101 protein-coding genes, 6 tRNA genes, 1 other RNA gene, 5 pseudogenes and 1 riboswitch (2 of these 114 cut by a window edge) are annotated in these 113,503 nt (G+C 61.9%); of the genes and pseudogenes, 39 read left to right on the top strand and 74 right to left on the bottom strand.

The window, feature by feature from the left end:
* Positions 1–1,318, top strand: the 3' portion of a protein-coding gene (locus HMPREF1219_RS11400; RefSeq protein WP_016459088.1) for a DEAD/DEAH box helicase. It extends 905 nt beyond the left edge of the window; only the last 1,318 of its 2,223 coding nucleotides appear in the window; the start codon falls outside the window, past its left edge; its stop codon occupies positions 1,316–1,318.
* A gap of 10 nt (positions 1,319–1,328) precedes the next feature.
* Here the strand turns inward: HMPREF1219_RS11400 and HMPREF1219_RS11405 are convergent, their stop codons facing one another.
* The 15 genes from HMPREF1219_RS11405 to HMPREF1219_RS11475 form a co-directional block, all read right to left on the bottom strand.
* Positions 1,329–2,261: a permease gene (locus tag HMPREF1219_RS11405; protein WP_040427798.1), complete on the bottom strand. Its 933-nt coding sequence runs from the start codon at positions 2,259–2,261 to the stop codon at positions 1,329–1,331.
* 125 nt (positions 2,262–2,386) lie between these two features.
* A complete protein-coding gene (locus tag HMPREF1219_RS11410; protein ID WP_016459090.1) occupies positions 2,387–3,148 on the bottom strand; it encodes a TIGR03943 family putative permease subunit in 762 nt (253 codons plus the stop codon).
* A gap of 30 nt (positions 3,149–3,178) precedes the next feature.
* Positions 3,179–6,373: an alkaline phosphatase gene (gene phoA / locus HMPREF1219_RS13455; RefSeq protein ID WP_016459091.1), complete on the bottom strand. Its 3,195-nt coding sequence runs from the start codon at positions 6,371–6,373 to the stop codon at positions 3,179–3,181.
* A gap of 317 nt (positions 6,374–6,690) precedes the next feature.
* Positions 6,691–7,182, bottom strand: coding sequence for an Hsp20/alpha crystallin family protein (locus HMPREF1219_RS11420; RefSeq protein WP_016459092.1), 492 nt, complete (start codon positions 7,180–7,182; stop codon positions 6,691–6,693).
* 196 nt (positions 7,183–7,378) lie between these two features.
* On the bottom strand, positions 7,379–7,786 hold the full coding sequence (locus HMPREF1219_RS11425; RefSeq protein WP_245554467.1) for an Rv3654c family TadE-like protein: 408 nt from the start codon (positions 7,784–7,786) through the stop codon (positions 7,379–7,381).
* Positions 7,683–7,985: a hypothetical protein gene (locus HMPREF1219_RS11430; RefSeq protein WP_016459094.1), complete on the bottom strand. Its 303-nt coding sequence runs from the start codon at positions 7,983–7,985 to the stop codon at positions 7,683–7,685. The genes HMPREF1219_RS11425 and HMPREF1219_RS11430 overlap by 104 nt, the downstream gene beginning before the upstream one ends.
* A gap of 2 nt (positions 7,986–7,987) precedes the next feature.
* Positions 7,988–8,170, bottom strand: coding sequence for a DUF4244 domain-containing protein (locus HMPREF1219_RS11435; RefSeq protein ID WP_016459095.1), 183 nt, complete (start codon positions 8,168–8,170; stop codon positions 7,988–7,990).
* A gap of 36 nt (positions 8,171–8,206) precedes the next feature.
* Positions 8,207–8,812: a type II secretion system F family protein gene (locus tag HMPREF1219_RS11440; RefSeq protein WP_016459096.1), complete on the bottom strand. Its 606-nt coding sequence runs from the start codon at positions 8,810–8,812 to the stop codon at positions 8,207–8,209.
* Complete coding sequence (locus HMPREF1219_RS11445; RefSeq protein WP_016459097.1) at positions 8,812–9,453, bottom strand: hypothetical protein; 642 nt, start codon at positions 9,451–9,453, stop codon at positions 8,812–8,814. Before HMPREF1219_RS11445 ends, HMPREF1219_RS11440 begins: the two co-directional genes overlap by 1 nt.
* Positions 9,435–10,550 (bottom strand): TadA family conjugal transfer-associated ATPase, encoded by a 1,116-nt coding sequence (locus tag HMPREF1219_RS11450; protein ID WP_016459098.1) that lies wholly within the window; start codon positions 10,548–10,550, stop codon positions 9,435–9,437. The genes HMPREF1219_RS11445 and HMPREF1219_RS11450 overlap by 19 nt, the downstream gene beginning before the upstream one ends.
* The gene (ssd, locus tag HMPREF1219_RS11455; protein ID WP_016459099.1) at positions 10,543–11,562 is read right to left on the bottom strand and encodes a septum site-determining protein Ssd; all 1,020 of its coding nucleotides are present in this window, start codon (positions 11,560–11,562) and stop codon (positions 10,543–10,545) included. Before ssd ends, HMPREF1219_RS11450 begins: the two co-directional genes overlap by 8 nt.
* On the bottom strand, positions 11,559–11,897 hold the full coding sequence (locus tag HMPREF1219_RS13310) for an HAD family hydrolase (protein WP_245554468.1): 339 nt from the start codon (positions 11,895–11,897) through the stop codon (positions 11,559–11,561). The genes ssd and HMPREF1219_RS13310 overlap by 4 nt, the downstream gene beginning before the upstream one ends.
* The gene (locus HMPREF1219_RS11465; RefSeq protein ID WP_034989679.1) at positions 11,890–12,288 is read right to left on the bottom strand and encodes a hypothetical protein; all 399 of its coding nucleotides are present in this window, start codon (positions 12,286–12,288) and stop codon (positions 11,890–11,892) included. The genes HMPREF1219_RS13310 and HMPREF1219_RS11465 overlap by 8 nt, the downstream gene beginning before the upstream one ends.
* Before the next feature lie 24 nt (positions 12,289–12,312).
* Positions 12,313–13,527 (bottom strand): cysteine--1-D-myo-inosityl 2-amino-2-deoxy-alpha-D-glucopyranoside ligase, encoded by a 1,215-nt coding sequence (mshC, locus tag HMPREF1219_RS11470; RefSeq protein WP_005390932.1) that lies wholly within the window; start codon positions 13,525–13,527, stop codon positions 12,313–12,315.
* Between the two features lie 16 nt (positions 13,528–13,543).
* Positions 13,544–14,389, bottom strand: coding sequence for an undecaprenyl-diphosphate phosphatase (locus HMPREF1219_RS11475; protein ID WP_005396288.1), 846 nt, complete (start codon positions 14,387–14,389; stop codon positions 13,544–13,546).
* A gap of 70 nt (positions 14,390–14,459) precedes the next feature.
* On the opposite strand from HMPREF1219_RS11475, the gene HMPREF1219_RS11480 reads away from it, so the two are divergent.
* Together HMPREF1219_RS11480 and HMPREF1219_RS11485 are read left to right on the top strand one after the other, a co-directional pair.
* Entirely contained in the window at positions 14,460–15,512 is a 1,053-nt protein-coding gene (locus tag HMPREF1219_RS11480; RefSeq protein WP_011116971.1) for a YncE family protein, read from the top strand.
* A gap of 11 nt (positions 15,513–15,523) precedes the next feature.
* Positions 15,524–16,603, top strand: a complete 1,080-nt coding sequence (locus tag HMPREF1219_RS11485) for a quinone-dependent dihydroorotate dehydrogenase (RefSeq protein WP_005390938.1) — start codon at positions 15,524–15,526, stop codon at positions 16,601–16,603.
* Here HMPREF1219_RS11485 and HMPREF1219_RS11490 read toward each other — a convergent pair.
* The 5 genes and pseudogenes from HMPREF1219_RS11490 to tetA all read right to left on the bottom strand — a co-directional run bounded on the left by HMPREF1219_RS11490 (position 16,600) and on the right by tetA (position 20,890).
* The gene (locus HMPREF1219_RS11490; protein ID WP_005390939.1) at positions 16,600–16,956 is read right to left on the bottom strand and encodes a hypothetical protein; all 357 of its coding nucleotides are present in this window, start codon (positions 16,954–16,956) and stop codon (positions 16,600–16,602) included. The genes HMPREF1219_RS11485 and HMPREF1219_RS11490 overlap by 4 nt on opposite strands.
* Positions 16,957–16,966: 10 nt before the next feature.
* A complete protein-coding gene (locus tag HMPREF1219_RS11495) occupies positions 16,967–17,500 on the bottom strand; it encodes a YbhB/YbcL family Raf kinase inhibitor-like protein (protein WP_005390941.1) in 534 nt (177 codons plus the stop codon).
* Positions 17,501–17,521: 21 nt separating this feature from the next.
* Positions 17,522–18,221, bottom strand: a pseudogene (locus HMPREF1219_RS13460) (ATP-binding cassette domain-containing protein); the annotation flags it as partial.
* A 219-nt stretch (positions 18,222–18,440) separates the two neighbouring features.
* A pseudogene (locus HMPREF1219_RS13465) lies at positions 18,441–19,327 on the bottom strand (ABC transporter transmembrane domain-containing protein); the annotation flags it as partial.
* Complete coding sequence (tetA, locus tag HMPREF1219_RS11505; protein WP_346426105.1) at positions 19,328–20,890, bottom strand: tetracycline efflux ABC transporter TetAB subunit A; 1,563 nt, start codon at positions 20,888–20,890, stop codon at positions 19,328–19,330.
* A gap of 36 nt (positions 20,891–20,926) precedes the next feature.
* On the opposite strand from tetA, the gene HMPREF1219_RS13470 reads away from it, so the two are divergent.
* From HMPREF1219_RS13470 to HMPREF1219_RS13315, 3 genes and pseudogenes are all read left to right on the top strand, one after another.
* Positions 20,927–20,974 (top strand): erythromycin resistance leader peptide, encoded by a 48-nt coding sequence (locus tag HMPREF1219_RS13470; protein ID WP_011116968.1) that lies wholly within the window; start codon positions 20,927–20,929, stop codon positions 20,972–20,974.
* Positions 20,975–21,073: 99 nt separating this feature from the next.
* The gene (gene erm / locus HMPREF1219_RS12665) at positions 21,074–21,928 is read left to right on the top strand and encodes a 23S ribosomal RNA methyltransferase Erm (RefSeq protein ID WP_016459102.1); all 855 of its coding nucleotides are present in this window, start codon (positions 21,074–21,076) and stop codon (positions 21,926–21,928) included.
* Positions 21,929–22,092: 164 nt separating this feature from the next.
* A pseudogene (locus HMPREF1219_RS13315) lies at positions 22,093–22,510 on the top strand (transposase family protein); the annotation flags it as partial.
* A gap of 455 nt (positions 22,511–22,965) precedes the next feature.
* Here HMPREF1219_RS13315 and HMPREF1219_RS11515 read toward each other — a convergent pair.
* On the bottom strand, positions 22,966–23,535 hold the full coding sequence (locus HMPREF1219_RS11515; RefSeq protein ID WP_016459104.1) for a hypothetical protein: 570 nt from the start codon (positions 23,533–23,535) through the stop codon (positions 22,966–22,968).
* 150 nt (positions 23,536–23,685) lie between these two features.
* On the opposite strand from HMPREF1219_RS11515, the gene HMPREF1219_RS11520 reads away from it, so the two are divergent.
* Positions 23,686–24,189: a phage holin family protein gene (locus tag HMPREF1219_RS11520; protein ID WP_016459105.1), complete on the top strand. Its 504-nt coding sequence runs from the start codon at positions 23,686–23,688 to the stop codon at positions 24,187–24,189.
* A 1-nt stretch (position 24,190) separates the two neighbouring features.
* A complete protein-coding gene (locus HMPREF1219_RS11525; protein WP_016459106.1) occupies positions 24,191–24,571 on the top strand; it encodes an alpha/beta fold hydrolase in 381 nt (126 codons plus the stop codon).
* A gap of 23 nt (positions 24,572–24,594) precedes the next feature.
* Here the strand turns inward: HMPREF1219_RS11525 and HMPREF1219_RS11530 are convergent, their stop codons facing one another.
* The 5 genes from HMPREF1219_RS11530 to nth form a co-directional block, all read right to left on the bottom strand.
* On the bottom strand, positions 24,595–25,395 hold the full coding sequence (locus HMPREF1219_RS11530) for a hypothetical protein (protein ID WP_016459107.1): 801 nt from the start codon (positions 25,393–25,395) through the stop codon (positions 24,595–24,597).
* A gap of 86 nt (positions 25,396–25,481) precedes the next feature.
* Positions 25,482–26,660 carry a MarP family serine protease gene (locus HMPREF1219_RS11535; protein WP_016459108.1) on the bottom strand — a complete coding sequence of 393 codons (1,179 nt, stop codon included), beginning with the start codon at positions 26,658–26,660 and terminating at the stop codon, positions 25,482–25,484.
* 13 nt (positions 26,661–26,673) lie between these two features.
* Complete coding sequence (locus HMPREF1219_RS11540; RefSeq protein WP_016459109.1) at positions 26,674–27,336, bottom strand: NUDIX hydrolase; 663 nt, start codon at positions 27,334–27,336, stop codon at positions 26,674–26,676.
* Complete coding sequence (locus tag HMPREF1219_RS11545; RefSeq protein WP_016459110.1) at positions 27,333–27,851, bottom strand: TlpA family protein disulfide reductase; 519 nt, start codon at positions 27,849–27,851, stop codon at positions 27,333–27,335. The genes HMPREF1219_RS11540 and HMPREF1219_RS11545 overlap by 4 nt, the downstream gene beginning before the upstream one ends.
* Complete coding sequence (nth, locus tag HMPREF1219_RS11550) at positions 27,848–28,465, bottom strand: endonuclease III (RefSeq protein WP_016459111.1); 618 nt, start codon at positions 28,463–28,465, stop codon at positions 27,848–27,850. The genes HMPREF1219_RS11545 and nth overlap by 4 nt, the downstream gene beginning before the upstream one ends.
* 216 nt (positions 28,466–28,681) lie before the next feature.
* Here nth and glxR point away from each other — a divergent pair, with 216 nt between their 5' ends.
* The gene (gene glxR / locus HMPREF1219_RS11555) at positions 28,682–29,365 is read left to right on the top strand and encodes a CRP-like cAMP-activated global transcriptional regulator GlxR (RefSeq protein ID WP_016459112.1); all 684 of its coding nucleotides are present in this window, start codon (positions 28,682–28,684) and stop codon (positions 29,363–29,365) included.
* A 362-nt stretch (positions 29,366–29,727) separates the two neighbouring features.
* Here glxR and HMPREF1219_RS11560 read toward each other — a convergent pair whose 3' ends face one another.
* The 4 genes from HMPREF1219_RS11560 to HMPREF1219_RS11570 all read right to left on the bottom strand — a co-directional run bounded on the left by HMPREF1219_RS11560 (position 29,728) and on the right by HMPREF1219_RS11570 (position 31,704).
* Positions 29,728–30,531, bottom strand: a complete 804-nt coding sequence (locus HMPREF1219_RS11560) for an MBL fold metallo-hydrolase (protein ID WP_016459114.1) — start codon at positions 30,529–30,531, stop codon at positions 29,728–29,730.
* A gap of 9 nt (positions 30,532–30,540) precedes the next feature.
* Positions 30,541–30,966: a RidA family protein gene (locus HMPREF1219_RS11565; RefSeq protein WP_016459115.1), complete on the bottom strand. Its 426-nt coding sequence runs from the start codon at positions 30,964–30,966 to the stop codon at positions 30,541–30,543.
* A gap of 2 nt (positions 30,967–30,968) precedes the next feature.
* Positions 30,969–31,127, bottom strand: a complete 159-nt coding sequence (gene sp36 / locus HMPREF1219_RS12915; protein ID WP_143485512.1) for a Sp36 family protein — start codon at positions 31,125–31,127, stop codon at positions 30,969–30,971.
* Positions 31,128–31,359: 232 nt separating this feature from the next.
* Positions 31,360–31,704 carry a WhiB family transcriptional regulator gene (locus tag HMPREF1219_RS11570; RefSeq protein ID WP_016459117.1) on the bottom strand — a complete coding sequence of 115 codons (345 nt, stop codon included), beginning with the start codon at positions 31,702–31,704 and terminating at the stop codon, positions 31,360–31,362.
* Between the two features lie 193 nt (positions 31,705–31,897).
* Between HMPREF1219_RS11570 and HMPREF1219_RS11575 the strand changes: the two genes are divergently transcribed.
* Complete coding sequence (locus tag HMPREF1219_RS11575; RefSeq protein WP_156823313.1) at positions 31,898–34,207, top strand: penicillin-binding protein; 2,310 nt, start codon at positions 31,898–31,900, stop codon at positions 34,205–34,207.
* Here HMPREF1219_RS11575 and HMPREF1219_RS11580 read toward each other — a convergent pair.
* Positions 34,190–34,633: a GatB/YqeY domain-containing protein gene (locus HMPREF1219_RS11580; RefSeq protein ID WP_016459119.1), complete on the bottom strand. Its 444-nt coding sequence runs from the start codon at positions 34,631–34,633 to the stop codon at positions 34,190–34,192. The two genes, HMPREF1219_RS11575 and HMPREF1219_RS11580, sit on opposite strands and share 18 nt — an antisense overlap.
* A gap of 24 nt (positions 34,634–34,657) precedes the next feature.
* Between HMPREF1219_RS11580 and HMPREF1219_RS11585 the strand changes: the two genes are divergently transcribed.
* Positions 34,658–35,497, top strand: a complete 840-nt coding sequence (locus tag HMPREF1219_RS11585) for a metallophosphoesterase (RefSeq protein WP_016459120.1) — start codon at positions 34,658–34,660, stop codon at positions 35,495–35,497.
* 52 nt (positions 35,498–35,549) lie between these two features.
* A tRNA-Pro gene (locus HMPREF1219_RS11590) sits at positions 35,550–35,626 on the top strand.
* A gap of 39 nt (positions 35,627–35,665) precedes the next feature.
* On the opposite strand, the gene HMPREF1219_RS11595 is transcribed toward HMPREF1219_RS11590, so the two are convergent.
* Both HMPREF1219_RS11595 and HMPREF1219_RS11600 read right to left on the bottom strand, forming a co-directional pair.
* Positions 35,666–36,598 (bottom strand): PDDEXK family nuclease, encoded by a 933-nt coding sequence (locus tag HMPREF1219_RS11595; protein ID WP_040427800.1) that lies wholly within the window; start codon positions 36,596–36,598, stop codon positions 35,666–35,668.
* 211 nt (positions 36,599–36,809) lie between these two features.
* Positions 36,810–38,165, bottom strand: coding sequence for an X-X-X-Leu-X-X-Gly heptad repeats protein (locus HMPREF1219_RS11600; RefSeq protein WP_016459122.1), 1,356 nt, complete (start codon positions 38,163–38,165; stop codon positions 36,810–36,812).
* 96 nt (positions 38,166–38,261) lie between these two features.
* Between HMPREF1219_RS11600 and HMPREF1219_RS11605 the strand changes: the two genes are divergently transcribed.
* A complete protein-coding gene (locus HMPREF1219_RS11605; RefSeq protein WP_016459123.1) occupies positions 38,262–38,771 on the top strand; it encodes a sigma-70 family RNA polymerase sigma factor in 510 nt (169 codons plus the stop codon).
* Here HMPREF1219_RS11605 and HMPREF1219_RS11610 read toward each other — a convergent pair.
* The 6 genes from HMPREF1219_RS11610 to HMPREF1219_RS11635 form a co-directional block, all read right to left on the bottom strand.
* Positions 38,768–39,799, bottom strand: a complete 1,032-nt coding sequence (locus HMPREF1219_RS11610) for an aspartate-semialdehyde dehydrogenase (protein ID WP_016459124.1) — start codon at positions 39,797–39,799, stop codon at positions 38,768–38,770. The two genes, HMPREF1219_RS11605 and HMPREF1219_RS11610, sit on opposite strands and share 4 nt — an antisense overlap.
* Positions 39,800–39,874: 75 nt before the next feature.
* Positions 39,875–46,054 carry a DUF5979 domain-containing protein gene (locus tag HMPREF1219_RS11615; protein WP_016459125.1) on the bottom strand — a complete coding sequence of 2,060 codons (6,180 nt, stop codon included), beginning with the start codon at positions 46,052–46,054 and terminating at the stop codon, positions 39,875–39,877.
* Complete coding sequence (locus HMPREF1219_RS11620; protein ID WP_016459126.1) at positions 46,051–46,746, bottom strand: LPXTG cell wall anchor domain-containing protein; 696 nt, start codon at positions 46,744–46,746, stop codon at positions 46,051–46,053. Before HMPREF1219_RS11620 ends, HMPREF1219_RS11615 begins: the two co-directional genes overlap by 4 nt.
* Positions 46,703–47,605, bottom strand: a complete 903-nt coding sequence (locus HMPREF1219_RS11625; RefSeq protein WP_016459127.1) for a class C sortase — start codon at positions 47,603–47,605, stop codon at positions 46,703–46,705. Before HMPREF1219_RS11625 ends, HMPREF1219_RS11620 begins: the two co-directional genes overlap by 44 nt.
* Before the next feature lie 80 nt (positions 47,606–47,685).
* Complete coding sequence (locus HMPREF1219_RS11630) at positions 47,686–49,266, bottom strand: SpaH/EbpB family LPXTG-anchored major pilin (RefSeq protein ID WP_016459128.1); 1,581 nt, start codon at positions 49,264–49,266, stop codon at positions 47,686–47,688.
* A gap of 357 nt (positions 49,267–49,623) precedes the next feature.
* Complete coding sequence (locus tag HMPREF1219_RS11635; protein ID WP_016459129.1) at positions 49,624–50,889, bottom strand: aspartate kinase; 1,266 nt, start codon at positions 50,887–50,889, stop codon at positions 49,624–49,626.
* A 76-nt stretch (positions 50,890–50,965) separates the two neighbouring features.
* Here HMPREF1219_RS11635 and HMPREF1219_RS11640 point away from each other — a divergent pair, with 76 nt between their 5' ends.
* Positions 50,966–51,829, top strand: coding sequence for a DMT family transporter (locus HMPREF1219_RS11640; RefSeq protein WP_016459130.1), 864 nt, complete (start codon positions 50,966–50,968; stop codon positions 51,827–51,829).
* Here the strand turns inward: HMPREF1219_RS11640 and HMPREF1219_RS11645 are convergent.
* Positions 51,826–52,728, bottom strand: coding sequence for a hypothetical protein (locus HMPREF1219_RS11645; RefSeq protein ID WP_016459131.1), 903 nt, complete (start codon positions 52,726–52,728; stop codon positions 51,826–51,828). The genes HMPREF1219_RS11640 and HMPREF1219_RS11645 overlap by 4 nt on opposite strands.
* 192 nt (positions 52,729–52,920) lie before the next feature.
* On the opposite strand from HMPREF1219_RS11645, the gene leuA reads away from it, so the two are divergent.
* Genes leuA through HMPREF1219_RS11665 form a run of 4 tightly spaced genes read left to right on the top strand, consistent with a single transcriptional unit; the run spans position 52,921 to position 57,589 of the window.
* Positions 52,921–54,639, top strand: coding sequence for a 2-isopropylmalate synthase (gene leuA / locus HMPREF1219_RS11650; RefSeq protein WP_016459132.1), 1,719 nt, complete (start codon positions 52,921–52,923; stop codon positions 54,637–54,639).
* An 18-nt stretch (positions 54,640–54,657) separates the two neighbouring features.
* Positions 54,658–55,596 carry a DNA polymerase III subunit epsilon gene (locus tag HMPREF1219_RS11655; RefSeq protein ID WP_016459133.1) on the top strand — a complete coding sequence of 313 codons (939 nt, stop codon included), beginning with the start codon at positions 54,658–54,660 and terminating at the stop codon, positions 55,594–55,596.
* Complete coding sequence (locus HMPREF1219_RS11660) at positions 55,593–56,849, top strand: MurT ligase domain-containing protein (RefSeq protein WP_016459134.1); 1,257 nt, start codon at positions 55,593–55,595, stop codon at positions 56,847–56,849. Before HMPREF1219_RS11655 ends, HMPREF1219_RS11660 begins: the two co-directional genes overlap by 4 nt.
* The gene (locus HMPREF1219_RS11665; protein WP_016459135.1) at positions 56,846–57,589 is read left to right on the top strand and encodes a type 1 glutamine amidotransferase; all 744 of its coding nucleotides are present in this window, start codon (positions 56,846–56,848) and stop codon (positions 57,587–57,589) included. The genes HMPREF1219_RS11660 and HMPREF1219_RS11665 overlap by 4 nt, the downstream gene beginning before the upstream one ends.
* A gap of 66 nt (positions 57,590–57,655) precedes the next feature.
* Here HMPREF1219_RS11665 and HMPREF1219_RS11670 read toward each other — a convergent pair whose 3' ends face one another.
* From HMPREF1219_RS11670 to HMPREF1219_RS11730, 13 genes are all read right to left on the bottom strand, one after another.
* Positions 57,656–58,795, bottom strand: coding sequence for an HNH endonuclease signature motif containing protein (locus HMPREF1219_RS11670; RefSeq protein ID WP_016459136.1), 1,140 nt, complete (start codon positions 58,793–58,795; stop codon positions 57,656–57,658).
* A gap of 136 nt (positions 58,796–58,931) precedes the next feature.
* Positions 58,932–59,555, bottom strand: a complete 624-nt coding sequence (recR, locus tag HMPREF1219_RS11675) for a recombination mediator RecR (protein WP_016459137.1) — start codon at positions 59,553–59,555, stop codon at positions 58,932–58,934.
* Positions 59,555–59,884, bottom strand: coding sequence for a YbaB/EbfC family nucleoid-associated protein (locus HMPREF1219_RS11680; protein ID WP_016459138.1), 330 nt, complete (start codon positions 59,882–59,884; stop codon positions 59,555–59,557). The genes recR and HMPREF1219_RS11680 overlap by 1 nt, the downstream gene beginning before the upstream one ends.
* 33 nt (positions 59,885–59,917) lie before the next feature.
* Entirely contained in the window at positions 59,918–62,044 is a 2,127-nt protein-coding gene (locus HMPREF1219_RS11685) for a DNA polymerase III subunit gamma and tau (RefSeq protein ID WP_040427802.1), read from the bottom strand.
* 11 nt (positions 62,045–62,055) lie between these two features.
* Positions 62,056–62,439, bottom strand: coding sequence for a hypothetical protein (locus tag HMPREF1219_RS11690; RefSeq protein ID WP_016459140.1), 384 nt, complete (start codon positions 62,437–62,439; stop codon positions 62,056–62,058).
* 125 nt (positions 62,440–62,564) lie between these two features.
* Entirely contained in the window at positions 62,565–63,503 is a 939-nt protein-coding gene (locus HMPREF1219_RS11695; protein WP_016459141.1) for an amino acid ABC transporter permease, read from the bottom strand.
* 1 nt (position 63,504) lies between these two features.
* On the bottom strand, positions 63,505–64,185 hold the full coding sequence (locus tag HMPREF1219_RS11700; RefSeq protein ID WP_016459142.1) for an amino acid ABC transporter permease: 681 nt from the start codon (positions 64,183–64,185) through the stop codon (positions 63,505–63,507).
* Between the two features lie 6 nt (positions 64,186–64,191).
* Positions 64,192–65,067 carry a glutamate ABC transporter substrate-binding protein gene (locus tag HMPREF1219_RS11705; protein WP_016459143.1) on the bottom strand — a complete coding sequence of 292 codons (876 nt, stop codon included), beginning with the start codon at positions 65,065–65,067 and terminating at the stop codon, positions 64,192–64,194.
* Positions 65,068–65,069: 2 nt separating this feature from the next.
* On the bottom strand, positions 65,070–65,798 hold the full coding sequence (locus HMPREF1219_RS11710; protein ID WP_169455948.1) for an amino acid ABC transporter ATP-binding protein: 729 nt from the start codon (positions 65,796–65,798) through the stop codon (positions 65,070–65,072).
* A 290-nt stretch (positions 65,799–66,088) separates the two neighbouring features.
* Positions 66,089–67,333: an aspartate aminotransferase type Ic gene (locus tag HMPREF1219_RS11715; protein ID WP_016459145.1), complete on the bottom strand. Its 1,245-nt coding sequence runs from the start codon at positions 67,331–67,333 to the stop codon at positions 66,089–66,091.
* Between the two features lie 190 nt (positions 67,334–67,523).
* Positions 67,524–67,799: a hypothetical protein gene (locus tag HMPREF1219_RS11720; RefSeq protein ID WP_016459146.1), complete on the bottom strand. Its 276-nt coding sequence runs from the start codon at positions 67,797–67,799 to the stop codon at positions 67,524–67,526.
* Positions 67,800–67,817: 18 nt separating this feature from the next.
* Positions 67,818–68,495: a response regulator transcription factor gene (locus tag HMPREF1219_RS11725; RefSeq protein ID WP_016459147.1), complete on the bottom strand. Its 678-nt coding sequence runs from the start codon at positions 68,493–68,495 to the stop codon at positions 67,818–67,820.
* Positions 68,492–69,265 (bottom strand): sensor histidine kinase, encoded by a 774-nt coding sequence (locus tag HMPREF1219_RS11730; protein WP_016459148.1) that lies wholly within the window; start codon positions 69,263–69,265, stop codon positions 68,492–68,494. The genes HMPREF1219_RS11725 and HMPREF1219_RS11730 overlap by 4 nt, the downstream gene beginning before the upstream one ends.
* Before the next feature lie 32 nt (positions 69,266–69,297).
* Between HMPREF1219_RS11730 and HMPREF1219_RS11735 the strand changes: the two genes are divergently transcribed.
* The 3 genes from HMPREF1219_RS11735 (at position 69,298) to HMPREF1219_RS13320 (ending at position 72,322) form a co-directional block, all read left to right on the top strand.
* Positions 69,298–69,996 carry an ABC transporter ATP-binding protein gene (locus tag HMPREF1219_RS11735; protein WP_040427804.1) on the top strand — a complete coding sequence of 233 codons (699 nt, stop codon included), beginning with the start codon at positions 69,298–69,300 and terminating at the stop codon, positions 69,994–69,996.
* On the top strand, positions 69,996–71,420 hold the full coding sequence (locus HMPREF1219_RS11740; RefSeq protein WP_016459150.1) for an FtsX-like permease family protein: 1,425 nt from the start codon (positions 69,996–69,998) through the stop codon (positions 71,418–71,420). Before HMPREF1219_RS11735 ends, HMPREF1219_RS11740 begins: the two co-directional genes overlap by 1 nt.
* A gap of 542 nt (positions 71,421–71,962) precedes the next feature.
* Complete coding sequence (locus tag HMPREF1219_RS13320; protein WP_245554469.1) at positions 71,963–72,322, top strand: hypothetical protein; 360 nt, start codon at positions 71,963–71,965, stop codon at positions 72,320–72,322.
* Here HMPREF1219_RS13320 and HMPREF1219_RS11750 read toward each other — a convergent pair.
* Positions 72,313–72,397: transfer RNA gene (locus tag HMPREF1219_RS11750), tRNA-Ser, on the bottom strand. The two genes, HMPREF1219_RS13320 and HMPREF1219_RS11750, sit on opposite strands and share 10 nt — an antisense overlap.
* Positions 72,398–72,511: 114 nt before the next feature.
* Here HMPREF1219_RS11750 and ffs point away from each other — a divergent pair.
* An RNA gene (gene ffs / locus HMPREF1219_RS12680) (signal recognition particle sRNA small type) lies at positions 72,512–72,608 on the top strand.
* 88 nt (positions 72,609–72,696) lie between these two features.
* Here the strand turns inward: ffs and HMPREF1219_RS11755 are convergent.
* The gene (locus HMPREF1219_RS11755) at positions 72,697–73,632 is read right to left on the bottom strand and encodes an aspartate carbamoyltransferase catalytic subunit (RefSeq protein WP_016459152.1); all 936 of its coding nucleotides are present in this window, start codon (positions 73,630–73,632) and stop codon (positions 72,697–72,699) included.
* Between the two features lie 230 nt (positions 73,633–73,862).
* Here HMPREF1219_RS11755 and argF point away from each other — a divergent pair, with 230 nt between their 5' ends.
* The gene (argF, locus tag HMPREF1219_RS11760; RefSeq protein ID WP_016459153.1) at positions 73,863–74,861 is read left to right on the top strand and encodes an ornithine carbamoyltransferase; all 999 of its coding nucleotides are present in this window, start codon (positions 73,863–73,865) and stop codon (positions 74,859–74,861) included.
* An 8-nt stretch (positions 74,862–74,869) separates the two neighbouring features.
* Entirely contained in the window at positions 74,870–75,712 is an 843-nt protein-coding gene (locus HMPREF1219_RS11765; RefSeq protein ID WP_016459154.1) for a 2-dehydropantoate 2-reductase, read from the top strand.
* Here HMPREF1219_RS11765 and HMPREF1219_RS11770 read toward each other — a convergent pair.
* The 9 genes from HMPREF1219_RS11770 to HMPREF1219_RS11810 all read right to left on the bottom strand — a co-directional run bounded on the left by HMPREF1219_RS11770 (position 75,709) and on the right by HMPREF1219_RS11810 (position 91,936).
* Positions 75,709–76,587: a glutamate--tRNA ligase family protein gene (locus HMPREF1219_RS11770; RefSeq protein ID WP_016459155.1), complete on the bottom strand. Its 879-nt coding sequence runs from the start codon at positions 76,585–76,587 to the stop codon at positions 75,709–75,711. The two genes, HMPREF1219_RS11765 and HMPREF1219_RS11770, sit on opposite strands and share 4 nt — an antisense overlap.
* Positions 76,588–76,820: 233 nt before the next feature.
* The gene (locus tag HMPREF1219_RS11775; RefSeq protein WP_016459156.1) at positions 76,821–78,215 is read right to left on the bottom strand and encodes a hypothetical protein; all 1,395 of its coding nucleotides are present in this window, start codon (positions 78,213–78,215) and stop codon (positions 76,821–76,823) included.
* Between the two features lie 513 nt (positions 78,216–78,728).
* Positions 78,729–81,929 (bottom strand): YPDG domain-containing protein, encoded by a 3,201-nt coding sequence (locus HMPREF1219_RS11780; protein ID WP_016459157.1) that lies wholly within the window; start codon positions 81,927–81,929, stop codon positions 78,729–78,731.
* Between the two features lie 586 nt (positions 81,930–82,515).
* The gene (locus HMPREF1219_RS11785; protein ID WP_016459158.1) at positions 82,516–87,033 is read right to left on the bottom strand and encodes a YPDG domain-containing protein; all 4,518 of its coding nucleotides are present in this window, start codon (positions 87,031–87,033) and stop codon (positions 82,516–82,518) included.
* A gap of 372 nt (positions 87,034–87,405) precedes the next feature.
* A complete protein-coding gene (gene tgt, locus HMPREF1219_RS11790; protein ID WP_016459159.1) occupies positions 87,406–88,629 on the bottom strand; it encodes a tRNA guanosine(34) transglycosylase Tgt in 1,224 nt (407 codons plus the stop codon).
* A complete protein-coding gene (locus HMPREF1219_RS11795; RefSeq protein ID WP_016459160.1) occupies positions 88,613–90,961 on the bottom strand; it encodes an MMPL family transporter in 2,349 nt (782 codons plus the stop codon). Before HMPREF1219_RS11795 ends, tgt begins: the two co-directional genes overlap by 17 nt.
* Positions 90,962–91,038: 77 nt before the next feature.
* Positions 91,039–91,129 (bottom strand) — tRNA-Ser (locus HMPREF1219_RS11800).
* 56 nt (positions 91,130–91,185) lie between these two features.
* Entirely contained in the window at positions 91,186–91,392 is a 207-nt protein-coding gene (locus HMPREF1219_RS11805; protein ID WP_016459161.1) for a CsbD family protein, read from the bottom strand.
* A gap of 58 nt (positions 91,393–91,450) precedes the next feature.
* Positions 91,451–91,936 carry a nucleoside deaminase gene (locus HMPREF1219_RS11810; protein WP_040427807.1) on the bottom strand — a complete coding sequence of 162 codons (486 nt, stop codon included), beginning with the start codon at positions 91,934–91,936 and terminating at the stop codon, positions 91,451–91,453.
* Between the two features lie 27 nt (positions 91,937–91,963).
* On the opposite strand from HMPREF1219_RS11810, the gene HMPREF1219_RS11815 reads away from it, so the two are divergent.
* On the top strand, positions 91,964–92,941 hold the full coding sequence (locus tag HMPREF1219_RS11815; RefSeq protein WP_016459163.1) for a prephenate dehydrogenase: 978 nt from the start codon (positions 91,964–91,966) through the stop codon (positions 92,939–92,941).
* A gap of 3 nt (positions 92,942–92,944) precedes the next feature.
* Here HMPREF1219_RS11815 and HMPREF1219_RS11820 read toward each other — a convergent pair whose 3' ends face one another.
* Positions 92,945–93,673 carry a hypothetical protein gene (locus HMPREF1219_RS11820; RefSeq protein ID WP_040427808.1) on the bottom strand — a complete coding sequence of 243 codons (729 nt, stop codon included), beginning with the start codon at positions 93,671–93,673 and terminating at the stop codon, positions 92,945–92,947.
* Between the two features lie 265 nt (positions 93,674–93,938).
* Between HMPREF1219_RS11820 and HMPREF1219_RS13405 the strand changes: the two are divergent.
* Positions 93,939–95,137: pseudogene (locus HMPREF1219_RS13405) on the top strand (IS481 family transposase).
* Positions 95,138–95,231: 94 nt separating this feature from the next.
* Here the strand turns inward: HMPREF1219_RS13405 and HMPREF1219_RS11835 are convergent.
* Positions 95,232–95,304: transfer RNA gene (locus tag HMPREF1219_RS11835), tRNA-Arg, on the bottom strand.
* Between the two features lie 32 nt (positions 95,305–95,336).
* Positions 95,337–95,425 (bottom strand) — tRNA-Ser (locus HMPREF1219_RS11840).
* A gap of 66 nt (positions 95,426–95,491) precedes the next feature.
* Between HMPREF1219_RS11840 and hisC the strand changes: the two genes are divergently transcribed.
* The 3 genes from hisC (at position 95,492) to HMPREF1219_RS12365 (ending at position 97,613) form a co-directional block, all read left to right on the top strand.
* Positions 95,492–96,457: a histidinol-phosphate transaminase gene (hisC, locus tag HMPREF1219_RS11845; RefSeq protein WP_016459165.1), complete on the top strand. Its 966-nt coding sequence runs from the start codon at positions 95,492–95,494 to the stop codon at positions 96,455–96,457.
* A 218-nt stretch (positions 96,458–96,675) separates the two neighbouring features.
* On the top strand, positions 96,676–97,086 hold the full coding sequence (locus tag HMPREF1219_RS12360) for a hypothetical protein (RefSeq protein ID WP_016459166.1): 411 nt from the start codon (positions 96,676–96,678) through the stop codon (positions 97,084–97,086).
* Positions 97,087–97,184: 98 nt separating this feature from the next.
* Positions 97,185–97,613, top strand: a complete 429-nt coding sequence (locus HMPREF1219_RS12365; RefSeq protein ID WP_016459167.1) for a PDDEXK family nuclease — start codon at positions 97,185–97,187, stop codon at positions 97,611–97,613.
* A 72-nt stretch (positions 97,614–97,685) separates the two neighbouring features.
* Here the strand turns inward: HMPREF1219_RS12365 and HMPREF1219_RS11855 are convergent.
* Positions 97,686–97,770 (bottom strand) — tRNA-Ser (locus tag HMPREF1219_RS11855).
* A gap of 29 nt (positions 97,771–97,799) precedes the next feature.
* On the opposite strand from HMPREF1219_RS11855, the gene HMPREF1219_RS11860 reads away from it, so the two are divergent.
* Complete coding sequence (locus tag HMPREF1219_RS11860) at positions 97,800–98,717, top strand: NAD(P)H-quinone oxidoreductase (protein WP_016459168.1); 918 nt, start codon at positions 97,800–97,802, stop codon at positions 98,715–98,717.
* On the opposite strand, the pseudogene HMPREF1219_RS11865 reads toward HMPREF1219_RS11860, so the two are convergent.
* Both HMPREF1219_RS11865 and thiM read right to left on the bottom strand, forming a co-directional pair.
* A pseudogene (locus HMPREF1219_RS11865) lies at positions 98,714–100,869 on the bottom strand (bifunctional hydroxymethylpyrimidine kinase/phosphomethylpyrimidine kinase). The gene HMPREF1219_RS11860 and the pseudogene HMPREF1219_RS11865 overlap by 4 nt on opposite strands.
* Positions 100,869–101,681, bottom strand: a complete 813-nt coding sequence (gene thiM / locus HMPREF1219_RS11875; protein ID WP_016459171.1) for a hydroxyethylthiazole kinase — start codon at positions 101,679–101,681, stop codon at positions 100,869–100,871. The pseudogene HMPREF1219_RS11865 and the gene thiM overlap by 1 nt, the downstream one beginning before the upstream one ends.
* Positions 101,673–101,774: riboswitch (TPP riboswitch) on the bottom strand. (Overlaps the previous gene by 9 nt.)
* A gap of 181 nt (positions 101,775–101,955) precedes the next feature.
* On the opposite strand from thiM, the gene HMPREF1219_RS11880 reads away from it, so the two are divergent.
* Positions 101,956–103,203, top strand: a complete 1,248-nt coding sequence (locus HMPREF1219_RS11880; RefSeq protein WP_016459172.1) for an ATP-binding protein — start codon at positions 101,956–101,958, stop codon at positions 103,201–103,203.
* Positions 103,204–103,256: 53 nt separating this feature from the next.
* Here HMPREF1219_RS11880 and HMPREF1219_RS11885 read toward each other — a convergent pair whose 3' ends face one another.
* The gene (locus tag HMPREF1219_RS11885; protein WP_016459173.1) at positions 103,257–104,438 is read right to left on the bottom strand and encodes an aminotransferase class V-fold PLP-dependent enzyme; all 1,182 of its coding nucleotides are present in this window, start codon (positions 104,436–104,438) and stop codon (positions 103,257–103,259) included.
* A 94-nt stretch (positions 104,439–104,532) separates the two neighbouring features.
* On the opposite strand from HMPREF1219_RS11885, the gene wzm reads away from it, so the two are divergent.
* From wzm to glfT1, 3 genes are all read left to right on the top strand, one after another.
* Positions 104,533–105,390: a galactan export ABC transporter permease subunit Wzm/RfbD gene (gene wzm, locus HMPREF1219_RS11890; RefSeq protein ID WP_375713170.1), complete on the top strand. Its 858-nt coding sequence runs from the start codon at positions 104,533–104,535 to the stop codon at positions 105,388–105,390.
* Positions 105,391–105,593: 203 nt separating this feature from the next.
* The gene (gene wzt / locus HMPREF1219_RS11895; RefSeq protein ID WP_016459175.1) at positions 105,594–106,379 is read left to right on the top strand and encodes a galactan export ABC transporter ATP-binding subunit Wzt/RfbE; all 786 of its coding nucleotides are present in this window, start codon (positions 105,594–105,596) and stop codon (positions 106,377–106,379) included.
* A 297-nt stretch (positions 106,380–106,676) separates the two neighbouring features.
* Positions 106,677–107,567, top strand: coding sequence for a galactofuranosyltransferase GlfT1 (gene glfT1 / locus HMPREF1219_RS11900; protein WP_040427849.1), 891 nt, complete (start codon positions 106,677–106,679; stop codon positions 107,565–107,567).
* Here glfT1 and HMPREF1219_RS11905 read toward each other — a convergent pair.
* From HMPREF1219_RS11905 to HMPREF1219_RS11915, 3 genes are read right to left on the bottom strand one after another with little or no spacing between them, the layout of a single operon-like run.
* Entirely contained in the window at positions 107,564–107,974 is a 411-nt protein-coding gene (locus HMPREF1219_RS11905) for a GtrA family protein (RefSeq protein WP_016459177.1), read from the bottom strand. The two genes, glfT1 and HMPREF1219_RS11905, sit on opposite strands and share 4 nt — an antisense overlap.
* A gap of 23 nt (positions 107,975–107,997) precedes the next feature.
* Entirely contained in the window at positions 107,998–108,348 is a 351-nt protein-coding gene (locus tag HMPREF1219_RS11910) for a hypothetical protein (protein ID WP_245554470.1), read from the bottom strand.
* Between the two features lie 8 nt (positions 108,349–108,356).
* Positions 108,357–108,695 (bottom strand): hypothetical protein, encoded by a 339-nt coding sequence (locus tag HMPREF1219_RS11915; RefSeq protein ID WP_016459179.1) that lies wholly within the window; start codon positions 108,693–108,695, stop codon positions 108,357–108,359.
* A gap of 26 nt (positions 108,696–108,721) precedes the next feature.
* Between HMPREF1219_RS11915 and HMPREF1219_RS11920 the strand changes: the two genes are divergently transcribed.
* The 5 genes in view from HMPREF1219_RS11920 to HMPREF1219_RS11940 are tightly spaced (at most 22 nt apart) and all read left to right on the top strand, a layout consistent with a single transcriptional unit that may run on beyond the window.
* Entirely contained in the window at positions 108,722–108,964 is a 243-nt protein-coding gene (locus HMPREF1219_RS11920; protein WP_016459180.1) for a hypothetical protein, read from the top strand.
* A gap of 22 nt (positions 108,965–108,986) precedes the next feature.
* Positions 108,987–110,420 carry a decaprenylphosphoryl-beta-D-ribose oxidase gene (dprE1, locus tag HMPREF1219_RS11925; RefSeq protein WP_016459181.1) on the top strand — a complete coding sequence of 478 codons (1,434 nt, stop codon included), beginning with the start codon at positions 108,987–108,989 and terminating at the stop codon, positions 110,418–110,420.
* 10 nt (positions 110,421–110,430) lie between these two features.
* Positions 110,431–111,183, top strand: a complete 753-nt coding sequence (gene dprE2, locus HMPREF1219_RS11930; protein ID WP_016459182.1) for a decaprenylphospho-beta-D-erythro-pentofuranosid-2-ulose 2-reductase — start codon at positions 110,431–110,433, stop codon at positions 111,181–111,183.
* A 2-nt stretch (positions 111,184–111,185) separates the two neighbouring features.
* Positions 111,186–113,063, top strand: a complete 1,878-nt coding sequence (locus HMPREF1219_RS11935) for a galactan 5-O-arabinofuranosyltransferase (RefSeq protein WP_016459183.1) — start codon at positions 111,186–111,188, stop codon at positions 113,061–113,063.
* Between the two features lie 6 nt (positions 113,064–113,069).
* Positions 113,070–113,503: the beginning of an arabinosyltransferase domain-containing protein gene (locus tag HMPREF1219_RS11940; protein ID WP_016459184.1), read on the top strand. Its footprint extends 2,791 nt past the window's final position; only the first 434 of its 3,225 coding nucleotides appear in the window; it begins with the start codon at positions 113,070–113,072; its stop codon lies off the right edge, out of view.

Genomic DNA, 113,503 nt, shown 5'->3' on the forward strand with positions numbered 1-113,503 from the left:
GTGCGGCGAGCAGCTGCTGCAGGCAGGACGAATGGACGAGGCCCGGCGGGTGGCCGCCTACCGGGCCGGGTACCTCGCCGAGGACCGCCGCAGGCTGGAACGCCAGCTGGATACCGGCGAACTCGTGGGGCTCGCCACCACCAACGCCCTGGAGCTAGGCATCGACGTGGGCGGCCTCGATACCGTCGTCACCGCCGGCTTCCCGGGCACGATCGCCTCCTACACGCAACAGGCGGGCCGGGCTGGGCGCCGTGGCCAGGGTTCCCTGTCCGTGTTTGTGGCCCGCAAGGAGCCACTGGACCAGTACCTGGTCCACCACCCGGCGGCGCTCCTGGATACACCGATTGAGCGCTTTACTTTCAATCCGTCCAACCCCTACGTGGTGGAGCCCCATCTTGCCTGCGCAGCCGCGGAAAAACCGCTGACCGCGGAGGAAATCGGCGAGTACACACCGAAGGGCCTGGTACAACGAGGTAACGGTCTTTTTTACCCGCAACCTGGGTTACAACCACACCGAGACGTCCACCTTCGCGGTACCGGCGACCAGGTCACGATCGTCGACAAGCAAGACGGACGGTTGCTGGGGACCATCGACGAGAAGCGGGCCAAGTCCGAGCTGCACCCCGGCGCCATCTACCTCCACCAGGGGCGCACGTACGTGAGCGACGAGCTCGTGGAGGACATTGCCCTGGTCAGCCCCGCCCGCCCGGATTACTCCACCATGACACTCTCGAACACGGACATCACGATCCTGAATACGGTGGACGAACGCACCTCACCCGGCATTTCGGTGCAGCTCAATGAGGTGGAGGTGACCGAGCAAGTCACCGGGTTTATTCGGAGGCATCGCTCCGGTGAGATTCTGAGCCAGGAAGCGCTCCACCTGCCTCCCGACGTACTCACCACCCGCGCGGTGACGTACACCATCGATCCGACCCTCCTGGAGGCCGTGGGTCTCACGCCCACTGACTGGCCCGGCGCGCTCCACGCCGCCGAACACGCCGCCATCGGGATTCTCCCCCTCATCGCCACGTGCGACCGGTGGGATCTGGGTGGGTTGTCCACCGCCGATCACCCCGACACGATGCTGCCCACAGTGTTTGTGTACGACGGCTACCCCGGCGGGGCCGGCTTTGCGGACTGTGGGTTCGAGCTTTTCGACGACTGGATCCGGGCCACGTACGACACCATCGAGTCCTGCCCGTGCGAGGCGGGCTGCCCCAAGTGCATCATCTCCCCCAAGTGTGGCAACGCCAACGAACCTCTGAGCAAGGACGGCGCACTGAGACTGCTGAGCATCCTCCGCAAGCCGGCGTAAGCCTCAATCGTCACACCGCGAAGAGGACGAACCCCACTGCTATTCCCACAAGAGTGGCCACAGTAAAAACACTGGGCGCAAAACGCACAACGAATCCCTTGCCCCAGGCCCCGTATTGCATGAAGAACAGCTTGATGTCCACCATCGGCCCAACGACGAGGAAAACGAGCTGGGCCACGGGACTCACATGCGTGAACGAGGCAGCAATGAAGGCGTCAGCTTCCGAGCACAGTGACAAAACAACCGCGAGAATGCCCATGATGAGGCAGGCGACCACTTGGTGCTCGTTCACAGTGTCGAACCACGCCTTTGGCACGGTCACCTTGATGAGAGCCGCAACCATCGCTCCCATAGACAGGTATCCTCCGGCATTCATGAGGTCATGCAGCGCGGAGGCACGAAACGCGTCCCACTTATTTCTGCCAGCGTGACTGTGAGCATGAATGTGTGACATGGGGATTTTCCCGCCGAGGATGATCCACCCCCAGCCCACGATGATCGCGGCGATGATGGAGGCCGCAAGGCGGCCCAACACCATTTTCGGGTGTCCTTGGAAAGCTACCGCGGTGGACACCAACACGACGGGGTTGATGGCGGGCGAGGCCAAGAGGAAGGTGAGTGCTGCGGCGGTGGGAATATTGCGCCGCATGAGCGATTGGGCAACCGGCACCGAGGCGCATTCACATCCCGGCAGCAAGAATCCTGCTCCTGCAGCAGCAGGTACTGCAAAGAAGGGGTTATCCGGTGTGATGTGGCGCAGAAACGAATCTGGCACAAAAGCGGAAATGGCGCCGGAGACGATAACGCCAAACACCAGAAACGGAACGGCCTGCATGACGATCGCCACGGTAATTGAGGCCCATGCCTCCACCGTTCCGTTCAGCGAAAGCACTGGGCCACGCACGATTGTGAGGAGGAGCAAAGCGATGACTGCGGCGAGCATCGCAAACGTAAAGGACCATCCAATCGCCCGCTCTGGCGCGTCCTGGGCGCGACCTCCATGGGTATGATCCAAAATTTGAGACCGATCCTGGTCAGAATTAGTGTCCGCCAGATGTGTGTGCGCGCTCATAGGTAGGGAATCTTTGGTTGAGGGATAGTTTTCAATTGGGTTACGTGGATCACTGGATTGTCCGGGGAGGTACGCGTGTCCACGGTTCCTACTAGGTCGACCCATGTATCAACGGGCGGTGCTGGAGCATCCGCGATGTTCGCCATGTAAGGGATCGCGTCTGCGGCACAACAGTAGATTTTGAACCGGGACACGCGCCAACCTCCATCGCCGGCAGGGGTGACAAAGCCGACCACCCGCACGGTTTTCCCTTCCAGTTCAGGTTTTGACCCGAAAGTGAAGCGCTGTGCGAGCTCTTCCAGCGTTACCTCGTTGGTATCCTCGCCGAGTGGCGGGTAAGCGATGGTGCCGTCAGCATTTCTGCCAACTCTTGTCATCTGTCGCTGCTGCGTCTGCCTAGCCGTGGAGGCACTTGTCGTCCCCGCTGCACCACCAACCGCAGTGGAGCCCATCACAGCAGCCCCAAGCGGATCCGGTGCGGACAGTGTCGCGAGCATGAGCGGGACTAACAGCATCCACACTGACGGGCGCATTGGGTTGTCGGCGCTTGCGGAAGGCAAGTGAAATGCCAGTTCCCATAGGGTCCACAAAGCCAGCCCGAGAAGCGCCAGGCCTGTGGCAAGGATCCATGGGCGGAAGGCCGGCTGCAGGTAGTTGTTCGCCTGCCCGGACACGGCCATGACTGCCAAAATGATGCCGAGGCTTGCCACGATGGAAGCTGCCGTCATCGTCTGGATACCCGTGGAATCGCTTTTCATCCTTGAAGTGCCACTTTCATATTTTTGGGACTAGGACTCAGCTAGTGCATGGGGCTCATCGGCAATGACTCCGCTGTCGCGCTTGGTAGAGCGGTAAGCAACGTAGCCAATCGCGACCAAAATAGCCAGACCGGCGAGACCAAGGCCCCAATGCATCCAGCTGCTCGTGCCTGCCGAAGTCTTTCCAAAGCGAGCGTCCTTATCCCACTGTGGAGTGAGATCAATTGTCTCAGGAGCGCCTACTAAGTCAAGGCCTAAGGCGTTAGCCGCAACGAAAGCGATGTCCGTCTGGTCCAGCTGACCAAGCACGTTGGCGGCACCGGGGCCTTCGGCAGAAACCCTCATCTGCGTGCCGGTGTGGGTCTGGCCACCCAGGGCGACCTTTTCATCGTTGGAAGGCGCGGTGGCGTAGTTAATCACTATATCCGAGCCTTCTTGGCCATGCACCTTGATGGTGCGACCGGACGTGTTCTTACCGGGCGCGGTGATCTGAGAGGTGTGGGCGTGGTCTGCCGTTGTGATGATGAGGGTGGGTTCGCCGGTCTTCTTCACCCACTCACGGACTGCCTGGACAGCTTTATCAAACTCGTCAAACTCGCCGACCTGGCCGCAGAAATCAGCATCATGCCCCGCCTTGTCCACAGAGGCACCTTCCACCTGGAGGAGGAATCCGTTATCGTTTTTGAGCAGGTCCAGCGACTTGGTGGTGAGGTCCGCAAGCTCCGGGATCGTCGAGGGACGCTCCGGGTTGGCGACGCAGTCCACGGCAGGAGCAACAGCTCCATCCAACTCGGGGATGGATTGTTCGTTGTGACGCGGGAAGTTCCCCTCGGAGAAAAGACCGAGCACCGGTTTATCGGTATTGGCGCTAGTCACGGCATCTAGCTCGTCACCGGTGGTAACAACTTGGTAGCCCTGGTCCTTGGCGTTCTCAAGGACGGTCTTGCCTTCTTCCCATTTCTGGCCACCCCACGTGCCACCCTTTTGCACTACTTGGTCAAAGGCCTTGGAGCCACCGCCAAGGGTGACATCGGCACGGAAATCAACGAGCTGCTCGGAGATTGAGCCGAGCCCACCGTTTTCGCGGTACTGGCTGGACATGTCCTCCCCCTGGCAGGAGGACTTGTTCTTGTCAGCCTCCGGGCCGTAGCACTTACGGTTGAGAGCATGTGTGGCGAAGGCAGCAGGAGTGGCATCCTCGATCTCAGCGGTAGTGACGTTGCCCACCTTCATCCCCTTCTTACGGGCTAGCTCCGACAGGAGCGGGACGGGGTTGCCGGCGAGGTCCACGCCGATCGCGCCGTTGTACGTTTTTACGCCCGCGTTCCAGGCCGTTGCGGATGCCGCCGAATCGGTGACAAGACCAGGCAAGCCGGTTTTGGCCTCCAGCGGGTAAGTAGTAGCCGAACCGGTGAAGGCCATGTTGTCCACTCCAGGCAGACGGCCTGAAGCTCCCACAAGGTAATCCCTGGCAGAAGTGATCTCCGAATCACCGGTGCCGTCGGCGATCATGAACACCACGTTTTTGGCTTTGGAATCATCCAGGCCTTCCCCTTCCGCACCGAACTGGGCACAGTTGCCGGCCTTAGAGGAATCCTGGGTGACGAGGTAACAGTTGTCCCTTGCATTAACCGCTGGTCGCGCCTTGGCCACATCCACCTGGTTTTTGTTATTTGCCTTCGCAGGCTCCCAATCGCCGAGTTTGAGGGCATTCGCCATGGTGAAGAACGTATCCGTCTGGTCCGTCTGACCGATCACGTTTTCAGCACCCGGGCCGTACGCGGCAATGCGCAGTTGGGATCCGGTGTGCTGCGTGGACATCTTCGGATCATTGAGAATCGTATCCATGGGCAGTGTGCCCCAGCCGACAGTCATGCCCACACCGTCGGCTGTTTTCACACGCGACGTAGCAGACACTGAATCCGTGGCATCGTAAAGGATCTGCGCGGAGTGCGCGTGATCGGCGCTGAGCAACACGAGCGTATTTCCATCCTGTTTTGCGAAGTCTAACGCCGCCTTCACCGTCTCATCGAGACGGTCGGTCTCACCAATGACACCGCACAAGTCCGCCGAATGATTGCGCTTATCAATGGATGCTGACTCAACCTGAAGGTAAAAGCCTTTGTCTGACGAAGGATCGTCGAGAAGCTCGATAGCCTTGGCGGCCATGTCCTTAAGCTCGGGTTCCTCCCCAGTATCCTGGGTGGTGCACTCGTGCGGGGCCTCCTGAGAGCCGTGCTCGGAGGGACGAAGATCAGCAAACCGCGTGGTCATGTTGCCGTTGTTGAACAGGCCAAGGACGGGGGCATCTTGGTTGGCTTCCTTCACCGCATCGAGTTCCTTTGCGGTGCGCACAATGGTAAATCCTGCCTCCTTGGCATTTTCTAGCACGGTTTTCCCGGCTTCCCACTGCATCGTGTTGTCCACAAAGGGGTTTCTCCCGGGGCCGGACTCCTTCACCTTTTGCCCAAAGGATTTGGCGCCACCGCCAAGCGTGACATCGGCACGAAAATCGACAATCTGCTCGGAAATGGATCCCAGCCCGCCGTGCTCCCTGAACTGCGGGTCAAAAGCTTCTCCCTTGCATCCCTCACCGTTTTGTGATTCATCCGGCCCGTAACATTTGCGATTAACCGAGTGAGTCGCAGCGGCTGCTGGCGTCGCATCCTGAATTTCTGAGGTGGTGACGTTACCGGTGCGCATCCCGGCCTTCTTCGCCATTTCCATCAAATTTTCCACCGGTTTTCCCTCGATATCAACGCCAATCGCGCCGTTGTATGTCTTGGTGCCCGTTGACCACCCGGTTGCCGATGCCGCCGAATCCGTCACGTAGTTGATGGAGCCGTCCTTGTTCACCGAGTGGTGGGTGTAAGCACCGGTAGCGACAAAATTATCAATGCCTTCGAACCGGCCGCCGGCACCGTGAAGGTAGTTTCTGGCCAGGGTAATCTCTTGCTGACCCATGCCATCGCCGATGAGCAGAATAACGTTCTTCGCCTTCGCGTCGCTGCGCCCCTGACCAGCCTTGCCAAACTGCGCGCAATCACCGGGATGCGGGGCGCGGGGGCTGCCGTCAGGATTGGTAGTCACACACGTAGTGGAGGGGCCACCCTGGGAAAGGGAGTCATCTTGTGCGCTAGCTACTGTTACGCCAGCGACAGCAAAAGCAGCGAAAAGAGAAGTGCTTGCTGCCGCTGCTAGGAGCGACTTCATCGGTCTTTTCATTATGGGCCTTTCCGAGTGTTCTTATCTAGTTGCAAATCGGATTCAAGAAACATTCAGGAAAAAATTCCACTATGAAGTGGTGAACAAACGGTGACAACAAGGTTTACCCAAAAGAAAAAGCGCCTTAATTTTTTTCTATTAAGATTGTTTTAGTTTTAATTATTGCATGGACATGTCATTATTTCTTATTAAAACCGGTTTTTACTTCCTCTGTGAAGGTAAACAACAAAAACTGGGTACCGAATAATCAGTACCCAGCCTGTTTCGCAGCGCCTACGGCTTTTAGCCAGGCAAGCGCCACTACGTTTTATTTGTTGTTACTTAGCCTCGTCCTCATCGGACTCGATGGTCTCCAGCGCGGAATCGCCACCCGTGATCTCAATCTTCCTCCTAGACTCCGCCACCTGCGGCGTAGGAACCGTGACGGTGAGAACGCCGTTATCCAGCGAGGCCTGAATATCGTCGGTATTGACACCCTCCGGAAGCGTGACGCTCCGGCGGAAGCTCTCGGAGGATTCCCTAATCACATAGTTGCGTTCCTTATCCTCCTCGCGGGAGTGGCGGGACGCGCTAATGGTGAGGACCCGACCGTCGAGGTCCAGATCGATATCGTCCTTAGAGAAGTTGGGCAGGTGCGCCTCAACAACGACCTTGTCGCCGGAGGTGTAGACGTCCGTGGTGGGGCTTTCTACTCCGCGGCGCGGGGCCGGCCAGTCACCGCGGTGCGCGGGACCCCAATCGTCACCGAAGAATACGCGCTGCAGCGGTACGAGTTCTGCGAATGGATTCCAACGTGGGAAATCAGCCATGATATGTCTCCTTTATCTGTTCATCTGTGCTTTTGTAGCGGGGGTAGCAGATGCGTTACTCAAGTATTCTCAATGTCCGCTTATCTACCTTTCTACTACCCCCAACCATAGTGGCGATTTGACTTTTGTCAACCATTTATTGTCATGTTCTCCAACAGCGTACAAAAACATCGTTTTTCCACCTCACAGCATTTTCTCAGCGAGTTGGGCCGGCCGTTGAGAGCGCTTGTCTACCTCCCACGCGCGTCGCAACCGTGACATCGCCACCCCTGACTATGCATTCAGTCACAGTACCCCCGTTGCGGGATGCGATGGTGCGGGCAGCAGCGCATCCATCACGGCCCACGTACGCCTCGTACGCCCCGGCCAGGGCCGCCGCATCCGCGGCGACCTGAGCCCGGTGATCGTCCCAGAGGAGCTGCGACCCGTACACCACCACGGATACGAGTGCCACGAGCGCAACTATGACCCCGGCAGCTAACACGGTGGCATAGCCACGGTCATCCCGCACGATTGTGGCCCTCCACGGTGAAGACGGCGGTTGATGAAATCTCCCCGAGCGGTGAGGGGATGGTGGCGGTAGCCGTGGCCAGTCCCCCGGCATCCGTCACCTCGACCGTTCCCCGTGGCGGGCTGTAGTCCACCCCGATGGCGTACGCCCTCGCCGCGGCGGCAGCAACATCGGTGGCAACAAGGGATGCGACAAGCGCCCCGATTCCCGCCACAATGATCCCCACCACCACGATTATTGCGGTCAGCGCAAACGCGGCTTCCACGGTGACAGCCCCCTCATCGTCGGCCACGGCTATGACCTGCTGCGGAGGGCTTCTGTGAAGAGATTTTCGATGGCTCCGCTGACGCTGTCGCCGGTGACGACGGTGTACAGGATGCCGGCCAGTGCCGCCGCGGCGAGTGTGCCCAGCGCGTATTCGACGCTGGACATCCCCTCATCGTTTGCGAGCAACTGGCGGATGTGAGTGATGAACATGAGTTTTCCTTTCTGGAAGAAATGTGAGTGAAAGAGTTAGAAGAATTGCGCCCCCAACGACACCAGCACGGGCACGAGGCCGAGCAGGAAGAACGCTGGAAGGAAGCAGGTGGTTAGCGGCAAGGCAATGAGGACTCCGGCCCGCTCTGTCGCGGCAGTCCTCTCGTCGGCGGCACGTTGCGTGAGTTTGTCAGCAACTCGCCTGCATCCGGCGACAATGGAAGCACCCGTGCGTGTTGAGGCGCTGGCAAGCGATGCGATGTCCGCACATCCGGGTAGCGCTCGTACCGGCTCCCACGCGGTGTCAGGATCAACCCCGACGGCGAGAAAAGCGGATACCGCAAGCCAGGCCGTGTCTCCCCCGCAGACTCCCACAGCGTGAGCAGCCTGCTCGTGGGTGAGTCCCGCCTCAAGGCACGCGCAGAACAACTCCACGTCGGTGACGACGCTGAGGGACCCGTCGCGGGCTCCGGGTCCGCAAGTGGCGCCGCCTGCTCCGGGACCGCAAGTCGCGCCGCAAACGTCGGGACCGTCGCGGGCCCGGCCGCGGGAAAGCCAGGGGGTGCGCTGGGATAGCCGCCAGGCGGGAGGGGCGGTGGCAAGGTGGGCCGCGATAAGGATGAGGACAACGGGAACGAGCATCACATGGCCCCCGTGATGATCCGCACCGACCATTCGATGCCCGCGGCAATGCACACCACTCCGCCGACAAGAACCAGCCCGCCTGTCCCACCGCCAAGGAGGTAGTGGATGGAATCGGCCCCCAGCGCCCCTCCCATCACGATGCCGATGATGGGCAAGGCCGTGAGGATCGCCGCCGTGGTAATCGGCCCCTGCAGCTGGGCGACGGTCTGCTTCTGGTGTTGCAGCTCACGGTCCATGGTGGCCTGGACACTCTCCAAGAGTCCCGCCAGTGGCACGCCATACGTCTGCGCCACCCGGCCCAGGGCCACCACACGCGGCTCGTCGGGAGCATCCTCCGGCCTGTACAGCGCCCCCGTGCGCAGCGTCCCCGCCAGCTGCCCCACGTCCCGAGTAACGTTCTCCTTTGTGCGGGTGCGCGTGCGAACCGCGCGCACAACCAGGCCCACCCGCAGCCCCACGCCCACCAGCACAACGATCGCCACGATAGCGCTCACCCGCCTGATGAGCAGAGCTGCGATGACGGCCACAACGGTGCACACGATCGGCACGAGCCGCTTGTTCGGCGCCGCATCCCCGGGCGCAAGCCTGTGGCGCGGGGAAACACCGAGAATGATGAGGGCTACCGCGATAGCGAGCACACGAACTCCTCCCACCCCTGTTGTGGCACGCCATCCTCCCACAGCACACGGGTGGTGACGGGCGGTGGGCCCTCCACCGTGCCGATCTGGTGCACTACCCGCCCCGCCGGTGTCCGCGCCATGTGAATGACCACGTCGATGGCCGCTGCAAGCTGGGTGTGCAGCGCCCGGGCATCAAGCCCACCCAACGCGCCGAGGGCCTCCATCCGGGCCGGGACTTCCTCCAACGAGTTAGCGTGCACGGTGCCGGCGCCGCCATCGTGGCCCGTGTTGAGGGCCGCCAGGAGGTCAACCACCTCTTTGCCCCGGATCTCCCCCACAACAATCCGATCCGGACGCATCCGCAGCGCCTGCTTTAACAGGTCAGACATGGTGATTTCGCCGCAGCCCTCGGAATTTGCGCCACGCGTGGCAAGGCTCAGCACGTGCGGGTGCGGTGGATGCAGCTCGGCGGTGTCTTCGATGCAGATCACCCGCTCGTCGCGTGGCACCTCGGCAAGGAGAGCCGAAAGCAGCGTTGTCTTTCCCGTCCCGGTTCCACCTGTGACCAGAACCGACCGCCGGGCCAGCACAATGTTGCGCAACACGGCAGCCACATCAGCGTTGAGTCCGAGCGCGTCGAGCCTCGCCGAGGCCCCCTGTAACATGCGCAGGCTGATGAGCGTCCCCGAGCACGACGGTGGGGCGAGCATCGCGTGGAGGCGAATGCTGAGACCATCGGGGCGCGCCAGGTGCCCACCCACAAACGGGACCGCATCATCGAGCCGGTGGCCTGCCGCGTGGGCGAGCCTCGTGGCCAACTGGCGAACCTCCGCGTCGGAATCAAAGCTCACCCCCGGCACCGGTTCCATCCCCCGACCCCGGTCGACCCACACCGAGTGTGGCCCATTGACCACGATATCGGTCACCCCGGGCCGTACTAGTTGCTCCAGGATGCCGATTCCCTCCACCCTGTTGCGCACACGCTGCAGGAGCGCCAACACCTGCTGATCGGAGACGATCCCCGCCTCCCCACGCGCGAGCTGTGCGAGCTGGGTGGGGGTGAGATCTGGGTTGACTGCCAGCGCTTCCTGGAGCTTGTCCACCACGCTAGCCACGTCGGGCCCCTTCCAGGCGTTCGGCCACGGCCTTGAGCTGCCGGGGGACGGTGCGCATCCCGCGGGTCTCCACGGTTTTGGCGAGCCCCCGCACGTGGGGGATCTCCGCCACCACGGGAAGCTTCACCAGGTTTTCCACCTCATGTGCGCTGAGCCCCGACCACTGCCGGTAACGCACCACCACCCCGAGTTCGGTGCGCACCGCCCTGCTTATCGCCGTCCCCGCCGCCACGGCCCGCACTTCCGCCGGCACCACGAGATATACGCGGTCGAGGGCGCCGACGAGCTGGCGGGCGGTGTCACCCCACGCTGGGAGGTCGACCACGGTGAGGGCTCCGGAGGAGTCGGAGCGGTGGCACTCGATGATGGCGACGATGTCCTCCACACTCGGAGCCGGTGCCACCCCTCCCCTGTCGCAGGTGAGGATCGCCGTGTCCGCCACGTGTGGCAGCGCGGCCCGGAGTTCAGCCGCCGGAACGTGGCCCTCGACGTGGACATCGGCCCACCGTTTTCCCTCCTGTTCTTCGGCACCGAGCAGGAGGTCCAGTCCCCCGGAGAAGGGGACGGCGTCGACAAGCAAGGAAGGCGAGGAGGAACTCAGCGCAAGCGCGCAGGCCAGCGTGGAGGAGCCAGCCCCGCCGCAGGCCCCCAGCACGCCGATGACCTCACCGGTGGCAGACGGCCGGGCCGGAGTAGCGCTCAGCGCCTCGACGATGTCGTAGGACATCGAAGGAACGGTGCAGGCCGCCTCGGCATGGAGGGCGAGGGCGCGCTGGTAATCAGGTGGGCCGGGATCGGGTGCCACCACAAATACCCGCGGCCGACGGGGCTGATCGGCTACGCACTCGGCGCACTCGGCGTCGATGAGGACGGCGAAAGCGCGCCGGTAGTGGCGCCGTATCTCCAGGGGGTCCGTTGTTTCCACCACCTCGTGGCCCGTGGCGGCGGCGATGTGGAGCACGTCGGCGTGGGCGGGTTCGTGGGCAGCGATGAGAATGTACGTTTCGTTCATGGCCCCCATCTTTGGCACTGCCTACGGCGCCGGCAACGGGAGACCGAAAAACTGTGGATAACTCGGTTACTCCCCGGTGAACATCCCACAACCTGCAGGTAGAACATCCAGGTGCGGTAGCGCTCCAGGTCGCCGTCTTTAAGCTCGTAGCCCGCCCACTCGGCCACCACGCTCAAGGTGTTGGGGAAGCTGCCGCCGATAGTTTTAGCGCGCACCTCCGGGGTGAGCGGGCGGCCCAGCAGCTCGCCGAGCTCGAAGGTGGCCTTGCCCCACAGCGGTTCGGTGTCGATGAGGGTGCCGTCCATGTCCCAGAGGACGGCCTTGGGCCTACTCAAGTTCCGGAAGCTCGTTGAGAGCCTCGTCCGTGGCGCCGGTGGCGGCCGCCGCGCGGAACACCAGGGTCTCGATGTCGGCCTTCTCCTCCGGCTCGAGCACCGCGTTGGCGTGCTTCTCGTTGAACGCCTCGAGGTTCTCGTAGAACGGCGCGACGACCTTCACCAGCGCATCGCCCTCAGGGTCGTCGCCGAGCAGGTCGAGGGCGTCCAGGAACATCTCCAGGAGCTTCTTCAAATCCGGCAGCACCGCCGGGTCGAAGGGCTCTTCCCACAGTTCCTTGTCCTCATCCTGCAGGTAGGAACCGGTGGCGAAAGTGGTCAGGTCGTCGATGAATTCGTCTACCTCGGGCTGAAACTGGGCCCGAATCGAGTTGTCCGCAGGTGCGCTCATGCGCCCCATTGTGCGTGAGACGCGTTAAATGCGCACCCCGAGCAGCCCGTCGAGGGCGGTGGCGATGATCTGATTGCAGTCGCCTGCCGCGCCGTCGAGAAGCGAAAGTGCCTCCGGGGTGTTCAAATCGTCCGCAAGAATTGCGCGAAGCTTATCGACGACATCCGTCGCCCCCGCCTCGCTCACCTCGCCGGCGAGCTGCTCGCGCCAACGCGCGAGGCGCTCCTCGGCCTCAGCCAGGATCGCGTCGGAGAAGTCCCGGTCCTCGCGGTAGTGGCCGGAAAAAACGGCCAGGCGGATTGCCGACGGGTCGTGGCCTGCCTCCGAGAGCTTGTGCACGAACACGAGGTTGCCCAGGGACTTGGACATCTTCACCCCGTCGAGGGCGATCATGCCGGCGTGGACGTAGTGCCCGGCCATGCGCTCGACCTTTAGCGCGGCCTCAGCGTGGGCCGCGGAGAACTCGTGGTGCGGAAATGCCAGGTCAGATCCGCCGCCCTGGATGGCGAAGTGGCTGCCCAGGCGGTTGGTGGCAATCGCGGAGCACTCGACGTGCCAGCCCGGCCGGCCCGGGCCGAACGGCGAGTCCCAGGCGGGCTCGCCCTCGCGGTGGCCGCGCCACACCAGCGCGTCCAGCGGGTCGCGCTTGCCTTCGCGGTCCGGGTCGCCGCCACGTTCCGCGAAGTACTCCTCCATTGTGGCGCGGTCCAAGTTGGACTCGTAGCCGAACTGCTCGGTGGCGTCGATGGAGGCGTAAATGTCGCCCTGGTCGAGCTCGTAGGCCGCGCCGGCGTCGAGAAGCTGCTGCACCATTGCGATCACCTCGTCGACTGACTCCATCGCGCCGATGTAGTCGCACGGCGGGATCACGGACAGGATCTCCATGTCGCTGCGGAACAAGTTGATCTGGCTGGTGCCGAGTTCGCGCCAGTCCACGCCGTCGCGCTCTGCGCGCTCGAACAGCGGGTCGTCCACGTCGGTGATGTTCTGCACGTAGTGGACCTTGTGGCCGTTGGCGAGCAGCTGGCGCTGCGCCAGGTCGAAGGTGAGGTAGGTCGCGGCGTGGCCGAGGTGGGTGGAGTCGTACGGGGTGATGCCGCAGACGTACATCCCCACCTCCCCGTTCGCATCCGGGGTGGTGTCTACTTCCTTGACGCGCTGATCGGCGGTGTCGAAGAGCTTCAGCGGCACCGGGGTGCCAGCGACTGCGGGTACGGACGGGTCGGGCCATGCATGCATGCGGACAACCCTACAACTAGGCGGCCATCACGCCAGTGCCGAGCAGCGCCATCACGAGAAGGCCCAGCGGAATGCGGTAGGCGGCGAACCACGCGAACGAGTGGTTGGACACGAACTTCAGCAGCCAGGCAATGGAGATGTAGCCGACCACAAACCCGATGCCGGAGCCGACGAGCAGCTGCAGCCCGCTTGCCGCCTGGCCTGCCTGGGGGTCGAAGGCGTCCGGCAGGGAAAACAGCCCGGAGGCAAGCACTGCCGGGATGGCCAGCAGGAAGGAGAAACGGGTGGCCACTTCGCGGTCCAGATTGAGGAACAGGCCGCCGGAGATGGTGCCGCCGGAGCGCGACACACCCGGGATGAGCGCCAGGCACTGCCACAGGCCCATCACAACCGCGTCCTTCATAGTCAGTTCCTCGAAGCCGCGGGTCTTTTTGCCGCGGCGCTCGGCCAGGATGAACACCAGTGAGAACAGGATCAGCACTGTGGCGGTGATCCAGAGGTTGCGGAAGTTCTCGCGGATGAGGTCTTTGAGTAAAACGCCCGCAAGACCGACCGGGATGGTGCCGGCGATGACCATCCAGCCCATGCGGTAGTCGAAGTTCCGCTTGGACTTGTCCGCGAGGCCGGCGAACCAGGCGGTGAGGATGCGCCAGATGTCTTTGGCGAAGAACACCAGCACGGCCAGCTCCGTGCCCAGCTGGATCACAGCGGTGAAGCTGGCGCCGGCGTCTTCGCCCCAAAATAGTTGGGAGACGATGCGCAGGTGGCCCGAGGAAGACACGGGCAGAAACTCGGTGAGGCCCTGGACAATGGACAGGACGATCACCTGAACCCAGGACATTGTGGTGGCGGGATCAGTCATGGCGAAAGACACTACCCCGCCTACTTAGCCATCGCGGTGCGCGACGGGCGCGTTGCTAGGCTTTGACCTTGTGAATGCTCGTTTGTTTGCCCCCAGTTCCCGCCTCCGCTTTGCCGCAGTTTCCGGTGCCGTCTCGGCTGCCCTGGCGCTGAGCGCCTGCGGCGCGTCTCCTTCCGCCAAGATCGAGGAAGCTGGCGGTGAGGCCGCTGCGAACATGGGCAGCGCTAAGCCTGTGCAGTCCCCGCAGTCGTCGGACCCGGCGGGCGCGGTGGTGGACTTCGAGCCAGTGAGCGATGTGGACGTCACGAACGGCCGCATCGGCGTCCGCACGGAAAACGCGCTGACGATCGGCACGCTCGAGGAGATCCAGCAAGGCAAGGCCGCCCGCCACGAGCTGGACCAATCCTGCGGCGAGGCATCCGCCAACGCCGGCACCTTCGCGCTTGCCTGCGCGGGCGAGATCAAGCTCTTCGGCGACCGGGAGGAGACTATCGCCACGGATAAGCCGGTCACGGTGGCCACGGTGGCGTCGACAGGCGAGGTGCTCGCAGGCAGCGACACTGAGCGCAAGGTGTGGGTCTTCGACGGCGGAGAGCTGAAAGACACCATCGACGTCGCACGCGAGACCGATCAGCTCCAAGCGGTGCAGGTGGACGGCCAGCGCGACTCCGTGGTGCGAACCAACCGCTTCGACACCACCATCCAGGACATCGACTGGAACGGCTCGCGCCAAGGCGGCACCCTGCGCGTCGGCCTGGGAGTGGGCAAGGTGCGCGGCGGCGAGCACGGCCTGGTGCTGGCTGCGGATTCCACCGGCAACCAGCTCCACGTCTACACCACCGACGGCATCATCCGCCTCCAGCAGTCCGCGCCGGTGCCGGAAGGACCCTGGGATGCCGCGTGGGACCCCGCGCAGCGCCTCGCCTGGGTCAGCTCGCTGGCCAGCAACACCGCCACCGGCTACGACATCTCCCAGGGCATTCCGGTGAAGCGCAAGCACTTCGCCACCGTCGCAGATGCCCAGAGCATCATTACGCTTGACGACGGCACCGTGGTCGCCGCCTCCGCATCCGGCGACGGCATCCAGATCGTCTCCCCCGCCGACCAAACCGAGAGCAACTAGGAGAAAAACCCATGACGCTCTACGACCGCGCACTCAAGCTCATGTTCCTGCTGCCGCCGGAGCGCATCCACGGCATCATCAGCGGCGCGCTGCAGACGCTGCACCTGGCCACCCCGGTCAACCGCGTGATGGAAAAGGCCGTGCGCGTGCACGACCCGGTGCTGCGCCAAACCGTTTTCGGCGTGGACTTCCCCGCCCCGCTGGGGCTGGCGGCCGGCTTTGACAAGAACGCCGAGGCGATCGACTCCTGGGGCGCGATCGGCTTCGGCTACGCTGAGATGGGCACCGTGACCCCGAAGTCCCAGCCGGGCAACCCCACGCCGCGGCTGTTCCGCCTGCCGGAGGACAAGGCGATTTTGAACCGGATGGGTTTCAACAACAAGGGCGCGCTCGTGGTCGCCGACAACCTCCGCGCGCGGCGCTCCCGCGACGTGGTGGGCATCAACATCGGTAAGAACAAGACCTCCGAGGACGCCGTGGCGGATTACCGCGCCACCTCGACGCTTCTGGGTCAGCTTGCGGACTACCTGGTGGTCAATGTCTCCTCCCCCAACACGCCGGGCCTGCGCGACCTGCAGGCGGTGGAGGAACTCCGCCCGATCCTGGAAGTGGTGAAGAAATCCACCACCACCCCGGTGCTGGTGAAGATCGCGCCGGATCTTTCCGACGAAGACATCGACGCCGTGGCTGACCTCGCCGTCGAGCTGGAATTGGCCGGCATTGTGGCCACCAACACGACCATTTCCCGCTCCGGGCTGAAAACACCCGCCTCCAAGGTGGAGAAGATGGGCGCGGGCGGCATCAGCGGAGCCCCGTTGGAGAACCGCTCGCTTGAGGTGCTCAAGCGCCTCCACGAGCGAGTCGGCGACAAGCTGGTGCTCGTCAGCGTCGGCGGCATCTCCACGCCCGAGCAGGCGTGGGAGCGCATCACCGCGGGCGCGAGCCTGCTGCAGGGCTACACCCCGTTCATCTACGGCGGGTTGGGCTGGATCCGCGGCATCCACCGCGGGATCGCCGCGCAGATCAAAGCCCACGGCCTGGACTCGATCGAGCAGGCCGTGGGCAGCGGGCTGGAGTGGAAGGCGCTCTAAGCGTGTCCGGCTGCGCTGCGGCGCAGCACCACCGCGCAGAGGCCGGCGGCGAGCGCCCAGCCGATCAGCCAGAACGGCGTGGTGGCCATCAGCTCGGTGTCGGGCGCGATGAAGCCGAGCCCGATGAGCACCACGGCCACGATTAGCGCGCCGACCTGGGTGCGTGAGCCTTCCTGCTTGGTGTTGTAGGTGGCGAAGGCGCCGACGATGGCGACCGCCACGATGATGGAGAGCACCTGCGGGGTGACGGGGAACGCGGCGTCGCCTCGAAGCAGCGCCAGCACGGCGTAGAGCACGAGCACGAGTGCGATGCCCATGAACGCGCCGCCGACGCGGAGTTGCACTGGAACCATTCGGCGAATCTTACTGGTTTTCGTACCAGCCCCAGATGATTGCCCGGCCGAGCGAGTGGAAGTTCAGGTTGAAGCCGAGCTGGGTGGGGTTGGCAATCTCGTCCGCGGGAAGCTCCGTGTCCACCGCGTGGACGGCGAACAGGTAGCGGTGCGGGCCGTGGCCGGCCGGCGGGTTCGCGCCGTAGTAGCCCTTGACGCCGCTGTCGCCGGTGAGCACCACAGCGCCAACGCCGAGGTCGTCCTTCGCGCCCGCGCCGGCGGGCAGCTCGGTGACGTCAGCCGGGATGTTGAACGCGGACCAGTGCCAGAACCCGGAGGCGGTCGGCGCGTCCGGGTCGAAGCAGGTCACAGCGTACGTCTTGGTGCCCTCCGGGGCGCCGGACCAGGACAGCTGCGGGCTAGTGGCATTGTCGCCGGCCAGCGAGTCGGCGAGGCGCTCGCCGTCGACGATGTCCTCGGACGTGATGTCGAAGGACGGCACGTCCGCCAGCGCGGCGTACGGGTCGGGGCCGGGGAAACGGTCGGAAACATAATTTGCAGTCATGTCCCCATTCCTACCGGAGAGTTAGTGACCGCCGCCACTCCACGCAGCGAACAGTTGCGCGTATCTCCCGTCGGCGGCGACGAGTTCGGTGTGGGTGCCGTCCTCGATGATGCGCCCGGCGTCCATGACCAGGATCCGGTCCGCGGCCGCCGCCTGGTCTAGGCGGTGCGCCACCACCAGTGCCGTGGTGTCTGCGGTGATCCGCGCGGCGGCGTCCTCCAGCGCGTTCGTGGCGTCGCTGCCGGCTTCCGCTGTGGCCTCGTCCAGGATGAGCACCTTCGGGCCCGACAGCGCCACGCGTGCGAGCGCGAGCTGCTGCTCCACCTCCGGGGGTATGTCCTCCGCGCCTGCGCCGACGGCGGTGTCCAGCCCCTTCGGGAACAGGCGCGCGAACTGGGTGCCTTCAGGGTCGAGCCCGACACTTGCCAGCGCCCGCAGCAGGTCCGCGTCGGTCGCATCCTGTGCGGCCATCGAGAGGTCCTCGCGCAGGGTGCCGGCGAACAGGTGGACGTCCTGGGTGAGCAGGGTGACGTTCTTGGCGGTCCACGTGTCGCTGACCTGCGAGGTTTCCACGGCCCCTACCCGGATGCTCCCAGCTGTGGGCTCCACCAGCCCCGCAATGAGCGCGGCGAGCGTGGACTTGCCGGCGCCCGAAGTGCCCACCAGCGCGGTGGTTGTTCCGGCCTCGAGCGTGACAGAGAGGTCTTCCAGCACGTTGGCGCCGCCCGGGTAGGCGAACGAGACGTGGTCCACCTCCACATCCACGAGTGCAGCAAGGTCCGCCGGCACGGCCGTGGCGTCGCGTCCGTCCGCGAGCTTGGCCAAGCTCACCGCGCGACCCACGGCGGTGGCAGCGCCCTGCAACTCGCCGACGAAGAACAGCGCGTTGAACACCATGACCTCTGCGCGGATGACCATGAACACCGCAGCGCTCGCCTGGCCCGGGGTGACAACTCCGGCCGACGCGAGCCACGCGCCGACGCCAAGCGTGAGCAGCACCCACGCGGCGAAAGCGACCTGGCCGATGCCTGTGAGCCGGATGAACCAGGGCACACGGTCCATCTCCGCCTCCACCGCGCCCCACGAGGTCCGCCGCATCCGTGCCAACGCCCAGCGCTCCAAGTCGAAGGCGCGCAGCGTGGGCAGGCCCCGGACGGTATCCAGCAGCACCGCGTTGCGACGCGCCTCCGCCACGCTCACCGCGTTGGAGGCATCCGGGATGGCGCGGACCACCGCGCGGGCGAACGGGTACGTGCAGATGCAGATCAAAAGCAGGATCAAGGCGAAGCGGACGTCGATAAGCAAAAGCCCGATAAACGTGATCGGAAAGACGAACACGGTGGTGAGCACGCGCGAGCCGATGGCGGTGATGGTTTGGACGACGTCGTCGATGTCCTTGGTCATGCGTGTGATCACGTTGCCGGTGCCGAGCTCCATCACCCGCGGCACAGGTGCGCGCAGGATCGCGTCGAGGCAGCGACGGCGCAAGTCGATGGACGCGCGGGCGACCTTGAGGCCCACCACGTAGTTACCGAGGGCGCGCAGGAACATCTCGACGAGCATGCAGGCCAACGCCAGTCCAACAGTCCACACAAAGGCGCGGGTGCCGGTGCCCAGTAGCGGCACCTCGCCTCCGGTGAGCGGGTCGACGCTGCGCCCGAACAGGTTCGACTGCGTGGTGTACACGGCGACGATGAGCGCCTGGATGAGCAGCAGACCCGCCCACCAGCGTCTGTCCAGCGCGTTGGGCAGCGCCGAGAGGTACGCGAAGGTCTCCTTCACACTTGCGGGTGCGACCGCGTCTGTGCGTGCGTAATCGGGCGCCATCTACGCCACCTCCAATTCGGTTCCAGCGTGCTGCCACGCGGCGTTTCCGGTGATGACCACGGTGGTTTTGTCTGCTCTGAGCGCGGCGACGGCTGCCACGACGTCCGCCTGTGTCACGGAATCGAGCCCCGTGGTCGGGTCGTCCAGGATGAGCACCTCCGGGTCGGCGGCGAGCGCCCTGGCAAGCGCGACGCGCTGGCGCTGCCCGCCGGAAAGGTTCAGGCCGGCCTCCCCCAGCGGCGCGTCCGGCAACTCGCCTGCTTCGTTGATACCGCCGAGCCTGCGGAGGATGTCTTGGCAGTGGGCGGCGGCGAGCGCCTGCTTGACGACGTCCTCCGGCACATCCCCGCGCGGGTTCACGTTGTCTGCGATGGTGCCCTCAAACACGTTGACGGTGTGCGGCGGGAACAGCACGTCTGCGCGCTGCGCCCACGCGGCGGCGGTGGCGTAGGAACGCTCCGCCGGCTCGAGAATCCACAGCCCCGCGCCTGGGACCGGGGTGTCTGTCGGCTCAGGCCCCGCCGCGTCATCGCCCGCGTGGTGCAGCTGCTCGATGCGCTGGCCACTCGCGACGGCCCTGCCCCACCCGCTGGCCAGGTCGCCGAACGCTAAGCCCGCCATGGTCAACGCAGGCTGCACCAACAGTGCCACGGATGTCAGCTGCCCCGGGGTGATCTCCCCGCGCAGCGTCATCCACGCGCTCAAGCCCACGATGCCAAGGTTGCACAGCCACGCCACGCAAAACCTGGCGAAACCGAGCCACACCTCCACACGCAGGTGCGTGAGCATCAAGCGCTTCGCCTTCGCCGTTTCGGCGTGAAAACGTGTTGCCACGGTTGCACCCGCGCCTAGGCCTTTGACGGTGCGAATGCCTTGCGACGCATCCGTGGCCAAGCCAGCGACATCCGCCTCCGCGGCGCGACGCTTCAACGACACCCGCGTCACCGGCCCCGCGGTCCACGCGGCGAACAGAGCGATGATCAGCGCGCTGGCCGGGATGGCCAGTGAGATCCACGGGGAGACCGACCACATCGCCACCATCGCGCAGACCGCGTAGCCGATGGCCATGAGCGGAAACGACAGCAGCTCGCGGTAGCGGCCGACGGTGTTCGCGTCCGCGTCGATGGTGTTGAGTACGGTGCCGGGGCTCATCGCTCCCGCCCCGCGGCGCAGCACGCCCGAGGACAGGTGCTGCTGCGCGTTGTGGGTCACGCGGCGCACCGAGGCTGTGGCCAGGCCGTCGCCGGTGGCCTCGCCGATGAACTGGATGATGAAGATGCCGACCAATACTGCGAAGAGCCACCATGCGTTGAACTTTTCTTCCCCCACCAGGCCGTCCACGATCATGCCCACCACCACCGGCACAAACGCGGAGATGCCGGAGCCGATGAGGTAGCTCAGAATGTGCAGCACTAGCACGCCCGGGTATGCGCCTACCATGTCCCTGACCACACGGTTCCCGCTGCTCCAGCGTGCTGGGTGGAGCCGCGCCGGATCGTCCGCTGGCGGCGCGGGCGGGACGAACCAGCTGTACGTCTTCATTCTGCGCGGCGGTGGCATCATTCTGGAAAATCTAGCATATTGGATATAATTAGACCCATGTTGATTTCAGGTACCGCTTTCTTGCGGTTGCGCACCAACCGCTAAGGCGGTTTCCTACCCCGTAGGTTAAAAACCGCTCCGGTCCTTTAGCCGGGCGGCTATTTGTCATGCCCGGCTCCCTTTCAAATCCAAGGAGCACACCTGATGTCTGCATACGGACACGGCCGTCACGAGCATGGCCAAAATTTTCTCACCAACCACAAGATCATCAACTCCATCATCGACCTTGTGAAACAAACCTCCGGCCCCATCATTGAGATCGGACCAGGAAGCGGTGCCCTCACTCACCCGATGGCCCACTTGGGGAGGGCGATAACGGCAGTTGAAGTGGACGCAAAACTAGCTGCCAAAATCACACAAGAAACCTCCTCGGCGGCGGTCGAAGTGGTCCATGATGATTTCCTTAACTTCCGGTTACCCGCCACTCCCTGCGTCATTGTGGGAAACATTCCCTTTCACCTCACCACTGCCATTCTTCGAAAGTTGCTGCATGCGCCAGCATGGACTGACGCTGTACTCCTCATGCAGTGGGAAGTCGCTCGCCGCCGGGCCGGGGTAGGCGCAAGCACGATGATGACGGCTCAGTGGTCCCCATGGTTCACATTTCACCTGGGTTCTCGGGTACCAAGGCCTGCTTTCCGGCCACAGCCAAACGTTGACGGGGGGATCTTAGTGATCCGCCGGGTGGGTGACCCGAAGATTCCGATAGAGCAGCGCAAAGCCTTTCAGGCGATGGTGCACACCGTTTTCACTGCCCGGGGACGCGGGATAGGGGAAATTCTCCGAAGGGCAGGGTTGTTTTCATCACGTTCAGAAACACAATCATGGTTGCGCTCGCGAGGAATCGACCCCGCGACCCTACCTCCCAGATTGCACACCAACGACTGGATCGATCTCTTCCAGGTGACTGGTTCCTCTCTACCTCACCATCGACCCATTTCACCATCGGGAAGTAGTCAACGACCTCCTCAACGGAAAAACCGAAGCCGGCGGCGTTAATCCCCACCAAAACCGAAATCCACCAGTAGTACTAAAAGGGCTCTTCCGGTTTTAGAGTGCATTGATTAGTTCGCCGGGGGTTCGGGCGTGGCACAAGATATTGGGGTCCTTGGCTTTGTAGGAAAAAGGTATCTAATCCATCCGTACAAAACTAAGGACCTACTGTGCAGCCTAACGGAAATGTCATCGTCGATACCATCTGCCGCACCGCAAAACTAGGAACTACTATCACCGGTGCCACAGAAAACGGTGACGTCACTGTTATTGAAGCCGAACCCGTCGAGCCGATCAATGAATGCCCTACCTGCGGGCAGCCTGGAGTATTCCGCGACCACGTCATCCGCAGCCTGGTCGATCTGCCCATCGTCGGCCACCCAACAACTTCATGTGCGCCTTCCACGCTACCGGTGCACCAACAAGCGTTGCTTGCAGAAGATCTTCCGTGCTGGCCTTGCCTGCGCGCCCGACAATTCAAAGACCACGGACCAGGTGACCCACTGGATCCTGCAACGACTCTGCCTAAATCGGATGAGCGTTGCCGCTGCACCCAAGTCATTAGGCCTGGGGTGGGATATGAAGTGTCCCAGGTTTTGTTCCGTTTGATGAAACCCGTTTTTGAAACAACGTACGGAGCACAACGCACGCCGATGCCAAAGCTTCCGCAACATCGACTACCTCATCAAACCCACGACAGTGGGATTCACACCCTCAATCCCCACGCGTGCAATCTTTTCGCGCGGGTAAGTGAAGTGAACATAAAGGACGGCCCGCACCTCGGGGGGGGATGGGTGCGGGCCGTCAGAATAACCCGGTCTCGGGGGGCGAACCGGGGCCGGCCACACTGTATATCGGGGCCGTGCAATACGAAGTATGACACACTTTTTTTCTCACGGCAAGACTTAGAGCAAATTTTTTTGTCTTGCGCCTCCGCTCACCTCCGCACGCGCCTGCCACAGGCCGGTTTGCCGTGTTCACGGCGTTTTACTCGGTTCAAAGGAGGAAAGGAATCGGGGGCATTCTGACGGTTGAGACACGTATTATTGGCGCGCGATCCCCGCGGCTTCGCACGCACCGGCAAACATCGCTTCCTCGTACAGCTGGTAGAGCGGCTGCGGGTCGGCGGGGTAGGCTTCCAGCGCCGTGATGAATCGCCCGCGATGCCGGTTGTAGTACACCTCCGGCACGCACAGTCCCTTGGGGTCGAGCCCGCTGACCATGGCAACAAGCCGGGACACAATGAGGCCCACCGCGAGCCCGTGGTCAAGGGCACCATAGGTTAGCCCCAGCGCGTCGGCGCCTGCCCCGGTGGGAGGGTCATGGGCGACCACGCCGGCGAGAGTGACGAGCCCGTCCGGTGCGCTGGGCACCCCGCTGCCGCCGAGCGTCACATCCAGCTTTGCCACAATGTGGAGCGGCTGGCGCACGAACGCGGCCAGCGGCGGGTCGAGCAACAGCGAGGCCGCGGAGGCGGCCACCTCCGCGTCGACCCCCGCGAGCGTGGAGATGAGCACCGCCCCGCGGGCCACCGATTCGGCGTTGGTCTGCCGCGGTTTCAGCCGGTGAACACGGGCGACCTCCGCGACGAGGTGGTCCGATGCGAGTAACATGTGTGCCAGAATAGTCGGTGACGGCTACACTGTAAGATTGATATACCTATTAGCGTTGCAATCAGCGTGATCGCCGATTTCGGCTGATGGCGTGATTGCAGCGGACAATGTAGGAAATGTAAGACAGCTAGGACACGTAAAGGACACCACGTGAGCAACAACGACGGACTATACACCGACCCGAACGAGCCTGTAGCAACTCGCGTTAACTCGATCCCGCTGCACGACGTGGACACTCGCCCCGCCGGCAAGGGTTCGATTGGGGACCTCGTATCCGATGCCACCAGCCAGATCTCCACGCTGGTTCGTTCCGAGATCGAATTAGCCAAGGCGGAGATTACCGGCGAGGCAAAGAAGGCCGGGCTCGGCGGAGGCCTCCTTGGCGCCGCTGGCGTGATTGCCTTGTTCTCCCTTTTCTTCTTCTTCGTGTTCCTCGCTGAGCTGCTCACCCTGTGGATCGCCCGCTGGGCGGCATGGCTCATCATCTTCATCGTCATGCTCGTTGTCGCCGCGGTCCTCGCCGTGGTGGGGCTCAAGAAGCTGAAGACGATCAAGGCCCCCAAGAAGACGGTGGAATCCGTCCAGGAGATGAAGAACCTCGTTCCTGGCAAGGCCACCAAGAACCTGGAGCAGGGCCGGGGACTGTACTCCTAACGTGTACCTGTACCAACGAGGCATCCGCTTGCACTACACAAGCGGGTGCCTTTCGCACGTCTACCTCTCCCTGGGGCCCACCCACCCGACAGCAACGACGTTGACGCTGCGGGGGTTTGGGGAATCCGACCAGCCGCCGCGGGGCTACTCGGTGAACACGTTCGCCGCGGACATCGCCCGTGCCATTCCCCGCATCGCCACCGCCCCGGTCACGCTCATTGCGCCCAACCGGAACGTGGAGAAGATCGCCCGCATGGTGAAGCAGAAGCACCCCGAGCTTGTAAAAAGGGTGGAATGCGAGAATCCGCACTCCACCTACTTTGATCTGCGCTCCCCTGCCACGCGCGTGCTCACCCGCGTGGCTTTTACGCGACGCCGGTAAGCGACTCTGTGACACGCCGGCATCTACAGCACGGGCAGCCCCGGCGCGACCGGCAAGTGCTGCAGCCCTGGGATGTGGTTGAGGGCCGCGTTGTACACGGTGCCGAGGATGTCGTAGGCGATGAGCGCCCCCACGAGTGAGGCCAGCGTGAGCCCCACGATGAGGCCCACCCTCACGGTCTGCCCCTCGGGGTTGGTGTAGTCGGTTTCCATGACGGTGCTCAGGGCGGAGCTCGTCTGCTCCTGCTCGTCCTTCGACTCCGCCATGGCGGACAGCGCTGCGGCCCAGTTGTCGACGGAGATGTCTGCCTTCAGCCCGTCGAGGCAGTCCTGCTGCGAGGTGACGAGCGCACGCAGCGCCGTGACGGTTGTGGTGTCGACGCTGCCGGGGTGCTTCGCCACAAACTCAAGCAGGCCCGTCATCCCCTTCCCGGTGGGGTCGGTAAGCCGTTGCGGCAGCACGGTGGCGTAGTGCAGGAGGGTGAAGGACTGCGGTGCGTTGAGTGTGGGGAAGGTTTCCTTGGCCAGGAAGATGGCATCGCTGGGGTTGTCTAGCTTGTCGACGATCTTTTGCTTCTTCTCCCTGGACGTGGTCGGGTCGGAGTAGGCCGCCAGCTCCTCGGGCGAGATTCCTGCCTTACCTACGAGGTAGTCCTGGTAGGCCTGGGAAGCGGTTTCCATCGCCTTGGAGAGGGAGTCGATTTCCCCGGCCTGCGCTGCGAGGACACAGCGGCTGTCCTCCAGCTTGTATTCGGCCGCGTGTGCGGGGACAACACAGCCCATAGCGAGGGCGGTGGCGGAGGCGATGGCGATTGTTTTCTGCATTATTTCTGGCTTTCTACGCAAAGAGGTGCAACAATTTTCATCCTATTCCCACCTCATCGCCCGTGGGCCGGAAACTGCACGCGGTGTTAGGCCACGCACGCGCCGGTATCCACGGCGGCGGCGGAGAACTCGCCGATGGTGGAGATCACCTCGTCGGCGGACAGCGCATACCCGGTTTCAGACTCGTCCACGGCCGTGCCGAAGATGACGCCGAGGACATCGCCGTCGGTGGTGAGAAGTGGCCCGCCGGAATTGCCGTGGCGGATCGTCCCGCGCAGCGAGTAGGCCTCCCTGTCCACCCGGGTGGTGGCGTAGATGTTCGGCCCGTTGACGATGATCTTGTCGCGGATGCGCACCGGCCGGGCCTCAAACGGTCCACCCTCGGGGAACCCCATGACCACTGCGTCATCGCCGGTGGACGCGGCGTCCTCGGCCCACTGCAATGCGGGCAGATCGAGGCCCGCGGAGTGGAGGACGGCGAGGTCCGTATCGGGATCGTAGAACACGACAGTGGCCTCCACGGTGCCGTTGACCGTCTCCACGTGGACGGTGTCGGTGCCGGCGACCACATGGGCGTTGGTGAGAATCGTGTCCGGGGAGATGACGAAACCGGAACCCATGAGCCGACGCGAGCACTGGGGGGCGTCGGCAAGCACATACACCACCGAGGGACGAACACGATCAACCATGGCGGTGTCGTCGATAAGAATGTTCGGGGGCTCCACCTCCCGCGCGCCGGTGAACGGCGAGACCAGCGGCGGCAGGCCCGATTCCGAGAGCGTGGCGGCGAGGCGGGCGGGCAGGTTATCAATCACCGGCGGGGTGAGCTGATCCACGGCAGTGAGCACGCGGGAGTTGGAGAGCCCCTCCCCCACCGGGCCGGTAACGCGACCGACGAGCGGCGTTGCCACAAACCACACGACGAGCAGCAGCGCGAACACCTGGAACACGGCCCCCAGCAGAGAGTCCACCGTCATGGCGGTCCGGGTGCGGATCGACTGGCGCAGTCTGGAACCCGCCAACCCGCCGAGGAGGTTGCCGATCCCCGCGATGAGCACCATCACTCCGATGCCGAGCAGCAGCGTGAGAGTGGGGTTGGCGGTGTAGTTGGCCACGAGCGGCAAGAGGGCCACAGACAGCACGATGCCGCTGACCACCCCCACCGCGGACAGCACAGACGCGAACGCGCCCTGCCGCCACCCGAAGAAGAAGGTGACACAGCTGGCAAACGCGATGATGAGGTCGGCGTTGAGTGCGGGGGACATAACAGTGAGAATGTTAGCGAAGTCGTTCCCCGTTACGCGAACGGTGAATCGCTGTGGTGAGGTCGGTGACTGTCTGATCCCAGGGCCGCTCCCACCCGGCACCACGGAACACGGCACTCAGCAGGCCCGCCGTGAAGCCCCACACCACGTACCCGTTGATCGAAAATGCCGGGCCTTTCCACCCACCGTGGCCCACCATCATCCGGTTTTCCGGGTCAAGAAGGTGGAAAAGAGGCGCCTCAAAAACGTCGTCGGTTTCATCGAGGCTGGCCGGATACACTTCCTCCGGCTCCACCCAATAGCCGATGATCGGGTGAATGGGGTACCCGGAGCGCCGGATGTGCACCTCGTCGAGCTTCACCACGGGTTGCACGGTGTCCGGATCCAGGCCCGTCTCCTCCCACGCCTCCCGCAGCGCCGTGTGCACCGGGCTGTCATCGGTGGGATCGGTGCGCCCGCCGGGAAAGGCAATCTGGCCCGAGTGCGTCCGCATGGTGGGGTTACGGTGTGTGAGCAGCACGCCGGCATCGCGCGGCAGTGTCTCCGCCTCGCTATCGCCGGAAAACAGCATGAGCACCGCAGCCTCCCGGTCACGGTTGGTGGCCCGTTGGTGGCCCAGCAGGTTGTTGATGGCAGGCGCGCTGTGAGCAACGTGGGCCATCCACGGGGGAATCATGGCAGCTCCTTTATCGGCCCGGCGTGGATCTCGTCGCCGATGAGGGTGATGGGCACCACGTTGGGCAGCGAGAGCGTCCCGGCGAAGGTGCCGTCGGTATCTGAGTAGCTGGGCAGGGTGATGCCCATCTCTGTGAGCATCGCGGCCCCCTTGGCGGCGTTGGAATCGGCGTGCACGAGGACGACGGTCCAGTCCGGGTGTGCATCCGCGAACTCTTGGATCAGCGGCAGCTCCTCCCGGCACGGCTCGCACCACCAGGCCCACACGTTAACCAGTGTTTTTTGCTTGTCCGCAGCCTCCGCGCCGTCCTTCACCGTCCCGCCGAGGCACTGAAGTTCCACTCCATGAACCTCGCGCAGGGGGCAGTCCGGGCGAGGCGCTACCTCGGCCGAGGTGGCGGCTACCGACGCATCATCAGTTGCCGGTGCCTGCGACATGAGGTGTGGCACTCCCACAATGAGGGCCGCAATGATGACGATCGCGCCGACGATGGACCAGCCGATTGTTTTGTTCATACTCCCACCTTGGGGCAGAGATCCTCGAGAACGCATTCCTCGCAGCGGGGCGCGCGGGCAGTGCACACGCGCCTGCCGTGAAAGATGAGGCGGTGGGAGAACATCGTCCACTCGCTCGGGTTGAGAAGCGGCATGACTTGCTTTTCCACGGTCACTGGGTTGCTCGATGTGGTGATGCCAAGGCGCCTCATCAATCGCAAGAAATGAGTGTCCACAGTCAGACCGGGAACGCCGAAGGCATTGCCCAGGACCACGTTGGCGGTCTTCCGGCCGATGCCCGGGAGCTCGACGAGCTCATCCAGCGTGTGGGGCATCTCCCCGCCGTAGCGCTCCACCACTTCGTTGGCCATGGCAACAATGCTCTTGGCCTTGTTGCGGAAGAATCCCGTCGAGCGGATGAGCTCCTCCACATGGTGCACGTCGGCGGCCGCCATGGAGGCAGCATCGGGGTAATCGTGGAACAGCGCCGGGGTGACCTTGTTCACGCGCACGTCGGTGCACTGGGCCGACAAAATTGTCGCCACGGCGAGCTGGAACGGGGTGGCGTAGTTCAGCTCGCAGTGCGCGTCGGGGTGCTCCTTGGCAAGCCGCGCGTTGATGCATTCGACGGTCATAGTTTCCACCTTAGCGGGAGGTAACTAAGCTAGCGTGCATGATCTTTGTGTTCTCGCTTCTGGTACCCGTCCTCCTCGGACTTTTTGCCATCGGTATGGAGTTCTACGAAAAAATTTGTACCCGTAAGTGACGAAAATTCCTCACTCACCCTTTAGTGACCTATCACATAGTGTACAGTGTGAAATGTAACTTTTGTAGGCATTGAAGGAGCGAAAATGGAATCTGTCCAGGAAGTTCTCTCACGGGCGGGCATCTTCCAAGGTGTCGACCCCGTGGCGGTTAACAACCTCATCAAGGATCTGGAGACCATCCGTTTCGGCCGGGGAACCACCATTTTTGAGGAGGGCGACCCCGGCAGCCGCCTGTACATCATCACCTCCGGCAAGGTGAAGCTTGCCCGCCACGCCAACGATGGCCGCGAGAACCTCCTGCAAGTTATGGGCCCCTCCGACATGTTCGGCGAGCTGTCCATCTTCGATCCCGGCCCGCGCACCTCGTCCGCCGTGTGCGTCACCGATGTCCAAGCCGCCACGATGAATGCCGACCAACTGCGCGAGTGGCTCGCATCGCACCCGGAGATCGCTGAGCAGCTCCTGCGCGTGTTGGCCCGCCGTCTGCGCCGCACGAACAACAATCTTGCCGATCTCATTTTCACCGATGTTCCCGGCCGCGTGGCCAAGACGATCCTGCAACTGGCCAACCGCTTCGGCCAGCACGAAAACGGTGTCCTCCGCGTCAATCACGACCTCACCCAGGAGGAGATCGCCCAACTTGTTGGCGCCTCCCGCGAGACCGTGAACAAGGCCCTGGCCACCTTCGCCCACCGCAACTGGATCCAGCTCGAGGGCAAGTCCATCGTCATCCTGCAAACCGAGGCCCTCGCCCGTCGCGCGCACTAGTTCATTAAAACCGGGAGACCCTCAGTATCGAACGATACTGAGGGTCTTGTTATGCATTTTCCATTGAACATAAATCAATGGAGACGTACTCTAGGCACCACTACGACACCTAGAAAGGGACGATCATGCACCTACCCAAGGATTACAACCTCCCCAAACGATTGGTTCTCGCAGCCCTGGTCATTATCCTAACTGTTCTCGCCGTTCACGCTGTTGTGCCACAGTGGATTGTGACTGTAGGATCGCTACTTTTGCTAGTCCTCATCTTCGTGTGGTTGTAGCCGTTGGATCCATATTGCACAGGCGGACATGAATAAAGCACAACCGAGCCTTGGCCGGTTGTGCTATTCCTAGCCTGCGGCCTAATCGTGCTCATGAATGTAACGCAGCGTCACGCGGGTGGACTGCTCGGCGTTATCGCGGAGCACCGGGTCGACGTTGTCGTACACACGATCCACGATGTCGCGTACCTTCGCATCCGGGCCGAGAACCTTCAGGGCCTCGCGGACCTGCTTGAGGCGATACTCGCGCCGCTCAATGTAGCGCGCCGCAAGATCGGCGGTGTCCGGGTGATCCGGGCCGTGGCCGGGCAGCAGGGGAATGCCCTTGCCTCGCTCGACGAGCATGTGCAGCGACTGAAGGTACTGGGCCAAGTCGCCGTCCGTCTCGGAGATCATCGAGGTGTGGCGGCCGACGATCGTGTCGCCGGTGATGATGCCCTCCACCTTGTCATCCGTGCCGTGGACGAAGAAGCACGTCGAGTGCGCGGTATGGCCCGGGGTGGCAACCACTTCCACGCGCGGGGTGACTCCGTCGATGTCGATGATCTCTTCGTCGACAAGCGGAGAACCGTCGACACAGTAACGGGGGTCCAGAGAGCGAACCGGGGCCCCAGTCATCTGGGCGAAGCGCTCCGCGCCGCCGGCGTGGTCCTGGTGACGGTGGGTGAGCAGGATGAGCGCCACGTGGTCCGCCTTGGATTGCAGGACGTTGAGGTGGCCCTCGTCATGTGGGCCAGGATCGATGACGATGGAGTTCGGGTCACCCGGCGCGCGTACCACCCACGAGTTCGTGCCTTCCAGGGAGGAGTACCCGGCGTTGGGGCACAGGACTACGCCGATGTTTTCCGTCACCGGGCGAAGCAGACTGTAAGCAGGATGTTGCATCGTTGACCCTTAAAATTCCACGATGAGTTCGATTTCAACGGGCGCGTCCATCGGCAGCTCAGCAACGCCGACGGCGGAGCGAGCGTGCACGCCCTTCTCCCCCAAAACCTCTTCCATGAGCTCAGAGGCACCGTTGACCACTGCGGGCTGGGCGTTGAAGCCGGGGGCCGAGTTGACAAAGCCGACGATCTTCACCACGCGGGTGACCTTGTCCAGGTCTACCTCGTTGTTGATCGCGGCGAGCGCGTTGAGGGCCGCCGTGCGGGCGAGGTCGTAGGCCTCTTCCTGCGTCACCTCGGCACCCACCTTGCCTGTCTTTTCCAGCTTGCCTTCCACAAACGGCAGCTGGCCGGAGGTGTACACATAGTGGCCCGTGACTACAGCCGGGGTGTAGGCGGCGACGGGCTTTGCCACCTCAGGAAGCGTGATATCCATACTTAGTCCTTCCGTGGCCGCTTCATGTAGGCCACAACGTTTTCGGGGTTCGGACCTGGCATGACGGTTACCAGCTCCCAGCCGTCCTCACCCCACGTATCCAGGATTTGCTTGGTCGCGTGCGTGAGCAGCGGAACTGTGGCGTATTCCCATTTGGTCATGTCAGTCATAACCCATATCTTAGGTGAAAACCGTGCATGTTTCCGGCCCACCGTTTCCCCCGCCCAAGGCAGGCGGCAACCGGTGCGGTATCCGGCCCGGTTTCCCCGGCCACGTGGCGGATACTGCCTGCCGGGCCGGGTAGTGCACGTGGAGCCCGCGGCCCCCGCCCTGCTGCCGCAGAAAAAATGGCCCGGCGGGAAATCATCCCACCGGGCCCGCATTAAGCGATAGTTAGATATCTTCGAGCTGGCCGCCCATGGCAAAGAACTGGGCCCAACTCTTCACGTTCGGATGCAGGCGCAACGCTGCGCGACGCTGGCGCTCCGTCAGTCCGCCCCACACGCCAAACTCCACGCGATTATCAAGGGCATCTGCCCTGCAATCGATCATAACCGGACAATCCTGGCAAATCTGGGCTGCTTCTCGCTGCGCGGCACCCTTAACAAACAGTGCATCTGGGTCGCCTTCGCGGCAGCGAGCTTGGGTAATCCACTTTCCACGTTCCGGGTCGAACTTGCGGGAGGAACCTACCAGGTAGGGGCTCCTGCGACGGCGTCGGATAAGTGAGGTGGTCATTCGCTGTCCTCCTTACAATTGTGCTTCCCTATACGGTTAGCCTATTCACAGCATGGGTACCTTGTCTAATACGTCACACCATTGTTGAACAGTTGCTACCCCCGTTTGTCACACCTCCCACTAGAGTATAGGCGTGCGAGCATTAACCTCACTAGCCCAAATCCTCACCGCCATTGTCCTGGCCGGTGTGCTCATGGCGCTTGCCCTCGCCCCGGTAGCGGGACTATCGGGCATCGCCGTGGCGCGGACGCAGGAAGCGATGGAGACCGGGTTGGCCGACCTCACCGACGGCACCACACCTGGCGTGACCACGGTGTACGACGGCGAGAACAAACCCATCGCCTGGCTGTACAAGCAACGCAGATTCGAGGTCCCCGCCGATCAGATCGCCCAGCCGATGAAGGACGCCATCGTGTCCATCGAGGACCGGCGCTTTTACGAGCACGACGGCGTGGACTGGACCGGCACGCTGCGCGCCATGGTGACCAACCTGCTCTCCGGCAGCGTGCGCCAGGGTGCCTCCACCCTCGACCAGCAGTACGTGAAGAACTACATGTACCTGGTCAACGCGGACACGGAGGAAGAGGCGGCCGCCGCCGTGGAGACGAGCTACGCCCGCAAGCTCCGAGAGATGAAGATGGCCAGCGAGCTGGACAAGAATTTGTCTAAGGAGGAGATCCTCGCCCGCTACCTCAACCTCGTCCCCTACGGCAACGGGGCGTTCGGCATCGAGGCAGCCGCGCGCACGTACTTCAACACGTCGGCGGCACAGCTCACCGTGCCGCAGGCAGCGATGCTCGCGGGCCTGGTTCAATCCACCTCCGGGCTCGACCCGTACACCAACCCCGAGGGCGCCCTCGAGCGGCGCAACACTGTCTTAGAGACGATGGCGGAAACAGGCGCGATCCCGCAGGCCGATGTCGCCCGCTACCAGGCGGAACCACTCGGCGTGCTGCCGGAACCACAGGGCCTCCCCCAGGGGTGCATCACCGCCGGCGATCTCGGGTTCTTCTGCGATTACGTGCTCAACTACCTGGATGGCAAGGGGATCTCCACAGACGATCTGCTGAAGAGCTCGTACGAGATCCACACCACCATCGACCCGGCCATGCAGGCGCGCACGAAGCAGAGCGTCGACCAATACGCCAACCCCACCACGCCCGGCGTGGCGGAGACCATGAACGTGATCAACCCGGGCGACAAGCGCGAGGTGGTGGCCATGGCCAACTCCCGCAGCTACGGGCTCGACGCGGAGAATTTCGAAACGGTCCTTCCGCTCACCGCGAGCACACTGGGCAGCGGCGCGGGATCCGTGTTCAAGATCTTCACCGCCGCCACCGCGCTCAAGGAGGGCATCGGCATCGATACCGTCCTCCAGGTTCCCGCGCGCGTGGAGAAATCCGGCATGGGCTTCGGCGGGGCCAAGAACTGCCCGCCCGGCATGTACTGCGTGGAAAACGCCGGCACGTACAAGCCGCAGATGACGCTGCGGGAGGCGCTCGCGCTCTCCCCCAACACCACGTTTGTCAACCTCATCGAGGCGGTCGGGGTGGAGGACACCGTCAACATGGCCGTCGACCTCGGCCTGCGCAGCTACAAGGAGGGCATCGCCCGCGACGTGATCGACCACAACTCCGGCTCGTTCACTCTCGGTCCGACGCCGGTCAACCCGCTCGAGCTCACCAACGTCGCCGCCACGCTCGCCTCCGGTGGCCGCTGGTGCGAACCCACTCCGATCCGGTCCATCACTGAGGCGGGCAAGCCCGTCCATCTCGACGTCCCCGCGTGCGAGGATGTTCTCGAGCCCGGGCTCGCCGGTGCTCTCTCACTCGCGCTTTCCGACGATCTGACCAAGGGAACCGCCTCCACCACCGGCAAGGCGATGAACTGGCAGGCCCCGGCCTCGTCCAAGACGGGGACGACGGAATCCCACCAGTCCTCCGCCTTCCTCGGCTACAACACCGGGTTCGCCGCCTCCACCTACATCTTCAACGACGGCCAGGTGAACACCCCGCTGTGCACCGCGCCGCTGCGCCAGTGCCAGGACGGCACCCTCTACGGCGGCATGGAAGCAACCGCCACCTGGGTCAACGTGGCCAACCAGACGGCCTCGGCCACCTCGGGGACGCTCCCCCAGGCAGATTCCCGCTACAACTCCGGCACCGCCACCCTCCCCAATGTGGCAGGGCTCAGCAAGGACGCCGCCACCAAGCGCCTCAAGGACGCCGGCTACAAGGTCTCCACCACAACGTACGCCCCCGGCAACGGCACCCCCAGGGAGCGCGCCCTCTACGCCCGCTTCGACGGTCTCGCCCACACCGGTGCCTCCGTTACCCTTGTGCTTTCCGACGGAACGAAGGCGGCCCCCACCCCCACCTCGACAGCACCCACCCCTCAGGTGCCAGGCACCCCCCAGACACCACAGGCACCCACCGGCCCCTCGGATAAAGACCTCGAAGAACTGGCGAATGCCGTGGACAATCTCCTACGCGAGTTTGGCTAACTCGGCCCGGACGGCCTCGCTCAACCGCTTGCCGTCCACACGGCCAGCGGCCTTTTCCTTGGCGGCCTTCATCGCGGGACCCATGGAGGGGGTGTCCTTAACAACCTCGGCCACCAGGGACGCCAGCTCGTCGTCGGAAAGCTGAGTGGGCTGGAACTCGGAGATCACCTTGGCCTCGGCGAGCTCGTTCTCCGCGAGCTCAGGGCGACCGTTCTGCTCGTAGATCTCGGCGGATTCCTTGCGTTTCTTAATCTCGCGCGCAACAACGGCCAGCACATCCTGGTCCGTCAACTCGTGTTTGGAGCCCTTCGTCTCCTCGTTGCCGATTTCCGAAACCAACATGCGCAACGTGTTCGTGCGCTCCTTGTCCCGGGCCTTCATCGCGGCGGTCATTTCTTTACGGATACGATCCTTCAATTCACTCATAAGCGCTAGCGTAGTCTGTTACCTATGAAGAAGTTGCTGCCCGCCACCCTCCTCCCCGCCGCTGCTCTCACCGCCTGGGGATACTCCGAGCTCACCAACTTCCAGCTCAAGGAAGTGACCGTTCCCGGGCCCACGTGCACCATCCTTCACATCTCCGACCTCCACATGCTGCCGGGCCAGAAAAAGAAGATCGAGTTCGTTCACTCGCTTGCCGATCTCCGCCCCGACCTCGTCATCAACACCGGCGACAACCTCTCCGACCCGAAGGGCCTGCCCGGCGCGATCCAGGCCCTCACGCCGCTGCTGCAATTTCCCGGCGCGTTCTGCTTCGGCACCAACGACTACTTCGGCCCGCGCCTAGTCAACCCGTTCGGCTACCTGCTGGGCCGCAAACGGAAAGTGAGCACGCGCGAAAACGATTGGCGCAGCCTCCGCTCCGTCTTCGTCGAGCACGGCTGGCACGACGTGAACAATGCCCGCGCCGCCTTCAAGCTCGGAGATCTCAAGGTCTCCATCGGCGGCGTCGATGACCCCCACCACGACCTCGACGAGTACCCCGGCCCACCCCACGACGGCGCCGAACTCAAGCTCGCCGTCCTCCACGCGCCGGAACCCCGCGTGCTCGACCAGTTCGAAGCCGACGGCTACCAGCTGGCGCTTTGCGGCCACACCCACGGCGGGCAGATCTGCCTCCCTGGTGGGCACACCATCGTCACCAACTGCGGCATCGACCGCGACCGCGCCAAGGGGCTCAGCAATTATGGCTCCATGAGGCTCCACGTCTCCCAGGGGCTCGGCACCGCCAAATTCGCCCCGGTACGCCTGTGGTGCCCGCCCGCAGCAACCCTCATCCATATGGGTTAACCTGCCGTTTTGCCCCAAGTGCCGGTTGTGCTCTACTATAACGTGGTGTCCACGGGATATGGCGCAGCTTGGTAGCGCGCCTCGTTCGGGACGAGGAGGTCGCAAGTTCAAATCTTGTTATCCCGACCAAGACGAGCCCCCTTGAGTGTCACACTCAAGGGGGCTTCCTCAATCCTGCTTCCGCCAGAGCTCAGACGGGTACACATGGCCCTCGTTTTGTTTGAGCGCAGCTTGCAAGTTTTCTACCCATTCCTCGGTTCGGAAGCTCTTCGCCGTTATCCGCACCACGCGGATCCCCAAACTGACGAGGCGCCGTTCTCTGTCCCGCTCGTCATTAACGGCGGTAATCGCATCAACGTTGAACTCGCCGTGGATCTTACCCTTTCCATCATATTCCACCACCACGGATTGATCAGGGAAAAAGAAATCCACCCGTGCCACCCACACCATATCGGCCGAGTAAATCTCCGCCTGTTGGTAAAACCCGCCAAACCCCAGCTGGTACAGCCGCACCTTCACCTCCGCCTCGCGGTAGCTTTCGGATCCCCCATCAATGAGCCCCACCGCCTCACATGCCACTTTTTCTCCCGTGCAGTGTGTTCTCAGTGCCAACGCGCGCTCCAGCTCCACCGCATCCGTGAACTTGCGACGAACAAAGCTCTCCCCCTCACACACGCCACGTGCCAAACCATGCCAACGGGCGATATCCACCACCGTCAGCGCAGGCGAAGTGAGCCTCATCGGGTAGCCGTTCCACTCGTACTCGGTAGTGCCGAGGGCTGTGACATGCCGTGCAATAACCCCCGGATTCGTGCAGTACTGCCGGCCTCTTACTTCCGGCACGTAATGGTAAAGGTCTACCTCCGGAAGATGCCACATCGCCGCCGCCGACTTCCCCACCAGGGTCTTACCAGATATCCCCAGTGCAAGTGACCGGGTCAACGCCTGCTCGCCGGGCCGCAGCCTTTCAAAACTATCACGCGGATAGTAGATCCCGCACGCGAGCTTCACCAGCCGCCCCGCCAGGTTCCGGTGAGAAACTTGCTGCCGTTCCCATGACGATAGCCGTGTCGTAAAAATGAATTCCTCCCCGAATGTCATGCCCTCATTCTGACACCACTGCCTTCACTCCGCGAGCCGAAACCCCCTCCCCCCTAAAATTTAGGGCGCGATCCAGCGATGAAAATCAACCGACCTGGGAAAACGTCGATTCGGTAAATTAATCGCGCCCTAAACTTTAGGGAGGGTGCCCACAACCGCAGCAGCCCTACGCAAGAGCGCAGGAAAAGAAACTATGCAGCGCTCCCCACAGCTACGCCAGCTGCTCGTCCCGCGTGGTTGCGAGCAGCCCGCCGGATACCGCAGCCAAAGCCACGAGCACGGCGAGGCACACCCAGATGATCGTCTGGTTACCGCCGTTGCCCATAGCGGTGATGGCGGCGGTGGGGTAGTTGAGCGGCATAACGCCCGCGAGCACGCGTGCCCACAAGGCGGAGCCGCCGGAGGTGAGCGACTGCCACACCCAGCCGGTAACGCCTGCCTGCACGAGCGTGCCGGCTAGCACCACGGCGTATCCGATCTGTCCAAAGTACCTGGTCAACAGGGTGGCGGAGAGTGTTCCCACGGCGGCGGTCAGGGCGAGCGCCACGGCGATTCCGGTAATCGCCAGCGGGGACAGCGCGGTGCCGAGGAGCCACACGAGGAGCAGGCCCAAGGCAACGATGGCCACGTTGGAGCCCACCTTCCACCACAGCGGCAGGCGCGTGAGCCCGACGAAAGCGGCGCCGATGAGGACGATGAGGCTGACGAGGAAGGAATACAGCGGTGGCAGGAACTCGGAGGGTTCCTCCTCCGCCTCCACGACAGGGAGGACAGGAATCGCCCGGGCCGTGCCCTTGGCGTTGTCCGTGGATTTCTGAGCCATGGCGTCGACACGGGTGGCTCCGGCGTTGAGGTCGTCGGCACCCTGCTTGGCCTGGTCCACGCCGCTTTGGAGGGTGGCGAGGCCGTCGGCAAGCTGCTTGGAGGCCTGGGTGGCCGTGTAGATGCCGTCGTGGTACTGGGAGCCGTTCTTGCCCAGCTGGTTGGCTATCTCGCGGGAGCCGGAGCGCAGCTGCGCGAGCTGGTCGACCATGTTCGCGTCGAACTCGAAGTTCTCCACCTGGGGGCGCACCTCGGCGAGGCGGGCGCGGGCCTCTTTGGCGTCGGGGAGCGGGTTCTTGGCCAGGTCGGCATCGGTCTCGTCGATCATGGCGAGGAGCTGTTGCTGGATGACACCGATTTGGTTGACGTAGCCAACAGCCTGCTCGACTCCGTCGGCGACGCGGGTGGCGCCGTCGGCAAGCTGGGCGGTGCCGGCCTGGAGCTGGACCATCCCCTGGTTGAGCTGCTGGGCGCCGCTGGCGGCGGTGCCGGCACCGGAGGACAGTTCGCCCATGCCGTCGGAAAGCTGCTTGGAGCCGTCGACGAGCTCCTTCGTGCCTCGTTTAACAAAATCGGCCTGCGTGGAGGCCTCACCGGCGGCGCGACGGGCCGGGACGAGATCCGCACCGGAGACCATGGGGACGGGCGCGCCCTCGTCCTCACTCCACGTGGAGGCGAGGTCAGTGACGAAGAAGGCGCCCACTGCGAGGGGCACCAGGAGCAGCAATGCCAGGAGCCGTTTCATAAAAGATAAAGGTAGTAAAGGTAAACGGCGCGCGGGTAACGCCACACCGGCAACCACCCCGCTGGGGCACGTGACCTGCCCCGTAAGATCGAGGGCATGGACAAGGATGAACTGGTTACCCGGCTGGCGCTCGCCGCCGGGAAGGGCGACAAGGCGGCGCTCACCGAGCTCATCAAGCTGACCCAGAAGGACGTGTGGCGGCTGCTCGCCCACCTGTCCTCCCCCGAGGAGGCCGACGATCTGACCCAGGAAACGTACCTCCGGGTGATTTCGGCGCTGCCTCGTTTCCAGGGCCGCTCTACGGCGAAGACGTGGCTCATCACGCTGGCCCGCCGGGTGTGGATTGATCAGATCCGGCGCGAGCAGTCGCGTCCCAAGAAGTCGGTGACAGAGTACGAGGATGTCCAGCACTCCACTCCCCCCGAGTGGTCCGAGCTTGTCGACGTCAGGTTGCTGCTCCACGACCTTCCCCCGGAGCGCCGCGAGGCCCTCGTGCTCACGCAGGTATTGGGGTATTCCTACGAGGAGGCCGCAAAAATAGCGGGCGTGCGCGTGGGAACCATCCGGTCCCGCGTCGCGCGCGCCCGCAAAGATCTGATGAGCTAGACCAGCAGCTCGGCGATCTGGACCGTGTTCAGGGCAGCGCCCTTGCGGAGGTTGTCGCCGACGAGGACGAGGACGAGACCACGGTTGTCATCGACGGTCTGGTCCTGACGGATGCGTCCCACGAGCGTATCGTCGATGCCGGCCGCATCGAGCGGGGTGGGAACGTCGACAAGCTTGACGCCGGGGGTGTGAGAGAGAATCTCCTCAGCGCGATCGGGGGTGATGGCACGGGAGAACTCGGCGTGGACCACCAGCAGGTGACCGGTGAACACCGGGATGCGCACGCACGTGCCGGCGACCTTGAGATCCGGGATGTGGAGGATGCGACGGGACTCGTTGCGGAGCTTTTGCTCCTCGTCGGTCTCCAGCGACCCGTCATCCACGAGGTTGCCGGCGAAGGGAAGGGCGTTGTAGGCGATCGGCTTGACGTACGGACCGAGGTCATCCGGCTGCAGCACCGAGCCGTCGTGGGCGAGCTCCACGTTGTGGTTGCCAAGGTCCGCCACCTGCTTGGCCAGAGTTTCCACACCGGCCAGCCCTGAGCCGGATACCGCCTGGTAGCTGGCCACGTGCAGGACGCGGAGATCGGCCTCGTCGTGCAGGGCCTTAAGAGCCGGCATCGCGGCCATGGTGGTGCAGTTCGGGTTGGCGATGATGCCCTTCGGCGTGTTGTGGGCATCGTCCGGGTTCACCTCGCTCACGATGAGCGGGCACTCGGTGTCCTTGCGCCACGCCGACGAGTTATCCACCACGGTGGCACCCGCCTCGGCGAAGACGGGGGCCCACTGGCGTGACACGGAGCCACCGGCGGAGAACACGGCGATATCGATCCCGCGCAGGGTCTCCACCGTCTGCTTGGCGATGTCCTCCACCTCGATCTCCTCGCCCTTCCACTCGAGCGTCTGCCCGGCGGAGCGGGCGGAGGCGAAGAAACGAACCTTATCGGCCGGGAACTTTCGCTCTTCCAGAATCGAGCGCATCACGCGCCCCACCTGTCCGGTAGCACCAACAACAGCAACAGTGGTCATAGCGTTCCTTCCTGTGGGATTAATTTCCCATTATTCTAGCCCATCGCTCCACTGTGTCTAGTGGTTTCTCCAGGTTTAGTGCTTTTCGTTTGACCGGCGCCTCCACACAAGACCTGCGCCGATAAGCACCAGACCGCCGAGGATCCACCAGAACACGCCGTAGCTGCCCGTCAGCGGAAGCTTGCCCTGCAGAATATTAGCTACCTGGATCATCGCTGGTTTACCAGCTTCGGGCTTCGCCTCCGTGACCGTCACCAGGCCAGAGTTCTCTGTCCTGGCCGCCAGCTCGATCTGCAGATCCGCGAACTCCCGCTTCGGATCGTTGACCGCATTGACGGTGAACTTCCACGCGCCGGGTAGCAGTGCTGCGCCCGCAGGAGCATGGGTTTCCACGAGGTAATACGTGCCCGGCTTGAGGCGCGCGGTGAATCGGCCCGCAGGGCCAGGTTTTCCGGCCTCTCCGGCGACGGAGGCCATCGTAGCCACCGGCGTTGCCGCCATGCCGTTCTGCGTCGCCTCGTAGATGGCAAACTGGGAGCCTTCAAGGGCCGTCGTGAGATCGGCCTGCACCTTTTGCACCTGCACCTCCGCGTCAGTGCGGTAGATGGCGTTGACGAGTGTCAGCTGCGGATGGTCCTTATCCAGCGTGGCCGTGGACGTGGCGATTTTGTCCTCACCCTGGACGGTGTACGGCGACATCTGCGCGCCTTTGTCGGTGAGTTTCTTTGCTACCTCCGGGGCCGGCTGTTTTTCCGTCACCGTGCAGGAGCTGCCCGTGGGAACCAGTTGCGACCACGTTCTAGAGCGGGTGAGGTCGAAGCCACCTTGCGGTGCGAATGGTTCCGGTTGCTCGCCAATGAGGTTGGCGAATGTGCACGTGTAGTCGAACGGGATGGGATCCGTGTCACCGACAATCTTCTTCTCATCGTCGCCCACCACCTCCTTGGTCAGGCTGACGCTCACCTGCGGAACGATATAGGAAGCGCGGATATCGAGCTTGTTCGGCCCGTTGCGCAACTGCAACTTATCCGGTTCCTGCAGGGTGCCGATCAGCTTCAGCGGATCGCCTGCGGATTGCGTGTACGTCTCCGTCACGTTGATCACCGAGTTTGGCGCCTTGTCCTTTGCCGTTGTCGTCAGCGTGCACTGGGAACCCGCGATGACATCGCCGTTGAGGAGAACGTCCTCCCCCGGCTTCAGCGTGCCGTTAATCGGATCGGTCACACCGGGCACGTCGGGGTCCTCACAGGAACCGGTCACCGTAATGCCACCGTCTGGATCCGTAATCCACGGCGACACATCGCCGGCCATTCCCTTCTCGTAGCCGAAGTTTGCCGTCAGTGGCGCGCGGGGGCGCTGGTAATCGTTGGTGAGCGTGAGCTCTTGCCTGCCGGTGCTCACCCACTCGTACGTGCCGTCATCGCGCACCTTCTTCTGGCTGGACTTCGCCAGTTTCCGGTCGATCTGGAACACGCCCCTGTTATTCACCATGCCGTTCGCATTCTCCGTGGTGAAGGTAGTCACTCGGTTGTCAGTACCGGAGTACCCCACGGTCACAGTGCCGTGGAAAGTGTCGGAGGGACGCTCTGTCACCGTACACACGAAGTTGCCGGGGATGTCCTTGCCTATAGCCACCTCACCGACGGTCTGGTCGAAGGTGACCGACCCAGCGATTGTCGGATCAGGGATGAATTTCTTTTCCTTCAAGTCCGATGTCGCCCACGCGGGGTGCGTGCACGAGTAGTCCACGGTGACAGGCTCCAGCTTGCCACCCTCCAGAAGCCGCTGGCCGTCGCCTGCAACCTTTTTCTGCAGCACCAGTGGCACCTTGGTGTAGTCGTAGGTGTTCCACAGCACGACGGTGCCGTTGAAGCCCTTATCCTTCACGGTGAAGGTCGCCTGGGCTTCGTGTTTTTCCTTGCTTGTAACCTTGCAGTTGGCCAAGCCGGAACACAGCTGCTCGGTGTCGAAGCCGAGTTTGTCCTCGGTGACATTCCAGCGCGTCTCCCAGTGCGAGTAATACGCGTCGTTTTCCTTCGCGGGGTCGCCGGTTTTATTCGGTCCGGAGATGTCCTCCGGGTTGCGAGAGCTCGCCGGATCCTCGGTGAAGGTACACGCTGCGCCGATGGGAACATCCTGCACTGCGAAGTTTGGTGCCTGGTCAAAGCGGGTAGTTTTGAAATGCCCGCTCTTTTCCCATTCGCCCAGGCGGCAGGTGTAGTCCACCTTAAATCTGCGCCCGCCGTTCACGGTCTGTACACCGGTGCCGTCGACCTTTTTCTTCAGGTTGATCTGGCCCAGTTGCACGGCGTAGGTGTTGCTGACATCGATGGTGTGGTCCTGGCCGCGCGTCACTTTATACGGTGTCGCAGCGGCCACTCCGTTGTAGGCGATGGTTGGCCCATCGAGTCCGGTGTAGGTCTGCTCGTGCTCTGTCACGGAGCAGTCAGCGCCGACGGGCACGTGGAACACAGCCGGCGCGGTGGGACTGACCTGCGCGCCGCGCTCGATGGTCTGCCCGTTGCGGGTACAGCTAGCAGTGATTTTCCAGGTTTCATCGTCGCCGAAGAACGCATGGAGAAGCTTCTCGTCCGTGACGGGTTTGTCATCGGCACCTGTGACGGTGAGCTGCTTATTCACCGTCAGCGTTTGGGTGATAGGTGCGTAGGTGTGGGTGACATCAAGTGTCGCGGCGCTGTCGCTTACATGTAGTTCACCCTCGAAGATCACCGCGTGACCGTCGGCGCTTCCAATGGCGCTGACTTCGGTGGAGTCGCCCTCGGCCGGGGGCACCGATACCCGTAGGTTGGCCGGTGGGCCAGTGGTGATGGTTGTGCTCCGGGTAAAGGCATCTTGCCATGTTGTACCCGGCGCGTCGTAGACCTTAACCTTGCACATGGCACCGTCCGGTACACCTGTGAATTCTGCCCACGGTTGATCCGTAGTAACTGGATTGCGGTAGCTACCGTAGACTCCCACACCAGCACGCGAGCAGTCTACGTCCACGAAGTACTTCTCCGGCATATAGAAACTGACATCGGGCACGTTGGGGCGGATGTGGCTGACGTTGACACGTACGGACGACGTCTTGCGCTCGAAGGTGACGACGGCATCGTTTCTCTCGTCACCTGTGATGCGGATTTCTTTGCCAAGCTTGGTTTCGGAACCGGAGGGCCTAGCCTGCGCCTCGATGCCCGCCTCCTTAAAGTTCGGGGGTACGTAGGTGGTGCGGCACTTGGTGCCGTAGGGCAGTTTGCCGTTCTTTTCCCAGCGCTCGCTCACGTTCGCACTGTCGGGGATGCCGATGCTAAACGTTCCACCAGGCAGGATGGCCTCGTTAACCACCTCGAAGCGATCGTTATCGGGGAGCACGCACACCGTCTTGAAGTCCATAGGAAGCCCCTGCAGTTGTGCCTGCGTTTCCGCTGGCAGAGGGTCACTTCCACCAGCTGTGTTGGGCGTGTACATCCAGGAGAATTCTGCGTACTTGTCCTCCACGGTGTTGGTGATGTCGACGGGGATGTCCGCAGTGGATCCCACGTCTACGTTCACCGTCGCCGGTACTGGTGGTGTGATCTGTAGGAGGGAATCCTCGGTGTTCGGATTGTCTTCTGTCACCGTGCACGAGGAACGCACCGGCACGTCGATGTGCTGGGTGGTATTCGGATTCAGGGTGAGCTTCTGGTCCTGCACCGTGGTCACGTCCGGGTACTTCGTATCCGTACAGGACAGTGTCGCACTGAATTCCCTGGCCAGGACTTCATTTCCTGCCTTGCCAGCGAGCTGCTTGGTAACATCGAGGACGCGCGTGCTTCTGGTGAAGGTGAGGTCGGCGTGCACCTTGTGCACGTCCATGGGCACGCCATCGACGGTTTCGGTCTCCACCGGTTTGCCGGAGTCGGATTCCGAGTAAGCGTAGACGTAGTTACCCTTACACGTCTGTGGCGTATCGGTGTAGCCGGGGTCGTCCGGTATCTGTTTCATACAGGACCGCGACGACCACGTTGCTTTGTAGGAGTAGCCGGGGATGAGTGGCGATTCCTTCTTCTTGTCGGGTGCGATGGTGTTCACCTCGCACTGCGTGCCGACGGGGAACTCGCCGAGCACAGCCTCGGCTTTTCCATCCTTACTCACGGGAACGCTCTGGGAGCCAGAGCCCACGACGACGGGGTACTGTTCGGGGTTGGAGGCGATCTCCGGCCGCTTATCCGCGCTGGGAATATAGCGGCAGGAAAACGTCACGTCCACGTATTCCGGCTCATCTTTGCCCAGCACGTCGGGATTCGTCACCGAAAGGGAGGCCTTGAAGAGGGTCTTCGGGGACTTGTAGGTGTTCGTCGATGTTACGGTCACGCCGTCGGCACCCTGTTGTGGCTTGACGACGAACGTCGCTGTCGGGTTTTCCTTCTCCACCGATGTGTCACGCTCGATCCACGTGCGTTCACACTTGGTCAGACCACACTCGCCGATCGGCTCGCGTTCTCGCACTTTCGGGTACGGGAAAGAACTCGCCTTGCCTGTTTTGAGGGTGCCTGCACTGTCGGCGTCCCACGAGGTGGTGTGGCTGAAGTAGCCTTCGCTTACCCGTGGCTGGAGCTCTGTGATAGTACATGTTGCCCCGACGGGGATCCGCGCAGGCCCTGCGGAGGGATTATTCGGATCTGCGGGGATCTCCGCGGGAAGCTGCATGTCGCCTTCGAGTGGCGGCAGTGGCTTGTTGTCGCTGCCAATCTTGTTCCGGCGCACCGGTGAGAACAGTCCGGACACCGAGAACCCAGTGGACTTGTCTTCACACGTGTAGGCGAAGTGGTACTGGCCGTAACGGTCGCTATCCAGCTCGTTTTGAATGTTGGAGTCCGCGATGACGTTCTTCGCCAGCGTCACCGACGTGGTTTTGCGCACGGTGAACTGGCAGTTGACCTTCGCAGCCGCAGGCAGATCGACATCGAGCTTCGTTGGCGTGGAATCCTTACCCACCTCGAGCTCTTCCCACGTCTTACCATCCATGGAGGCGTAGCACACGGGCATCGTCGTGCTCTTGTAGTCGTCTGGCACGCCCGGAAGCGCGGTGGAAATCTTCTGCTCGATTCTGGGCAGTTGGGTATTGGCGAACCCACGCTCAGTAACTACGTCGAGGCCCTTATCCGTACCTTCAGAAAAACCGGTCCGCACGGATGTGTCCAGGTGGAAAGTACGCTCCGTCGTATCGAGCGTGACATTCCCATCTCCATCGTCCTTGCCGACAGAGATCGTCAGACATGTTGATTTCTGCTGGTTCGCAATTCCCGGAAATCCACCCGAGCGGATGTACCTGTAACCGCTATTGTCTATCGGACTGTCACGGTGGCTAACGTTAGTCAAACCACGGGTCATTGAGGTGAGTGGCCTTGCTGTGGTATTCGTCCCTTCTGAGGATGTGACCTTCATCAGGTCTTTGTGTTTAGTCGGAAGATCAGGCTTGCGGACCGTTTTGTCCCCCTGCGGATCCTTCCAGGTAATGGAGTAGTTTACAGTAAACGTATCCCCTAGACCGACGGTCTGGATGGTTGCACCGTTCTTTTCTACGACATTCTTCCACTCCATGTAATCCCGGAAGTCGATCTCGCGATACTCAGGTTCGCCCCTTGTGGGGTTTGGGATGCCACGGGTTCCTTCGGTCATAGCAGCAAACGGCATGTTGATCACGTCTGTGTACATCCATCCGTTTGCCTGATCATCAGCGACACGCTTCATTGCGGCTGCCCAGTTGTGGTGAGCACTCGGATTCTCACGGTCACCTAAGGGGAAATTTTCCCGGAGGTAATTATCGAATTGATTCCATGCAGATTTGGGGTTATTAAAGACAAAGTTTGCTCCCCGGATATCCGTAGGTGAGGTTTCCCAATTCGGATTTCGTTCAACGTGGGCTGACGGTGATGTGGAATCGTACACGTAGATAGCAGCGAAGTCGCCTCCCTGCTCACTGTATGCCTCCGCCATCACGCGCATCTGATCGCGCATATCGTCAAGGCCAGCATCATACATGTGATACAGGGCATTATTTGTGAAAGAGATATCGAGGAGGAAAGCAATTCCCTTCAGTGGCTTCGGCCCCTGCGGGTTCTCCACGCACTGCTCGTTGGCGCCGAAGGCGGGGCCCGTCGTCTGGGCTTGAGCTGTCGGGGTGGCGGTCTCGTGGGCGATGAAAGGTACGCCGATGACGGACAGGACAAGCATGATTACAGCGGCGATGCTGGCACATGTGCGACGAGTCATTGTGCGTTCCTTTCTTTCTTACGACGGGCAATGAGGAGGATCAAACCGGCGAGGATGATGGCCAGGCCGAGGGCCATGACCCACCAGACGTTCGCGCCGGTGGAGGCCAAACCTCTACGGATGGTTTCTTGTAGCCCCGGCTCCGGCGCTTGCGTTTGCGGCGGACCGGGGGTGGCGGTGGCCGGGGGCTCTGCAGCAGGTTCGGGGGCCTGCGTCTTGTCCGAGGAGAGCAGGCCGAGCCCCGGGACGAGGCCCAGAGCGGCGAGCCACAGATACACCATGCCTCCGACGACGGGGATGCCGACGATGGTGGCGATTTTGTCAATGATGCTTGGATTGATGGTGCCGGGCGTGAACTTGGGGTTCACGATGAGCTCATCGGCGGGCTTGTTTCGCACCGGGTCGATGTAGGGAAGGTCGAAGCGACCTTTCGCGAAGACTTCCGTTTCGGGGAAAGTGACCTGGTACGAGCCGTCGGGAAGCTCAGAAAACGTTGTTTTGCCAGAGACCGTGCGCTGCGAGCGCGTCACCGGCCCCGTGAGTGTGACGAGCACATTCTCCGTCGGGGGCTGCGCCGTCTGGCTGTACGGATTGCCGGGGTCGATCTCCACCGTGACATTGGTGGCGACGGCGACAATCGGGGTAGCACTAAGGACGGCGGCGAGCACGATGGGCGCCAGTTTTTTTATCATTTTTCCGCCTCCTTAATGCAAGTAGTAGTAATGCGATGAGAATGATGGCGACGACCAGCGTCATCCACCACTGCCAGTTGGACTGGGACTGGAAAGCCTCGTCGGCCTCCTGTGGATCCAGCGGAATCCGGTGGGCGCGCACCAACAGGCGGTGCGAGTTGATGCCGTACGGCGTGCACGTGATGAGCGTGAGGAGATCCTTGCCATCCTCCGACTGGAGGGAGCTGATCTCCGTCGGCAGCACCACATCAATAGCATCCACCTCGTAGGCAAGCTGCTCACCGAACACTGTCAGGAACACCCGGTCCCCCACCTCCACCTTGTCCAGGTGGTCGAACAGCGTCGCGTTGGTCAAACCCGAGTGGCCGGTGAGCACCGTATGCGTGCCGTCACCGCCCACGGGCAGCGCCGACCCGTACAGGTGGCCGACACCGTGTTCCAACGTGGAGGGATCCGTCCCGTGGTAGACGGGAAGAACCGACTCGATGGAGGGGATCGCCAACGCCGCCATCGGCTCGGCGGGGTTCCCAGTAGGATTCAGTTTTTCCAAATAGTCCTGGTACGGACGGTTGTCCTTACTGACGCGGGCAAGCCACGGGTCAAGGATCGGCGCTCCCGTATTCTCCTGGTTGTAGCGTCGTGCCTCATCAAGCATGGCCGAGTAGTCCTCCGGGTGGGAGGTCACGGATTTGCGGTAGGCGTCGGCTACTTGCGTCTGCTGCATGTTCTTGTAGTACGTCCCGACAACCGGGTAGCACATGACAAGGATGCCGAGCAGCACCAGGAGGAGGGGAATGAGGTCACGCCGCGACGGCTGAGTCTTAGCGGACTCATCGCGCGTTTTAATTGCGTGTGCCACGGCGTGACCCTTTCCATTTCCTTTTCCCAAAACTCACGCTCTGATCAGGTCACAGCGCAAGCAGGTTTTTCGTGCGACTGTTAGACGCGCTTGCGGGAGTAGGCAAGGCCGACGATGATCATCGCGAGGCCAGCGGCCAGAATGAGCCAGATACCCATACCACCGGTCAGCGGCAGGCGGGTGAGGATGCCCGCATCGGCCGCGTTCTCGATGGTGGGGGTGACCAGCACATTATCGTCCTGGGACGTGGTCTTCAGCGCCTCGTCGTTGATCGTGTCAAGAACGACCGGCTTGGACAGCAGTGCGTAGCCGTCTGGTGCCTTAAACTCCACCAGACAGAAGGAATCGCCCTGGTTATCCCACGGGTTCGTGATCGTGCCTTGGGTATTGGCGGTAGTCAGGCTCAGCCCGCTAATTTTCACCGTGCCGTCTGCGCCGGTCTCCCACGTGTTCGCCTTATTCACATTGATCGGGTTACCAATCTTGGCACCGCCCTCACAGCGGTAGAGCTGGAACTTGGCTCCGGCGAGCTTATCCTCGGCACCCGCCTTCTTCTTGGTGATCGTGATATCAGCAAAGGTGGCCTTTGCTTCCTTATCGCCCGTGCTCGTACCGGGTTGCGGCCCCTTGTCACCGGGTTTTGCCGGATCCCACGTCGAGTCTGCGGAAGACAAGTCCTCCGGTACTGCCCACGCGGTGTTGTTGAGGGCCTTGTCCAGTTTCTCTACCGGAGCCTCAAGGTAGACCGTCAGCTTGACGCCGTCTGTCTTATCGGTCAGCGTGCTCGGCTTCACCACGATACGGACGGTGTGCTGGTCACCCACCTGGCCGGGGATGACGGTGAACTGATCCGCTGTCAGCTCCTGGCTGCCAAGGGTCACCTTGATGTTCTCAGCTTTGCCAAGACCTGCGGGCAGCTTATCCGTGACGGTGAAGGAGGCAGGCAGCACCTTGTCGCCGTCGGCATTGTTCGCCGTCGGGATCGGCGCCTCAATGGTGTAGGCGATGTTCTCGCCGATATTGACACCCGGCTGGGTCCCTTTAACCTCCGTGATTTGCTTCGTCGGCTGTTGGACAACCTGGTTCTTGGGGTAGACATGGACAGTATCCAGCCAGCCCGTGCCATTCGGATCCGTCATCGGGACGGTGACGAGGAACGGGGCGGAGCCGACAACGGCCTGCCCCTCCGAGGTGACCTGGTTTGCAGGCTCCTCGACGAGGTAGATGCCTGCAGGGAGGCTCTCGAAGCTGACGGCACCATTCTCGGTTGCCTTGGACTTGACGGTGGAGGTCTTAACCAGGCCTTCCGGCAGCGCCGTGCCATTCATCTGCTTACCAGAGATGGCGGCCCAACCGTCCTGCGTGGTGAGGTCGATCGGGGTGCTCGTGTCAGTGCCCAGGCGGGTCACGGTGAATGTGATGCCGTTACCGGGCTCGCCTTTAACGTCCTTTTGCGTACCATCGCTGCGCACCTTCTTGTTTGCCTCCCCAATCACCTTGTGAATGGCGAGTGTGCCAGTAGCGGGGATTGCAGCGGGGGCCACGGCGGTCTCGTTCGTGGCGGTTCCCTGCGCCAAAGCCACGGGGGTTGCAAACCCGGTGCCCGTGGCGATGAGAGCGGACGCTGCTACGGCCGCTGCCATTTTCTTTAACTTGTACATGTCATCTCCATCGGTATAACTGCATAGCGAGTTCGCCCACGATCAGCCGAGGAGACTGCACCCAAGAGAAAAGGAATACAGGGTTCTCGAGAAGACCGTCACGGCATTCAAACGTTCTGCTGGCCCGCTATTACGTTTTCCAGCTGTTGACTGTCTTGTCACCTGTGATTATATGTAGCAATCGTTTCGTACTCAAATGGTTTTCCCATGAAATTTTCAGCAAATTTTTTTCATACAGTGCGCAACCTGCCCATATGCAGACCCCCTTATACAATGGTGAGAAAAATCACACAAAACCACATGGTTGCAGGTTATTGCCCTGTAGCCATGTGATTATATGCCCGATATGGTGCGATTTTAGCGGCCGGTGCCCGCGTACACCACGGCCTCCTCGTCGCCACCGAGTTCAAACTTCTCGTGGATGGCGCGAGCCGCAGCCTCAACGTCGTCCTCGCGGATAATCACAGTGATTCTAATTTCCGAGGTGGAGATGAGCTCAATGTTGATGCCCGCATCGCGAAGAGCTTCACAGAATTCAGCCGTCACGCCCGGGTGGGACTTCATGCCGGCACCGACGAGCGATACCTTGCCAATCTGATCGTCGTAAAGCACGTTCTCCCAGCCCTGCTCAAGGTGAATCTTTTTCAGCACCTCGAGGGCGCGGGGGCCATCGGCGCGGGGGCACGTAAACGTGATATCTGTGCGACCGTCCTCAAGAGAACTGATGTTCTGCAGAATCGTGTCAATATTGATTTCCACGTCGGCAATGGCACGGAAAATAGCGGAGGCATTTCCGGGCGTATCCGGGATGCCGAGGACGGTGATCTTTGCCTCTGAGGTGTCGGTAGCCACACCGGTCAGTACTGCTTCTTCCACTGGGATTTCCTCCATTGTTCCTGTTACAAGTGTGCCTGGGTCATTGCTGTAGCTGGAGCGCACCCGCATGGGCACGCCGGCCGCGCGCGCGTATTCCACGCTACGCAGCACGAGGATCTTCGAACCGCTGGCGGCAAGCTCGAGCATCTCCTCAAAGCAGAGTTTGTCCAGCTTCTGCGCGTTGTGCACGATGCGCGGGTCGGCGGTGTACACGCCGTCCACGTCGGAGTAGATCTCGCACACGTCGGCACCAAGCGCTGCGGCCAGCGCCACGGCGGTGGTATCGGACCCGCCACGGCCGAGCGTGGTGACGTCCTTGGACTCCTTGTTCACGCCTTGAAACCCGGCGACGATGCAGATGTTGCCCTTGTCCAGCGCCTCGCGGATGCGGAACGGGGTGACATCGACAATCTTCGCGTTGCCGTGCTTCTCGGTGGTGAGCACGCCGGCCTGCGACCCGGTGAAACTCTGCGCGTGGGCACCAAAGCTCTCGATAGCCATGGCCACGAGCGCGTTGGAGATGCGTTCGCCGGCTGTGAGAAGCATGTCCAGCTCGCGGGCGGGCGGCACGGGGTTCACCTCGTGCGCGAGATCAAGCAGGTCATCGGTGGTATCACCCATGGCCGAGCACACGACCACGACCTCGTTGCCGGCCTTCTTAGTGGCAACGATTCGCTCCGCGACTTTTCGGATTCTTTCGGCGGACTCAAGGGAGGAGCCGCCGTATTTTTGCACAACTAGCGCCATGAACCATTGCTCCTTCGGTAACTCTGTTTGCGTTGATTGTACCTAGACAGACCGGTTCATGTGAAGCGACGCGGTTATGGTGGAAAAGGTGTCAAATGTTCTCGCCGTCCTCTTCGCCCTCGCCTCCGCGCTCACCATTGCGTGGGGCACGGTGGTCAGGCACCGAATCGCTGAGGAGGCCCCCGACGCCTCCGGTGGGTTGCGCGACTCCCCCATCCTCCGGGTCATCCGTCGCCCACTGTGGTGGGCTGGCTTGTCGACGGCCTTTTTGGGCTACGCATTCCAAGTGGTGGCCCTCGGCTTTGGCACGCTCCTCATCGTGCAGCCGATCCTCTGCCTCTCACTCATGTTCACACTGCCCCTGTCCTCGGTGTACCAGAAGCAGAAGATCAGCCAGGTGGAGCTGTTCTGGGCGTTCATCCTCTCCGCAGCGGTGGCGATCATCGTCATCGTGGGCAACCCGGCCCACGGCGCGGTGCAGCCAAACCTCGCGCGGTGGATCCCAGCGCTCCTCGTCGGCGGCGTTTTCCTCACGGCGCTCGACCGCATCGCCTATTCCCTCCTGCGCCACGAGAAGGCGTTCATGCTCGGTATCGTCACCGGGGCGATCTTCGGCTACGTGGCGGTGCTCTCCAAGGCCACGGTCAACCTCTTCATGACGGGTGGCCTCCACGCACTCGTGTTCAACTGGGAGGGCTACGCGCTCATCGCGATGGCCACCTTGGGCACCATCGTGCAGCAGTCGAGCTTCAACGCCGCCGCCCTCAAACATTCCCTGCCGGCGATGACGGTGGCCGAACCCTTCGTTGCCTTCGCGCTCGGCTACGCCGTCCTCGGCGAGCGATTCCAGGTCACCGGCTACGGGTGGCTGCTCATGGCCGTGGCCGCCGTGGCGATGGTGATCTCCACCTTCGCCCTGTCCAAGCAATCGACAATCTAGGTCAGTCCGTGGGCCGAGACCCACGCGCCAAAGAACACCCACACCACACTGACAACAATGAACGGCAGCTTGCGCAGCGTGCGTTGCGCCTGCACCGCCAGCGGCAGCCAGACGAGCGCCACCGCCAGCGAGATGGTGAACGTGGTCCACATCCGCCACTGCACGAGACCCACCACGAGGAACCCCGGCAGCCACAGCCCCTCCCGGCTGCACAGGTAGACAATGCCGGTGAGAATGAGGAACACGCCGACAAGCGAGACCTCATGAAACAGCCCCTCGGCGATGAGACGGTGTGCTTCAGCCCTTGAGACAACGGGGGTAAACAAAGTGATGAGCCCAACCCAGGCCCACGTCTTCCCCTTCTTCTGGATGACGACGAACACATACAGCACCCACAGACCCCACGCGAACATGGTGAACGTGGACGCCACAAAGCCCAACAGGGCACTGGCGAGATGCTTTTGCGTCATCGCCGCCGCCACCGCAAGCACAATGAGCGCCGCACCCACAGCCTGACGCGGCTCCGCGTACGAGGCAGTCACCCACGGGAAACCCGTGGCCAGAACCAGTGGGCCAACAAAGCTATCCTTGAACGCCGTGCGGGCGAACACGTACACCGCGTAGATAAAGAGCGCGTGGCCCGCCACCCCACCGGCCAGCGTGAGCCAGTCACCACCGAGGAAGTCGACGGCGATAAACCCGTCCTGCTCCCCAAACAGCGCCAACACCGTAATATTGACCACAAAAGCGACGAGCGCGAGACCCACCGACAGTGCCGCGACACCGGGGTAAAAGTAGTGGGAGAAGCGTTTTCCGGCGCCCCTCGCCACCGCCGTCGCGCCACTAAAACTTTCGGATGACGTGACCGCGTCAGCGGGTGGGGCTACTGTCTCTTCCACGCTGTCTCCTTTTCTGGTCTATGATGTCCACCATGGCTTCGGCACTGAGCATTATCCTTATTTGCCGCGGCGGGTTATCGTAGGACCGTTAAACGGTCGGCTCCCCGTCGCGGAGTTTCTGCTTGCCGGCCGGGTCTCATCTTAACCGGTCCTTGTCACCGCCCGTCATCTCACGCTAAGGACTTATTCTTCATGTACTCCGCACCCGCAAGCATCACCACGCCCTCCAACCCGGCACCGGCAGACCAACCATCCTGGAACAAGCAGAAGGGCTCCTCCATGCCCTTTGACAAGTACCTGCCCTACCACGAGGAAGTGGAGGACTTCCAGCTCGCCGACCGCACGTGGCCGAACAAGCGCTTCACCCACGCTCCGCTGTGGTGCGCCGTGGATCTGCGCGACGGCAACCAGGCCCTCATCGATCCGATGAGCCCCGAGCGCAAGCGCCGCATGTTTACCCTGCTGGTGCAGATGGGTTACAAAGAGATCGAGGTGGGGTTCCCCTCGGCAAGCCAGACGGATTTCGACTTCGTCCGCGACATCATCGACAACAACATGATCCCCGACGACGTCACCATCCAGGTCCTCGTGCAGGCCCGCGAGCACCTCATCCGCCGCACCTTCGAGGCCTGCGAGGGGGCCAAGAACGTGATCGTCCACTTCTACAACTCCACCTCCATCCTGCAGCGCGAGGTGGTGTTCAAGAAGGACAAGGGGGGCATCAAGAAGCTCGCCACCGATGCGGCCCACCTCATCAAGGAGATCGCCGCCGACTACCCCAACACCAACTGGCGCTGGGAGTACTCGCCGGAAAGCTACACCGGCACGGAGATCGCCTACGCCAAGGAAGTGTGCGACGCCGTGGTGGACATCATGGATCCCACCGAGGACAACCCCATGATCATCAACCTGCCCTCCACCGTGGAGATGACCACCCCCAACGTGTACGCCGACTCCATCGAGTGGATGGATCGCAATCTGAACCGACGAAACGAAATCATCCTCTCCCTCCACCCGCACAATGACCGCGGCACCGGTATCGCCACCGCCGAACTCGGGTTCCTCGCCGGCGCCGACCGCATCGAGGGCTGCCTGTTTGGCAACGGCGAACGCACCGGCAACGTTGACCTCGTTACCCTGGGCCTCAACCTCCTAACCCAGGGCGTCGACCCGCAGATCGACTTCTCCAACATCAACCAGATTCGCTCCACCGTGGAGTACTGCAACCAGCTCGGCGTGCACGAGCGCCACCCCTACGGTGGCGACCTCGTGTTCACCGCGTTCTCCGGCTCGCACCAGGACGCCATCAACAAGGGCCTGCGCCACGTGGACGACAAGGACCACTGGGAGGTGCCCTACCTGCCCATCGACCCGAAGGACATTGGCCGCACGTACGAGGCGGTCATCCGCGTCAACTCGCAGTCCGGCAAGGGCGGCGTGGCCTACATTATGAAGACCGACCACGGCATGGAGCTGCCGCGCCCCGTGCAGGTGGACTTCTCCCAGATCGTCCAGCAGAAGACGGACGCCGAGGGCGGCGAGGTCAACTCCGCCACCATGTGGGAGCTGTTTGAGAAGGAATTCCTCACTGCCGCCGGGCCGCTGTCCGCACCCGCCGTCAACGGCACCGACGTCACCGTGACGCACAACGGGAAGGAGGAGCAGCTGACGGGGACCGGTAACGGTCCTCTGGCGATCTACACCAACGCCCTCGAGACGTTGGGTATTGATGTGGAAATCCAGGAATACACGCAGCACGCCCGCTCCGCCGGTGATGACGCCGAGGCCGCGGCCTACGTCCACGCCGATGTTAACGGCAAGAGTTTCTGGGGCGTCGGTATCGATTCCTCCATCACCGTTGCTTCCGTCAAGGCGGTGACGAGCGCCATCAACCGCGCCTACCGCTTGTAACACGCTAGGGTTAAGCGTATGCGTGATCCTTATGTGGCCCTGTCCATCCAGACGACGGGGCTCCACCCCTCCACGGCCCGCATCGTCACCATCGATGCGGTGACGTTTACGGCGGACGGCGAACCGGTGGACTCGTTCTTCACGGTGGTCAACCCGGTGAAGGATCCCGGCCCGCGTCACCTCTACGGCGTGCCCCGCGCGGAGATCGAGGCTGCCAAGCCTTACGGTCACTTCCTCAAGACGCTGTGCACGCTTCTCGACGGTCGGACGCTCATCGCCCACAACGCCCCGCAGACCTGGGGGTTCATCGTCAGCGAGTCAAAGCGCACCCTCAAGGCCCGCCGCCGCAAGCGCGGTGGGCGCAGGCGCCGCGGGGTGGGCCATGTTCCGCGCCCCGTCGCCGTGGTGGACACACTTGGCGCGGCCAGGCGGGAATCCATCTTCGTCACCGACACCAGGCTGCGCAGCTTGGCCCACCAACTGGGGTACGACGTGAGTGAACAAGCGTCGACAAGCAGAGCAGCGCAACCAGCGGCAGAGCTCACCCGTGAGGACACCCTCCTCGTCGCCCGCCTCTACTTCGAACGCTTCCGCAACACGGAAGCCGTGAGCGACCCACGGGACCTCAAAGCCGACCGGTTCGGGCTCCAACGCTCCCTCATCCGCGTCGACGCCGCAGCAGCGGCCCGGAAAGACAACCCCGGACAATTCCAAGGAAAGCTGAAACCCGGGATGGAGGTGGTGGTCGCCCCCGAAATTGCCCGCGACCCCGACGACATCATCCACGCCGTGGTGGACCACGAGCTCGCCTACTCCGAAAAAGTCACCCGCACCACCTCCCTTGTGGTGTGCAACGAGAAGATACCCAAACGCGGCAAAGGGATGCACGCGCACCGCAAAGGAATCCCGCTTGTCACGGACGAGGAATTCATGCGCCTTGCTAGTATGAACCCATGAAACTGCCCAAGGCTGTCCGCACCTACCGCCGCAAACTAGCCCGCACCGCCGCGAACCTCGCCACCACCGCGTCGCGCGCCACGGGCCGGGGAGCAGGGGGAATGATCGGCGGGCTTGTTGCAAACGCCATCGACCCTTCCATCATGAACGACCTCGGCGGCGGCCGCCCCGTGGCGCTGGTGACGGGCACCAACGGCAAATCCACCACCACGCGTATGCTTACCGCCGCGCTGCGCACCAAATACACAGTGGTATCCAACGAGGGCGGCGACAACATGGACGCCGGCATCATCTCGGCCCTGCTGGCCGGCGAGGATGCCACCCACGTGGTCCTCGAATGCGACGAGCTCCACGTCCCCCACGTGGCCGAACGTCTCGACGCCTCCTGCCTCGTGTTGCTCAACCTCTCCCGCGACCAGCTCGACCGCGTGGGCGAGATCAACAAGATTGAGCGGGCGCTGCGGGCCTGCGTCAACGCGCGGCCGGACATGACGGTGATTGCCAACTGCGACGATGTCCTCATGACCTCCGTCGCATGGGACAGCCCCAACGTCATCTGGGTGTCCGCCGGCATCGGCTGGCTCGGCGATTCCGTCAGCTGCCCGCGCACCGGCGGCTCCGTCATCCGCGACGGCTGGGACTGGTACGCCGTGAAGAAACTCCCCAACGGGCAGGAATTCCGCCGCCCCACACCCACGTGGATGATCACGCCGGACGGCATCAAGCACGCGGACACCATCACCCCGCTAGAGCTGCAACTTCCCGGCAACGCCAACCGCGGCAACGCCACCCAGGCCATCGCCGCCGCGGTGGAATGCTTCGACGTGCCCGTGGCCGACGCTGCCGCGGCCGCCGGAACCGTGGACAACGTCGCCGGCCGCTACTCCACCATCACCCACGGCGATCACCAGGTGCACATGCTCCTAGCCAAGAACCCCGCCGGCTGGCAGGAAGCCCTCTCCATGGTCGACCGCGACGCCGACGGCCTCGTCATCGCCGTCAACGGGCAGGTCGCCGACGGCGAGGACCTGTCCTGGCTGTGGGACGTGGTGTTCGAATCCTTCGAGGGCATCGCCGTCAAGGCCGCCGGGGAACGCTCCGCCGACCTCGGCGTGCGCCTTTTATACGCCGGCATCGAGCACGAGACCATCCCCGACCCCGTGGCCGCCATCGAGGCCTGCCCGCCGGGCAAGGTCGAAGTTCTTGCCAACTACACCGCATTCCGTGACCTCAAGAAAGCGCTGAACAAATGAGCCTAGAAATCGGACTCCTCCTCCCTGATGTCCTCGGCACGTACGGCGACAACGGTAACGCGCTCGTGCTCAAACGCCGCGCTGAGATGCGCGGCATCGACGCCACCATCCACGAGGTGAAACTCGGCGATCCGGTGCCACTGCAGTTCGACGTGTACCTCATGGGCGGCGGCGAGGACACCGCCCAGACCCTTGCGGTGGAGCACCTCGCCCCGCTGGTCAACCTCCGCGCCCCGCTGCTCGCCATCTGCGCGGGCCTGCAAGTGCTCGGCGAGAGTTTCCGCGCCAACGGTCGCGTCGTCGACGGTGTGGGGCTCATCGACGCCACGACGACGACCCTCAAAAAGCGCGCCATCGGTGAGATCCGCACCCGGCCCACCGGCGTCCCGGGGCTGACCGACACCCTCACCGGCTTTGAGAACCACATGGGTGCCACCCTGCTGGGCCAGGATGCCTCCCCACTCGGCACCGTCCTCATGGGCGTGGGCAACTCCGACAGTTCCGGCACGTACGACATGGCCGACCCCTCCGCCCAGCTTTCCGCCGAGGGTGTAGTTCAGGGTAACGTCATCGCCACGTACCTCCACGGCCCGGTCCTCGCCCGCAACCCCCAGCTTGCCGACGTCCTCCTCGCCCGCGCCACCGGCCAAGACCTCGCCGACCTTGCCCCCCTCGACCTCCCCGAGGTCGCCCAACTGCGCAAGGAACGCCTCGCCGCAAAGCGGGTGGAGCGGTTCTAAATACCGACGTAGTTAGTCGTCTCCGCCGACGCAGCGGCGATTGCCCGTGGTTTGTTGGGGCGCTAGCTACAGCACTGCTTGTGGTTGGTGTCCGACCATTTTTTGGGCAAGGCGGACGGCCCCGCCTTGGGCGCAGGGTGTCATGTTGAGTCTCGGTCTGCCGCCGTAGGGTGGGACGTAGTAGTCGAGGCCTGTGATTTTTTCTATTCGCCCGTAGCGGGGCTTCTTCGGGTCATCATCGTTTCGCCCGTTGTGGAACCCACACAGCAGGGAAAAGTTCGCAAGAATGGTGGGCCCACCGTCCTTGAACGGTTGAATGTGGTGGACCTGGCAGTTATCCGCCCCACAGGTACACCCCTCCACCGCGCACACAGGGGTTTTCAACCGCTGCAGCTTGCGCTGAAAAGGATCCGCAAACCGGGCCGTATCAGTCCGAAACCGGTACACCCCCAACTCCTTGCCGGTTAGTGGCTCCAGAAGGACAGCCCACCCGTACTCGGTAAGCTTCATCTGGGAGAACTCCTGGGCTGTCACCGTGGTGCCGTCTGTCAGCGACAGCATGTAGTTACCCCGCTCATCCATGGTGGTGCCCATGATGGTGGTGTCCGCGGGAAGAATGATCGCAGGCTCCACCGCCGGCAACTGACCACTACCACTAGAGGCCGCGGCGGTGAGGAACTCGTCGGCCTCGTCGGAGTCTTGTGCCTTCGCTATCTGGCGGGCTTTGTCCACCGCCAGCCGGGCGGTGTGCGCGTCGGCGACCACCGACACCCGCATTTTGGTGGTGCCGGGTATTGGCCGGCAGGAAAGAGAATTGGTGGGGTTATTCGCCCGCATGGTGTTAAACCGTGCCAACACGCCGATGGCCTCGGCGCGGATCTCCCGACAGTTGGGTCGGCACGTGGTCAACGCCACACGGACTTGCCAGGCGTGGGACTTATCGTGCAGTTTACGGACCTGCGACTCAATCTCCCTCAAGGTGGCAATCGTGTGGTGGTTATCGATAGCGCGGGTGCGGGCTTGGGCTTGCTGGTGGGACGCGTGAGTATGCCCGTAGTACACCTCGGCCAGGTCGTGGAAGACGCGGGCCTCCACATCGTCGAGGCCATCGGCGCGCATGATGTCGCCGGTTGTCATACCGGCGTACTCCCCCACAAGCTCCATTGAGTGCGAGGAGACGATCGACTTCATCTCACGCAACGTCATGCCCCACAAACTAACCCCAACCCGGCACCACCGCACGACGAAAATAAAACACAATTCGATGGAACCAACACCACCAGCCCAAACACCCCAAAACCAACCCCAAACACGGTCAACCACCAGGGTCAACCAGGGGGAGCTAGATGGTGAGCCTGCCGGTGAGGGCGCGGGAGAGGGTGAGTTCGTCGACAAACTCCAAATCTCCACCGAGCGGCATGCCGGAAGCCAGGCGGGAGACGGTGAGCCCGGAGAAGTCTTTGAGCAGTCGGGCGAGGTAACTGGCCGTCGCCTCCCCCTCGGTGTTGGGGTCGGTGGCGAGGATGACCTCGGAGATCTCGGGGACCTGCGACCCGACGTCGGGAAGCGAACCTCCTACCCGCTTGACCAGCTGGGTGATGCTGAGTTCCTTGGGACCGATACCACCGAGCGGGTCGAGCGCGCCACCGAGGACGTGATAGCGCCCGTTGTACTCACCGGTGCGCTCGATGACCTGGATGTCTTTGGGCTCCTCGACGACACAGATCGTGGACGCGTCGCGCTCCTCATTGGCGCAGATGGAGCACACCTCGTCGGAGGAGATGTTGCAGCAAATGCGGCAGAAGCTGATGCCGTTTTCCACCCCAGCGAGGGCAGAAATAAGCCGCTCAACGCTGTCGTCCTCCGTGTTGATGAGGTAGAACGCGATGCGTTGAGCGGACTTCGGCCCAATGCCGGGCAGGCGCGAAAATTCGTCGATAAGCTCCTGAAACGGACCTTCGAACATTAACCGAGCATACCGCCCAGGTCGCCACCGTTGAGGCCCTGGGTGAGCGGGCCCATCTTCTCCTGCGCCATGGCCTGCACCTTACGGTGGGCGTCGGCGAACGCACCGATGATGAGGTCCTTGAGGCCGTCGATGTCCTCCGGGTCGACGACGCGCTCATCCATCGTCAGGTCAGAGATCTGGCCGGAGCCACGCATGGTGACGGTGACGAGTCCGCCGCCGGCCTCGCCGACAACGCTGGACTTCACAATCTCTTCCTGCGCCTGCTGCAGCTTCTGCTGCATATCCTGGGCCTGCTGGATAATTTGTGCCATATCGGGCTGAGTCATGTCATTCTCCTTTAGTTGAAAGCTTGTTACATTCTACATTGGCTTGGCGCCGAGCTCCGACTGGAGCAGATCCATCGCCAGGTCCTTGGGGGTGCGGTGGTCGTGCGTGCCCGGGTCCTCGGTGGCCGCGCGCACCATTTCCTCTTCGAGTTCCTCCTCCGTGGGCTCCGGCGGGAGCGGAATGTCCGGCTCCGGTGGCGGCGGAACGTCGGCAGGCTCGAAGTGCGGGAGCGGCGGCAGCGGCGGCTCCGGTTGGTGCTGCGGGGGCTCGGCCTCCTTGTTCTTGAGGTCGTTCATCATCTGCTTCCACCGCGGGACTGGGGCGTCCGCCGTGTCCGCCGGGGTCGCCGGTTCCGGCGCCGGCTCCTCCTGCGGTTCCGGCGCGGGCGCCGCCGCCGTTTCCACCGGTGCCGTTTCAGGCGCCGCTGGGATCTTCTCCCCCAGCACGCACACCACGCCGAGGCCTGCGCCGGTCTCGGCCTTCACCGCGGCGGCGATGTCGGCGTTGTGTTTGGCATCGTTTAGCCTGTTGACAATCGCGCCGGTGAGGATGCCAAGGTACAGCGTGCCGTCGCGCACGTCGAGAATCTTCGCGCCGCGCAGCAGGATACGGGCGGTGGTGTTCTTCCGCTCGCGGGAGATGTGGTTGAGGATGTCGGCCCACTTCCCCCTCACGGTTTCCGCGTCGACGCCCACACTTGTCGACGTCCCCGTCCCCGGCGTTTCCTTCTCGGGTTGCGGCTCGGGCGCGGGTTGCGGCTCCGGCTGCGGGGCGGCCGTCGGGGCCGTCGTTACCGTCGGGGCCGTCGTTCGCGTCGGGGCCGTCGTTCGCGTCGGGGGCGTCGTCACCGTCGCGGGCGTTGCTGGCGCAGGCGCGGCCGTCGTTTGCGTCGGGGGCATCGTTTGCGTCGGGGGCGTTGCTTGGGCAGACGCAGCCGTCGCGGGCGCCTGCTGCGGTTGCGTCCGCTGCGAGCGGCGCATGTACTTCTTGCCGGCCTCGCTCACCTCCGCCTGCGGGGCCTCCATGGGAACGCTGGCATCGGGGATTGCTGCTGCTCCCGGGGTGCCGGCGGAAAGGAGGCGAGCCATGAGCACCTCGAGGAGGATGCGGGGGGCAAGGGTGCCACGCATGCCCTCGAGGCCGGTATTGACCAGGGAGGTCAGCTGGGGAAGCTTCTGCCCCGAGAAAAGCGCGACCTCCCCGGAAAGCTCGGGGTGAAGGGCGGCCGGGGCGTCGACAAGCCCGGAAGTGAGAGCGTCGGGGACGGCCTGCAGGACCATGAGATCACGAAAGCGGTCGAGGAGGTCGGAAGTGAAGCGCTTGGGGTCAATGCCACGATCAATGACCTGACCGACGAGCGAGAACGCACCCGGCGCGTCGTGGGTGGCGATGACGCGGACGGCGGAATCCAGAAGCGTCGAATCCGTGACGCCCAAAAGCGGCGCGGCGAGCTCGTAGGTAAGCGCCTCACCAGCGGGGACGCCGGCGAGCAGCTGATCCAGAATGGAGAGCGTATCGCGCGGGGAACCGCCCCCGGCCCGGATGACGGGGGTGAAGACGGAATCCTCCACCTCCACGCCCTCGCCGGCGCATACGTCCTGCAGCAGCCCGCGCATGACAGGCGGGGTGAGCAGGCGGAACGGGTAATGCTGGACGCGGGAGCGGATGGTGCCGATGATTTTCTCCGGCTCCGTGGTGGCAAAGATGAAGACGAGGTGCTCCGGGGGCTCCTCCACAATCTTCAGCAGCGCGTTGGCACCTTGCTGGGTGATCATGTGCGCCTCGTCGATGATGAAGATGCGGTAGCGTGATTCGCTCGGCGCGAAAACCGCCGATTCGCGCAGTTCACGCATATCATCCACGGAGCCGTGGCTGGCGGCGTCGAGCTCTGTCACGTCAAGGTTGCCGTGCCCGCCCGGGGCCAGCGCCCGGCAGGAATCGCACTCGCCACACGGGGTGGAGGTGGGGCCCTTCTCGCAGTTGAGAGACCGGGCCAGGATACGGGCGGACGAGGTCTTGCCGCAGCCACGGGGGCCGGAAAACAAGTAGGCGTGGCCGATGTTGCCACTGTCCAAGGCGACGGACAACGGCCTGGTCACGTGCTCTTGGCCGCGGACTTCCGCGAACGTTGCTGGACGGTACTTGTGATATAAAGCCACGGCTAGAAAGTCTACCTTTCCCACTCGACGTTGAGGAGGGTGGTGATCCGGTCCTCCTCGGTGAGCTGGGGCAGGCCCGCCTCCCACAGGGTGGGCGCGGTGAACTCGTAGCCATGGATGAGTGCGCCCGGTTCCAGGCCCGGAAAATCGAGCTGGAAGAGGCGGGCCATATCGTCGGGGGTGAGCTCGAGAGAGAAGAGCTCCACCCGCACGTCCCGCGTCTGCATCCCCCACACCTGCGCGCCGGAGACAAGCCCCAGGTCCTTGTTTGCGAACCCCGCGGTGACGGTGACGCCGTCGGCGTTGATGCCCACGGACCCGCCCTCGCAGGCGGAGAACCGAAACGGCTTGGTGAACAGCTTGTTGAGCCAGAATTGTGTGGCCTCAATGTCCATGTGGTTAAACCCCCTTGGTAGTTGTTACTGGTAAGTGTAACTGGGCCGGGGCGAGCGCGGTACCGGAACAAAAAGATGCACCCGCGGGCAGTGTGCGCTGCCCGGGGTGCACGTCTGTGGTGGTCTTACTCGGAGGTGAGGCGGAGGTCCTGGTGGTGCGGGTCGCGCCAATCGAGAGCGTCGTTGTCCTTGGTTTCCAGGCCCTGATCTTCCACCTCGGGGACGGTGGCGAGGATGTTCTTGCGGGCACGCCCGGCGCGCAGCTGGCGCTCGATGCGCTCGGCGAGGCGGGAGAGGCCGAAGTTGATGATGATCATGATAATCGCCACCACCACGAGGGCGGGCAGGTAGTTGCGGTAGTACGAGGCGGACATGAGCCCGGAGCGGACGACTTCCACGTAGAGGATCATGTAGCCAAGTGCCGTGTCCTTGAGGGCGATGACGAGCTGGGAGATAAGCGCCGGGAGCATCGCGGCAACAGCCTGCGGGAGCAGGATGTGCCAGATGGTTTGCGCGTGGCTGAGCCCCAGGGCCTCGGCCGCCTCGCGCTGGCCCTGCGGGAGCGCAAGGATCCCGGCCCGCAGCGTCTCGGCGATGACGGAGCCGTTGTACATGGTGAGGCCGAAGACCACACCGGCGAAGCCGAGCTGCGCCGAGGGGACGATCGCGTACTTGGCAAACACGGAGTAAGCAAAGATCATGAGGATGAGCACCGGGATGGCGCGGAAGAATTCCACGATCACCCCGCACACCCAGCGGATGGCGACGTTGTGGGACAGGCGCCCCACGCCGAGCAGCGCGCCGATGGCGATGGCCAGGATGATGGAGGTCACGGCGGCGACGAGGGTGCCCCACAGGCCGGGGAGGATGTAGGTGGTCCACGTGGTTGATTTGAGGAACGGGGTCCACTTCTCGGCGGCGAGCTGCCCGTTGGCGCCCAGCACGCGGAGCACCCACCAGGCCACGATGAGGGCGACAATGACGGTGGCGATGGTGACGATGCGGTTGAACTGCCGGGCCTTGGGGCCCGGGGCATCGTAAAGGACTGTTGCGCGGACGGACATGTTAGGCCACCGCCTTCCTGCGGGTGTAGCGCGTGAATAGGAGCCCCATGGGCAGGGTGATGATGATGAAGCCGAAGGCGAAAATCATGAACACGAGGATCGCGTGGTCCGCGTGGTTTTCGATGGTGGACTTCATGAGGAGTGAGGCCTCCGCCACCCCGATGACGGAGGCGATGGTGGTGTTCTTGGTCAGGGCGATCAATGTGTTACCCAGCGGCACGACGGCCGCTTTGAACGCCTGAGGGAATACCACGTAGCGGAAGGTCTGGGTGAAGCTCAAGCCGAGGGACCGGGCGGCCTCGGCCTGCCCGAAGTGGACGGTGTTGATGCCGGAGCGCAACGATTCAGCAACGAAGGTGGACGTGTAGATGACGAATGCGAGCACGGCCAGCCAGAAGTTGTTGTTCTTGATGAAGTTATCGTTTTCCGGCGCGAGCGCCAGACCTAAGTTTTGGTACAGCCCGATGGAGCAGAACAGGATGATGAGCGTCAGCGGGGTGTTGCGGACGATCTCGATGTACGTGCGTGCGATTCCACGCAGGATGGCCACGGGCGACACGCGCATGGCGGTGAGGACCACGCCCAGTACGAGGGCGCCGATGGCGGAGAAGAAGGTCAGCTTGATGGTGACCCAGAAGGCCCCGAGGAGGCCGGGCCACAGATCGGTAAATAGTTCACTCACAGTGCGTCACTCCTTAAGAAAGTCCAGGTTGCCGGGTTCGCCGGGTTCCACCACGGCGGCGTTTTCGCCCAGGTTCTTTTCCACCATCTGGTCAAACGAGCCGTCCTCCTGCATGGCCCGGATGGCATCGTTGATGGCGGCGGTGGATTCGGCATCGTCCTTGGCCAGGCCGATGCCGTAGTACTCGTTGGTGAACGGCTTGCCGTCCTCCTTGATCATCTCGATGACGTTGAATTCGCCGGGGTATTGGAGGGCGAAGCCGTAGAGGATGGCGGCATCGGTGGTCATGGCATCCACTTTCTTCTGGTGGAGCGCCTCCACGCACGAGGAGTAGGAATCGTATTCCTGCAGCTGCACGCCGGGCAGGGACTTCTTCACCTTCTGGGCCGGGGTGGAGCCGGTGACGGAGCACAGCTTGCGGCCGTTGTCCAGATCTTTTAGCGAGGTGAGCGTGTGGTCGTCGCTGCGGACGAGGAGCGCCTGGTGGGTGAGGAGGTACGGGCCGCCGAAGTTGACGGACTTGGCGCGGGACTTGTTGATGGAGTACGTGCCGGCGATCATGTCGACCTCGCCGTTTTTGATGACGGTTTCGCGGGTGGCGGACGGAGTTTCGCGCCAGGTGATCTTCGGGTGGGCCACACCGCGCTGATCGGCGATGTGGTTGACCACGTAGGTGGCCACCTCAACGTCGAGGCCAGTCATGGTTTTGTCCGGGTTGCGCATTCCCAGGCCCGGTTGATCGTACTTGGTTCCGAGGATGACGTTCCCGTTGTCCACGGAGCCGACGAGGCTGCGGGGTTCGGTGGACCCGCAGGCGGTTACGGTCACCGCGACGGCCAGGCTTGTGGCTATCGCGGCTAGTCGACGAATAATTCTTGTCATGCCTAGTGCCCCAGAATCTTGGAGAGGAAGTCCTTGGCCCGGGTGGACTGCGGGTTGGTGAAGAAGGACTCGGGGTCCGTGTCCTCGAGGATCATGCCGTCGGCCATGAACAGGACGCGGTCGGCCACCTCGCGGGCGAAGCCCATCTCGTGGGTGACCACGAGCATCGTCATGCCTTCCTGGGCCAGGTTCGTCATGACGTGGAGGACCTCCCCCACCATCTCGGGGTCGAGGGCCGAGGTCGGTTCGTCGAAAAGCATGACCTTGGGGCGCATGGCGAGGGCCCGGGCGATGGCGACGCGTTGTTGTTGTCCACCGGAGAGCTGGGCCGGGTACTTGTCGGCCTGTTCGGCGATGCCGACGCGGGACAGGAGGTCGTCGGCAAGCTTCGAGGCCTCGTCCTTGTCCATCCCCAGGACCTTTGTCGGCCCGAGGGTGACGTTCCTGCGGATGGTGAGGTGTGGGAACAGGTTGAAGCTTTGGAAGCACATGCCCACCTCGGCCCGCAGGGCGGTGAGCTGTTTGCCCTCCTCGGGCAGCGGGGTACCGGCGATCTCGATCGTGCCGGAGTCGATGGTTTCCAGGCGGTTGATCGTGCGACACATGGTGGATTTGCCGGAGCCGGAGGGTCCTAGGACGACGACTACTTGGCCCTTGGGTACTTCGAGGTTGATGTCCTTGAGAGCGTGGTAATCGCCGAAGTACTTGTTCACGCCCGCCATGCGGATCATGGGGGTCTGCGCGTCATCGGTGTAATTCATGCCACATAAACTAGTGACACCGCACACCCTAAAACAAGGAGTTGAACAATCCATTTTTCCGTTTACCCCCGCTGGAAAAATCACACCTTTTTCTGTTTTCGCACCAGGGAGCAAATTTTTTCAAGTACACGAAACACCCCCCGGTTTTTTCATTTTTACCCCCGACAAAGTGCCCTGGATATGGCCGGGTGTCACGGGACGCACACAGACAAAGGCCCGCTAGCCACGTGGCTAGCGGGCGACGAGGGGTCAACGAGTTTTTAGGCCTGCTTCTCCGCGGCGGCGAGGAGCACACACGTGGCCACACCCTCCATGGCCTGCTCCAACTCGTCGATAGGTGGCAGCGAAGGAGAGAGGCGGATGTTGCGATCTTTGGGATCCTTGTGCAGTGGGAAGGAGCTGCCGGCGCCCGTCAGCGCGATGCCGGCCTCCTTGGCCAGCTCCACCACACGGGAGGCGGTGCCGTCGACAACGTCGAGGGAGATGAAGTAGCCGCCGTCCGGGTTCGTCCAGCTGGCCACGCCGTACTCGCCGAGGCGGTTCTCCAGAATGGACACCACCTTGTCAAACTTCGGCGCCAGCGATGCGGCGTGCTTCTTCATGTGGTTGCGTACACCCTCGGCATCGGTGAAGAACTGCGCGTGAGCGAGCTGATTCACCTTGTTCGGGCCGATGCCGCGCACCTTCGCCACTGATGTCCAAAAGTCCAGGTTCTCCGTGGAGGAGGCGTAGAAGGACACGCCGGAACCGGCGAGCGTGATCTTCGAGGTGGAGGCGAAAATGTTGAAGCGGTTGGGGTGGCCCGCCTCGGCGGCGTAGTCGAGCACCGGGTACACCGGCGGGAAGTCGCCGCGGAGGATGTGGATGGCGTAGGCGTTATCCCAGAAGATGCGGAAATCGGGGGCCGCGGTCTCCATCTCTGCGAGCTCGCGGCACACCTTCTCCGAGTACGTCTGGCCGCCCGGGTTGGAGAACATCGGCACGCACCACATGCCCTTGACGGCCGGGTCCTTGACCAGCTCGCGGACGGTGTCCATGTCCGGGCCGTCCTCGTGCATGGGCACAGGGATCATCTCAAAGCCGAATTTCTGCGTGATGGTGAAGTGGCGGTCATAGCCGGGCACGGGGCACAGCCACTTGAGGTCCTCCTCCTGCGACCACGGCTTGGGGGAATCCTGGTTGCCAAAGATGTATGTCCAGCTGATGATGTCGAACTGGATGTTGAGGGACGAGGAATCGCCGGCGATGATGTTATCCAGACCCACGCCGAGGAGCTCCGCCCAGATTTCCCGGATATCCTCGATGCCGCGCAGGTTGCCGTAGTTGCGCACATCCGTGCCGGTCTTGTCCTTGATTTTGCCCTGCTCCGGCAGGCTCAGCAGCGCGTTGGAGAAGTCGAGCTGCTCCGTCGAGGGCTTGCCACGGGTGAGATTCAGATCAAGGTTCTTCGCCTTGAGCTCGTCGTACTGTTTTTTGAGTGCAGCTAAATCTAGAGTGTGGGTCATGCTGTCCTCCCAGCAAAGATGAATCCGGTTATGTCCACCGACAACCTTACCCCTCGCTCCCCTTCCCGGCACCGCACGATCGAGGATGCTTGTCGACGCCCACGGGGAGACGTCCCCACGAAACCACCGGTTCGTTCGAACCACGTACATATTGCGCCCACCGCGAGAAATAACCTTAGTAGACACATATCTACTTTTCGCTACGCTCAGCTGAAAATTTGATGCTGCCAAATAAGTACTGGTACACCAGCAAAGGCGGTAGCTCCAGCACCCCGTTCGGGCCACCGTTGTAGATCTGGAACGTGGCGACCGAGAGGTCGCGGACAAGCTCGAAGCCAGCGTCAACGAACCCTTCAAAGGTTTCTGACAAAGACTGAGGATAAAAGGCATCGTTCATCCCCCACCCCACCAGCCGATACGTGGCGCAGGTATCAGTCAGCACCGTTGGCCGCAGGGACTCGGCCAAGGATCCAACAAAACGCTCCTACAACGGGCGCTGATATGTATACGCCAGATACTGCAAAATCGCCTTCACACGGCGGTTAGGCTCAGCAGCATCGAAGCCGAGTTTTTGGAATACGGAGGCAATGTGCTTCGATACGCCCGCTTCAGAAAGGTAGAGCTGAGCAGCGATATCGGAGTTGGACAAACCTTGCGCCATCGCTTCAAGTACTTCGCGTTCGCGCACCGTCAGGCTTTCGATGGCGGCGCCTTGGTGGTCATGGCGGGCGAGGTTTTCGGCAATCTCGCTGCCCAGGACCACCCTGCCCTGGCCTACTGCACGCAGCGTGTCCAGGAATTCTGCTACATCCGCGATAGAGTCTTTGAGGATGTAGCCCACACCGCCAGCATTGGCCTGGCCATACGTCAGCTCGAGGACGGCGCGCGCATACGCCGGCGTAGCGTATTGGGAGCACACCAGCAGCCCAATGTGCGGGTATTCCTTGCGAATTGTGGCTGCGGCTTCGAGGCCATCGTCACGCATCTGCGGGGGCATACGAATATCTGTTACTACAACATCTACATCCGGGTGCCCTGCAACCTCGGACAGAAGCTGAGTGGCGCTATCGCATTGGGAAATTACGTCAATCCCCTGGCGCCTGAGCATTCCAGAAAGCGAATCACGGAGTAAACCGGAATCTTCCGCCAGCATTATTTTCATAGCACCACTCCTGGCTCATCACGGTGTAAAAGAAGCGGAATTGTCGCCGCTACGCGGGTCGGGCCGCCCTGCGGTGAATAGACTTCCAACGTTCCCCCGACTGCATGGATGCGTTCACGCATTCCTGCTAATCCTCCTTCGGGCACCACTCGTGCACCACCCTGGCCGTGGTCAACGACTGAAATGTTCAAGCCCTCTCCAACGGTAATTAAGACTTCTACCAAACTGTCTGAAGCGTACTTGCGTGCATTTGTTACTGCTTCGAGGGTGAAGAAATACGCGGCAGCTAGCACGCCCTCCGGCACTTGAGGAATCGGGATGGGACAACGAATGCGAACATATTTACTATCGCAAGCATCCTCGAGCGCTGCGACTAGTCCACGTTCATGCAAAATTTGCGGGTGAATTCCGCGGACCGTAGCACGCAGGGAGTCTAAGCTCTGCTGCAGCGCAGCGCGAGCTTCTGCGAGCAACTCTGCCTGCTGCCCAGTAGCGGTGAGTTGAGCCTCCCCGATTTTTAATGCTGCGCTGACCAAATACTGCTGTGCTCCGTCGTGCAAGTCACGCTCGATGCGACGCCGCTCTATTTCGTACGCATGGACAAGAGCACGTTGCGAGGTTACTAGCTGTTCGAGGAGCTGCTGATGTTCCATCTTGTTGCGGGTGTGGCTGTTTTTCCGGAACCAACGCATGCCGTTAACTTTAACTGATGCCACCGCGCGTGGGGGTAGAGCTAGGTCTACCGTGACTCTATAACCAACACCATTCATCTTCGCTGGCGAACCAACTTAAATAAACATCTATGACAACACCCATACTTGCAGCAGAACAGATAACAAAAACATTCAATAGCGCCACAGTTCTGCGTGGCATCGACCTGCATGTTGCCCCCGGAGAAAAAGTAGCCATCATGGGGCCTTCGGGTTCGGGCAAATCTACCTTCCTCAATTGTTTGGCCGGAATCTTGACGCCGACCTCGGGCACGGTAACATTTCAAGGCAAGGTCATCTCCTCAGCTTCCGACGCTCAACGTTCCGCACTCAGGCTGCGAGACTTCGGGTTCATCTTCCAAGACAGCATGCTTATCCCCGAGCTTCCGGCTCGCGAAAATGTGGCTCTGCCCTTGCGCCTGACTGGAGTTAAAACTTCTGACGCGCTCGATCGCGCGGATGCCCTCCTCCACCATGTAGGGCTGGGTGAGCACTCCCACAAATTGCCCGCGGAGCTCTCCGGTGGGCAGGCACAGCGCGTCGCGATAGCCCGTGGCTTGGTCCACCAGCCGAGCGTGGTCTTCGCCGACGAACCTACCGGTGCACTGGATCAGGCCTCCGGGCACCAGGCAATGCAACTGATTACCTTGACACTGTCGCACTACGGTGGCGCTTTGGTTTTGGTCACTCATGACACCAAGGTGGCGCGCTGGTGTGACCGACTTGTTGAAATCCGAGATGGATTCATTCACTCCGATCAGACGCTTAGCCGCCACGAGGAGGAAAACTGATGGCTACCCCTTCTTTGGCGCGTCTGACCACCGAGTTGGCCATCCAACGTTCCCACACTAAGAACCGTGACAGTCTGCTCATTTTCTTAAGCGTTCTTGCCTTTGCAATAGTAAGTTCCATTGCGACGATCACCGCCAGCGGAACGTACATGTTCTACCAACGCTATCACCACCCGTATGGCAATCTAGCCGACGCTTTGGAGCTCGATTCTTCATTCGCGATCATTCCCCAGACCTACCTCAGTCTCGCATTTTTTGCTTGTATTCTCATTGTGATTCCCGCCTGCAATTTGGCCTCACAAGCTGCCCTGGTGACAGCGCAATCGCAGCACTACCGGCTTGCGGTACTGCGCCTTATCGGCTTGAATAGCCGCCAGGTCAACGTCATGGGTGCCTGCGAAGTACTCGTGCAAACCGTAACGGGGATCGTGTTGGGGCAAGTTCTTGCGCTACTTTGTGCCCCTTTGTTTACTAGTCTGAGCTTTCAATCGATGCCTGTAAGCATCGACGAAGTATATATGCCCTGGTATTTTTATCCACTTATCGATGCCATCTTGGTCGCGTTCACGCTCGTAGCAACATTCGTGGGATTGATCCAGGTGAGTATTTCGCCACTGGGAGTAGTACGCCGTAGTGCCGCGAAACGTCTGCGAGCCTGGCGTTTGCTCGTTTTGATTGCTGTTCTGGCGGTTACCTATCTTCTCCCTCGTTTTACAGACGAGAAGAGTACTCTTAATCAGCTGTTCTTCAGCTGCGCGGTCGTGGCACTGCTGATGTTGACAAACGACATCGCGGGCCCCTTTATCCTGCAGCTTTTGGCTCGCCCATTGGTACGCATACCAAACGTCACGGTGTCGTGGGCTTTCCGGAATGTCCTGCACAATCCCCGGACAGTGTGGCGCCGGATCTCCGGAATTTCATTCTTGGTTTTCCTGGCAGCATTCGTTGGTTTTATGCGCTTTGCTCCCGGTGATGATCTCTCCCAGGCGGCTCAATCGGTCGCGGAAGCCCTCAAGCCTGACCTGAATCTGGGACTGCTTCTGGTTATCGTCATCACCTGCATCATCAACTCGGTGTCTGTCATGATCTCACAAATCGCAGCAGAGTTTAGCCGTGAGCAAAACATCCGAGCTCTTCACCGTATGGGGGTTAGTCCCCAACCGATCATCTCAGTGAATTGGATCGAAAGCATCGTGCCCTTTGTCCTTGCGACGTTGAGCGCATGGGCTTTGGGAACGGTGGCTGGCAGTGCCTTCAGCACTGGTACAAATTATGTGATCGAAGACCCAGAATCTGTCGGGGGTCCTTTGGTAGTCCTTGGCGCTATCGCTATCGGAACCATACTGCTTTTCCTCGCACAACTGCTCAGCCTTCCTACTTTTAAGAAAATCTACAACAGCTCGCCGCAGGTGCGTACGCGCTAGAGCGACTCCACTGCGCCAGATTGCAGGAAAGCTCTGGCCTCAAGGCCGTTCGCCAACAAACGTACAACGTGGATTCGCCCACTGTGCAACGATTGTGAAACGCAGAGAAACTACAGCGAAAAACGAGATCGCCTTCGCACTGATGTGGATTGCAATCTACGGTGTCGCAGTTTCTCTTGGCGACGAGCTCTCGCGCTCCCTCGGTGTTGAGAAAGGCATCACGCTGCCAGTCCTGGCCACCCTCTCCTGCATGCTCCTTATCATCGTGCGAGAAATTATGGGCGCAAGCATTACGGCTTGCGCCCTCCCCGTGTGCTTGCCACGCAGCTCCTCCACTACGTCCCCGTCATTATCCTGTTCACGGCCCCACTGTAGTTCGGGGTTCAGCTCAACCGCTCAGGCAGTAAAAAGCCTGCTTTATAGGTGCAATGCTGTGCGTGGAGGTTTTCTTGAGGAACTGATCGTCCACGGTCCCCTCTTCCAGGCGATGCGCACTCACAATCGAGATGCTCGTTTCCTCGCTCACGTTCAGCCTGGGGCGTATGGTGAACCTGATACACGGCAGCGACATGAGACGTACGGAGAATCCGTGCCAGGTGATCTACCCCACCGCCAGCGGTTTCCTCTTTGTCAGGATCTTCCAGAAAAGTGGAAGGGTGTGGGCAGCCATCGCAGTCCACGGCATCGTTCACGTGGTCAACGCCGTTGCCAATGAGGACCGAGAGAACGACCTAGCGAACGAGTACGTGGTACCGGTATCGATCGGCATCACGGTCTTCGTAGGTGCGTACGCGTTGTGGTTGCAGAGGCGAGTTCTGGTTGGGTTTAAAAACACACTCTTTCCTTTAACCCCAAAATCCCCGGTTCCGAAGAACCGGGGATTTCCCAAACGCGGAGGATAGGGGATTTGAACCCCTGAGGGATTGCTCCCAACACGCGTTCCAGGCGTGCGACATAGGCCGCTAGTCGAATCCTCCGAGAAAGAACAGTAGACGATGTCAGGGGTAAAACGCAAAACAGCAGGTCACCGGGCTACGCCCAGCGGGAAGGTTGCGGTTTTCATTTCTCCGGCCGATCAGTTACACTTACCAACCAGGATCCCGCACGGCGGATATCTTGTGAACTCCCCCAGGGCAGGAATGCAGCAAGGGTCAACGAGCTCTACCGGGTGTGTGGGGTCCCCCTTTTTTTTACTTTTCGACGTCCCCCTCCCACCGTTTCCTCGCATCGTACGGGAAAGCCCCGCACGGCGGTGCGGGGCTTTGATCGTCTAACTCTAGATTTCGTTGGTGCCAGATAGCAGCGCGAAGAGCACCGCCATGCGCAGGTACACTCCGTTGGCCACCTGCTCGAGGACGACGGTGTGATCGGAATCGGCAACGTCGTACTCGATCTCGTGGCCACGGATCATCGGGCCGGGGTGCATGATGAGCGAGTGCTTGGGCATCATGGCCAGGCGCTCGCGGTTGAGGCCGTACATGGCCCGGTACTCGCGGTCGGAGGGGAAGAACCCGCCGAGCATGCGCTCTTGCTGGACACGCAGCAGCATCGCCACGTCGAGGTCCTTGAGCACCGGGTCGAGCTCATAGGAGATCTCCACCGGCCAGTTTTCCACACCCGCCGGCATGAGGGTGGGCGGGGCGACGAGGATGGTGCGGGCGCCGAGCTTGGACAGGATGTCCACGTTGGAGCGGACGACGCGGGAGTGGAGCAGGTCACCAATGATTGCAACCGTTTTCCCCTTGATGTTTCCAAGATGCTGCCGCATGGTTACTGCGTCGAGAAGCGCCTGAGTGGGGTGCTGATGAGAACCGTCACCGGCGTTGATGACCGAGGGACCAACCCCATTCGGGGCGACCCAACCGGCGAGCAGGTGCGGGGCACCGGAGCTCGGGTGACGGATGATGAACGCCTCCACGCCGATGGCGGTGAGGGTGAGCCCAGTATCGCGAAGTGACTCGCCCTTCTTTACGGACGAGCTCGAGGCGGAGATGCTGAGAACGTCGGCGCTGAGCGACTTGGCGGCGGTCTCAAACGAGTTCTTGGTGCGGGTGGAATTCTCGTAGAAGAGGGAGGCCACGCGCCTGCCACGCAGGGTGGGGAGCTTGCGGATTTCCCTGTCGGCGAGGGTGTTGCGGAATTCGTCCGCCTGATCCAGAAGGAACGTGATCTGCTCGACGGAAAGATCTTCGGTGGTGATTAAGTGCTTCATGAGTATGCCTCGATGCGGGCCCGCGCGGCGTACCCACCGCTGCGGTTCATCGAGCGCCTCCTTCCCCGCCTCTCTGTGCGGTCCGTTAAAGGATTATTGCCGAGGCCCTAGTATAGCTTTCCCCCACCCCAATGAACAGGCGCGCAGGCTACATTTTTCGTCACACCGCCGGTGCCCTTGGCTCTACAATGGGTTTTTACCGTAATTTGCAAGAAAGGTTGCCAACTGCCATGCCGATGACGCTGAGTGGACGCTCGTTTTTGAAGCTCCTCGATTTCACCCCGGAGGAAATCCGGTACCTCATCCGCCTATCCAAGCGCCTGAAAGAACTCAAGCTCACCGGCACGCCGCACCGTTACCTCGAGGGCAAGAACATCGTCCTCCTCTTTGAGAAGACATCCACCCGCACCCGCTGCTCCTTCGAGGTGGCCGGGCGCGACCTGGGCATGGGCGTGACCTACCTCGACCCCGGCTCCTCGCAGATGGGCAAGAAGGAATCCATCGAGGACACCGCCCGCGTGCTGGGGCGCTTCTTCGACGGCATCGAGTACCGCGGCTTTGACCAGTCCATCGTGGAAACGCTCGCCGAGTACTCCGGTGTGCCGGTATGGAACGGGCTCACCACGCAGTTCCACCCCACGCAGATGATCGCCGACATGCTCACCCTGGAGGAGAATTTCCCTGACGGCATCGCCGGCAAGAGGCTCGTGTTCATGGGCGACGCGCAGAACAACGTGGCCAACTCCCTCATGGTGGTGTGCGCCAAGCTCGGCCTCCACTTTGTCGCCTGCGGGCCGCAGGAAAACATGCCCGAGGAGGAGCTCGTGCGCACGTGCCGGAAGCTTGCCGCCGAATCCGGTGGCTCCGTCACGCTCACCGCCGACGTGGACGAGGCCGTTACCGGTGCCCACGCCATCTACACGGATATTTGGGTATCCATGGGTGAGGAATCCGATGAGCTGTGGGAGAAGCGCATTAACCTGCTCCGCCCCTACCAGGTCACCGCCGAGGTGATGGGGAAAGCCGCTGATAACGCCATCTTTATGCACTGCCTGCCGGCGTTCCACGATACGCGCACCACCGTCGGTGCCCAGATCGCCGATCGGTTCGGGATTACCGAAATGGAGGTGACCGACGAGGTGTTCGAGGGCCCGCGGTCGCGCGTGTTTGACGAGGCGGAAAACCGCATGCACTCCATCAAGGCCATCATGTACGCGACGTTGAAGTAGGAGATGACATGACTATCGCGATTGTGGGTGCCGGCGCGGTCGGCTGCTGGATGGCGGGGTCGCTTGCCGCCGCCGGTGAGGACGTCACGCTTGTGGCCCGTGGTGAGGCGCTTACGGCGCTGAAGGAGCGGGGGATCCGCAAGGACGGTGTGGAGATTCCCGTGGCCACGGCGACGCACGCGAGCGAGGTGGATGCCTCCGCCATCGTGCTGGCCGTCAAGGCCACGGGCCAGTCCGTCGCCGACATGGTTGCTGGAACTACGGCACCGCTTGTGATGACGCAGAACTCCGTCGAAGCGCCACGAATGATCTCTGCGGTCGTCGGCGAGGAACGCCTTGTCCCCGGCGTGGTGAGAGGCTACTTCCACCATGTGGGCCCGGCCGAGGTCGAAACCCACGGCGGCCCCGGTTCCTTCACCATGGGCCCCGGTGCCCCCGCGCTTGCCGCGGCACTCGATGCCACGGATGTCACCGTCATCGTCCGGGACGATGTGCTTGTCGACGTGTGGGAAAAGGCCATGTTCGTCGAGTGCTGCGGTGCACTCGGGCTGTTAGGCGGCGCGGACCTCGGTGCCCTGCGCACCACGTACCGCGACTCGTTTACCGATTTCATCACCGAGGTGCGCAACGTCGGTATCGGTGCCGGAGTACCGATTCCAGGCGATGCGGTGGAGCGCACTCTCGCCTTTGCCGATGCCATGCCCGCCACATCCACCACCTCCATGCAGCGCGACCGGCTCGCCGGAATCAGCGGGGAATTCGACGCACAGGTGGGGGCCATCGTCCGGGAGGGTGCGCGGGCGGGGGTCCCCACACCACTGCACACGCTGGCGTACGCACTGCTTTCCTAAAAATCAAACACCCACGGCTCGCGGCGAATGCGCTGCGGGTCGTACTTGGCCACCATCTCCCGGGCCGTGGTGGCACCCTCGATCCCGAGCGAGCGGCCGAGGTACCCCACGATCTCCGCGAGCGTGTGACGTTCCAAGAGGTCTGGAAGTGTGGTGACACCATCACGCTTGGCCAGGCGCTTGCCTGCGGCGTTGACCACCAGGGGTAGGTGGCAATAGGTGGGCGGCTCGGCGCCGAGCGCGGAGATGATCGCTGCCTGCGTGGGCGAGGATTCCAGCAGGTCCTCGCCTCGCACCACCCGGTCCACGCCCTGGGCGAGATCGTCAACCACGCACGCCAGGTTGTAGGCCCACCCGGGTTCACGCCCGCCACGTCGCAACACGCAGTGATCCACGGGCCCGGTGACGGTGCCGTGGAGATCGTCGTAAATAGTCGCCTCCCCTCCCCCAAGATACCGCACCGCCGGGGTGCGATCCCCCACCTCCTTCGGTGCTTGTATTCCGATGCACGTGCCTGGGTAGAAATGCGGCGGCGTGTGCGGAGCGCGGGTGGCCTCGCGGATGTCCTTCCGCGTGCAGTAGCACTCGAAGGTGGGCAGGCGCGTGAGCGCCTCCTCGTAGAGTGCGTACCGGTCCTGCTGGTAGACGGGCTCACCATCCCACTCGATCCCCAGTGCCGCGAGGTGTTCGATTTGCCGCCGCGCGGTCTCGCGGGAGCTGCGCTGCTCGTCCACGTCCTCGATGCGCAACACGAACCGACGCCCAGATGCCCGCGCGTCCAGCCACGCAGCTAGCGCGGTGCGCAGGTTGCCGATGTGCAGGTCCCCCGATGGGCTCGGCGCGTAGCGCCCTGCTGGTGAGTACATGCGTCCCATACTAATGTGGCACCGAGGCAGTGTTCACCTCGGTGCCACATTGTGGTTGCCAGGCAGACCGCCTTTTTGTCTGCTCCTGGCATCTCCGCAGGATCCGATTGCGGAGGTTTTTGTTTCGTGCCGGGACACGGTTTCCCCAGCACAAGCCCCGGCCACAGCGCGAACCGGGGAGTCTATCTAGTTGTGCATGACGGCGACGGGCAAGCCGACCGTCCCTCGAGGCGTCGATAAGCCTAGGAAAAGCCGACGTGAATGCGACTACTCTTGGGTGGTGACACCGTGCCGGTCCCTCCCACCGCCACCGAATCTGCGGCGACGAGGGTGGAACCGGACACAAGCCCGACGGAGTAGGACGTCGGTTCCGGGCGAGCTGAAGTAAGAGCCAAGGAGCAGCTCGCCCCGTCATTAATGACCTCGATCACGCAGGTAGAGAGCAGCGCGCCGGTGTCATTCCTCCACTCGAGTGTGTTCACAAACGGTGGAAGCTTTCCTGTCAGTCGCACCTCGAGGTTCTCCCCCGGTGCGACACGTCTATTGGATGAATCCTTGCCCACAATCTCCACGGCAACATTCCCCCACGGGACCACGGCGAAGTTGACGTTGTCCCAGCCCGTGTCCGTCAACTCGGGGCTATTCGGTGCGAGATCACCGATTTTACCGGGGCTTGAAAACCGTGGCGTGGTGAAGGGGCTGAGCGTTTCCACGGTGTGTCCTTGCACGTCACGCACGACACCGTAGATCGACTGCGGGTCTGTATCCGCGGGAAGCGACAACGAGTACCGCCCCTCTGCGTCCACCCGAGCCGTGGCCGTCCCCGCGATGAACTCGGGATAAGCCAGGAGGATCTTCCTCGTTATATCCTCCTGGCCACCCCGAGGGTCTCTGGATAAAGCGTTGGCGATTTCCGTCCTGCCCACCTCGTTCAACCCCGAAAACTCGACGGTGTACCCCTGTGCTGCGCGGTCCCCATCCCCCTTGTCACGATGACCAGGTTCTGCAGCCGCATCGGATTCGAACCACACCGTGCCTGCTACCTTCACCGCCGCCCCTGCCGGTGCATCGCCACTGGTGGGCGCCGCGAACATGTAGTTTCCGGGGTGCTCGAAAAGGGAGATCACCACGTCCTTGGTGGAGCGACCAACCGCCCCGTATGCGCCTGACGCCGGGTAGCCGAGCACGGTCACCGTGTTGCCGCGCTCGTTGGTGAAGGGGTCTACCCACACGCGGAACGTGTCCCCGCGCCCCGGGTTGAACCGGTGGCCCCGGCCGAATGCGTCGCGTGCCAAAGGAAGATCAAACGCCCATTCCCCCGCGCGAGTATGCGTGACAGTTGTGTACACGGGGGAGACGAAGCCGTCCCTACCCAGCCATTGGAGGTTCACCGGCGTGGACTCCGGCACCGCGCTACCACCGTCGCCCGGTGCCACCCCGCCGTAACGCGCGTGACCTGCCACCATCGCGTTTCCCACGCGGGGTTCCCCCGGCATTTCCGCAGGCCCTCCGGCCACGGCACCGGCAACGATCGGCTGCGTACTGGTTGCTGCTACCTGCGGCGTGGCCACGCCGACCGGTGCGGTAAGCGCAAGCGTGGAGGTGAGCGCGAGAATTGCAGGTATTTTTATATGCATGCTTCTCACTCTCCTTCCTACGTTGTGGGCCAGCCAACGCTGCCGCGTGGTAACGTGTGGCGAAGTTTCTTAACTCTTCTCATGTTAACTTCGCACGTTCTTAGATTTTACTAAGTTTTTATTAGCTTACCAAGTTTTTCGCACTTCATGGTCCGTTTTGAAACACGTTTTGACCAGCCGTTATGTGGGAGCTCCCGGCGACTTGCACTTTTGTTCCCATATTGTTATAAATGCTCAGAATCGATTCGCGTTTGGGCGAGCTTTCACCAGTTACCCGCGCGCCGCGGTGCGAGCCCAAATCGCAGTTTCTCACTTTTTCTTAAGCTTTCAACCAACCGCCGACCGCCACCCCACATAAAAAACTCCCGAACCACCACCTGATGGTTCGGGAGCCTCCGCAGGACCAGATGCGGAGCTTTGTTTTTAGCGGACGTGACGAAGGCGGTCCTGCATGCCTCCTGGACGAATCCGACGTATTAAGAATACTCTCATCGCCCTCACTCTTCCTTAATCCTACTTGTCACCCGTGGCGGGCTTGTTCGCCTCCGAGGTAGGCGCCTCGGACGTAGACGACGTGGTCGACTTCCCGGACTTGTCGGAGGAGCCGCCTGCGCCTTCACCCTTGCCATCGTTGTCAGTGTCACCCAACCCGGAGGACATCCCGGTGAAGTTCCACGCCTCACCATTGATGCACTTGGTGGCGTAGTACATGCCCACGATGGAGGCAGCAGCAACGAGGCCAAGGATGGAGAGGATGCCGGCAACGTTCACGTTGGAGCCCATGGCCGCCAGCTGTGCGTTGGCGTCTTTCAGCCACTGTGGCTGATCGCCAGGCTCGGAGCTGCGCAGGCTGTTGAGTTGCGCCTGGACCGACTCCGGAAGCGGCAGGTTCACCTGCGTGGCCAGGGCGATAAGTCCTAGCGGAACGAGGTACAGCAGCGGGTTGGCGTACCAGTCCTTCGGATCAATGCACTTTTCAATGATCGTCTGCTGAGAAATAGTCTCGTTCTTCGGCGTGATGGCGAGCTCGAGTTCCTTCTGCGAGGCCTCGTTCGACGCATCCTTGGGGAAGCTGACCTTCACCTTGATGGTGGAGGTAATACCCGTGGTGGCATCCTTGGGGATCGTCACACGCGCCTTACCGGTGGTGGCATCGACGGTTACACCCCAGCCCGCCGGAACGGTCGAAGGGTCAAGCGCAAACGTAGTCCCAGCGGGGGCGACACTGTGCTCGGTGACGGAGGTCGTCGTATCGTCGAAGTCGGGGGTGACGGAAATTTCCGTGCCGGGCTGCGGGAACTGCGGGTTGTACTTGCCAATCCACGGTGCGAAGGCCTTGTCGATGATATCCGGAACCTTGTTGTTGTTCCTGTCCGTAGGCTCAACCTTGGCAGTGCCGTCAGGGTTGACGCCATTCGGCTTGACGTTGACGTCGGACTCGTCGCGGTTCTTAATGCCGTCCTCGTCGGTGTCCTCGTCACCATCGTTAATCCCATCACCGTCTGTATCGGGGTTCAGCGGGTTAGTCTTGGCAGCGATCTCATCGTTATTGTTTACACCGTCACCATCGGCGTCCGGGTCGATGTAATCAGGGATTCCGTCGCCGTCGGTGTCACGACCTTCAATGATATCGGCCACACCATTGGGGCCGTTATTGTCCTTGCTACCGGTCTTGTCGGTGATGCCGGGATCGGCGAGCCCGTCGCCGTCTTTATCGGGGAAACGGCCGTCCGGAACGACAGACTCGTCGGAGTTCTTTATGCCGTCCTTGTCAAAGTCTTCCTCACCGTCGCGAATACCGTCATTGTTGCTGTCGGGGTTCAACGGATCGAGCACACCGTTAGTGGCTTCCTCATCGTCGTTGTTGATTCCGTCGCCATCGGCATCCGGATCTTCAATGTCCGGGATTCCATCGTGATCGGTATCTAACTTCTCGATGAGATCAGCAACCTTATTGTTGTTTTTATCCGTGATCGGTACCTTAGCGGAACCATCCTTGTTGGTACCATCAACAGGTACGCCCGTATCGGACTCGTCCTTGTTGAGGATCTTGTCGCCGTCGCTATCAAAGTCACCATCGGGCACCGGCTTGCCGTCCTTATCCTTGGTGCCATTGGAGAACGGATCCAGTGGATCAAGCTCGGCAGCGATCTCATCGTTGTTGTTCACACCGTCGCCGTCTGCATCCGGATCGAGGTAATCGGGGATGTTGTCACCGTCAGTGTCCTTGAATTTGTCGCTGACAAGCACCGAATCGGCCGCCACGATGTTCGGCCCGCTCACCAGGGTAGCGGTGATGATGGTAGAGCCCGTGAAATCAGCGGGGATCTTAAGCGAGCAATTCTTCGCGTCGCTCAACGCGTTGATGTCACAGGACTTCAGCTCGGTGCCATCGCTGTTCTTCCACACGATCTTGTTGGCAAATGGCGGAAGCGTTCCGGTCAGCACGACGTCGAGCGTGGCACCGGGAAGCGCCGGCTTGTCCGTCGCGTTGTAGTTCGGAATATCGAGCGTGACTTCCTTATACGGAACGACAGCGAAGTTGACATTCTTCCACCCGCCACTAACAAAGTAAGGAACTGCTGCGGGCGACACCAACTGCAGCTCATTCGGGCTGAGGAACTGCGCAGTGGTGTACGCGCTGTAGGACTGAACGATGTTGCCCTGCGGATCACGCACAACACCGTACAGAGAATCCGGATCTGTATAGCACGGCAGCCACATGCTGTACGTGCCGTCTGCCTTCACCTTTGCGGTGGACGTGCCCATAATGTAGCCCGGATTAGCCTCAAGAATCTTCTTGGTGAAGTTCTGCCACTGGCTGCGCGGCTGGCCATACGTGGCGGCGTTGATGGCGCGGCGGCCGGCGTTGTTGAGGCCGGTGATCTCCACCGTGTAGCCCTCGGCGGCCACATCCTTGGAGCCAAAGCTCGGCCCGGTACCCAACGTGGCCTCTCCGCTCTCCAACCACACCGTGCCGGACACCCAGTTATCCGTTTGGCGGTATTCACCCTTGTTCTGGTTGAACATGTAATTTCCGGGTTGCTCAAACATGAACACCGCCGCGTTTTGGACGTTGAACTTGTTGATGTTCATCGTCGAACCGGCGGGCAGCCTGTTGCTTGCACTGAAGGACGGGTACATTCCGGGAGCCTGGCGAACCATTTCGACGGTGTTACCCCGCTCGTTAACGAACGGCTCCACCCACACGCGGAACTGATCGCCCACTTTCGGATCAAACTCGTGCTCCTGCCCAAGCGCGTCCTTGAGCTTGGGGAGGCTGAACGCCCACAGGCCGTCTCCACCCTGGTTGGCAATTCCCCACTCCACATTGTGCGTTACTGCAGAGTAAATCGGTGAAACGAAGCCATCTTTATCCATCCACTGGAGGTACACCGTGGTACCCTCCGGGAGTGCCGTGTTAGTAGAGTTATCCGGTGCCCCACTGAACGATGCGGTCGTGGAATCCATGTAGTAGCTGTGGCCGGACACCACGTAGGTGGCAAAGCGAAGGTCATTGACGTTTTTTACCTCACCACTGGCGATGGCATCGGCATCGATAGCCGCAGCTGTGGAGTAGCTCGCCTCGTTATTCCACACGCTAGCGGAATTGGCCACCTGGGCCACTACCGGTGTCGCCACCGCGTACACACTTGTGAAAGCAAGCGACACCGCCACGCCAATGGACGTTGCCCTCTTGAGAGTCTTACTCATTGTTCTCCTTGATCCTTGGGCGCGCACGCCCGGACGTTCATACATTTCACACCACGAGCCCAATGATCTGATCCCGAGTGCATCGCGTAAAAGTCTCCGCACAACCTTTTGTTTTGGAAACAATACTGCTTTAGATTTTACTCAGGTTTTTCTCAGTTTCAAGTGCTTATCCCACAACATGAAACCTCTAGCTACCCCCGTACGCTCGCATGTTAACCTCAGGTTTATCACCCCAACACTTTGCTAACATGCGAACTGAGTTATTATTAATTTCACTCTCCCGTTTTTTACCCTCTATACTGCGCCGTTAAACAGCTTCAGACAATCCACCGGGATTCATTAGTTCTTTTCTCATATTTTCTCAGTTACCCCTGCCCTTGGCGAGAGTTTCCTGAGAGGCAGTCTCATTTTCCACTGCTGGGCATAGAAAAACTCCCGAACCACCACCCGGTGGTTCGGGAGCCTCCGCAGGACCAGATGCGGAGCTTTAAATAATTCTAATGGATGGTTCTGAGGCGGTCCTGCTTGCCCTCAGCACAGTTCCGGCGTGGCGTGCACGCCGGAACTCTACTTACTCATCCTGTTGTCACTCGGTGGGCTCAGCCTCGTTGTCCGTGGAGGGTTCCTCCGTGGACTCGGGCTGCTCGGACGTCGTGGTCTCCGCAGTGGAGGTCACTGTCGTCTTTTCGGGCTGAACGCTGGAGCCGTTGTTCTCGCTGCCTTCACCCTTATTCTCGTTGGTATCAAGACCCGAGGACATGTTGCTGAAGTCCCAAGCCTTGCCGTTGATGCACTTCGTTGCGTAGTACATGCCCACGATGGAAGCAGCTGCAACCAGGCCGAGGATGGAGAGGATACCAGCAACGTTCACGTTGGAGCCCATGGCCGCCAGCTGAGCGTTAGCATCCTTCAGCCACTGAGGCTGGTTGTTCGGGTCAGTGATCCGGATCGAGTTGAGCTGCGTCTGGATGGACTCCGGAAGCGGCAGGTTCACCTGCGTTGCCAGGGCAATGAGGCCCAGCGGAACCAGGTACAGCAGCGGGTTGGCGTACCACTCGGACGGGTCGATGCAGTTCTCGATGATCGTCTTGGTATCAGCCACCTGCTTGGCGGCCGGCGTCACCTTGAGCTCGAGTTCTTTCTGGGTGGCCTTATTGGTCTCAGCCGCCGGGTAGTTCACCTTCACCTTGATGGTCTTGGTGAAGTTGGACTGAGCATCGGCAGGAACATCAACTGTAGCCTTACCGGTGGAAGGATCAACCGTCACCGTCCAGCCCTCAGGAACCGTAGCCGGATCCAGTTCGAAGGTGGTGCCAGCCGGGGCCGCGCCACGCTCGTTCTCCGAGGTGTAGGTGTTGTCGAACTCAGGCGTCACCATAACGGTGGTGCCAGGCTGCGGCTGTTGCGAATCGTACTTGCCAATCCACTTTGCAGTCTCTGCCTCGTTCATATCCGGAACGTTGTTACCGTTCTTATCGGTGATCGGAACATTGGCAGTGCCATCAGGGTTCACACCGTTCGGCTTGACGTTGGTATCGGACTCGTCCGAGTTCTTGATGCCGTCCTTGTCGGTGTCTTCTTCGCCGTCGGGAATGCCGTTTCCGTCGGAATCAGCCTTCTTCGGGTCGAGGCCCGAGCGGATCTCATCGTTGTTGTTCACACCGTCGCCATCAACATCCGGATCCTCAGAATCCGGGATGCCATCGCCATCGGTGTCAGCCTCAACAATATCGGCCGTACCGTTGCCGTTCTTATCGGTGATGTCCGGATCGGCGATGCCGTCGCCATCCTTATCAGCAACGGGACCGTCCGGAACCTCGGACTCCTCAGCGTTGGTCTTGCCATCGCCATCGGCATCCTCGTCGCCATCGTTCACGCCGTCACCATCGGTGTCGGGGTTGCGCGGATCGAGGCCAGCTTCCTTCTCGTCGGCGTTGTTCACACCGTCGCCATCAATGTCGGGATCCTCGTTATCCGGGATTCCGTCGCCATCCATATCGCTCTTTTCGGCGATATCAGCAACGCCGTTCGGGCCGTTATTGTTGTCCTTGCCGCCGGTCTTATCGGTGATACCGGGATTGGCCAGGCCGTCACCGTCGGTGTCCTTAACGCGGCCTTCCGGAACGTCGGACTCATCGGCGTTCTTGATTCCGTCGCCGTCGTAGTCCTCGTCGCCGTCCTTCACGCCGTCACCGTTGGAGTCGGGGTTGCGCGGGTCGAGACCCGCTGCCTTCTCGTCATCGTTGTTGATGCCGTCGCCATCAGCATCCGGGTCCTCGTTGTCCGGGATCCCGTCGCCGTCGGTGTCCTGCTTCTCAATGAGATCAGCGATGCGGTTGTCGTTCTTATCGGTGATCGGAACCAGGGCGGTGCCGTCCAGGTTCACACCGTTCGGCTTGACGTTGACATCCGACTCGTCGGCGTTCTTAATGCCGTCGCCGTCGTAGTCCTCGTCGCCGTCCTTCACGCCGTCACCGTCGGTGTCGGGGTTGAGCGGGTCGAGGCCAGCGGCGATCTCGTCGTTGTTGTTGATGCCGTCGTTATCAGCGTCAGGATCCAGGTTGTTCGGGATGTTGTCGCCATCGTTGTCGGCATCGATAAGATCAGCGATCTTGTTGTTGTTCTTATCGGTGATGTCGACCTTGGCGGTGCCGTCCGGGTTCACACCGTTCGGCTTGACGTTGACATCGGACTCGTCCTTGTTGGACTTGCCGTCCTTATCGGAGTCCAGCTCGCCATCGTTGACGGGCTTGCCGTCCTTGTCCACGGTGGAGGTCGGGTTCAGCGGGTTAAGACCAGCGGCAATCTCGTCGTTGTTGTTGACACCGTCGTTATCGGCATCGGGATCCTCGTTATCCGGGATTCCGTCGCCATCGGTGTCAAGCTTTTCGATGAGGTCAGCAACGCCGTTCGGGCTCTGCTTACCGTCATCGCCAACCTTGCCGGTCTTATCGGTGATGCCGGGGTTGGCCAGGCCGTCGCCGTCAGTATCCGGAACCGGAGTGGAGGGAACGTCGGACTCGTCGGCGTTCTTGATGCCGTCGCCATCCTCGTCGCCCTCGCCGTCCTTAACCGGCTTGCCGTCCTTATCCTTGTATTTACCGGAGTAGGGATCCAGTGGGTTGAGGCCAGCAGCCTTTTCGTCATCGTTGTTGATGCCGTCGCCATCAGCGTCCGGGTCGATGGAGTCCGGAATCTGGTCACCGTCAGTATCCTTGCCCTCAATGAGGTCGGCAACCTTGTTGTCGTTCTTGTCGGTGATGCCGGGGTTAGCCAGGCCGTCACCGTCGGTGTCCTTGACGGGACCCTCCGGAACGTCGGACTCCTTGGAGTTGGACAGCTTGTCGCCATCGGAATCGAAGTCACCATCGGAAACCGGGTTGCCGTCCTTGTCCTTGGTGCCGTTGGAGAACGGATCCAAAGGATCGAGGCCGGCGGCGATCTCATCGTCGTTGTTCACGCCATCGTTATCAGCATCGGGATCGAGACGATCCGGGATACCGTCATCGTCGGAATCCTTCAGCTTATCGGTGACAAGCGCGGAATCGGCAGCAACGATGTTGTTACCAGAGTGGAGGGTAGCCGTGTAAATGGTCTTACCCGTGAAATCTTCGGGAACGGTGATGGAGCAGTTATCCGCGTCCTTCAGGTCCTTGATCTCACACGTTTTGAGCTCAGTGCCCTCACTGTCGGTCCACACAATCTTATTGGGGAACACCGGCAGCGTGCCATCGAGCTTCACAGTAAGAGTGTCGCCCTTTGTGGCAGGGTTGTTGGTGAGGTTGTAATTCGGAATATCAAGAGTGACCGTCTTGTAATCCGACACAGCGAAGTGCACGTTGAACCAGCCGGAAGCATCCGGGGAGGCGATAGCGGCGGGGGCCACAGAACCCAAACGGTTCGGGGCACCAAACACCGGAGTGGTGTACGAGCTGTACGCCTGGACGATCTCGCCAGCGGGATTCTTCACCACGCCGTAAAGCGCGTACTTATCGGTGCCAGCCGGCATATTGAGCTCGTACCAACCATCGGCACCCACCTCAGTGGTGTTGGTGCCCGTGACGTACTCGGGGTGAGCCTCGATGATCTCCTTGACCTTGGTGGCCTCTTCGTCACGGGTCATGCCCTTGGTGGCGCCCTCGATAGCCTCGCGACCAGCCTCGGTAAGACCAGTGAACTCGACGGTGTAGCCAGCAGCGGGGATGTCCCCGCCAGTGGCAGAGTCGAAGCCTGGGCCGGTAGACAGGTTGGCATCGCCAGCCTCGTGCCACACACGACCCTTAACACGCGGGCCGGAGGTGTCCTTGTTCACGCTCTTGGAGAACATGTAGTCGCCCGGGAACTCGTACAGGAAGATACCGACGTTCTGCAGGTTGTTCGTGTTGATGTTCATCGTCGAGCCCGCTGGGCGGGAATTCGACTTGTTGTAGCCGGGGAACGCACCAGGGACAACGCGGATCATCTCAAGCTTGTTGCCACGCTTGCTGGGGGACGGCTGGACCCAGAACTTGACGCGGTCGCCAGCACCGGGGTTGTACTCATGCTGCTCGCCGGCGGCATCGGTGTACTGCGGGAACGCCACAGCAAAGGTACCCACGCCCCCCTGGGTTCCTTTACCCCAGTCCAGATCATGAGTCTCGGTGACGTAGATAGGAGAAACGGCCCCGCCCTTCCTATCAATCCACTGGGCATAAACCTTGGTGCCCTCGGGAACGCGGGTGTTAGCGGAGTTATCGTTCACGCCACCGAACGACGCGGTGGTGGCATCCATGGTGAAGGCGTGACCGGAAGCAATGAATCTTCCCATCTGAAGATCAAATACGCTCTTTACCTGGCCGCTAGCGATGGCATCAGAGGCGATTGCCGTCTCAACGGAGGTGCCCGGTGCTGCCTTCGCCTTAGCCTTTGCTGGGGCGGCGGCCGGAGCAGTGGTGGCGGTCTCGGCAGCGTTGGCGACGGGACCATTGCTTACTGCTTGGAGGCCGGAGACGGTCATAGCGGTTGCTACGCCGAGGGCTGTGAGGGACCGGAAGAAGCTGGATGCTCCCAATCCGGACATGGCGGAGCCAGAGACACTCCACCGAGAAATCTTGCGCTTTTTCATTGCCTGGTCCTTCTTCAAAATTTGCTTGGTGTTTGCATTCAAGGACTCACCCTCGTGCAAAACTGAATCGCATATCAACGAGTAAAACCCTTTGCTCAGACTTTACTCAGTTTCTTCTCAGGAGCAAGCACCTTAAACAGCTGAACATGAAGAAGTCCGCGAAACGCACAGCCCGCCTACACCGTTTTACCTGTGAAGATGAGAGGAAGCACTCCTCCCGCCTTGTAAGAACACTCACTATTCATGCTGGTAAAACGCAAGCCTGTGGATCCAGTTCTGAGGTTTCTTAAGGATTAGAGTTTTTTCCTAAGAACTAACCTATTGGCTAGCCCTTTCAGGGGGTAAACCACAGTGTCCGAACGGGCCCACATTCTAGGAACGAGCGTAGTAGCGCGACATAAATTCGTCGCGATACTCTTCAAATGTGCCCTGCTCAAGGTGGTGACGGATGCTATCCACGAGCTTCACCACAAAGAACAGATTGTGCATGGTACACAGGGTGCCCGCTAAGAATTCCTTAGCTTTAAGAAGATGGTGGATATAGGCGCGCGTGTAATTCTCACTGACGTAACCGCCGAGCTCAGCGTCGATGGGCGTGAAATCCCGCTTGAAGCGAGCCGCTTTCAGGTTCAAGCGACCGTCCAGGGTGTACACGCCACCGCGCCTGCCCAGGCGTGTAGGAGCCACGCAGTCAAAGGTGTCCGCACCGGAGGCCACTGCTGCGAAGATGTCGTCTGGCTCGGAAATCCCCAGCAAGTGGCGAGGCTTGTCCTCAGGAAGCTCGTCCGTCACCCAGCCGACGATGGTGCCCAGGGAGTGCTTCTCCAACGCGCCACCAATGCCGAAGCCATCAAAGCCGCGGTGACCTGCTGCGCGGGCTTCGCGGTCCAGATCCATGAGCCCGCGGGCGGCCCGCCTGCGTAGATCCTGGTATTGGGCACCCTGTACCACCCCCCACAGCTGTTGTTCGGGACGATGCGAGCGCTCATTAGAGAGACGCTCGTGGGCCTCCAGGCAGCGCTTCGCCCACCGGTGCGTACGGGCGACGGAGTTCTCCTGGTATTGGCGGGTATCGATAAGGGTGGTGAGCTCGTCGAACGCAAAGATGATGTCTGCACCGAGCTGATGCTGGATCTCCATCGACTTCTCCGGTGTGAAGCGGTGCTTGGAGCCGTCGATAACGGAACGGAAATCCACGCCGTCCTCGTCCACCCTCGCCATCCGGTCCTTCTTGGCGGCACGGATGTCCTTCTCCGTAAGGTCGGCGATCTCCATCGCAAGGACTTTCTTGAATCCCACACCCAAGCTCATCACCTGGAAACCGCCGGAATCGGTGTACGTGGGGCCGTTCCAGTTTTCAAACTTGGCCACGCCGCCGGCTTCGTCGACGATATCCGGGCCCGGCTGCAGGTAGAGGTGGTAGGCGTTGGAGAGAATCGCCTGCGCACCCGTGGAGCGGATCTGCTCCGGGGTGAGCGTCTTCACCGTCGCTTTGGTAGCTACCGGGATGAACGCGGGCGTGTAAATATCTCCGTGGGGCGTAGAGATAACACCGGTGCGCGCGGCACTATGGGTGTGATTAATGCGAAAGCTCATATTCCTTTTCCAGTTGTTCGCCTTCGATGTCGATGGTGGGCAGAATCCTATCCAGCCACTTGGGCATGTACCACGTAGCCCGCCCCAACAGGAACATAGCCGCAGGTACCAGAGTCATGCGCACGAAGAAAGCGTCGAAAAGCACACCGAAGGCCAACGCGAAACCAAACACCTTGACAAACGGGAGGGGCTGGTCAATGGAGGCGATAAACACAGCGATCATGATAAGTGCAGCGGCGGTGACCACCCGAGCACCCAAGGTGAATCCCTCCACCACACTCGCCTCCGTGGGAGTGAAGGCGCCGTGCTCATCACTGCCGTGTTTGACAAAGTGCTCGCGCATCCGGGTGACCAGGAACACCTGGTAATCCATGGCCAGGCCGAAGCAGATACCGATGAGGAAGATCGGCATGAAGCTCACCAGCGGCCCGGGCGTGCCCACGAGCCCCCACAGGCCGTCCTGCCACACCAGGATGGTGACACCGAACGCCGAGCCGACCGAGAGCAAGAAGCCGAGACCGGCGACGATGGGGACCGCAATCGAGCGGAACACGATGAGAAGCAAGACGATTGCCAGCCCCACCACAACCAGGAGATAGATGGGCATGGCCTTTTCCAGCTGCGTGGTGATGTCCTGCATGATCGGCGTGAGACCCGTAACACCCATCGTCACGCCGGTGGCGTGCTCGATGGCCTGCTGCTGGCTGCGGAGCGATTCCAACAGCCTGGTGGTGGCGTGATCTGTGGGGCCGGTGCGCGGGGTGAGCAGGAGCTGCGCGCCCGTGCCGTCCTCGTTCATCCCCGCGATTTGCACGTGCTTCACGTCCGGGTGCGTCTTGAGCTGCTGGACAATGTACATGTAGGCCGCCTCGCGCGGGACCTCACCATCGACTTTAAACGGCTGCAAAGCCTCGGCATTGGTGTTCACGTTATGGCCGTCCACCACCACAAGGAACGGCGCATCGATCCCAGGCCCAAAGGCACTCTGCATGAGATCACTGGCCTGCCGCTGCGTGGTTTCCTTATTGGCCACCGCATCAACGGGAAGCGCGAGATTGAGGTGGAGCACCGGGGTAGACATGAGGCCCAGCGCGATAACCACCCCGACAAGGAACAATCCGGGCACCCGATGCACGGTCTCCACCCACCGTCGCCCGACAGTGCGGGCCTCCGGTTGCTGAAGTTTCTCCTGGCGGCGGCGCAAGAACGCGGGCTGCCAGCCAAACACCTTGCCACCGAACACGCCCATGATGGCGGGCAGCAGGGTAAGCGCCACCAGCACGGCCACGAGCACCGTGAAGGCGGCGGAAATCCCCATCCAGCTGAGGAACGGGATGCGCACCAAAGTCAGCGCTATGAGCGCGACAAAGACGGTAGTGCCAGCAAAAACAATGGAGCTGCCCGCAGTTCCCACCGCCATGCCTGCGGCCTCGTCCCAGGGCATGCGCCGCTTTTCCGCCCGGAAACGAGCCAAGATGAATAGCGCATAATCAATGCCCACGGCCAGACCGATCATCATGGCCAAAACCGGGGTGGTGTTATTGAGACTGACAAACCGCGTGGTGAGAAGGATGGCACCCATGCCCAGGCCCACTCCCGGCAGCGCCGTGAGGATAGGTACGCCCGCCGCGACGACGGAGCCGAAGGTAATGATGAGCACCATGAGGGCCACGATGACGCCGATGGCCTCAGATGTGGTCTTAATTGTGATCGGATCTGCAAAGCCGGATCCGTTGGCCTCAACGCGCAGGCCGCCTTCCTGCCCCAGGCGAATGGCCTCATTAATAACCATGCGGTGTTCATCTGTCACATCACCAGTGGTGGGAACATCAATGTTAAAGCCCGTGTAGGCGATAGTTTTATCCGCAGATACCCGCCCCAAATTGTTGGCGTCTTCAGTGGCGGTTTCTTCCGGCAAACCGGCCGACACCATGCCGTCGATGACGCCCTGCTTCAGCAGCGGATCAAAGGTGATGGGATTGGCAAACATCTCCGTGCCGGAGATGGGAGTGAGGTTCTCCTTTATGTAGTTGATGGTTGTATCCATCGCCGCCATGTTCTGCGGCTCGTCGAGGGTCTCACCCTCCGGGGCTTGGAAAACAATGTTCACCGACGATGCGGCAACAGGATTCGGCTGGCCCGGCCACAGGTCCTCGATCATCATCGCAGCGTTGTACGAGGGGGTGCCGGGGATGTTGAAATCGTTGGAGAAACCCTTTTGTAGCACGCCTGCCGATCCAAGCACGGCGGCGAGGATCATCGTCCACGCGGCGATGACCCACCACTTCTTGCGGTAAGACCAGCGTCCCACCTTGAACAGGAATCTAGCCAACCCTCTGCAACTCCCATCGACTTTCTTGCAACAACAATAAGGCCTCGATGCGCGGTAGCACGCATCGAGGCCTTTCGTGGCGGTGGCGAGGGGATTTGAACCCCTGGTTGGGGGTTACCCAACACTCGCTTTCGAGGCGAGCACCTTCGGCCGCTCGGACACGCCACCGTCTAAAGACAGTAATTGACAGGTGCCCGAACGACCAAATCGCACGCTAAGACGAGTTACTTCTTATCGTTCTGGAAGGCGCTGAGGATCTTGTCGCCGGCCTCCTTGACCTTATCGCCGAGCTCTTCTATACCCTGCTTGATTTCGGACTTGACCTGGTCGGCCTTGCCCTCAGCCTCGAGGCGCTCGTTACCGGTAGCGTCCCCGAAGGCCTCCTTGGCCTTGCCGCCGAGCTCTTCTGCCTTGTTCTGAATGTCACCCATGACCGACTCCTTTCTTTCGATGTTTAACTAACTACCCAATAAATCCTACGCGAGTTTCTTAATCCTCGCCGTGGGGCGAGCGCCTCTCGCGGAAGAATTCGAGGAGGGGCCGGGCGCAGGTGTCGGCAAGCACACCCCCAACAACCTGGACTTTATTGGGCAGCGCAGGCTCCCGAACAACATCAATGACCGAGCCCACGGCCCCCGTTTTCTCCTCGTAGGCGCCAAAGACAAGCGACGGAATTCGCGCCGCCAGCAGCGCCCCCGCACACATCGTGCACGGCTCGAGGGTGACCACCAGCTCCGTGTTCTCGAGGATCACATCGCCACGGCGCTTGGCGGCCATTCGGATCGCCTGCACCTCCGCATGCGCTGTGGGATCGCAGGTGTGACGACGCGCGTTGACACCCCAGCCGAGGATCTCGCCGGTCGCGTCAAATACTGCGGCGGCGACAGGGACATCGGTAAACGGCGGGGTGAGGAGGCCAAGCACTGTTCGCATCCGTTCCTCGCGCCGCCGGTGGGGCAGGTTAACAAGCACCATAGCCCTTAACTGTGCCACACTTAGCCCATGAACGTTCACACAGTCTCTCGCCCCATCTGCATCATTGGGCTCGGCCTCATCGGCGGTTCGCTGCTCCGCGACCTCCACGCTGCCGGCCACCCCACGTTCGGTTACAACCGCACCACCTCCCGCGCCGAGGAGGCCCGCGAGGAAGGCTTCGACGTCTCCAGCTCGCTCACCGAGACACTCGCCCGGGCTGAAAAGGAGGGCGCCCTCATCGTCATCGCCGTGCCTGTCCCCGGCTTTCCGCACATCCTCGATCGCATCGCCAACGAGGCCCCAAGCTGCGGATTCACCGATGTTGCCTCCGTCAAAAGCGCCATCCTCCAGGCCGTGAAGGAACGCGGCCTGGAGGGGCGCTACGTGGGCAGCCACCCCATGGCCGGCACCGCCGATTCCGGGTGGAAGGCCTCCACGACCGGGCTGTTCCAGGGCCGCGCCTGGGTGGTGTGCTACGACCAACTGGAAGAGGGCGACGTAAGCGACGCATGGGCCGCGCTGTGGGGCGACGTGGCGCACATGGCCGGGCTTGTCGGTGCCGAGGTGATCCCCACCCTCGCGGATTCGCACGACGCCGCCGTCGCCCGCATCTCGCACCTGCCCCACGTCCTCGCCGAGGCGCTCAGCGTGGTGGGCGACAACGGTGGCGCCCTATCCCTCTCGCTCGCCGCCGGCAGCTACACCGATGCCACCCGGGTCGCCGGCTCCAAAGCCTCCCTCGTGCGCGCCATGTGTGAGACCAACGCCCCCAAACTCATCGAGGTTCTCGACGAGGCCCTCGAGCTTCTCCAGGGCGCCCGCAACGATCTCGCCGGTGACCAGCCCTCGCTGGAGGAGCTTGTCGACGCGGGCTACCGCTCCCGCATCCGCTTTGACGCGCGCTCCGGCCTGCGCCCCGTGCTCCGCGTCCACCCCGGTGCCGACGGCTGGGTTTCCATCCTGCGGCAGGCGGAAGCCATCGGCTCCCGCGTCGAAGTGTTCTAGCCCCTAGCTCCAGATCGCGTGCGGGTTGGGGACAATCTTGCCGTGCGTCTTCTTCGCCGGCGGCTTCATGACGATGTAGTAGCACAGGATCGCCGTCGCCGCCGGCGTGATAATGCTGTGGGAAATGGCCGCCAAATCCGAGTTGATGAGGTTCAACGCCCCCGTAAGGAACATCACGATCTGCACCACCAGCAGGTAAGGGAAGCTGCGGCACACCACAACGAGCGTGGCCAAGAACGCAGAGGCGATAATCGCGTGCGCCCAGGGGATCCACTCCATGAGGTCAAAGTGGATTCTGCCCAGCCACGCGTTCTCCCCCATCGCCGTGGTGAGCGTTCCCAGGATGACAACGAGCTTGTACTGGATAACCACCGCCATCATCGGGCGGGTGGCCTGCGGCAGGCGGACGGGCGTGAGGAAAGCACCCGCCAGGCCGACAACATACAAAGTGGCCAGATCATGGACCACGAGGAAGAGCAGCGCCCCCGGCACATCCATCACCACAAGGCACAGCGTCACCGCTTTGAGCAGCGAAAACACCACCATGTAGAAGGCAAGGTAGCGCTTCATCCCCTTGGATCCAGTGGCCATGATGCCACTTAAGACGCAACACGTAATACAGACGAGGAGAGTTACCCACATCATGGTGGACAGTCCAAACGACCTCCACATGCTGTTGGCCAGCGAACTCAGCGTCACCAAAGCGACTACCACGATGGCGTACTTCCTCATGGTTAATACCATAACCGCAGTTGGCAGATAATTGTAACCAAAACGTTAAAAACCCTCCCGCTAGATATCCTAGCAGGAGGGTTAGTTCGTGCGCCCGAAGGTGTCCTGTGTCAGTACTTAGTTGACACCTTGGCTCTGCGGTTTTGTACATGACAGTTGACACATCAGTCAGGACATCGTTGACACAATGAGCACCTGTGCAGCACACGGTGATAGTTGACACCTCAGTCGAGACATAGTTGACACCCTGAGCCCATAATTATTCATGAGCTACGACAACCCCAACCTCGCCATCGTCAAAGCAATCACCGAACAACACCTCACCGTCAGCGAAGCCTCCGTTCGATTCAAGAGATCCCGGCAATGGATCTACACCCTGCTAAGGCGATACGAAGAAGGCGGCCCAGAGGCTGTTAAACCGCGATCCACAGCACCGAAAACACACCCCACCAAGGTCAGCGAGGAGGTGATCAAACAGATCATCAAAATCCGCAGAGAACTCGCCTCCAAAGGTGCAGACAACGGACCTGAAACCATCGCCTGGGTACTCGAGCAACGAGGTTTTCATGCGCCTGCAGAATCAACCATCCGGCGAATCCTCACCAAAAACGGCATGGTCACACCACAACCCAAAAAACGCCCGAAAGCCTATCTACGACGCTTTGAAGCAACCCTGCCCAACGAATGCTGGCAAGCAGATGTCACCTCCACCAGACTGCTCAATGGACAGGTTGTGGAGATCCTCGACTTCCTCGATGACCACAGTCGCTTCCTGCTATACCTAGGCGCCTATAAGCGTGTAGCTGGCCCCACCGTGGTCACAGCCGCCGAAACCATCACCAAAAAATACGGCTTCCCCCAATCCACCCTCACCGATAACGGCCTTGTCTTCACCGCCCGACTAGCCGGTGCCAAGGGAGGTAAAAACGGTTTTGAAAAATTCCTTGAAAAACACAGCATCCTGCAGAAAAACGGACGCGCAGGACACCCCCAAACCCAAGGAAAAATTGAACGCTTCCACCAAACACTAAAAAAATGGCTCCGCGCACGACCACCCGCAAAACCGTCAAAGACATGCAAAAACTCCTCGACGAATTCCGCCACTGGTACAACCACGAACGACCCCACAGGGCACTCGGACGACAAACACCCCACCAGGCATACACAACACTACCCAAAGCCAGCCCACAACCACTGGTCACAGAAGACAACCGCGTCAGACACGACAAAGTAGACAAAGCAGGAAGAATCACCCTCCGATTCGCAGGCCACATGCGCTACCTAGGCATAGGACGCGCACACGAAGCAACCCCCACACTCACCGTCATCCACGGCACCCACGCCGTAACCTCCAACGCCGAAACCGGAGAAATCATCGCCGAACACCACATCGACACCGGCCGCCGCTACCAACCCAACCAAATCAAGAACACCCAACAACGAAAAAACAGAAAAAACAAGTAACGCCGCAAAGCGAGAAACTGTTCTCGCCTCACGGCGTCACCTGTCAACCATGTCGCGACTGATAGTGTCAACTATGTCCCGACTGATCACATCGTGCGCCCGAAGGGATTCGAACCCCCAACCTTCTGATCCGTAGTCAGATGCTCTATCCGTTGAGCCACGGGCGCAGCGCTGCCCCAAAACCACTAAAGGACAGCTGCGGAGACGAGAGGATTTGAACCTCCGGCCCTCGATAAAGAGGGCAACTCATTAGCAGTGAGCCCCATTCGGCCGCTCTGGCACGTCTCCTTGGGCTCTTATGGTACCTGTTACCGGCGTTCACAACAAAATGGCAGGTAGGCGTATGATGACCTCATGCTACGCGGTGATCTGACCAATATTCCCAGCTACGTCCCCGGAAAGAAAGAAACCAGGGCCGTCAAGCTTTCCTCCAACGAATTGGCCCACGGGGCGCTCCCCAGTGTGAAGAAGGCCCTCGACACCGTGGAAGTTAACCGCTACCCCGACATGTTTGCCGTTGAACTACGGAAGAAGCTTGCCGCCGCCTTCGGCCTGGATTTTACCAACGTCGCTGTGGGCTGCGGCTCCTCCGCGCTGTGCCAACAGCTCGTACAGATCACCTGCCTCGACCGCGACGACGAGGTCATTTACCCCTGGCGCTCGTTTGAGGCCTACCCCATCTTTGTGGACGTGTGCGGCGCCACCAAGGTGGCAATCCCGCTGAAAGACGGGGCCGTGGACCTGGATGCCATCGCTGCCGCCATTACTAACCACACCAAGCTCATCTTCCTGTGTAACCCGAACAACCCCACCGGCACCGTTTTCTCCGGCGATCAGTTCGATGCCTTTATGAAGCACGTCCCCGCCGACGTGGTTGTCGCCCTCGACGAGGCGTACATCGAGTTCGCCGACGTGGAATCCGGCGTATCCAAGCTCTCCCGGCACCCCAACCTCGTGGTGCTGCGCACGTTCTCCAAGGCCTACGGGCTCGCCGGCCTTCGCGTCGGTTACGCCCTCGCCTCCGCTGAGCTTATCGACGCCCTCATCAAGGTCGCCATCCCCTTTGCCGTCAGCGCCCCCGCTCAGGCGGCAGCTCTTGCCAGCCTCGAGGCCCAGGACGAGCTGGCCGCGCGTGTTGCCGAGGTGAAGGAGCAGCGCGCCCGCGTGCAGGAATCCCTGGGCACCGTGCCCAGCCAGGCGAACTTCGTGTGGCTACCCGGCCAGAAGTTTGAAAAGGACGGCGTCATCGTCCGCAACTTCCCCGAGGGCACCCGCATCACCGTGACCACGCCGGAGGAGACCGACGCGCTGCTAGGGTAGGCGCTGCTTTTTCGGGCGTAAAACCCCAGTTCACGCCTTTTGTTCCGCTTGCAGGTTAATTTTCAGCCTGCAGCTGGTGACTGCACTTTACAAAACCCCAGTTCATAACCCTAGCTCTACTTGCAGGCTAAAAATTAACCTGCACGTTTCACTCCGTCGTAGCGGTAGCGAAACGTCTCAATCCGTGCCACAATTTTGACATGGACTTCGGGGGAAGAATGATTTTCACATCTCAGCTCACCAACTGCGAGCGCGTCAAGCTATCACGGCAACACCAACGCGGGGAAGTGACGAAACTCGCGTGCGGGATCTACTATCCCACGAGCGACTTCAGGCAACTTCCGCCGTACAACAAGTCGCTCCTAGTCACCATTGCCCTGGGGATGCGGGGACGCGTGCTCGTGGGAAACTCAGCCACGGCCCTGTGGCTTTGCCCCGAGCTTGGTAGCGGCCATTTCGCGCCGGAGGTAGTGGGAAGAAACGACCGCAGCACCCCGGCAGTCATCATGCGGCAGGTTCCAACGCCATACGTCCGCACCACATCAATAGGAAACGCCCAGCTTACTCTCACCTCACCAGCTCTCACCGTTCTAGACATGGCGCGGTGGCACGGCGTTGCGCACGGGTGAACTGCGGAGATATCTTCGTCGCACGAGGGCTCACGACGCAGGAGGAGATCGCTGAGTTGGCACGGATTCGGCGTTTTACACATGGATCCACAAAAGCAATGGAAACGGTCGGCCTGATAAACGGTCTCTCAGAAAGTTTCCGCGAGGCGGAGGTGAAAATCGAACTTTCAAGGCTGGGGTTCACTGGTTGGTACCAACAGGCAGCGATCTTCACAGCTCAGGTGCGACAAATAGCGCGGGTGGACTTCCTCTTCCCCAACCAATCCGTGGCACTCGAGTACGACGGAAAGGGCAAAACGCGGGGCCAATTCGGAATCGAATCCAACAAATCGGTTGCCGACGAGAGGGAGCGCGAGCGCATCCTCGTGAGCGAGGGACTGCGCGTCGTACGCGTCACCGCCGCTACTTTCAACACCAACGAGTGGGTGGATCAACTCCGCCGCGCACTGAAGGAGAACGAAGGCCGGGTGTTCCCAACAGTGCAGTGGCGGGAAGCGAAAAATCAGTCGTTATTCAGTCGTTATTAGCCAGCAAAACCGTCGCAGCGAGCCACTACACAAAAACATCAGCCCTGGTCAGGTAAACCAGGGCTTGATCTGCGGAGACAGAGGGATTTGAACCCCCGGTCCGGTTAGGGACGCTCGCTTTCAAGGCGAGTGCATTCGGCCGCTCTGCCATGTCTCCAATGGGAAAAATACTATAGCCTGGTCACTATGAAAGCAATTTCCCAAGAGCTCGAATTGATTGATGCGCCAACCCCCGAACCCGGCGAGGGCGAGAAGCTCATGCGCGTGGCTGCGGCGGGCGTCAACCGCGGGGATATCCTGCAAAACCAGGGACACTACCCGCCGCCACAGGGCGTGACCAGTATTCTTGGCCTGGAGGCCAGCGGCTACGTGGATGGTAAACCGGCTATCGCGCTGCTGTCCGGCGGTGGCTACGCCGAGTGCGTCGCCGTACCGGAGGGCCAGCTCATGCCGGTGCCGAAGGGGCTGACGATGCCCGAGGCAGCGACGATCGCGGAGGTGACCTGTACCGTATGGTCCAACGTGTTTATGCTCGCGGGTCTGCACAAGGGGCAGCGGGTCCTCATCCACGGCGGCGCCGGTGGCATCGGCACGTGTGCGATCCAGCTGGCCAAGCACTTCGGTGCGGAGGTAGCCGTCACTGCAGGGTCGGCGGAAAAACTCGCCACGTGCAAGGAGCTTGGGGCGGATATCCTCATCAACTACAAGGAACAGGATTTCGCCCAGGAGCTCAAGAACTCGTGCGATGTCATCCTCGATATCATCGGCGCCAAGTACCTGGATCAAAACGTGCGGGCCCTGGCCATGGACGGCCATCAGGTCACCATCGGCATGCAGGGAGGCGTCAAGGGTGAGCTCAATATTGGCAGGCTGCTGTCCAAGCGGGGCTCCATTTCCGCCACTGCTTTGCGCGCCCGTGACAGGGAGGACAAGGCGCGGATTGTGAAGTCCACCGTGGAGAACGTGTGGCCGATCATCGAATCCGGCGAATTCAAGCCACAGCTGTCCACCACCCTGCCGCTGGAGCAGGCGGCGGAGGCCCACCGCCTGATCAAGGAGGGCGAGGTCACCGGCAAGATCGCACTGACCGTCGCGGAGGACTAGCTAGCCCGCAGCGCCTGGTTGAAGAACTCGCGCTCCCAGTAGGCGGCGTACATGAAGTTGCGCGTCGCCTCTTCGCGGGGTGGCCTCCCCTGCCGCTTCCAGGGCGCGTTCGACGCGCTCAATGGCCTGGCGGGTGTCTTCGATGAACCCCTCGTCGGCGTAGGCGGTGAGCCACGCGTGGTAGGGGTGGTTCGGCGTGTTCTTCTCCGCCATACGCAGCGCCACCTCGGCGTAGAGCCAGTAGCACGGCAGCACCGTGGCGGCCGCGACCACGTAGTCCTTCCCCTCCGCGGCACCGAGGAGGCTGGTGTAGCCGAGAGTGACATAGGAGGGCTCCGCGTGCGTCTCACCACCGAGGATCTCCCGGTGCAGGTTCGCCTCCTCTGTCATCGTGTTCTGGGCATCGCGCGCCCAGGCGATCATGTCCTGTGAATTGGGGGAATGGGAGGCGACCCCGGCCAGCGCCTTGCCGTACTCGCGCAGGTAGAGGGCATCCTGCTCGAGGTAGAAGCGGAAAGCGTGCTCGGGCAGGGTTCCGTCGGCAAGCATGGTGAGGAAACCGTCACCAAGAATGGCGCGGAGAAGCGAGGAACACCTTGACCACAGCGCTTGGGTGCGCGGGCCTGCGGGAGCGACCAGCGGTTTCTCCTCGGAAGGCGCGGGGGAAAGGTCCCACGGGGCGGTGCTGGCGGCCTCGCGGTACATGCGATTCCACGCGGTGTGATCCACGGGGCCGTTCCCCTTGCCCACATGGAGGTCATCGGCGTGGCGGATGGCGGTGGATAGCCACAGCGTGGCCCACTGCGCGGCCTTGTCCAACGGCTGGCCCACGGCGAGGCGGGTGGCGAGACAGGAGGACAGGGAACAGCCGGTGCCGTGCGTGTTCTTGGTGTTCACGCGCACGTTGCGGATGCGGAACACCTCGCCGGTGGGGTGCACGACGGCGTTATCGGCACGATTGCCAGCGAGGTGACCGCCCTTGACCAGCACCGCCGTACCCAGATCGCGGGCGAGGGATGTCGCCTGCTCGATCGCCTCCTCGTGGGTGTGAACCTCCTCGGCGCGGGCGAGAACGGCCTGCTCCGAAAGGTTCGGCGTGACGATCGTCGCGCGCTTACACAGCTCGCGTACGGCGTCCTCGGCCTCGACGCTGAGCAGCCTGTCGCCGCTGGTGGCCACCATAACCGGGTCGACGACGAGAAACGGCACGGGGTGACGATCGAGGTAATCGATAACCAGCCGGGTGATCTCCGCCGAGCCGAGCATGCCGATCTTCACGGCGTCGACCTCAACATCATCGAACACAGCGTCGAGCTGCGCGGTGAGGAATTCCAGCGGCGGGGTGTGGATCTCGCGCACGCCCTGCGTGTTCTGCGCCACCAGCGCCGTTGCTACCGAGAGCGGGAAGCCGCCGGCCTCGCTGATTGACTTGATGTCGGCCTGCAGGCCCGCGCCGCCGGTGGGATCGGTGCCGGCGATGGTGAGTACGCGTGGCAGCACTACTTCCTCCCCTCCTCAAAGGCTGCGCGCAGCTGGCGCGCCGCTTTCTCCGGATCCTCTGCCTTCATGATGGCGGAGACCACGCAGATCCCCGCGCCGTCTGTTCTACCGAGTTCACTCGCGTTGGTGAGATTGACACCACCGATGGCCACGGCCGGCACGCCGAGGCCTTTGGCGCGCGTGGCGATCTCAGCAAACGCCTGCACACCGATCCCCGCTGGCGCATCCTTCTTGGTGGTGGTGTCCGCGACAGGCCCCACGCCGATGACGTCGGGGCGAAGCGCCGGGTCCATGTCCTCCACCTCGTCCAACTCCCGGTGGTTGCCCACAGACAGCCCGAGCATGAGGTTCCGCGGCAGCCTCTTACGGGCCTCGAGGTAGTCCACGTCATTCTGCCCGATGTGCAGGTTAAGGCCCAGATCGCAGGCGACATCGAGGCGATCATCCACAAACAGCGGCACGCCCGTGGGTTCCATGAGCTCCTTCAACTGCCTGGCCCGCGCGAGGAACTCCGCCTCGGTTGCTTCCTTGTCGCGCAGTTGCACAACGCTCACCCCTCCCCTTATTGCCTTGTCGACGATCCGGGGTACGGCTTCCGGCCCCCTCCCTGTTGTGGGTCAGTGACCAAGTAGAGACTCCAGTTGGTGGCCATTACAGGGATTCCTCCTCACAGCTTTCGTATTGCTCAAGCTCGTCGGCGGTGAGGGTGTAGAGCGCATCAAGCCACGCCACCTTGAAGCTGCCCGGCGCGCTCGCGGTCTTGGCCGCCTTCGCTCCTGCCGCCGAGTGATGGGCGTGCGCCGCGACGACGGCATCGTGCGGATCCGCGCCCACCGACAGATACGCGGCTACCACGGCACCGAGGGAGCACCCGGTGCCGATCACCTTCTGCATGAGCGGATCCCCGCCGGTGATACGCGTAATGCGGCCCTCCGAGACGACGATATCGGTGGCGCCCGAAATTCCCACCACCCCACCGGTGCGCTCCGCCAATACGCGGGCTGCGGGGATCGCCGCATCGGCGGCATCGGCCGAATCCACGCCGCGGCCGCCGGCGGCGTTCTCGTCGAGGTGCGCAAGCGCGATGATCTCCGAGGCGTTGCCCCTGATGGCGCTCGGCTTCTCCGTGACGATGGAGCGCTGGAACCGCGTGCGCTCCGTCAAACCGCCGCAGGCCACCGGGTCCAAAACCCACGGGGTGCCGGCCGCTGTTGCGCCGGCGACGGCCGCACGCATGCCCGCGTACTGCTCGTTCGACGGGGTTCCCGCGTTGATGAGCACGCCGGAGGCGACCTGCGCAAAGTCGCCTGCTTCAGTCGGCGTATCGCACATGGCAGGTGATGCCCCGATGGCGAGGATGACGTTGGCGGTGATGTCCATGACGACACCGTTGGTAAGACACTGGATAAGCGGTTCCTGGTCGCGGACCGCATGCATGATTTCTGAGTGGGCAGACGTAGCCATACTGACAATTCCCTTCGCTAGAACGACCTAGATCAGGTTCGACGGGTGTTTTCTCAGCGCCCCTTGTGGCAGGACGCACCCCGTTGCCTGGTTATACCCACATTAGCAGCCCTACTCAGCAGCCGTTCCCGGGGGTCGCTTCCCCTCCGCCCAGTTCGCGGATAACCGGCAGTGCAGGAAAAATGCGTTTGATGCCCTAGGATTCATGCATTTGGGCACCTAGGATTGATGCGTTCGGTACCCTACGATTCGTGCGTTTGATGCCCTAGGAACCATGACATACCTGGCACGCGCTCTCGACCTGCAGCTTAACGAACTACTCCCCTATGTCGGTGCAATTGCTATCGATGGGCCCAAAGGCGTCGGAAAAACAAGCACGGCAGAACAGCGTGCGACAACGACACTGCACCTAGACCGTGAGCAGGATCGCATTATCCTTCGCGCCAATCCCGCTTTCGACCACTTTCCTGATGGCTCAATCCTCATCGACGAGTGGCAACGGGTACCAGAAGTGTGGGACATTGTGCGTCGGGCGGTGGACGACGGGTGCGATCCAGGCCGCTTCCTACTTACTGGTTCAGCTACTCCCATTGCAGGCACCACGACACACAGTGGCGCTGGACGCGTGTTATCTTTGCGTATGCGCCCGATGGCCGTCTTTGAGCGTGGCTCCCGGGAAGATCTCATCTCCCTCAAAGAAATTCTTGCCGGTTCCGCCACCATCACTGGGCAGACCGATCAAACTTCCGCCGACTACGCGCATAGCATTGCGACGACAGGACTGCCCGGGCTGCAGAATCTTCCCCCGCTCGTACAAAAGCAGCACATCGCTTCGTACATCGACCGGATCCTTGACCGCGATTTACCCGACCAGGGCTATACGACGCGCAATAAGGCAGCACTCCTCGCCTGGATGCGCGCTTATGCCGCAGCAACAGCAACACAGGCAAGCTATTCAAAAATCCTAGATTCTGCGACACCTGGCGAGTCCAACAAGCCATCAAAAAAGTCATCTGCGACATACCGGGACAAACTCAGCGAGATTTGGATTCTCGACCCTTTACCTGCCTGGAATTTTGCCTCCGCCCCATTCCCACGCGTTTCCCAACAGACGACACATTTCCTTGCCGATCCCGGTCTTGCGCTGCACCTACTTGGATTGACCGAAAGGTCCCTTCAAGCTCCTCGGAATGCCCATATCTTTGGCTGCCTGTTTGAGGCTCTTGCGGTGCTCTGCATTCGCGTTGCCGCCGAGGCGAACTTCGCCACCGTCGGCCATTTCCGCACTCGCAATGGGGACCATGAAATCGATGCTGTTATTGAAAGCGCGGATGGGGGCATTATCCCCGTGGAAGTGAAACTGACACACACGCCCTCCCCCGAGGACGGAAAGCATCTCCTATGGCTGCGGAACGAGCTTCCGGAAGAGGTCGTCGACATGATCATCATCACAACCGGGGATCGGGCTTACCGCCGAGAAGATGGCATCGCCTGCATTCCACTTTCCCTGTTCGGGGTGTAACACGCACGACCAGAAAACGCCGTTGCGATGTGTCTATGCAGCGACGGACTCCGCTACCCGAGCGAGGCCAGGACACGGGTGAGGTGGTCGATGTCCGCGTAGGTGTTAAACGGGGCGAGGCCGATGCTCAAAGCACCGCCGGCCTCGAAGACGCCCATGTTTTCCAGCAAGGGGTCGTGCGGTGCGAGCGAGGTGACCAGCGAATTGGAGAACAGGCGCTGCTGGACGGTCTCGGCGTCGATGCCTCGGACGACGAAGGTGAGGCGAGGGACGCGGTCGATGGCGGCCATGCCGTAGCCTGCCGCCTCGCCGGTGATGCCCACGAGGTGCACGTTATAGAGGCCACGCAGGGATTCGATGGCGTGGCGCAGGAGGCTCGACAGGTATACATCGAGGCTCGCCATCGACTCGCGGAGCCGATGGGCACGCTGCCCCTCAAGATCCTCCTCCAGGCCTGCATAGTGATCGATGAGCGGGGACACACCACCGAGGAGGCCGCTATCGATTGGGCCGACCTCGAGGGGGTGATCGAAGCGGGGGAACATAGAGGTATCGCGGAACACGAGGGCCGACAGGGTGGGGCCGCCGAGGGCCGCGAGATCCACAAGAACGATGTCCACACCGTAAGAGTCGATATCAATGGGGCGGTAGGGGGCGAGCGCCGTCGCGTCGAGAAGCACCCAAGCGCGGGAGGCGGAGTGGGTGATCTCCGCAATGTCCTCCACGGGGGTGGCGGTACCCACGTAGGGGTGAGCACCGGGGACGATGACCAGCCGGGTGGAGCCGTCGATCAAGTTACGGTACTGCCACGCGGGGATCTCGCCGGTGCCAAGATCCGGCTCGGCGATGGTCAGGTTGTAACGAGCGAACGCCTCGTTGAGGGCGTGATCGCGGGCACCGACGACACCGGAACGGCGCAGCCTGCCGGACATCGCGTGGCTCAGCGCGCGCACCAACACGAACGACGACGGGCCGAGAACAACATGGTCGCTGCGCACGGAGAAAAGATCGGCCACCGCACGGGTGGCGGAGGCGAGGTGGCTGGCGCCGAACACGGAATTTGCGGAGTGCCGGGAGCCGGGTTCGGGCGACTCGACAAGGGGGCCGGTACGGAAGGCTGTGGACACGCCAGAGACAACCTTCTCCGGAATCTGGGGGCGTTCACCTGCGTTGAGGTAGATCCAGCCTTCGCCGAGTGAGGTGTAGAGACCTCGCACTCGTGCGGCATCGTACATGCTGCGCAACCCCTTTCGTCGAACCTGCTCTCCCTTATCCTACTGCACACGGTTTAAGCTATACCTCGTGCACACTGACAATACTGATAAGGATCTGGCGCGCATTACCGCCACCGAGGTGAGGGACACCCCACCGAGCCAGTCGCGGACCTTCAAGGCCGCGTGGGCGGACCTTGTACGCGGGCTGAAGCAGTACGAACTGTGGCTCCAGCTGGGCTGGCAGGACATCAAGCAGCGCTACCGCCGCAGCGTCCTCGGCCCACTGTGGATCACCATCGCCACCGGCGTCATGGCCCTCGCCCTCGGCCTTTTGTACTCCCTGCTGTTCAAGATTCCGCTGGAGACCTTCCTCCCCCACGTCACCGTGGGGCTCATCATGTGGAACTTCATCTCCGGCTGCATCAAGGAAGGCTCGGACATCTTCATCGACAACGAGGGGCTCATCAAACAGCTGCCCAGCGCACTATCGGTACACGTGTACCGACTGGTGTGGAAACAGCTGTTGTTCCTGGGGCACAACCTTGTCATCTGGCTCATCCTCATGCTCATCTTCCCGCGTCCGCTGGGGTGGGACATTTTGCTGGTGATCCCGGCGATGGCACTGCTCGTAGTCAACGGCGCGTGGGTAGCCATGTTCTTTGGCATCATCGCCACGCGCTACCGCGACGTATCGCCCCTGTTGGAGGCCCTCACGCAGCTGTGTTTTTACGTCACCCCCATCGTGTGGATGACCGATACGCTGACCAACCAGGGCCCGGAGGTCGCCGGCCGCGCGAAGCTCGCGCTGCTCAACCCGCTGTACCACTACATGGAGGTGGTCCGCGCGCCGCTCATTGGCGCCCCGATCCACGCCTACAACTGGTACGTGGTCCTCGCCTGCACCGTCGTCGGCGTAGGCTTGGCACTCCTAGCAATGAAGAAGTGGCGCTTCCGCGTCAGCTACTGGGTGTAAAAATCGGAGATTTTTACACGTAAGAATCGGATTATTTACACCCCGCAAATAAGGAAGATTTTTACACGGGGAAAACAAGAGTTTTCCCCGCAGGAAGACGAAGTTTTCCCCGCAGGAAGACGAAGTTTTCCCCGCAGGAAGACGAAGTTTTCCCCGCAGGATAACGAAATTTTTCCCACGTAGCTCAACACAAAGGACTTGCATTGGTTTCCATCGACACCTACAACGCGTGCGTTGACTTCCCCATCTTTGACGCCAAGTCACGCTCGATGAAGAAGGCGTTCCTCGGCGCAGCCGGGGGCGTCATTGGCAAGACCGCCGACGATGTCATCGTCGTCGAGGCGCTCAAAGACGTCAACTTGCACCTGCGCGAAGGCGACCGCGTGGGGCTTGTGGGCCACAACGGTGCCGGCAAATCGACGCTCCTGCGCCTGCTGTCCGGCATCTACGAACCCACCCGCGGCTCCGCGGACATCAACGGCCGCGTCGCCCCCGTCTTCGACCTCGGCGTAGGCATGGACCCGGAGATCTCCGGGTACGAAAACATCATCATCCGCGGGCTGTTCCTGGGGCAGACCCGCAAGCAGATGAAGAAGAAGATGGACGAGATCGCCGAGTTCACCGAACTTGGGGACTACCTCAACATGCCGCTGCGCACGTACTCCTCCGGCATGCGGATCCGCCTGGCACTCGGCGTAGTCACCTCCATCGAGCCGGAGATTTTGCTTCTCGACGAAGGCATCGGCGCCGTCGACGCGGCCTTCATGGCCAAGGCCCGCGCCCGACTGTCCGAGCTGGTCAAGCGCTCCGGCATCCTGGTGTTTGCCTCCCACTCCAACGATTTTTTGGCCCAGCTGTGCACCACCGCCCTGTGGGTGGATCACGGCGAGATCCGCCAGGCCGGGTCCGTTCCGTCCATCATCGAGTCCTACGAGGGCAAGGAGGCCGCCGACCACGTTCGTCGCCTCCTCGACCGCATGGAGGACTAGGTGCCCACCCTCCACGTCCTGGCCTTCCTCGACGAGGAGGTCCCCGCCCGGCCCGGCGACAGCGTCCTTGTTCTTTTCGACGCTTCCCGCTCGCGCACCGAGGGCGACGCACTGTTTGCCCAGTTTGCGCGCCGCATGTGGGACCTCGGCGTGACCGATTACTGTCAGGCCGGTTTCCCGGCCCGGAACGATCCCACGCTGTGGCCCGCCATCCGCCAGGTGGTGGAGGAGAAGACGCCCGCCGGCGCGACACTTCGACTCTCGGCCAACCCGTGGGTGCAGGCCGCACTGAATAAGATGAACTCCATGGATATCGCTGCCGTCATCGTCACGCACAACCGCGTCGAACTTCTCCGCAACTCGCTCACCGTGGTGTGCAACCAGAGTTACCCCGTGCGGTGGGTGATCGTTGTGGACAACGGCGACCAGGAGGACGTCGACAAGCTAGTCCATGACGTAGCGGGCGAGCGGGCCGTGTACCTGCCCAGCAAAACCAACCTCGGCGGGGGCGGCGGGTTCGCCTACGGGTTCATGACCGCTCTGGCACTCGGAGCCGACGCCGTGTGGTGCGCCGACGACGACGGGCGACCCGAGGGACCCGACGTGCTGCAGACCCTCCTCACCTGCATGAAAGACCACGACCTCGACGAGGTTTCCCCCGTGGTGCTCAACCTCACAGAACCCGAAAAACTCGCGTTCCCCCTGCGCAGGGGCCTTGTGTGGCGACGCAAGCGCAGCGAACTCGGGCGCGGATTCCTGCCCGGCATCGCCAGCCTCTTCAACGGCGCCGTCATCACCGCCAAGGCCATGGAATCCATCGGCGTGCCCGATTATCGCCTGTTCATCCGCGGCGACGAGGTGGAATACCACCGCCGCCTTGCGCGCAGCGGCCTGAACTTTGGCACCTGCCTCGACACCGCCTACCTCCACCCCGACGGCTCCGACGAGTTCAAACCCATCCTCGGCGGGCGCATGCACACCCAGTACCCCGACAGCGATTTCAAGCGCTACTTCACCTACCGCAACAGGGGTTACCTCATGAACCAGCCGGGGATGCGCAAGCTTCTGCCCCAGGAATACGCCCGTTTTGCCTGGTTTTTCCTGGTACAAAAGAAAGACCCGGCCGGGTTCCGCGAATGGCTGCGGCTCCAGCGGCTCGGGCGCAAGGAACGGTTCGAACGGCCCTAGTTGCCGTTGCGGTTCTTGTTAAAGATGAACCATCGCTGGACAAAGAAGTTGATTACGGTGGCCACGCCCTGGGCCACCACAAACGCGATGGTGGCGGCGACGTAGCTGTTCATGTAGACATCGAGAAGCGAGAAGCCCTGATCGTAGATGAGGGTGTTGAGCACATAACTCATCCCGTAGAGGAGCCACACCTGCACAAACCGCTTGGTGGAGGCGCCCATGCCGAACGTCCACCGGCGGTTGATCATGTACGCTACGAGCGTGCCGACGATGAAGCCGATGGTGCGGGCGTAGAACGGCAACCACCCGAACCCGAACTGGAACAGGTAGGTCAGACCGATATCGAAGACCGCCGAAATACATCCGGAGACGATGAACCGGTAGCCCTGCTTGCCTAGAGAATCCACGCAGGGCAGTATAGCGACTTTTGCTAATTGTTCGGCAATGGCAGCGGCCGCGGGGCGGCGCCGTGCGCTTCCCGGCCCTTCTTGGTGCGCACCCGGCGAGCCTCCTTTTCCTCCCAAAACGCCGCGATATCCTGCACTACCTTGGCGTGGCACCAGCAGTTCTCCCCCACCGGGTCGCCGGTGTACATTGCTTTAAAATCCGCCGGATCTTTCGCCGTGGTGCCGGCTTTCGCGGCCAGCTCCCCCGCCCGCCAGTCGTGGGTATCCATGACGAACGCGCCGGTCATGACGTGGGCCGGCGGGTCCACCCAGGCGGAGGTGAGCTGGGAGCCGTCGAGCTGCCAGATCACGGTGTGATCTGGGCTTTTGTCCACCACGCAGATCATGCGGCAAACCAGGAAAGAGCGGCAATACCGGCACCGATGACCGTATGCGGGCGTTTCAGCGGCAGCTTATCGGCCAGCCAGTGGCGGCTCTTGTGGTCCAGCCAGGCGGTAACCACAAGGCCAGCGATGATCGCCGGGAACGCGTAGGACGGCAGGTCTTTCACCGGCTCCTCCTCGGGCACCGGCCGCGGCTCGTCGTGGGCGATGTAGACCGCCGCCGCTACCCCCAGGGCGGCATCGATGGCGAGGCGGGCCGGCAAAGAGTCCACGTAGTCCGGCAACGCGTACACCGCAAAGACGGTGGCACACAGAACAACCTTTTCGTCTGTTTCCATGGGTTCAGTATAGGCTTAGGGGCACTATGAAGTGGTTGAGAAGATTCAAGCAGTCACGCGGCGGCGCGGCGTCCGGCGAGCACATCGCAGCGACGCGCACCAACGTGCCCCTTGATGATCACATGACGCTCCTCTTCGCCCAGGAACTTCCGTTCCACCCAGCGGAGGAGCGGGCCATGATAGAAAAGATTCTGAAGGAATACCAAGGTCCCACGATCACGAGCCAGGACATGCTGCCTCAGCAAATTCGGGACCTGATGGATTTGTGAAGCGAGTAATCTAAGACAGGATATGACTACTGAGACGGGCGCATCCTCTTCCGCAGCTTCGGGCGGAAAGGGAGCCTACACCACAGAAGCACGTACACTGACCGGCTGGGGACGCACCGCCCCTACCACGGCAAACGTTCTTTTCGCCCACGGGGTGGACGAGATCGTCGCCGCCGTGAAGGATGCCGCTGACCACTCGGCAGCCGGCGACCACCGTGGCATCATCGCCCGCGGCATGGGCCGCTCCTACGGCGACCCGGCGCAAAACGCTGGCGGCATTGTTGTGGACATGACGGGCCTCAACACCATCCACTCCATCGACACGGCCACCGGTATCGTCGACGTCGACGGCGGTGTCACGCTGGACCAGCTCATGAAGGCCGCACTGCCCTACGGGCTGTGGGTTCCCGTGCTGCCCGGCACCCGCCAGGTGACCATCGGTGGCGCCATTGGGCCGGATATCCACGGCAAGAACCACCACTCCGCCGGCTCCTTTGGCAACCACGTTGTGAGCATGGAATTGCTCACAGCTGACGGTGAGATCCGTCACCTCGAACCCGATTCCGACGTGTTCTGGGCCACCGTCGGTGGTATGGGACTCACTGGCATCATTCTGCGCGCCCGCATCCAGATGACCCGCACGGAGACGGCCTACTTCCTCTCCGACACGGTGCGCACCAACAACCTCGACGAGACCATCGCCGAGCACTCCAACGGCGCCGAGGCGAACTACACCTATTCTTCCGCGTGGTTCGACTGCATCAACCCCGAGCCGAAGCTCGGCCGCGCCACCATCTCCCGCGGCAGCCTCGCCACGCTCGCGCAGCTGGAGGAGTTCGCCCCCAAGCTGGCCAAGGATCCGCTCAAGTTCAACGCGCCGCAGCTCATGACGGTGCCGGACATCTTCCCCTCGTGGACGATGAACAAGCTCACTCTCAACACCATCGGTGAGCTGTACTACATGATGGGCAAGGACTCGAAGAACGACGTCAAGAATCTCACGCAGTTCTACCAGCCGCTCGACCTCATCGGCGAGTGGAACCGCGGCTACGGCAAGGCCGGGTTCCTCCAGTACCAGTTCGTCGTGCCCACCGAGGCCGTCGAGCCGTTCAAGGAGATCATCAAGGACATCCAGGCCTCCGGCCACTACTCGGCCCTCAACGTGTTCAAGCTGTTCGGCGAGGGCAACAAGGCGCCGCTGTCCTACCCCATGAAGGGCTGGAACGTGTGCGTGGACTTCCCCATCCGCAAGGGCCTCGGCGCCTTCCTCGACGAGCTGGACCGGCGCGTCATGGAGTTCGGCGGCCGCCTCTACCTGGCCAAGGAATCCCGCACGAGCGCCGAAAACTTCCACAAGATGTACCCGGGCCTCGAGGGCTGGCTCAAGCTGCGCAACGAGCTCGACCCGCACGGCGTTTTCGCCTCCGACATGTCCCGCCGCCTCGAACTGAAGTAAGGAATACACCATGCTCAATGCAGTAGGAGAAGCACAAAACATCCTCCTTTTGGGAGGCACCAGCGAGATCGGGCTGGCCATTGTAAAGGAATTCCTGCCCGCCCACGTCACCCTCGCCATCCGCCCCGGCTCCAGCCACGCCGAGCAGGCCAAGGCCGAGATCGAGTCCGCCGGCGCGCGCAGCGTCCGCGTCATCGACTTCGACGCCCTGGACTTTGCCAGCCACCCGGGCGTTATCGACGAGGCCTTCGACGGCCACGATTTTGACATCGCCATCGTTGCCTTCGGCATCCTCGGCGACAACGAGGAGCAGTGGCAGGACCAGGCCAAGGCCGTGGAGGCCGTCCAGACCAACTACACCGCCGCCGTCTCCGTCGGCGTGCTGCTGGGCCAGAAGTTCAAGGCCCAGGGCCACGGCACCATCGTGGCCATGAGCTCCGTGGCGGGCATGAAGGTGCGCCGCTCCAACTTCGTCTACGGCTCCGCCAAGGCGGGCCTCGACGGCTTCTACGGCCAGCTCGGCGAGGCCCTGCGCGAGTACGGCGTCAACGTTCTGCTCGTCCGCCCCGGCCAGGTACGCACCCGCATGTCTGCGGGCGTGAAGGAGGCCCCACTCACGGTCAACCGCGAGGATGTGGCCAAGGCGGTGCACGAGGCTGTGGTCAAGCGCGACGACACCGTGTGGGTCCACCCGGCGTTCGAGTACGTCTCCCTCATCCTCAACCACATTCCCAAGCCCATCTTTAGAAAGCTCCCCTTCTAATAATGGGCAGCGAGTACGCTCCGGACCGCCTCTCCATCGGCGCTACGCTTGCGGCCATGGCCGCATCAGCCCTGGGGGGCGGTGCGGCGACGCTTCTCGTGTGGTTCATCCTCAGTGGCACCAACCTGCCCGCGTTTGCCAACTCCAACCTCACCACCGCCGTCGCCACCGCGGGCACCGTCGTGATCTGCGTTGTCGTCGCCGTGGGGTGCTGGCTGTGGCTCCACGGGCCGAAACAACTTAAGCCACTTGTGTACCTTGCGTGCTATCTGGCACCAGCCGGGATCGTGTGTACCACCACCGCCATCCCCCTGTCCACCACCAGGCTCTGGCTCGACGGCATGACCGGCGACCAAGAGTTCCGCACGCAATTTTTAACCCGGCTCACCGACTCGTGGCACCTGTCGGACATGAACTACATCGACATGCCGAGCTTCTACCCCTCCGGGTGGTTCTGGCTCGGCGGGCGCATGGCCAATCTCCTCGGCCTGCCCGGCTGGGAAGCCTTCCAGCCGTGGGCGCTCGTCTCCATCGCCGCCGCCGTGAGCCTGCTCACCCCCGTGTGGCAGCGGATCGTCGGTTCGGTGCCTGTAGCCACCGGGATCGCGCTCGTCACCACGTGCATCGTACTCGTCGTCTCCGCGGCCGAGCCCTACGCGGCCATCGTCGCCGCCGGCAGCTCCGCCGCCATGGTGCTCGCCGGACGGGCGCTGCGCGGCGCCCCGTGGGCACTTGCCGGGGTCACCATCTACCTCGGCATCTCCGCGTCCATGTACACGCTGTACACCTCCGTCCTCGCCGGCACCCTCATCGTCGCCGCGGCGCTCGTTAGTGCGTTGGTGACCCGCTCCTTCTCCCCGTTGATACGCATGATCATCATTGGGGTTGGCTCGAGCCTCATCGCGCTGACGGTGTGGTTCCCCTACCTCAAGGCGGTGCTCACCGGCCAGCCGCGCTCCGGCGCGACAAGCCTGCACTACCTGCCGTACTCCGGGGCGCAAGTGCCGCTTCCCATGTTCAGCTTCTCCCTCATCGGGCTTTTGTGCATGATCGGCATCGTGTACATGGTGCTCAACGTCCTTGATACCGACGTCATGAGCCTCACCATCACCGTCATCGTCACGTACTGCTGGATCGTCGCCTCCATGGTCGCCTCGCTCGCCGGCACCACACTCCTCGGCTTCCGTCTCGACGCCGTCATCGCAATTTGCTTGTCGACGGCCGGTGTCTTGGGGCTCGCCCAACTCCACCTCACCTACCTGCCCACCAGGCCCCGCGTCACCGCGGCTGTTGCTGTTGTGATCGCCCTCGCCGGCATCTACTACGCCCAGGGGATCCCCGCCCGCAACCAAACCGCCATCGACCGGGCCCACTCGGACACCGACGGCTACGGCGAGCGCGCCGACCGGTTCGCCCCCGGCTCCGCCACGTTCTACGAGGCACTCAACGACCAGCTGCGCACGCGCATCGACTCCCCGGCTGATGCAGTTGTGCTTACCGACGAACGGTCCTTCCTCGCCGTCTACCCCTACCGGGGCTTCCAGGCCATGACGAGCCACTACGCCAACCCCCTCGGCCAGTTCGACCTGCGCAACACGCTCATCGAGCACTGGGCCGACTCCTCGTGGAACGAGCTCTCGGACCCAGCCGCCTTCAAGGACACCCTCGCCGGCTCCCCGTGGGAACCGCCGCAGGCGTTCATCTTCCGCGGCGACGCCGACGACATGGAGACAGGGTGGAAATACGACCTCGCCGAGGACATCTACCCCAACGATCCCAACGTCCGTTTCCGCGGTATTTTCTTCAACCCCGCCGTCTTTTCCGCTCCATACTGGGACGTGGCCCAAGTTGGCCCGTTCGTAGTAGTGACCCTAAACTAAGTTGCCGTGCTGACCCTTGACAAGCTAAAAAAGCTGGCGATCGCCTCTGGCATCGTCGGCTTCCTTCTGTTTATCCTCACGCCATTCCTCCCCGTCAACCAGACGCAGTCGACCATCCACTGGCCGCAGGGAGACAACCAGTCCATCACCGCGCCGCTCATGAGCTACGCGCCCGAGAAGCTCGAGGCCACCATCCCCGTCGCCGCCTTCGATGAGCTTCACGACGGCCAGAACCTCCTGCTCGGCACGCTACCGCAGGACTCCAAGGATGCCACGCAGCGCGGCCTGTTCATTCGCCTCGGCGACAACGGGCTCGACGCTGTGGTCAAGGATAAGGTCATCTTCTCCATCACGCAGGAAGACGTCGACAAGCTAGCCCCCACAGACGAGCTGACGCTCACCAGCGACGCCGACAAAACAACGGTCGCCCTCGGTACCCA

This window comes from Corynebacterium pyruviciproducens ATCC BAA-1742, assembly GCF_000411375.1.
Taxonomy (GTDB): domain Bacteria; phylum Actinomycetota; class Actinomycetes; order Mycobacteriales; family Mycobacteriaceae; genus Corynebacterium; species Corynebacterium pyruviciproducens.

What these genes read in the sequence shown, in the direction of transcription:
- HMPREF1219_RS11440 (WP_016459096.1), bottom strand. Translation starts at nt 8,812, where the DNA reads ATGCTCGTTCCCGTTGTCCTCATCCTTATCGCGGCCCACCTTGCCACC.
- tgt (WP_016459159.1), bottom strand. Translation starts at nt 88,629, where the DNA reads ATGAGCTTTCGCATTAATCACACCCATAGTGCCGCGCGCACCGGTGTT.
- HMPREF1219_RS11435 (WP_016459095.1), bottom strand. Translation starts at nt 8,170, where the DNA reads ATGTTCATCACTCACATCCGCCAGTTGCTCGCAAACGATGAGGGGATG.
- HMPREF1219_RS11695 (WP_016459141.1), bottom strand. Translation starts at nt 63,503, where the DNA reads ATGTCCGTCCGCGCAACAGTCCTTTACGATGCCCCGGGCCCCAAGGCC.
- erm (WP_016459102.1), top strand. Translation starts at nt 21,074, where the DNA reads ATGTCTGCATACGGACACGGCCGTCACGAGCATGGCCAAAATTTTCTC.
- HMPREF1219_RS11815 (WP_016459163.1), top strand. Translation starts at nt 91,964, where the DNA reads ATGAACGTTCACACAGTCTCTCGCCCCATCTGCATCATTGGGCTCGGC.
- HMPREF1219_RS11580 (WP_016459119.1), bottom strand. Translation starts at nt 34,633, where the DNA reads ATGAGTGAATTGAAGGATCGTATCCGTAAAGAAATGACCGCCGCGATG.
- HMPREF1219_RS11755 (WP_016459152.1), bottom strand. Translation starts at nt 73,632, where the DNA reads ATGAAGCACTTAATCACCACCGAAGATCTTTCCGTCGAGCAGATCACG.
- HMPREF1219_RS11560 (WP_016459114.1), bottom strand. Translation starts at nt 30,531, where the DNA reads ATGCAACATCCTGCTTACAGTCTGCTTCGCCCGGTGACGGAAAACATC.
- HMPREF1219_RS11465 (WP_034989679.1), bottom strand. Translation starts at nt 12,288, where the DNA reads ATGAGCGCACCTGCGGACAACTCGATTCGGGCCCAGTTTCAGCCCGAG.
- HMPREF1219_RS11605 (WP_016459123.1), top strand. Translation starts at nt 38,262, where the DNA reads ATGGACAAGGATGAACTGGTTACCCGGCTGGCGCTCGCCGCCGGGAAG.
- dprE1 (WP_016459181.1), top strand. Translation starts at nt 108,987, where the DNA reads ATGACTACTGAGACGGGCGCATCCTCTTCCGCAGCTTCGGGCGGAAAG.
- HMPREF1219_RS11420 (WP_016459092.1), bottom strand. Translation starts at nt 7,182, where the DNA reads ATGGCTGATTTCCCACGTTGGAATCCATTCGCAGAACTCGTACCGCTG.
- HMPREF1219_RS11805 (WP_016459161.1), bottom strand. Translation starts at nt 91,392, where the DNA reads ATGGGTGACATTCAGAACAAGGCAGAAGAGCTCGGCGGCAAGGCCAAG.
- HMPREF1219_RS11630 (WP_016459128.1), bottom strand. Translation starts at nt 49,266, where the DNA reads ATGTACAAGTTAAAGAAAATGGCAGCGGCCGTAGCAGCGTCCGCTCTC.
- HMPREF1219_RS11655 (WP_016459133.1), top strand. Translation starts at nt 54,658, where the DNA reads ATGCGTGATCCTTATGTGGCCCTGTCCATCCAGACGACGGGGCTCCAC.
- HMPREF1219_RS11495 (WP_005390941.1), bottom strand. Translation starts at nt 17,500, where the DNA reads ATGACTGCAAATTATGTTTCCGACCGTTTCCCCGGCCCCGACCCGTAC.
- phoA (WP_016459091.1), bottom strand. Translation starts at nt 6,373, where the DNA reads ATGAAAAGACCGATGAAGTCGCTCCTAGCAGCGGCAGCAAGCACTTCT.
- thiM (WP_016459171.1), bottom strand. Translation starts at nt 101,681, where the DNA reads ATGGCTACGTCTGCCCACTCAGAAATCATGCATGCGGTCCGCGACCAG.
- HMPREF1219_RS11660 (WP_016459134.1), top strand. Translation starts at nt 55,593, where the DNA reads ATGAAACTGCCCAAGGCTGTCCGCACCTACCGCCGCAAACTAGCCCGC.
- HMPREF1219_RS11585 (WP_016459120.1), top strand. Translation starts at nt 34,658, where the DNA reads ATGAAGAAGTTGCTGCCCGCCACCCTCCTCCCCGCCGCTGCTCTCACC.
- HMPREF1219_RS12360 (WP_016459166.1), top strand. Translation starts at nt 96,676, where the DNA reads ATGATTTTCACATCTCAGCTCACCAACTGCGAGCGCGTCAAGCTATCA.
- ssd (WP_016459099.1), bottom strand. Translation starts at nt 11,562, where the DNA reads ATGAACGAAACGTACATTCTCATCGCTGCCCACGAACCCGCCCACGCC.
- HMPREF1219_RS11475 (WP_005396288.1), bottom strand. Translation starts at nt 14,389, where the DNA reads ATGACTGATCCCGCCACCACAATGTCCTGGGTTCAGGTGATCGTCCTG.
- HMPREF1219_RS11405 (WP_040427798.1), bottom strand. Translation starts at nt 2,261, where the DNA reads ATGCTCGCCGCAGTCATCGCTTTGCTCCTCCTCACAATCGTGCGTGGC.
- HMPREF1219_RS11515 (WP_016459104.1), bottom strand. Translation starts at nt 23,535, where the DNA reads ATGTTACTCGCATCGGACCACCTCGTCGCGGAGGTCGCCCGTGTTCAC.
- HMPREF1219_RS11680 (WP_016459138.1), bottom strand. Translation starts at nt 59,884, where the DNA reads ATGACTCAGCCCGATATGGCACAAATTATCCAGCAGGCCCAGGATATG.
- HMPREF1219_RS11730 (WP_016459148.1), bottom strand. Translation starts at nt 69,265, where the DNA reads ATGAATGGTGTTGGTTATAGAGTCACGGTAGACCTAGCTCTACCCCCA.
- HMPREF1219_RS11425 (WP_245554467.1), bottom strand. Translation starts at nt 7,786, where the DNA reads ATGCCGGGGGACTGGCCACGGCTACCGCCACCATCCCCTCACCGCTCG.
- HMPREF1219_RS11610 (WP_016459124.1), bottom strand. Translation starts at nt 39,799, where the DNA reads ATGACCACTGTTGCTGTTGTTGGTGCTACCGGACAGGTGGGGCGCGTG.
- HMPREF1219_RS11575 (WP_156823313.1), top strand. Translation starts at nt 31,898, where the DNA reads ATGGCGCTTGCCCTCGCCCCGGTAGCGGGACTATCGGGCATCGCCGTG.
- HMPREF1219_RS11935 (WP_016459183.1), top strand. Translation starts at nt 111,186, where the DNA reads ATGGGCAGCGAGTACGCTCCGGACCGCCTCTCCATCGGCGCTACGCTT.
- HMPREF1219_RS11740 (WP_016459150.1), top strand. Translation starts at nt 69,996, where the DNA reads ATGGCTACCCCTTCTTTGGCGCGTCTGACCACCGAGTTGGCCATCCAA.
- HMPREF1219_RS11705 (WP_016459143.1), bottom strand. Translation starts at nt 65,067, where the DNA reads ATGACAAGAATTATTCGTCGACTAGCCGCGATAGCCACAAGCCTGGCC.
- HMPREF1219_RS11545 (WP_016459110.1), bottom strand. Translation starts at nt 27,851, where the DNA reads ATGAACAAAACAATCGGCTGGTCCATCGTCGGCGCGATCGTCATCATT.
- HMPREF1219_RS11690 (WP_016459140.1), bottom strand. Translation starts at nt 62,439, where the DNA reads ATGGACATTGAGGCCACACAATTCTGGCTCAACAAGCTGTTCACCAAG.
- glxR (WP_016459112.1), top strand. Translation starts at nt 28,682, where the DNA reads ATGGAATCTGTCCAGGAAGTTCTCTCACGGGCGGGCATCTTCCAAGGT.
- HMPREF1219_RS11860 (WP_016459168.1), top strand. Translation starts at nt 97,800, where the DNA reads ATGAAAGCAATTTCCCAAGAGCTCGAATTGATTGATGCGCCAACCCCC.
- mshC (WP_005390932.1), bottom strand. Translation starts at nt 13,527, where the DNA reads ATGCATGCATGGCCCGACCCGTCCGTACCCGCAGTCGCTGGCACCCCG.
- HMPREF1219_RS11620 (WP_016459126.1), bottom strand. Translation starts at nt 46,746, where the DNA reads ATGATAAAAAAACTGGCGCCCATCGTGCTCGCCGCCGTCCTTAGTGCT.
- HMPREF1219_RS11665 (WP_016459135.1), top strand. Translation starts at nt 56,846, where the DNA reads ATGAGCCTAGAAATCGGACTCCTCCTCCCTGATGTCCTCGGCACGTAC.
- HMPREF1219_RS11530 (WP_016459107.1), bottom strand. Translation starts at nt 25,395, where the DNA reads ATGCAGAAAACAATCGCCATCGCCTCCGCCACCGCCCTCGCTATGGGC.
- HMPREF1219_RS11490 (WP_005390939.1), bottom strand. Translation starts at nt 16,956, where the DNA reads ATGGTTCCAGTGCAACTCCGCGTCGGCGGCGCGTTCATGGGCATCGCA.
- HMPREF1219_RS11540 (WP_016459109.1), bottom strand. Translation starts at nt 27,336, where the DNA reads ATGATTCCCCCGTGGATGGCCCACGTTGCTCACAGCGCGCCTGCCATC.
- dprE2 (WP_016459182.1), top strand. Translation starts at nt 110,431, where the DNA reads ATGCTCAATGCAGTAGGAGAAGCACAAAACATCCTCCTTTTGGGAGGC.
- HMPREF1219_RS12365 (WP_016459167.1), top strand. Translation starts at nt 97,185, where the DNA reads ATGGAAACGGTCGGCCTGATAAACGGTCTCTCAGAAAGTTTCCGCGAG.
- HMPREF1219_RS11735 (WP_040427804.1), top strand. Translation starts at nt 69,298, where the DNA reads ATGACAACACCCATACTTGCAGCAGAACAGATAACAAAAACATTCAAT.
- leuA (WP_016459132.1), top strand. Translation starts at nt 52,921, where the DNA reads ATGTACTCCGCACCCGCAAGCATCACCACGCCCTCCAACCCGGCACCG.
- HMPREF1219_RS11670 (WP_016459136.1), bottom strand. Translation starts at nt 58,795, where the DNA reads ATGACGTTGCGTGAGATGAAGTCGATCGTCTCCTCGCACTCAATGGAG.
- recR (WP_016459137.1), bottom strand. Translation starts at nt 59,555, where the DNA reads ATGTTCGAAGGTCCGTTTCAGGAGCTTATCGACGAATTTTCGCGCCTG.
- HMPREF1219_RS11775 (WP_016459156.1), bottom strand. Translation starts at nt 78,215, where the DNA reads ATGCATATAAAAATACCTGCAATTCTCGCGCTCACCTCCACGCTTGCG.
- HMPREF1219_RS11595 (WP_040427800.1), bottom strand. Translation starts at nt 36,598, where the DNA reads ATGACATTCGGGGAGGAATTCATTTTTACGACACGGCTATCGTCATGG.
- argF (WP_016459153.1), top strand. Translation starts at nt 73,863, where the DNA reads ATGCCGATGACGCTGAGTGGACGCTCGTTTTTGAAGCTCCTCGATTTC.
- HMPREF1219_RS11785 (WP_016459158.1), bottom strand. Translation starts at nt 87,033, where the DNA reads ATGAAAAAGCGCAAGATTTCTCGGTGGAGTGTCTCTGGCTCCGCCATG.
- HMPREF1219_RS11615 (WP_016459125.1), bottom strand. Translation starts at nt 46,054, where the DNA reads ATGACTCGTCGCACATGTGCCAGCATCGCCGCTGTAATCATGCTTGTC.
- HMPREF1219_RS11635 (WP_016459129.1), bottom strand. Translation starts at nt 50,889, where the DNA reads ATGGCGCTAGTTGTGCAAAAATACGGCGGCTCCTCCCTTGAGTCCGCC.
- HMPREF1219_RS11715 (WP_016459145.1), bottom strand. Translation starts at nt 67,333, where the DNA reads ATGACCCACACTCTAGATTTAGCTGCACTCAAAAAACAGTACGACGAG.
- HMPREF1219_RS11780 (WP_016459157.1), bottom strand. Translation starts at nt 81,929, where the DNA reads ATGAGTAAGACTCTCAAGAGGGCAACGTCCATTGGCGTGGCGGTGTCG.
- HMPREF1219_RS11535 (WP_016459108.1), bottom strand. Translation starts at nt 26,660, where the DNA reads ATGTCCCCCGCACTCAACGCCGACCTCATCATCGCGTTTGCCAGCTGT.
- HMPREF1219_RS11885 (WP_016459173.1), bottom strand. Translation starts at nt 104,438, where the DNA reads ATGTACGATGCCGCACGAGTGCGAGGTCTCTACACCTCACTCGGCGAA.
- HMPREF1219_RS11880 (WP_016459172.1), top strand. Translation starts at nt 101,956, where the DNA reads ATGACATACCTGGCACGCGCTCTCGACCTGCAGCTTAACGAACTACTC.
- hisC (WP_016459165.1), top strand. Translation starts at nt 95,492, where the DNA reads ATGCTACGCGGTGATCTGACCAATATTCCCAGCTACGTCCCCGGAAAG.
- HMPREF1219_RS11485 (WP_005390938.1), top strand. Translation starts at nt 15,524, where the DNA reads ATGACGCTCTACGACCGCGCACTCAAGCTCATGTTCCTGCTGCCGCCG.
- HMPREF1219_RS11600 (WP_016459122.1), bottom strand. Translation starts at nt 38,165, where the DNA reads ATGAAACGGCTCCTGGCATTGCTGCTCCTGGTGCCCCTCGCAGTGGGC.
- sp36 (WP_143485512.1), bottom strand. Translation starts at nt 31,127, where the DNA reads ATGACCAAATGGGAATACGCCACAGTTCCGCTGCTCACGCACGCGACC.
- HMPREF1219_RS11710 (WP_169455948.1), bottom strand. Translation starts at nt 65,798, where the DNA reads ATGATCCGCATGGCGGGCGTGAACAAGTACTTCGGCGATTACCACGCT.
- HMPREF1219_RS11820 (WP_040427808.1), bottom strand. Translation starts at nt 93,673, where the DNA reads ATGAGGAAGTACGCCATCGTGGTAGTCGCTTTGGTGACGCTGAGTTCG.
- HMPREF1219_RS11810 (WP_040427807.1), bottom strand. Translation starts at nt 91,936, where the DNA reads ATGGTGCTTGTTAACCTGCCCCACCGGCGGCGCGAGGAACGGATGCGA.
- HMPREF1219_RS11640 (WP_016459130.1), top strand. Translation starts at nt 50,966, where the DNA reads ATGGTGGAAAAGGTGTCAAATGTTCTCGCCGTCCTCTTCGCCCTCGCC.
- glfT1 (WP_040427849.1), top strand. Translation starts at nt 106,677, where the DNA reads ATGAACTCCATGGATATCGCTGCCGTCATCGTCACGCACAACCGCGTC.
- HMPREF1219_RS11920 (WP_016459180.1), top strand. Translation starts at nt 108,722, where the DNA reads ATGAAGTGGTTGAGAAGATTCAAGCAGTCACGCGGCGGCGCGGCGTCC.
- tetA (WP_346426105.1), bottom strand. Translation starts at nt 20,890, where the DNA reads ATGATGCCACCGCCGCGCAGAATGAAGACGTACAGCTGGTTCGTCCCG.
- HMPREF1219_RS11565 (WP_016459115.1), bottom strand. Translation starts at nt 30,966, where the DNA reads ATGGATATCACGCTTCCTGAGGTGGCAAAGCCCGTCGCCGCCTACACC.
- HMPREF1219_RS11725 (WP_016459147.1), bottom strand. Translation starts at nt 68,495, where the DNA reads ATGAAAATAATGCTGGCGGAAGATTCCGGTTTACTCCGTGATTCGCTT.
- nth (WP_016459111.1), bottom strand. Translation starts at nt 28,465, where the DNA reads ATGACCGTCGAATGCATCAACGCGCGGCTTGCCAAGGAGCACCCCGAC.
- HMPREF1219_RS11570 (WP_016459117.1), bottom strand. Translation starts at nt 31,704, where the DNA reads ATGACCACCTCACTTATCCGACGCCGTCGCAGGAGCCCCTACCTGGTA.
- HMPREF1219_RS11765 (WP_016459154.1), top strand. Translation starts at nt 74,870, where the DNA reads ATGACTATCGCGATTGTGGGTGCCGGCGCGGTCGGCTGCTGGATGGCG.
- HMPREF1219_RS11770 (WP_016459155.1), bottom strand. Translation starts at nt 76,587, where the DNA reads ATGGGACGCATGTACTCACCAGCAGGGCGCTACGCGCCGAGCCCATCG.
- HMPREF1219_RS11410 (WP_016459090.1), bottom strand. Translation starts at nt 3,148, where the DNA reads ATGAAAAGCGATTCCACGGGTATCCAGACGATGACGGCAGCTTCCATC.
- HMPREF1219_RS11915 (WP_016459179.1), bottom strand. Translation starts at nt 108,695, where the DNA reads ATGGAAACAGACGAAAAGGTTGTTCTGTGTGCCACCGTCTTTGCGGTG.
- HMPREF1219_RS13320 (WP_245554469.1), top strand. Translation starts at nt 71,963, where the DNA reads ATGGTGAACCTGATACACGGCAGCGACATGAGACGTACGGAGAATCCG.